General features: G+C 49.2%; 97 protein-coding genes, 1 tRNA gene, 1 other RNA gene and 10 pseudogenes (2 of these 109 only partly in view). 57 read left to right on the top strand and 52 right to left on the bottom strand.

Annotated features, from left to right (window positions below):
* The 9 genes in view from rplP to rpsJ are tightly spaced (at most 31 nt apart) and all read right to left on the bottom strand, a layout consistent with a single transcriptional unit that may run on beyond the window.
* Positions 1-180: the 5' end (the start) of a 50S ribosomal protein L16 gene (gene rplP / locus QUE23_RS04155; protein ID WP_053827986.1), read on the bottom strand. 246 nt of this gene lie to the left of the window's left edge; 180 of the gene's 426 nt are visible here — the first part of the coding sequence; it begins with the start codon at positions 178-180; its stop codon lies off the left edge, out of view.
* A gap of 2 nt (positions 181-182) precedes the next feature.
* Positions 183-887: a 30S ribosomal protein S3 gene (rpsC, locus tag QUE23_RS04150; protein ID WP_053830719.1), complete on the bottom strand. Its 705-nt coding sequence runs from the start codon at positions 885-887 to the stop codon at positions 183-185.
* Positions 888-1,214, bottom strand: a complete 327-nt coding sequence (gene rplV / locus QUE23_RS04145) for a 50S ribosomal protein L22 (RefSeq protein ID WP_053830718.1) — start codon at positions 1,212-1,214, stop codon at positions 888-890.
* A 30-nt stretch (positions 1,215-1,244) separates the two neighbouring features.
* A complete protein-coding gene (rpsS, locus tag QUE23_RS04140) occupies positions 1,245-1,526 on the bottom strand; it encodes a 30S ribosomal protein S19 (RefSeq protein WP_053827988.1) in 282 nt (93 codons plus the stop codon).
* Positions 1,526-2,356, bottom strand: a complete 831-nt coding sequence (gene rplB / locus QUE23_RS04135) for a 50S ribosomal protein L2 (RefSeq protein ID WP_286349329.1) — start codon at positions 2,354-2,356, stop codon at positions 1,526-1,528. The genes rpsS and rplB overlap by 1 nt, the downstream gene beginning before the upstream one ends.
* A gap of 9 nt (positions 2,357-2,365) precedes the next feature.
* Positions 2,366-2,647, bottom strand: coding sequence for a 50S ribosomal protein L23 (locus QUE23_RS04130; protein ID WP_053829164.1), 282 nt, complete (start codon positions 2,645-2,647; stop codon positions 2,366-2,368).
* A 2-nt stretch (positions 2,648-2,649) separates the two neighbouring features.
* Complete coding sequence (rplD, locus tag QUE23_RS04125) at positions 2,650-3,270, bottom strand: 50S ribosomal protein L4 (RefSeq protein ID WP_104690928.1); 621 nt, start codon at positions 3,268-3,270, stop codon at positions 2,650-2,652.
* Positions 3,270-3,854: a 50S ribosomal protein L3 gene (rplC, locus tag QUE23_RS04120; protein WP_286349328.1), complete on the bottom strand. Its 585-nt coding sequence runs from the start codon at positions 3,852-3,854 to the stop codon at positions 3,270-3,272. The genes rplD and rplC overlap by 1 nt, the downstream gene beginning before the upstream one ends.
* 31 nt (positions 3,855-3,885) lie before the next feature.
* Positions 3,886-4,200: a 30S ribosomal protein S10 gene (gene rpsJ, locus QUE23_RS04115; RefSeq protein WP_015106554.1), complete on the bottom strand. Its 315-nt coding sequence runs from the start codon at positions 4,198-4,200 to the stop codon at positions 3,886-3,888.
* 137 nt (positions 4,201-4,337) lie between these two features.
* Between rpsJ and QUE23_RS04110 the strand changes: the two genes are divergently transcribed.
* The 11 genes and pseudogenes from QUE23_RS04110 to QUE23_RS04060 all read left to right on the top strand — a co-directional run bounded on the left by QUE23_RS04110 (position 4,338) and on the right by QUE23_RS04060 (position 14,531).
* Entirely contained in the window at positions 4,338-4,628 is a 291-nt protein-coding gene (locus QUE23_RS04110) for a hypothetical protein (RefSeq protein WP_286349327.1), read from the top strand.
* A gap of 68 nt (positions 4,629-4,696) precedes the next feature.
* A complete protein-coding gene (locus QUE23_RS04105; RefSeq protein ID WP_286349326.1) occupies positions 4,697-5,392 on the top strand; it encodes an ATP-binding protein in 696 nt (231 codons plus the stop codon).
* Between the two features lie 51 nt (positions 5,393-5,443).
* The gene (gene ispG / locus QUE23_RS04100; protein WP_286349325.1) at positions 5,444-6,529 is read left to right on the top strand and encodes a flavodoxin-dependent (E)-4-hydroxy-3-methylbut-2-enyl-diphosphate synthase; all 1,086 of its coding nucleotides are present in this window, start codon (positions 5,444-5,446) and stop codon (positions 6,527-6,529) included.
* Positions 6,516-7,715, top strand: coding sequence for a 2,3,4,5-tetrahydropyridine-2,6-carboxylate N-succinyltransferase (locus QUE23_RS04095; protein ID WP_286349324.1), 1,200 nt, complete (start codon positions 6,516-6,518; stop codon positions 7,713-7,715). Before ispG ends, QUE23_RS04095 begins: the two co-directional genes overlap by 14 nt.
* A gap of 92 nt (positions 7,716-7,807) precedes the next feature.
* Positions 7,808-8,818, top strand: a pseudogene (locus QUE23_RS04090) (tetratricopeptide repeat protein).
* A 62-nt stretch (positions 8,819-8,880) separates the two neighbouring features.
* Positions 8,881-9,327: a 50S ribosomal protein L9 gene (rplI, locus tag QUE23_RS04085; RefSeq protein ID WP_286349323.1), complete on the top strand. Its 447-nt coding sequence runs from the start codon at positions 8,881-8,883 to the stop codon at positions 9,325-9,327.
* A gap of 8 nt (positions 9,328-9,335) precedes the next feature.
* On the top strand, positions 9,336-9,878 hold the full coding sequence (gene hslV / locus QUE23_RS04080) for an ATP-dependent protease subunit HslV (RefSeq protein WP_053830582.1): 543 nt from the start codon (positions 9,336-9,338) through the stop codon (positions 9,876-9,878).
* Positions 9,878-11,212, top strand: coding sequence for an ATP-dependent protease ATPase subunit HslU (gene hslU / locus QUE23_RS04075; protein WP_286349322.1), 1,335 nt, complete (start codon positions 9,878-9,880; stop codon positions 11,210-11,212). Before hslV ends, hslU begins: the two co-directional genes overlap by 1 nt.
* Entirely contained in the window at positions 11,209-12,102 is an 894-nt protein-coding gene (era, locus tag QUE23_RS04070) for a GTPase Era (protein WP_286349321.1), read from the top strand. The genes hslU and era overlap by 4 nt, the downstream gene beginning before the upstream one ends.
* 38 nt (positions 12,103-12,140) lie before the next feature.
* Positions 12,141-13,145, top strand: coding sequence for a L,D-transpeptidase family protein (locus QUE23_RS04065; RefSeq protein WP_286349320.1), 1,005 nt, complete (start codon positions 12,141-12,143; stop codon positions 13,143-13,145).
* Positions 13,146-13,154: 9 nt separating this feature from the next.
* Positions 13,155-14,531: a 4Fe-4S binding protein gene (locus QUE23_RS04060; RefSeq protein ID WP_286349319.1), complete on the top strand. Its 1,377-nt coding sequence runs from the start codon at positions 13,155-13,157 to the stop codon at positions 14,529-14,531.
* Positions 14,532-14,891: 360 nt separating this feature from the next.
* On the opposite strand, the gene QUE23_RS04055 is transcribed toward QUE23_RS04060, so the two are convergent.
* Positions 14,892-15,599, bottom strand: coding sequence for a 5'-methylthioadenosine/adenosylhomocysteine nucleosidase (locus QUE23_RS04055; RefSeq protein ID WP_286349318.1), 708 nt, complete (start codon positions 15,597-15,599; stop codon positions 14,892-14,894).
* Between the two features lie 86 nt (positions 15,600-15,685).
* On the opposite strand from QUE23_RS04055, the gene QUE23_RS04050 reads away from it, so the two are divergent.
* A tRNA-Ser gene (locus QUE23_RS04050) sits at positions 15,686-15,776 on the top strand.
* A 96-nt stretch (positions 15,777-15,872) separates the two neighbouring features.
* Here the strand turns inward: QUE23_RS04050 and QUE23_RS04045 are convergent.
* The 9 genes and pseudogenes from QUE23_RS04045 to flhA all read right to left on the bottom strand — a co-directional run bounded on the left by QUE23_RS04045 (position 15,873) and on the right by flhA (position 26,303).
* On the bottom strand, positions 15,873-16,088 hold the full coding sequence (locus tag QUE23_RS04045) for a hypothetical protein (protein ID WP_286349317.1): 216 nt from the start codon (positions 16,086-16,088) through the stop codon (positions 15,873-15,875).
* Positions 16,088-16,912, bottom strand: a complete 825-nt coding sequence (locus QUE23_RS04040; protein ID WP_286349316.1) for a 4-hydroxy-3-methylbut-2-enyl diphosphate reductase — start codon at positions 16,910-16,912, stop codon at positions 16,088-16,090. Before QUE23_RS04040 ends, QUE23_RS04045 begins: the two co-directional genes overlap by 1 nt.
* Before the next feature lie 28 nt (positions 16,913-16,940).
* Entirely contained in the window at positions 16,941-17,618 is a 678-nt protein-coding gene (locus tag QUE23_RS04035; RefSeq protein ID WP_286349315.1) for a type 1 glutamine amidotransferase domain-containing protein, read from the bottom strand.
* An 84-nt stretch (positions 17,619-17,702) separates the two neighbouring features.
* A pseudogene (gene aroA, locus QUE23_RS04030) lies at positions 17,703-18,996 on the bottom strand (3-phosphoshikimate 1-carboxyvinyltransferase).
* Complete coding sequence (ytpR, locus tag QUE23_RS04025) at positions 18,993-21,284, bottom strand: YtpR family tRNA-binding protein (RefSeq protein ID WP_286349314.1); 2,292 nt, start codon at positions 21,282-21,284, stop codon at positions 18,993-18,995. Before ytpR ends, aroA begins: the two are co-directional and overlap by 4 nt.
* Positions 21,284-22,276 (bottom strand): phenylalanine--tRNA ligase subunit alpha, encoded by a 993-nt coding sequence (pheS, locus tag QUE23_RS04020; protein WP_286349313.1) that lies wholly within the window; start codon positions 22,274-22,276, stop codon positions 21,284-21,286. The genes ytpR and pheS overlap by 1 nt, the downstream gene beginning before the upstream one ends.
* Positions 22,277-22,286: 10 nt before the next feature.
* Positions 22,287-22,979: a hypothetical protein gene (locus tag QUE23_RS04015; protein WP_286349312.1), complete on the bottom strand. Its 693-nt coding sequence runs from the start codon at positions 22,977-22,979 to the stop codon at positions 22,287-22,289.
* A 32-nt stretch (positions 22,980-23,011) separates the two neighbouring features.
* Positions 23,012-24,096, bottom strand: a pseudogene (locus tag QUE23_RS04010) (DHH family phosphoesterase).
* A gap of 8 nt (positions 24,097-24,104) precedes the next feature.
* On the bottom strand, positions 24,105-26,303 hold the full coding sequence (gene flhA / locus QUE23_RS04005) for a flagellar biosynthesis protein FlhA (RefSeq protein WP_286349311.1): 2,199 nt from the start codon (positions 26,301-26,303) through the stop codon (positions 24,105-24,107).
* A 114-nt stretch (positions 26,304-26,417) separates the two neighbouring features.
* Here flhA and rpsO point away from each other — a divergent pair, with 114 nt between their 5' ends.
* Both rpsO and QUE23_RS03995 read left to right on the top strand, forming a co-directional pair.
* Entirely contained in the window at positions 26,418-26,690 is a 273-nt protein-coding gene (rpsO, locus tag QUE23_RS04000) for a 30S ribosomal protein S15 (RefSeq protein WP_053829830.1), read from the top strand.
* Positions 26,691-26,697: 7 nt separating this feature from the next.
* Positions 26,698-27,969, top strand: coding sequence for an O-antigen ligase family protein (locus QUE23_RS03995; RefSeq protein WP_286349310.1), 1,272 nt, complete (start codon positions 26,698-26,700; stop codon positions 27,967-27,969).
* A 5-nt stretch (positions 27,970-27,974) separates the two neighbouring features.
* Here QUE23_RS03995 and QUE23_RS03990 read toward each other — a convergent pair whose 3' ends face one another.
* From QUE23_RS03990 to QUE23_RS03980, 3 genes are read right to left on the bottom strand one after another with little or no spacing between them, the layout of a single operon-like run.
* Positions 27,975-28,703 carry a fumarate reductase iron-sulfur subunit gene (locus tag QUE23_RS03990; RefSeq protein WP_286349309.1) on the bottom strand — a complete coding sequence of 243 codons (729 nt, stop codon included), beginning with the start codon at positions 28,701-28,703 and terminating at the stop codon, positions 27,975-27,977.
* Positions 28,704-30,773 carry a fumarate reductase flavoprotein subunit gene (locus QUE23_RS03985; RefSeq protein ID WP_286349308.1) on the bottom strand — a complete coding sequence of 690 codons (2,070 nt, stop codon included), beginning with the start codon at positions 30,771-30,773 and terminating at the stop codon, positions 28,704-28,706.
* Between the two features lie 15 nt (positions 30,774-30,788).
* Positions 30,789-31,547 carry a fumarate reductase cytochrome b subunit gene (locus QUE23_RS03980; protein ID WP_286349307.1) on the bottom strand — a complete coding sequence of 253 codons (759 nt, stop codon included), beginning with the start codon at positions 31,545-31,547 and terminating at the stop codon, positions 30,789-30,791.
* A 105-nt stretch (positions 31,548-31,652) separates the two neighbouring features.
* Here QUE23_RS03980 and QUE23_RS03975 point away from each other — a divergent pair.
* From QUE23_RS03975 to QUE23_RS03960, 4 genes and pseudogenes are all read left to right on the top strand, one after another.
* Positions 31,653-32,368, top strand: a pseudogene (locus tag QUE23_RS03975) (triose-phosphate isomerase).
* Complete coding sequence (gene lpxD, locus QUE23_RS03970) at positions 32,365-33,381, top strand: UDP-3-O-(3-hydroxymyristoyl)glucosamine N-acyltransferase (RefSeq protein ID WP_286349306.1); 1,017 nt, start codon at positions 32,365-32,367, stop codon at positions 33,379-33,381. Before QUE23_RS03975 ends, lpxD begins: the two are co-directional and overlap by 4 nt.
* A complete protein-coding gene (locus QUE23_RS03965) occupies positions 33,381-34,628 on the top strand; it encodes an MFS transporter (RefSeq protein WP_286349305.1) in 1,248 nt (415 codons plus the stop codon). Before lpxD ends, QUE23_RS03965 begins: the two co-directional genes overlap by 1 nt.
* Positions 34,629-34,640: 12 nt before the next feature.
* Positions 34,641-36,200 carry a phospholipase D family protein gene (locus QUE23_RS03960; RefSeq protein ID WP_286349304.1) on the top strand — a complete coding sequence of 520 codons (1,560 nt, stop codon included), beginning with the start codon at positions 34,641-34,643 and terminating at the stop codon, positions 36,198-36,200.
* Between the two features lie 13 nt (positions 36,201-36,213).
* On the opposite strand, the gene QUE23_RS03955 is transcribed toward QUE23_RS03960, so the two are convergent.
* A complete protein-coding gene (locus QUE23_RS03955) occupies positions 36,214-37,203 on the bottom strand; it encodes a zinc-dependent alcohol dehydrogenase family protein (RefSeq protein WP_286349303.1) in 990 nt (329 codons plus the stop codon).
* A gap of 120 nt (positions 37,204-37,323) precedes the next feature.
* Between QUE23_RS03955 and QUE23_RS03950 the strand changes: the two genes are divergently transcribed.
* The 4 genes from QUE23_RS03950 (at position 37,324) to QUE23_RS03935 (ending at position 39,236) form a co-directional block, all read left to right on the top strand.
* Complete coding sequence (locus tag QUE23_RS03950) at positions 37,324-37,671, top strand: winged helix-turn-helix transcriptional regulator (protein WP_286349302.1); 348 nt, start codon at positions 37,324-37,326, stop codon at positions 37,669-37,671.
* A gap of 65 nt (positions 37,672-37,736) precedes the next feature.
* An RNA gene (rnpB, locus tag QUE23_RS03945) (RNase P RNA component class A) lies at positions 37,737-38,056 on the top strand.
* Between the two features lie 6 nt (positions 38,057-38,062).
* A complete protein-coding gene (gene rsmH, locus QUE23_RS03940; RefSeq protein WP_286349301.1) occupies positions 38,063-38,914 on the top strand; it encodes a 16S rRNA (cytosine(1402)-N(4))-methyltransferase RsmH in 852 nt (283 codons plus the stop codon).
* A 10-nt stretch (positions 38,915-38,924) separates the two neighbouring features.
* Positions 38,925-39,236 carry a hypothetical protein gene (locus QUE23_RS03935; RefSeq protein WP_286349300.1) on the top strand — a complete coding sequence of 104 codons (312 nt, stop codon included), beginning with the start codon at positions 38,925-38,927 and terminating at the stop codon, positions 39,234-39,236.
* 323 nt (positions 39,237-39,559) lie between these two features.
* On the opposite strand, the gene QUE23_RS03930 is transcribed toward QUE23_RS03935, so the two are convergent.
* The 5 genes and pseudogenes from QUE23_RS03930 to sppA form a co-directional block, all read right to left on the bottom strand.
* Positions 39,560-41,434 carry a motility associated factor glycosyltransferase family protein gene (locus QUE23_RS03930; RefSeq protein ID WP_286349299.1) on the bottom strand — a complete coding sequence of 625 codons (1,875 nt, stop codon included), beginning with the start codon at positions 41,432-41,434 and terminating at the stop codon, positions 39,560-39,562.
* Positions 41,435-41,439: 5 nt separating this feature from the next.
* The gene (locus tag QUE23_RS03925) at positions 41,440-42,867 is read right to left on the bottom strand and encodes a Do family serine endopeptidase (protein WP_434802005.1); all 1,428 of its coding nucleotides are present in this window, start codon (positions 42,865-42,867) and stop codon (positions 41,440-41,442) included.
* A gap of 54 nt (positions 42,868-42,921) precedes the next feature.
* Positions 42,922-44,283, bottom strand: a complete 1,362-nt coding sequence (locus tag QUE23_RS03920) for an amino acid permease (protein ID WP_286349410.1) — start codon at positions 44,281-44,283, stop codon at positions 42,922-42,924.
* Positions 44,284-44,451: 168 nt separating this feature from the next.
* Positions 44,452-44,888: pseudogene (locus QUE23_RS03915) on the bottom strand (copper resistance protein CopD).
* Positions 44,889-44,936: 48 nt separating this feature from the next.
* Positions 44,937-45,797, bottom strand: a complete 861-nt coding sequence (sppA, locus tag QUE23_RS03910) for a signal peptide peptidase SppA (RefSeq protein WP_286349409.1) — start codon at positions 45,795-45,797, stop codon at positions 44,937-44,939.
* An 81-nt stretch (positions 45,798-45,878) separates the two neighbouring features.
* Here sppA and QUE23_RS03905 point away from each other — a divergent pair, with 81 nt between their 5' ends.
* The 3 genes from QUE23_RS03905 (at position 45,879) to QUE23_RS03895 (ending at position 48,952) form a co-directional block, all read left to right on the top strand.
* On the top strand, positions 45,879-46,109 hold the full coding sequence (locus tag QUE23_RS03905; protein ID WP_286349298.1) for a hypothetical protein: 231 nt from the start codon (positions 45,879-45,881) through the stop codon (positions 46,107-46,109).
* Positions 46,110-46,113: 4 nt separating this feature from the next.
* Complete coding sequence (locus tag QUE23_RS03900; protein WP_286349297.1) at positions 46,114-47,475, top strand: MFS transporter; 1,362 nt, start codon at positions 46,114-46,116, stop codon at positions 47,473-47,475.
* 79 nt (positions 47,476-47,554) lie between these two features.
* A complete protein-coding gene (locus QUE23_RS03895) occupies positions 47,555-48,952 on the top strand; it encodes a COG3014 family protein (protein ID WP_286349296.1) in 1,398 nt (465 codons plus the stop codon).
* Between the two features lie 162 nt (positions 48,953-49,114).
* Here QUE23_RS03895 and QUE23_RS03890 read toward each other — a convergent pair whose 3' ends face one another.
* The 7 genes from QUE23_RS03890 to QUE23_RS03860 form a co-directional block, all read right to left on the bottom strand.
* A complete protein-coding gene (locus QUE23_RS03890) occupies positions 49,115-49,789 on the bottom strand; it encodes a 16S rRNA (uracil(1498)-N(3))-methyltransferase (protein ID WP_286349295.1) in 675 nt (224 codons plus the stop codon).
* Complete coding sequence (locus QUE23_RS03885; RefSeq protein ID WP_286349294.1) at positions 49,789-50,181, bottom strand: hypothetical protein; 393 nt, start codon at positions 50,179-50,181, stop codon at positions 49,789-49,791. Before QUE23_RS03885 ends, QUE23_RS03890 begins: the two co-directional genes overlap by 1 nt.
* Positions 50,181-51,137: a catalase family peroxidase gene (locus QUE23_RS03880; protein WP_434802004.1), complete on the bottom strand. Its 957-nt coding sequence runs from the start codon at positions 51,135-51,137 to the stop codon at positions 50,181-50,183. Before QUE23_RS03880 ends, QUE23_RS03885 begins: the two co-directional genes overlap by 1 nt.
* Before the next feature lie 8 nt (positions 51,138-51,145).
* Positions 51,146-51,397 (bottom strand): outer membrane beta-barrel protein, encoded by a 252-nt coding sequence (locus QUE23_RS03875; RefSeq protein ID WP_286349293.1) that lies wholly within the window; start codon positions 51,395-51,397, stop codon positions 51,146-51,148.
* Positions 51,394-51,744: an outer membrane beta-barrel protein gene (locus QUE23_RS03870; protein ID WP_286349292.1), complete on the bottom strand. Its 351-nt coding sequence runs from the start codon at positions 51,742-51,744 to the stop codon at positions 51,394-51,396. The genes QUE23_RS03875 and QUE23_RS03870 overlap by 4 nt, the downstream gene beginning before the upstream one ends.
* A gap of 241 nt (positions 51,745-51,985) precedes the next feature.
* A complete protein-coding gene (locus QUE23_RS03865; RefSeq protein WP_286349291.1) occupies positions 51,986-53,158 on the bottom strand; it encodes a TerC/Alx family metal homeostasis membrane protein in 1,173 nt (390 codons plus the stop codon).
* Complete coding sequence (locus tag QUE23_RS03860; RefSeq protein ID WP_286349290.1) at positions 53,159-53,926, bottom strand: PP-loop family protein; 768 nt, start codon at positions 53,924-53,926, stop codon at positions 53,159-53,161. It abuts the gene before it with no gap.
* Between the two features lie 173 nt (positions 53,927-54,099).
* Between QUE23_RS03860 and QUE23_RS03855 the strand changes: the two genes are divergently transcribed.
* The 24 genes and pseudogenes from QUE23_RS03855 to QUE23_RS03740 all read left to right on the top strand — a co-directional run bounded on the left by QUE23_RS03855 (position 54,100) and on the right by QUE23_RS03740 (position 77,691).
* The gene (locus QUE23_RS03855; protein WP_286349289.1) at positions 54,100-54,492 is read left to right on the top strand and encodes an NAD(P)H-quinone oxidoreductase subunit 3; all 393 of its coding nucleotides are present in this window, start codon (positions 54,100-54,102) and stop codon (positions 54,490-54,492) included.
* The gene (locus QUE23_RS03850; protein WP_053940615.1) at positions 54,474-54,983 is read left to right on the top strand and encodes a NuoB/complex I 20 kDa subunit family protein; all 510 of its coding nucleotides are present in this window, start codon (positions 54,474-54,476) and stop codon (positions 54,981-54,983) included. Before QUE23_RS03855 ends, QUE23_RS03850 begins: the two co-directional genes overlap by 19 nt.
* Positions 54,984-54,994: 11 nt before the next feature.
* On the top strand, positions 54,995-55,798 hold the full coding sequence (locus QUE23_RS03845; protein ID WP_286349288.1) for an NADH-quinone oxidoreductase subunit C: 804 nt from the start codon (positions 54,995-54,997) through the stop codon (positions 55,796-55,798).
* Positions 55,798-57,027 carry an NADH dehydrogenase (quinone) subunit D gene (gene nuoD, locus QUE23_RS03840; RefSeq protein ID WP_286349287.1) on the top strand — a complete coding sequence of 410 codons (1,230 nt, stop codon included), beginning with the start codon at positions 55,798-55,800 and terminating at the stop codon, positions 57,025-57,027. The genes QUE23_RS03845 and nuoD overlap by 1 nt, the downstream gene beginning before the upstream one ends.
* Entirely contained in the window at positions 57,024-57,272 is a 249-nt protein-coding gene (locus tag QUE23_RS03835; RefSeq protein WP_286349286.1) for an NADH-ubiquinone oxidoreductase subunit E family protein, read from the top strand. The genes nuoD and QUE23_RS03835 overlap by 4 nt, the downstream gene beginning before the upstream one ends.
* On the top strand, positions 57,260-59,653 hold the full coding sequence (locus QUE23_RS03830; RefSeq protein ID WP_286349285.1) for an NADH-quinone oxidoreductase subunit G: 2,394 nt from the start codon (positions 57,260-57,262) through the stop codon (positions 59,651-59,653). Before QUE23_RS03835 ends, QUE23_RS03830 begins: the two co-directional genes overlap by 13 nt.
* Positions 59,650-60,639, top strand: a complete 990-nt coding sequence (nuoH, locus tag QUE23_RS03825) for an NADH-quinone oxidoreductase subunit NuoH (RefSeq protein ID WP_286349284.1) — start codon at positions 59,650-59,652, stop codon at positions 60,637-60,639. The genes QUE23_RS03830 and nuoH overlap by 4 nt, the downstream gene beginning before the upstream one ends.
* A 9-nt stretch (positions 60,640-60,648) precedes the next feature.
* The gene (nuoI, locus tag QUE23_RS03820; RefSeq protein ID WP_286349283.1) at positions 60,649-61,377 is read left to right on the top strand and encodes an NADH-quinone oxidoreductase subunit NuoI; all 729 of its coding nucleotides are present in this window, start codon (positions 60,649-60,651) and stop codon (positions 61,375-61,377) included.
* Entirely contained in the window at positions 61,370-61,894 is a 525-nt protein-coding gene (locus QUE23_RS03815; RefSeq protein ID WP_286349282.1) for an NADH-quinone oxidoreductase subunit J, read from the top strand. Before nuoI ends, QUE23_RS03815 begins: the two co-directional genes overlap by 8 nt.
* Positions 61,894-62,196, top strand: a complete 303-nt coding sequence (gene nuoK, locus QUE23_RS03810) for an NADH-quinone oxidoreductase subunit NuoK (RefSeq protein WP_104691110.1) — start codon at positions 61,894-61,896, stop codon at positions 62,194-62,196. Before QUE23_RS03815 ends, nuoK begins: the two co-directional genes overlap by 1 nt.
* Positions 62,197-62,209: 13 nt before the next feature.
* Positions 62,210-64,054 (top strand): NADH-quinone oxidoreductase subunit L, encoded by a 1,845-nt coding sequence (nuoL, locus tag QUE23_RS03805; protein ID WP_286349407.1) that lies wholly within the window; start codon positions 62,210-62,212, stop codon positions 64,052-64,054.
* A 1-nt stretch (position 64,055) separates the two neighbouring features.
* Positions 64,056-65,558: a complex I subunit 4 family protein gene (locus QUE23_RS03800; protein ID WP_286349281.1), complete on the top strand. Its 1,503-nt coding sequence runs from the start codon at positions 64,056-64,058 to the stop codon at positions 65,556-65,558.
* Between the two features lie 9 nt (positions 65,559-65,567).
* Positions 65,568-67,017, top strand: a pseudogene (locus QUE23_RS03795) (NADH-quinone oxidoreductase subunit N).
* A complete protein-coding gene (locus tag QUE23_RS03790; protein ID WP_286349280.1) occupies positions 66,963-69,365 on the top strand; it encodes a tetratricopeptide repeat protein in 2,403 nt (800 codons plus the stop codon). Before QUE23_RS03795 ends, QUE23_RS03790 begins: the two are co-directional and overlap by 55 nt.
* A 139-nt stretch (positions 69,366-69,504) precedes the next feature.
* Entirely contained in the window at positions 69,505-71,067 is a 1,563-nt protein-coding gene (dnaB, locus tag QUE23_RS03785; protein ID WP_286349279.1) for a replicative DNA helicase, read from the top strand.
* Complete coding sequence (locus QUE23_RS03780; protein ID WP_286349278.1) at positions 71,048-72,307, top strand: ComEC/Rec2 family competence protein; 1,260 nt, start codon at positions 71,048-71,050, stop codon at positions 72,305-72,307. Before dnaB ends, QUE23_RS03780 begins: the two co-directional genes overlap by 20 nt.
* A gap of 37 nt (positions 72,308-72,344) precedes the next feature.
* Positions 72,345-73,217 carry a menaquinone biosynthesis prenyltransferase MqnP gene (mqnP, locus tag QUE23_RS03775; protein WP_286349277.1) on the top strand — a complete coding sequence of 291 codons (873 nt, stop codon included), beginning with the start codon at positions 72,345-72,347 and terminating at the stop codon, positions 73,215-73,217.
* Positions 73,208-73,387 carry a hypothetical protein gene (locus tag QUE23_RS03770; protein WP_286349276.1) on the top strand — a complete coding sequence of 60 codons (180 nt, stop codon included), beginning with the start codon at positions 73,208-73,210 and terminating at the stop codon, positions 73,385-73,387. The genes mqnP and QUE23_RS03770 overlap by 10 nt, the downstream gene beginning before the upstream one ends.
* 109 nt (positions 73,388-73,496) lie before the next feature.
* On the top strand, positions 73,497-73,754 hold the full coding sequence (locus QUE23_RS03765; protein WP_286349275.1) for a hypothetical protein: 258 nt from the start codon (positions 73,497-73,499) through the stop codon (positions 73,752-73,754).
* The gene (locus QUE23_RS03760) at positions 73,738-74,259 is read left to right on the top strand and encodes a helix-turn-helix domain-containing protein (RefSeq protein ID WP_015106822.1); all 522 of its coding nucleotides are present in this window, start codon (positions 73,738-73,740) and stop codon (positions 74,257-74,259) included. The genes QUE23_RS03765 and QUE23_RS03760 overlap by 17 nt, the downstream gene beginning before the upstream one ends.
* Positions 74,256-75,055, top strand: a pseudogene (locus QUE23_RS03755) (phosphatidylserine decarboxylase). The gene QUE23_RS03760 and the pseudogene QUE23_RS03755 overlap by 4 nt, the downstream one beginning before the upstream one ends.
* Positions 75,048-76,031: a quinolinate synthase NadA gene (gene nadA, locus QUE23_RS03750; protein ID WP_286349274.1), complete on the top strand. Its 984-nt coding sequence runs from the start codon at positions 75,048-75,050 to the stop codon at positions 76,029-76,031. The pseudogene QUE23_RS03755 and the gene nadA overlap by 8 nt, the downstream one beginning before the upstream one ends.
* 5 nt (positions 76,032-76,036) lie before the next feature.
* Positions 76,037-76,852: a carboxylating nicotinate-nucleotide diphosphorylase gene (gene nadC / locus QUE23_RS03745; protein WP_286349406.1), complete on the top strand. Its 816-nt coding sequence runs from the start codon at positions 76,037-76,039 to the stop codon at positions 76,850-76,852.
* Entirely contained in the window at positions 76,852-77,691 is an 840-nt protein-coding gene (locus QUE23_RS03740) for a thiamine-phosphate kinase (RefSeq protein WP_286349273.1), read from the top strand. Before nadC ends, QUE23_RS03740 begins: the two co-directional genes overlap by 1 nt.
* Here the strand turns inward: QUE23_RS03740 and QUE23_RS03735 are convergent.
* The 5 genes and pseudogenes from QUE23_RS03735 to QUE23_RS03715 all read right to left on the bottom strand — a co-directional run bounded on the left by QUE23_RS03735 (position 77,672) and on the right by QUE23_RS03715 (position 80,765).
* A complete protein-coding gene (locus tag QUE23_RS03735) occupies positions 77,672-78,058 on the bottom strand; it encodes a hypothetical protein (RefSeq protein WP_286349272.1) in 387 nt (128 codons plus the stop codon). The two genes, QUE23_RS03740 and QUE23_RS03735, sit on opposite strands and share 20 nt — an antisense overlap.
* The gene (locus QUE23_RS03730) at positions 78,058-78,327 is read right to left on the bottom strand and encodes an AtpZ/AtpI family protein (protein WP_286349271.1); all 270 of its coding nucleotides are present in this window, start codon (positions 78,325-78,327) and stop codon (positions 78,058-78,060) included. The genes QUE23_RS03735 and QUE23_RS03730 overlap by 1 nt, the downstream gene beginning before the upstream one ends.
* A pseudogene (gene hemL, locus QUE23_RS03725) lies at positions 78,305-79,617 on the bottom strand (glutamate-1-semialdehyde 2,1-aminomutase). The gene QUE23_RS03730 and the pseudogene hemL overlap by 23 nt, the downstream one beginning before the upstream one ends.
* A gap of 6 nt (positions 79,618-79,623) precedes the next feature.
* Complete coding sequence (locus tag QUE23_RS03720) at positions 79,624-80,178, bottom strand: YceI family protein (protein WP_015106831.1); 555 nt, start codon at positions 80,176-80,178, stop codon at positions 79,624-79,626.
* 218 nt (positions 80,179-80,396) lie between these two features.
* Positions 80,397-80,765 (bottom strand): hypothetical protein, encoded by a 369-nt coding sequence (locus QUE23_RS03715; RefSeq protein ID WP_015106833.1) that lies wholly within the window; start codon positions 80,763-80,765, stop codon positions 80,397-80,399.
* Positions 80,766-81,020: 255 nt separating this feature from the next.
* Here QUE23_RS03715 and QUE23_RS03710 point away from each other — a divergent pair, with 255 nt between their 5' ends.
* The gene (locus QUE23_RS03710) at positions 81,021-81,443 is read left to right on the top strand and encodes a hypothetical protein (protein ID WP_286349270.1); all 423 of its coding nucleotides are present in this window, start codon (positions 81,021-81,023) and stop codon (positions 81,441-81,443) included.
* Positions 81,444-81,474: 31 nt separating this feature from the next.
* On the opposite strand, the gene QUE23_RS03705 is transcribed toward QUE23_RS03710, so the two are convergent.
* Positions 81,475-82,527 carry an NAD(P)-dependent alcohol dehydrogenase gene (locus QUE23_RS03705; protein ID WP_286349269.1) on the bottom strand — a complete coding sequence of 351 codons (1,053 nt, stop codon included), beginning with the start codon at positions 82,525-82,527 and terminating at the stop codon, positions 81,475-81,477.
* 133 nt (positions 82,528-82,660) lie between these two features.
* Between QUE23_RS03705 and rpsP the strand changes: the two genes are divergently transcribed.
* From rpsP to rplS, 5 genes are all read left to right on the top strand, one after another.
* Positions 82,661-82,894 carry a 30S ribosomal protein S16 gene (gene rpsP, locus QUE23_RS03700; RefSeq protein ID WP_286349268.1) on the top strand — a complete coding sequence of 78 codons (234 nt, stop codon included), beginning with the start codon at positions 82,661-82,663 and terminating at the stop codon, positions 82,892-82,894.
* A 147-nt stretch (positions 82,895-83,041) separates the two neighbouring features.
* The gene (locus tag QUE23_RS03695; RefSeq protein ID WP_286349405.1) at positions 83,042-83,320 is read left to right on the top strand and encodes a KH domain-containing protein; all 279 of its coding nucleotides are present in this window, start codon (positions 83,042-83,044) and stop codon (positions 83,318-83,320) included.
* Positions 83,321-83,351: 31 nt separating this feature from the next.
* A complete protein-coding gene (rimM, locus tag QUE23_RS03690; RefSeq protein WP_286349267.1) occupies positions 83,352-83,828 on the top strand; it encodes a ribosome maturation factor RimM in 477 nt (158 codons plus the stop codon).
* Positions 83,828-84,562, top strand: a complete 735-nt coding sequence (gene trmD / locus QUE23_RS03685) for a tRNA (guanosine(37)-N1)-methyltransferase TrmD (RefSeq protein ID WP_286349266.1) — start codon at positions 83,828-83,830, stop codon at positions 84,560-84,562. The genes rimM and trmD overlap by 1 nt, the downstream gene beginning before the upstream one ends.
* Positions 84,559-84,933 carry a 50S ribosomal protein L19 gene (gene rplS, locus QUE23_RS03680; protein ID WP_286349265.1) on the top strand — a complete coding sequence of 125 codons (375 nt, stop codon included), beginning with the start codon at positions 84,559-84,561 and terminating at the stop codon, positions 84,931-84,933. The genes trmD and rplS overlap by 4 nt, the downstream gene beginning before the upstream one ends.
* Before the next feature lie 699 nt (positions 84,934-85,632).
* Here rplS and QUE23_RS03675 read toward each other — a convergent pair.
* The 7 genes and pseudogenes from QUE23_RS03675 to QUE23_RS03650 all read right to left on the bottom strand — a co-directional run bounded on the left by QUE23_RS03675 (position 85,633) and on the right by QUE23_RS03650 (position 96,208).
* Positions 85,633-86,249 (bottom strand): annotated as a pseudogene (locus QUE23_RS03675) (outer membrane beta-barrel protein).
* Between the two features lie 385 nt (positions 86,250-86,634).
* On the bottom strand, positions 86,635-86,955 hold the full coding sequence (locus QUE23_RS10160) for a zinc ribbon domain-containing protein (RefSeq protein ID WP_434802003.1): 321 nt from the start codon (positions 86,953-86,955) through the stop codon (positions 86,635-86,637).
* A 14-nt stretch (positions 86,956-86,969) separates the two neighbouring features.
* The gene (locus QUE23_RS10155) at positions 86,970-87,167 is read right to left on the bottom strand and encodes a transposase (protein ID WP_286349220.1); all 198 of its coding nucleotides are present in this window, start codon (positions 87,165-87,167) and stop codon (positions 86,970-86,972) included.
* Positions 87,168-87,587: 420 nt separating this feature from the next.
* Positions 87,588-88,080: pseudogene (gene tnpA, locus QUE23_RS03665) on the bottom strand (IS200/IS605 family transposase).
* An 86-nt stretch (positions 88,081-88,166) separates the two neighbouring features.
* The gene (locus QUE23_RS03660) at positions 88,167-95,843 is read right to left on the bottom strand and encodes an outer membrane protein (protein ID WP_286349264.1); all 7,677 of its coding nucleotides are present in this window, start codon (positions 95,841-95,843) and stop codon (positions 88,167-88,169) included.
* Between the two features lie 24 nt (positions 95,844-95,867).
* Positions 95,868-96,029, bottom strand: coding sequence for a hypothetical protein (locus QUE23_RS03655; RefSeq protein WP_156241317.1), 162 nt, complete (start codon positions 96,027-96,029; stop codon positions 95,868-95,870).
* Between the two features lie 2 nt (positions 96,030-96,031).
* Positions 96,032-96,208: a hypothetical protein gene (locus QUE23_RS03650; protein WP_286349263.1), complete on the bottom strand. Its 177-nt coding sequence runs from the start codon at positions 96,206-96,208 to the stop codon at positions 96,032-96,034.
* Between the two features lie 1,864 nt (positions 96,209-98,072).
* Between QUE23_RS03650 and QUE23_RS03645 the strand changes: the two genes are divergently transcribed.
* Positions 98,073-101,270 carry a beta strand repeat-containing protein gene (locus QUE23_RS03645; RefSeq protein ID WP_286349262.1) on the top strand — a complete coding sequence of 1,066 codons (3,198 nt, stop codon included), beginning with the start codon at positions 98,073-98,075 and terminating at the stop codon, positions 101,268-101,270.
* Positions 101,267-104,545 (top strand): outer membrane protein, encoded by a 3,279-nt coding sequence (locus QUE23_RS03640; protein ID WP_286349261.1) that lies wholly within the window; start codon positions 101,267-101,269, stop codon positions 104,543-104,545. Before QUE23_RS03645 ends, QUE23_RS03640 begins: the two co-directional genes overlap by 4 nt.
* Positions 104,546-105,328: 783 nt before the next feature.
* Here QUE23_RS03640 and QUE23_RS03635 read toward each other — a convergent pair.
* The 4 genes from QUE23_RS03635 to rplA form a co-directional block, all read right to left on the bottom strand.
* Positions 105,329-114,013: a DNA-directed RNA polymerase subunit beta/beta' gene (locus QUE23_RS03635; RefSeq protein WP_434802002.1), complete on the bottom strand. Its 8,685-nt coding sequence runs from the start codon at positions 114,011-114,013 to the stop codon at positions 105,329-105,331.
* Between the two features lie 135 nt (positions 114,014-114,148).
* A complete protein-coding gene (rplL, locus tag QUE23_RS03630) occupies positions 114,149-114,523 on the bottom strand; it encodes a 50S ribosomal protein L7/L12 (protein ID WP_286349260.1) in 375 nt (124 codons plus the stop codon).
* 9 nt (positions 114,524-114,532) lie between these two features.
* Entirely contained in the window at positions 114,533-115,015 is a 483-nt protein-coding gene (gene rplJ, locus QUE23_RS03625) for a 50S ribosomal protein L10 (RefSeq protein WP_286349259.1), read from the bottom strand.
* An 82-nt stretch (positions 115,016-115,097) separates the two neighbouring features.
* Positions 115,098-115,343, bottom strand: the end of a protein-coding gene (rplA, locus tag QUE23_RS03620) for a 50S ribosomal protein L1 (protein WP_286349258.1). Its footprint extends 456 nt past the window's final position; the window shows 246 of its 702 coding nt (coding positions 457-702); the start codon falls outside the window, past its right edge; it ends in the stop codon at positions 115,098-115,100.

Raw genomic sequence — 115,343 nt, 5'->3', positions numbered from 1 at the left:
TCTTTTGGTGTGGCGGGTCATCGCCACCCTAGCGGCTTCAATTTGGCGTGAGTCGATCCGTCCATGCTCAATGGCTTTAATGCCGATGTCGCCAAAGGCAAGGCTCGCACCGCGGTAAGACTTGCCCCGGTTGCGCCCTTTCATTTGTTTGCGGTATTTGGTCTTTTTAGGCATCAACATGGCTATTCTCTCCCTCTTCTAGTGCGCGCTCTAGGGGCGCGTTCTTCATTTTCTTCGCGTTTTTCGGCTTGGATGCCCTTGTGTAAAACTTCGCCTTTAAAGATCCACACTTTCACGCCTATATTGCCATACACGGTGAAGGCTTCGGCAAAGCCGTAGTCAATTTTAGCCCTTAGAGTGTGTAGGGGAACGCGTCCCTCCATATACCACTCGGTGCGCGCGATCTCTGCCCCAGCTAAACGCCCAGACACCCGCACTTTAATCCCCCGTGCTCCAGATTTCATGGCGGTTTGCATGACTTTTTTCATGGCGCGTCTAAAGGCGACCCGTTTTTCTAATTGTGTCGCCACATTCTCGGCACAAAGCTGTGCATCCGCTTGAGGGCGTTTAACTTCTTTGATATTGACTGCAATTTCTTTCTTAATCAAATTTTTCAAAGAAGTTTTGATTTTCTCAATGTCCACGCCCTTTTTGCCAATGATGAGCCCCGGGCGCGCCGCCACCACGGTGATGCGTAATTTTTTCGCTGCCCTTTCGATCAAAATCTCACTCACGCCAGCATAGTAAAGCTCTTTTTTAAGGAATTTGCGGATGCGGTAGTCTTCTTCAATGTTTGCCACCGCCACATTGCTGCTGGGAAACCAGCGAGAAGTCCAGTTGCGGTTAATGCCTAATCTTAAACCAATAGGATTGACCTTTTGTCCCATTTAGTTTTGCCCTCCCTTGCCCACTTCAACTAAAATGTGTGCGGTGGGCTTTCTAATGGAAGTGGCACGCCCTCTAGCTCTTGGCATGTGTCTTCTTAACACGGGACCTGCATCCACACGGCAGCTTAAAACTTCCACTTCTTTGGAGTCATGCCCGCCATTATAAACCGCTGCGCTGATCACCCTTGAGAGCATGCGGGCGGCTTTGTTGGGGGTGAATTCTAAACGGGCGATCGCCACTTCGGCGTTCATGCCTTGCACTTGTCTAGCGAGCAGCCTTGCCTTGGTGGGGGATAGTCGGGTGTATCTAAGGGTTGCCCTACTCATTTGCTTTCCTTTGTGTGTTGTTGTGCCATGTTATTTACCTATCTTTTTTTGCACGGTGCCCTTATGTCCTTTAAAGGTCCTTGTAGGCGCAAACTCGCCTAGTTTATAACCCACATGGTTTTCGGTGATGTAAACGGGGATAAAAATACGCCCATTATGCACATTGTAGGTGAGCCCAATCATGTCGGGGAGAATGGTGCTTCTTCTTGACCATGTTTTAATGGGGCGATTGTCTTTTTTGGCTTTGTGTTTGAGCGTCTTGTCCATCAGGTGCTTATCAACAAAAGGACCTTTTTTAATTGACCTTCCCATTATTTGCCTTTCTTGCGTGAAATGATCAAGCGATCGCTTGCTTTTTTGCGTCTGGTTTTATAGCCTTTAGCTGGCGTGCCCCAAGGGGATACAGGGTGTCCGCTGGAGCCGGTTTTACCCTCACCACCGCCGTGTGGGTGATCCACGGGGTTCATGGCACTACCGCGTGTCTGCGGTCTAATGCCTCTATGGCGGTTGCGCCCCGCCTTACCAATGCTGGTGTTGATGAAGTCTTCATTGCCCACCACGCCGATGCTTGCCATGCACTCGCTTAAGATATAGCGCATTTCGCCACTGGGCATGCGCAAAATGGTGTATTTGTCCTCCCGCCCCATGATTTGCGCGCTCATGCCCGCACTTCTGGCGAGTTGTCCGCCAGCCCCGGGGTGCATTTCAATGTTATGCACGATGGTACCAATGGGGATACTTCTAAGTTTCATGGCAAAGCCGGGTTTGATGTCTAGCCCGCCCTCAGCCGCGATCACGATGTCGCCCACTTTCAAGCCACTGGGCTGTAAAATGTAGCGTTTGTCACCATCGGGATACACAATGAGCGCAATCCTTGAGTTGCGGTAAGGGTCGTATTCAACCGCTGCCACTTTGCCCTCAACGCCGAATTTATTGCGTTTGAAGTCAATGATTCGATAAAGCTTTTTCGCCCCCGCCTCTTTGTGGCGGCTGGTGATGCGTCCTTGGTTGTTGCGTCCGGCATGCACGGGGAGTTTCACCAAAAGTTTTTTGACGCTCGCTTTTGCAGTGATGTCGCTCGAGCTTAAGCCGCTCATAAAACGGCGGCTGGGGGTGTAGGGTTTGTAGGTTTTAATCGCCATATTCTGTCCTTATGCGCTCAAAGCGGTGATGTTTGCGTCTTTGGGGACTTTGACATAGAACTTTTTATAGCCAGTGCGTTGCCCCATTCTGCCCTTAAAGCGTTTCACCTTGCCCTCTTGCCTGAGTGAATTGATTTTTAAAGGCACGAAACCAAAGTAATCTTTAAAGATCGCCTTGAGCTGGTTTTTGCTGACACCCATTGTGGTTTGCACCACAATCACCCCATTTTCTTGCATGGATAGGGATTTTTCGGTGTAAAGAATGGATTTGATGTCTGTGATGTCTGCCATTCTCATTCTCCTTCATGTGCTTTGATGAGCGCCTCAAAGGCGGCTTTTTCCACCACCACTGCCCCAAAGGCGGCGATCCAATAGGCATTGACTTCGCTCGTTTCCAGCAAGTAGCAATTTTTTAAATTCCTAAAGGCGAGGTAATTGCCCTCATCTAACGCCCTTGTGATGAGAAGGACATCTCTAAAGCCTAGATTTTTCACAAAGGCTGATGCGTCCTTGGTTTTCTTGCTAGGGATGTCGATTTGATCCACCACCACTAAGTGATTGTTTAAAGCTTTTTGGGCTAGGGCGTATTCTAAAGCGAGCCTTTTTTGCTTTTTGTTGATTTTAAGATCGTAGTTGCGGTTATTGGTCGCCCCGTGGCTCACACCCCCGCCCACAAATACGGGAGAAGTGATGCTCCCCGCTCTAGCGCGCCCACCGCCCTTTTGACTCCAAGGCTTGCGCCCGCCCCCGCTCACTTCACCACGATTTTTGCTCTTGGCGGTGTTCGCTCTAGCTAGGGCGCGGTAGTGCTTGATGTATAAATAAAGATTGTGTTCTTTAATGTCCTTGAAGTGGGCGGGTAAATCTAACTGCCCGACTTCTTGACACTGCTGGTCTAAGACTCTTGCTTTCATTACTTCCCTTTCTGGATGCTGATCCTGCCATAAGCCCCGCTGTAGCCGGCCACAGAACCTTTCAGCACCAAAATTTTGCTCTCTTTGTCGAAAGACAGGACTTCATTGTGGCATGTTACCTTTTCATTGCCATAATGCCCTGCCATTTTCTTGCCTTTTTGCACCCGTCCGGGCCACTCTCTGTTGCCGATCGAGCCCAAACGGCGGTGGAAGCGGCTGCCATGTGCGGCCGGTCCGCCCTGGAAGTTCCATCGTTTCATTGCCCCACTAAAGCCCCGCCCTTTGGTGTAAAAGGTGGCTTTAATGCAAGCGGCGTTTTCTAAAGGCTCTAAGCTCAAATCGCCCAACTCTTGCGCCTGCCCTTGTAAAGTCGCAAAGTGGTTGAACTCTGCGCTCAAGTGATACTTTTTTTGTTGCCCGGCAATGGCTTTGTTGTGGGTTTTATGCAAGGGGTAGGCAACTAAGAGTTGTCCGCCCTCTTTGACCTCGCACACCTTGCTTTCTAAGATTTTTAGCAAGGTTACGGGCGTGCTGTTTGCACCCACAACACGGCTCATTCCAATTTTCTGCACTAGGTATTCCATTTACTCTCCAATAAAAATTGCGTTTGAAGCGTTACTTCGCCTCCATTGAAGTCACTTCTACATCCACTTCAGGGGCTAAATCTAACTTCATCAAGCTATCCACGGTTTCCGGGGTGGCTGCCATGATGTCGATCAAACGGCTATGTACCCGTATTTCAAATTGCTCCCTGGAGTCTTTGTTGATGTGGGGGGAGCGTAGCACCGTGTAACGCCTATTTCTTGTGGGTAGGGGGATGGGTCCCCTGATCTCTGAGCCAGAGCGTTTGACCGCTTCCACAATCGCCACCACCGAACGATCCAACACACGGTGATCGTAGGCTTTGAGCTTGAGTCGTATCTTTTCCATTAAAATCCTTAGCAAATTTAAAAACCTAAATTATAGGCTAAAAAAGCACACAAGTCAAGGCAAAAGCCCCCATTTAGCGTAACTTGCACTTTTAATTTTATCCTTCTTATAAGGATAAATACACTAGAATTTCAAGCATGCTCTATCCCATGTTAGACAGCATTTTAGAAAACCCCCTACAAGCCAAAAACCTCAAACCTAGAGAAGTCCCCATTCAACCCAACTCGTTGGTCTATGGTGGGGCAAAAGCGGGCAAAAGCTCTTTAGCCTTGTTGCACGCCACCGCTTACAAACGCCCCGTGTTTGTGGATTGCACCGATGAGCGCTTAAACCTAGCCGAACTCTTTAAAGCCCTGCCGGCATTTTGCCAAGATAAGGGCGTGGATTTACTCATCATCAAACATCCGCCCCTAGCCCTGCCCCCTTAAGTGTCCCCACAATCCTTACCCAAAGCACGCCCACCAACGCCCCCAAAGGTTTTAAGACTGAGGCCATTTTGCCCTTAAACTTTGCCGAGTTTGTGGCTTTACACAAAAAAGAGCCCAGCACGCTCTTAGCGCGTTTTTTAAAAGAGGGTAATTTGCCCGAACTGCTCTTTTGTCCCGCTAGCGAAATCGCTCTAAAAAAACAAGCCCTTTACGCCCTCGCCTTTAAAGACAAAGCCCCCCTATTTAAAGCCCTGCTGCCCTACCAAGCTAGAAGTCTTAGCACCCACCACCTTTATACCCAGCTTAAAAAAACCCTAAAAATCTCCAAAGACAGCCTTTACGCTTTCATCGCCTTTTTACAAGAGAGCCAAACCCTTTTAAGCCTAGCTAGCCTAAAGGCAACACGGCCTAAACTCTATTTTTACGACTTCTCTTTGCCCTACGCCTTTAGCTACACCCACCCCCTGCCCCCCGTGTTTGAAAACATGCTCGCTTTAGAATTAATCCGCCACTTTGGGGTGTCTAAAATTGCTTGCCATTTTAACGCCTTTTTAGCCGCTAATCGGCATTTATGTATCCCCAGCCCCTTTCCCACCTTAGAGCAATTAGAGCACGCCCTACCCTTGCTGTTAAAGGGCATGCCCGGTCCGCTTGATGTGTGGATTGTTACAATCAACACCGCCTTAAAGGGGACTTGTGGCAAGCACGCTTGGCAAGCTTGTGGCTTTGGCGACTTTTGCTTACAAGTCTTGCCCGCCCTTTAGCTCTATCTCATGCATTTTAGGTTAAACTCGGCCTTTATGCAAAGGACTTAAATGCGCCCACGCTTTGCGACAAAGCAAATTTTCATCGGCTCTACTCCCATAGGGGGCAATGCGCCCATCAGCACACAAAGCATGACTTGCAGTCAAACCTGCGACATTCAAGCCACAAAGGCGCAAATCGATCGCTTGAAGCTCGCTGGAGCGGATTTTGTACGCGTGGCGGTGCGCCATAAAAAAGACGCAAACGCCCTAAAAGAGCTCAAAAAGGTCGCCAGCCTGCCCTTAATCGCCGACATCCATTTCCACCACCATTTAGCTTTAATCGCCGCGGAGAGTGTGGATGCGATCCGCATCAATCCGGGCAATATCGGCTCGATTGAGAACATTAGAGCTGTCGCTAAGGCGTGCAATGCGCGCAATTTGTCGATTCGAATCGGGGTCAATGGGGGGAGTTTAGAAAAGCCCTTTGAGCTCAAATACGGCGCAACGCCAGAGGGGATGGTGCAATCTGCCCTTTATAACATTAAACTTTTAGAGGATGTGGGCTTTAGCAATATCAAAATCTCTTTGAAAGCCAGCGATGTGGAGCGCACCATACAAGCCTACGAGCAATTACGCCCTTTAACGCCCTACCCCTTCCACTTAGGCGTTACAGAAGCCGGGAGTTTGTTCCACTCCAGCATTAAAAGTGCCATGGCTTTAGGGCATTTATTGCGAGAGGGGATCGGAGATACCATGCGCGTGTCGATCACAGGCGAGCTTGAAGAAGAAATTAAAGTCGCTAAGGCGATTTTACGCTACAGCGGACGGCAAAAAGAAGGCATCACTTTTATCTCATGCCCGACTTGTGGGCGCATTGAGTCGAATTTAGTCGCTTTAATGGCACAAGTGGAGCAAAAGCTCGCCCACATTAAAATCCCCCTAGATGTGAGCGTGATGGGCTGTGTCGTGAATGCTTTAGGCGAAGCCAAGCACGCCGACATTGCGATCGCCTTTGGCAAAAAAAGCGGACTCATCATCAAAAAAGGGCAAGTGATCCACAAACTCCCCGAAGACCAGCTCTTAGAAACCTTTGTGAAAGAAGTGCAAGAATTAGCCACACAACACCAAAACGAGGACAACCATGCAAAACTTTAAACGCTTTGTCGATGACTTCCAAAATTCCCCCGACTACAAAAAGCCCTTAGCCTTTGGGATCGCCAAAATCCAGCACGGGCAACACACGGGCAAGCCCTTGAGCGCGGCTTATCCCGTACTCAACTGGGGCGAGGCACTCGGGGCTTATGCGGTTTTCAAGCACGCGTTAAAGCACGCCACACCTTTAAGCTCCAGTGCCAGCGAGGCGGTCTATGGGGTGGATGCTGGCTTTATCCAACACGCCTTAGAGCTGTTTAAGCCCTTTTTAGCCGAGAGTTTGGGTGCACACAAGCACCCCAATGTCCAAGTGCTCTTAGAATTGCAACGCGCCCCCTTATACAGCCAAAGCCCCAAACAAGAACAGCTTTACAACTACCATTTTGTAGTGCTTTATGAAGATAAGCCCTGCCAAAGCCTAGAGAGTGCCTATATGAAACTTTTAGCCCTATCTCTAGGCAAAGCCCCCTTAAGAAGCCTGAATTTGGAGGGCATTTTTGGGTTATTGCCTAATGTGGCGTGGAGTGGCAACATGGCTTACGAGCTAGAGTATTTACGCTCCCAAGAAATCGCCTTAAAGGTGCATGGGACTTACCCTTGCATTGACTTTATAGACAAATTCCCCCGCTATCTCATGCAAGTTTTGCCTGCGGTGGATAATATCCGCCTACTAGACACGGCAAAAGCCCGCTTTGGGGCGTATCTGGGCAAGGGCGGCTACACCCAAATGCCCGGGGCCAGTTACATTAACTTTAATGCGGGCGTACAGGGGGCTTGTATGAATGAGGGGCGGATCAGCTCTTCTGTGGTGGTGGGCGAGGGCACGGACATAGGCGGAGGGGCGAGCGTTTTAGGTGTGCTTAGTGGGGGCAATAGCCAGCCCATCAGCATCGGCAAAAACTGCCTGCTTGGGGCGAACTCAGTTTTAGGCATTAGTCTTGGCGATGGGTGTATTTTAGATGCGGGCATTGGGGTTTTAGCCGGGACAATCTTTGAAATCGCCCCCAAAGACCTAGAGAAATTGCAAGAGTTAAACCCCAATTTTAAAGCCAAAGAGAGCGGGCTTTATAAAGGAGTCGAGCTGTCCGGGCTAAATGGCTTGCACTTTAGGCAAAATAGCCAAAATGGCAAGATGTGTGCGCTGGCAAGCAAGCGGCACATTCCACTGAATACAAATTTACACCATTAGGGGGTTTTATGCGCTTTGGATTGTTTTTTGTGCTTTTTCTCATGGGATTTTTAGGGGCGGCCCCAAATCCAAACACCCCCCAAAACCAAAACATGCCTTCCCAACAAGGGGCGAAAGGTGCCCCCTTGCAAAACACCCCTTCAGCCCAAACACAACCCGCTCAGCCGCCCACTCGTTTTGCCCCCACAACTCCAGCCATACCACGCCAGCAACCGCCCATGGGCGACCGCCTAACGCCCCCCACTCTCGCCCAAGACGCCCTGAGTGCAGGCATAGCGGCGATCAAGGCGGCGGATTATAAAAGTGCCTTTAGGCTCTTTGTCAGATCCTGCGATCAGGGCAATCCCGCCGGCTGCTTTGCAGTCGGCACGATGTATGCCAATGGCGTGGGGATACAGACAGACCCAGAGAAAGCGACTCGCTACTATGAGCTAGGTTGCTCTGGGGGCGATGCGAGCGCGTGCGCGGACTTAGCCCAAACTTACGACTACAAACAAAACCCCACTCCCGACGACAAAGAAAAAGCCGCCCAGCTCTACGCCGTGGGCTGCTCGGGGGGCAGTGTCTTGGCGTGCAACAATTTGGCGTGGATGTATGCCAATGGTGTGGGCGTGCCTAAGAATTATTACAAAGCCCTAGATTATTACAAATACGCTTGCGAAAATGGGAGCGATTTGGGCTGTTACAACTTAGGGCTAATGAGTAATGTCAAAAATATCTATGGCATTGATAAAGCGAAGTTAAACGATGCCGACTTGAATTATTTGGCTTGTAATGCGGGGGATATTCAAGGCTGTGCGAATTTAGGCTGGATTTACAACAAGGGCGGGGGGTGTGCCTAAGAATAATTTTTACGCGGCTAAATACTTCCAAAAGGCTTGTGAGGGGGCAATCTCTCCAGCTGTAATAATCTAGGCGTGCTCTACCAAAAAGGCTTAGGTGTGCCCCAAAACGACCAGAGGGCTTTAGATTTATTCTCATATGTGTGTAGCTATGGTTTGCAGTCCGGGTGCGACAACTACGGGATTTTTAAAGAAAAGCTCTTGCAGACAAACCCCAACTACGGGCGTTTGTTCTTGCCCTTAGACCCTAGCTTGCGTTAAAGGCATTTTAAACCTAGTGGCTCTATAATGGGGGCTTTTTAAACCAAACTCAAAGGATTTTCATGCAAGTTTTGTTGTTGAAAGATGTGAAAAATTTAGGCAAAGCCGGGGAAGTTGTGAGCGTGAAAGATGGCTATGGCAATAACTTTTTGCTTGCCAAGGGCTTAGCCAAACTTGCCACCACCGATGTGATCCGCCAATTCAAAGCCCACGCCCACAAACGCGCTGAGCAAGAAGCGAAAGATTTAGCCGACAAACAAGAGTTAGCTCAAAAATTAGAAGCCATCACACTTAAGATCACTAAAAAAGTTGGGGCCAATGGCGCGCTCTTTGGCTCGATCACCAAAGAAGAAGTCATTGAGGCCCTGCACGCCAGCCACCCCATTGAGTTAGACAAAAAGACCCTAGAGCTCAAAACCCCCATTAAAAGCACGGGGCTTTATGAAATTGAGGTGAAATTAGGACACGGCGTGCATGGCGTGCTGAAAGTCGATGTGGTGGCTGAGTAGGCGCATAGATGTTCCACGCCACCACGATTTTAGGCTACAAAACGCATTTTGAAGGCAAGGACTACGCCATCATCGGCGGAGACGGGCAGGTGAGCTTTAATAATTGCGTCTTAAAGGGCAATGCCACGAAGATTCGCACCTTGCACCACGGGCAAATTTTAAGCGGATTTGCCGGCAGCACCGCCGATGCCTTTAGCTTGTTTGACATGTTTGAGCGCATTTTGGAGGGCAAAAAGGGGGACTTGTTTAAAAGTGTCGTGGATTTTAGCAAAGAGTGGCGCAAGGACAAGTTTTTGCGCCGGCTAGAGGCGATGATGATTGTGCTCAACAAGCAATCCATTTTTATTTTAAGCGGGACGGGCGATGTGGTGGAGCCTGAAGATGGCAAGATTGCCGCTATTGGGAGCGGGGGCAATTACGCCTTAAGCGCGGCTAGGGCCTTGGATCAATTCGCCACAATGCCGCCTAAAACTTTGGTCGAAGAATCGCTAAAGATTGCGGGCAATCTTTGCATTTACACAAACCAAAACATTAAAATCTTGGAGCTTTGATGTCAAAGAAGTTGGACCTAACCCCACAAGAAATTGTGGATTATTTGGACGGGTATATCATCGAGCAACAAGATGCAAAAAAGATGATCGCCATCGCTTTGCGTAACCGCTGGCGGCGTTTGCAACTGCCTAAAGAGTTGCAAGAAGAGGTTACGCCTAAAAATATTTTAATGATCGGCTCTACGGGCGTGGGTAAAACCGAGATCGCGCGGCGTATGGCTAAGATGATGGGACTACCCTTTGTCAAAGTGGAGGCGAGCAAATACACCGAAGTGGGTTTTGTGGGGCGGGATGTGGAGTCGATGGTGCGCGATTTGGTTGCCGCGAGCGTACATTTGATCGAAACTGAGGAGAAACAGAAAAACCAAAGCAAGATCGAGGATTTGGTGATCGAGCGGATCGCTAAAAAACTCTTGCCCCCCTTGCCTAGCAGCGTGAGCGACACCAAGAAAGAAGAGTACGCCCTAAACTTTGAAAAAACCAAAGAAAAGATTCGTGGCGATGCCCTAGACAACCAAAAGATCGAAATCGAGCTAGACAAGCGTACTTTAGAGGGGGATTTTAATGTCCCCCCAGAGATCATTAAAGTCCAAGAGAGTTTGACCAAGATTTTAAGCAAGGGCACGGAGAAAGTTACTAAAGAGATGACGATCAAAGAGGCCAAAGAAGCCTTACGCCACGATGTGTCCCAAGCCATTTTAGACATGGAGAAAGTGCAAAGAGAGGGGCTAGAGCGCGCGCGCCAATGTGGGGTGATTTTCATCGATGAGATCGATAAAATCGCCGTGAGCACCAAAGAAGGCTCAAGACAGGACCCAAGCAAAGAGGGCGTGCAAAGGGATTTACTCCCCATTGTGGAGGGCAGCACCATACAGACGAAATACGGGGCGATTAGCACAGACCATATTTTATTTATCGCTGCAGGGGCGTTTCACTTGAGTAAGCCCAGCGACTTGATCCCCGAGTTGCAAGGGCGCTTCCCCTTAAGGGTGGAGCTTGAGAGTTTGAGCGAAGAGATCATGCATGAGATTTTAACCCGCACCAAAAGCTCGATCATTAAGCAATACCAAGCCTTGTTGCAAGTGGAGGGTGTGGATTTGGTCTTTGAGCCTGAGGCTTTAAGGGAGTTAGCCCGCCTTTCGTATTTGGCGAATCAAAAGACAGAGGACATCGGGGCACGCCGGCTACACACCACGCTGGAAAAGGTCCTAGAGGACATTAGTTTCAACGCCACAAGCTACAGCGGGCAACAGGTCGTGGTGTCTAAAGAACAAGTGAGCGAAAAGCTCAAAGACCTTGTGGAGGATGTGGATTTAGCCCGCTTTATCCTATGACTAAAGCCGGGTTTATCGCGCTCATTGGTCGGCCTAATGCGGGCAAGAGCACTTTAATCAACGCCCTGTTAGGGGCGCATTTAGCCCTGACTTCGCACAAAGCCAACGCCACGCGTAAAATCTTAAAGGCCATCATTCCTTATGCAGACAAAGAAAGTACAGAGTGCCAAATGGTGTTTTTAGACACCCCGGGGCTGTGCGGGCAAGAGAAACTTTTAAATAAAATGATGGTGGCGCAAAGCCACCACGCCTTTGAAAGTTGCGATTTGACGGTGTTTGTCGCCAGCGTGCAAGATAGCCTTAAACCCTATGAAGAATTTTTAAAGTGGAGCGGGCACAAGCCGCATTTATTGGCGTTGAATAAAACCGACACCGCCACAAACGCCCAAGTTTTAGCCAAGCTCAAAGACTACACGCCTTACAGCCAGCACTTTAAGGCGTTGATCCCCATCAGCGCACAAAAGGGGCGCAATTTAAACGCCTTGCTTGATGAAGTGGCGAAACTTCTGCCAAATGCGCCCTTTTACTACGACCCGGAGATGCTGGGCGACATCCAAATGCGTGAGATTTACGCCGAGATCATCAGGGAGCAAATTTTTCAATTCTTAAGCGATGAAATCCCCTACGAGAGTGCTGTTTTAGTGCAAACCGTGCAAGAGCAAGAGCACCTAGAGAGAATTCAAGCGCAGATCATCGTGGCGAAAGAGAGTCAGCAAAAAATGGTGATCGGCAAGGGCGGGGCGGTGGTGAAAAAAATCGGGCAAGAGGCACGCCGTAAAATGGAGGGCTTGATCCAAAAAAAGGTCTTTTTGCGCTTGGAGGTCGTGGTGCAGAAAAATTGGACTTCTACCCAAAATCAGCTTAAAAAAATGGGCTATGTGGTAAAATAATCCATTCTTATTTGTCATTTTCTTATTTAGGGGTTTGTATGTTTAAACAAAAAGCGTTTTTGCGCTCTGTTTTTTTAGCAATGGCGTTGGCAGTGGGGGCACAGGCGGACACTTTAATGGGCTTTGTCAAGGCCTACCACGAAAAGGGCATCGAGTCCATTGAAAAGCTTTTGCAATCCTATTTGAGTCAAAGGGCGTTTTGGGAAGATTTGCTAGAGACCAAGGACACGACCTATGGCTACTACGAGGATTTAAATTATTTGTTTCTCATCAATAAAGCCAATCCCAAACTAGAGCTCTACCAAATGGGCGGGGAGAAAATCACCAAGATAGATGCCGCAAAAGCCCTTGTGGGCTCTAAAATCGGGGTGAAGGTGAGCGAGGGAGACAAAGCCACGCCCATAGGCGTGTACCAAATCGTGAAGAAAATCGCCCCCCCAGCACCTACTACGTACCCCTTAGCCCTTGTTACTAATTACCCCAACCCCCTGGATGTGGTCTTAAAACGCACGGGACATGGGATTTGGATTCATGGCATGCCCCTAGATGGCAAGAGGGGCAACAACACCAAGGGCTGCATTGCCATTGACAACGCCGCTTTAAAAAATTACGACAAAATCGTGCAGGGCAAAAAGTCCATTTTGATCGTCTATGAAAACAACCTGCCCCAAGCAAGCAAGGCAGAACTAGCCACACTTTTAAGCAGTCTTTACGCATGGCGGGCGGCGTGGGCTAGAAATAATCTAGTGTCCTATTTGGAGTTTTACGCCCCCGACTTCAAACATGTGAGCGGCATGGACATTAAAAAGTTTGAGAAATTTAAGACCAAAATCTTCGCCAAAAACGAAGATAAAATCATCCGCTTTTCGGGTGTGAACATCACCCCCTATCCCACCAACAGCGGGGATAGACTTTTCCGCATTGCCTTTAACCAAGACTACGAAGCTTACAAACACAAAAAGTCCACTTACAGCTCACACGGACTAAAAGAGCTCTATGTGCGCTTGAAAGGGCAAAAAATGCAAATCGTGGTGGAAAAATAGCCCTAGCGCATGCTTGAGTTTGTCTATGTCAAAGACCCCAAGCACCCTTTAGTCGCTCCCCACGAGCACATCGTGGTGCAAGACACCCCCACGCCCGTAGATTGTGTGGTGAGTAATGTGCCCTTGAAGGGGGCTAAGAGGGTCGCGCTGGAAATTAACTTTCTCATTGCAAACAGCACCCAAAGCCCCCTAGAGTTAGCCAGCAGCCTATCTCTACTCTACGAGGTACATGGCTTGCAATTTGACTTCGCCCCCACCACGACAGAAATTTTTAACTACAACTCCCAAATTTGTCAGTACCACCAACGGCGCGTGGAGTGTTGCGGCAAATGCAGCGAGGTGTGCCCCACGCTGGCCATCACTAAACTAGACCCCGAAATTGCTAAATCTAAGGGGTTGGAGTGCCTAGACAACCGCCATTTAGAGATCAAGCAACAAGATTGCATCGATTGTGGCAAGTGCATTGCCGTGTGCCCGAGTGGGAGCTTGCATTACAACGCTTTGAGCCTAGAGTGCATGCAAGCCATTGCTAAACTTTACAAGGGTTATATCCCTTTAGTGCTAGACAAAAACATAGACCTGCCCACCACCCCGCTTAAAAAAGAGGTGTTGCCCTTAAGCCTCAATGCCAATATCTTAGAGCAAACCTATTTACTCACCCTCTTGCAAGAGAGTGGGGCGCAGGTGGTGTTGTATGCTAAAGAGCTGGGTGTCGGCACGCTAGAGAGCATTACCCTACTCAATGGCATTTATGAAAAGATTTACAGCCAACCAGCGATCTTGTGCGCCTTTGATTTAGACGAGCTCAAAACCTGCCTAGAGCAAGCGCAAGTTTTAGAGCACACCCAATTTAGCCCCCCCACCACGCCCACACACACCAAGCGCGATCTCTTTGCCAAACGGCTGACACATATTGTCGGAGAGGGCGACTTCGGGCAAGTGGCTTGTGGGGCGTTTATCCGCTACGGGCATATTAAGATTTTTGAGAGTTGCACCCTGTGTTTGGCGTGTGTGGGGGCGTGCAACACCAACGCTCTAAGTATTGATGGCAACAATTACCGCCTGCTCTTTAACCCGTCTTTATGCACCACTTGTGGCTACTGTGTACCCACATGCCCTGAGAAGTGCCTAGAGTTAGAAAGAGACGGGATCGCCCTAAATCCTAGCTACTTTACCCCCCAGCTCATGGCTGAGGACACTTTATTTTCCTGTCGTATGTGTGGCAAGGCGATGGGGACGAGCAAAAGTGTGTTAAAAATCGCCAAATTCATGGAGCCGCGTTTTCAAGGCGACAAACGCCGGATCGCGAGCTTGTATGTGTGTGCCGATTGCAAGGTGAAGGTCATGCTTGAGGACATTATAGATATATCCGCCATTTTGCGCTAGAGGATTTGTATGTTTGCCCCGCTTTTAGATGCCTTCATTGAGTCTAGCCACTTTTAACACCACGCTTACCCACTAAACTCTCTTGAGGGCAAGCCTAGATTTTATCAAGATTTGAGCTTTTCTAAAAAGATTTGGGCTTTTCTAAAATCTTAAACTTTTTGCAAACGCCATAGAGCGCCCCATATTTATCCCGAACACCAACTTAGCAAGCCCCATTACAACCTACAAAGGACTTGTTAGACACCTACTCGGAGCACCCACACTTTGCAATGGTGTTCAAAAAGATCAAAGTGAAGGGGGCTTTTATCTCCCATAGATGAGTTCTTGAGCTCCGCCCAACCATATAACAAAAATAAACTTTTATTTTTTGGCTAATTCTTTAAGCATGGCGTAGACAAAGTCTGCACTGATCTGCGCGCTTTGGTGCAAGAACGCGTCAAAATCCGCAGGTGCTGCGCCATCTGCCGTGTCGCTCACACTCCTTAACACGCAAAAAGGGACATTAAAATCTCTGCACACAAAGCCCAAACTCGCCCCCTCCATTTCTACGACACTTGCCCCGAAATGCCGCACGAAGGATTGTTTACGTACAGGGTCGCTCACAAATTGGTCGCAAGTGGCGATGATGCCCTCTTTTAAGGGGATATTTAAATTTTGCGCCACGCTTTTGGCTAGGGCATTTAATTGGGAGTCGCTTTCCACAAACACACTGCTTTCAGGGATGAAGCCTAAAGGGTGGTTAAAGGGGGTTAAGTCAATGTCGGCTTGGCAAAGCTTCGTGGCTAAGAGCAGGTCATTAATGGCTAAGTTTGGAGCTAATCCGCCAGCAACACCGCTAAATATGAGAGCTTGCACGCAGTGGTGCAAAATTAAAGTGCTGGCAGTGGTGGCAGCGTGCACCTTGCCTATTTTGCTGTAAGCCAAAACAATGTTTAGACCTTCTAGCTGTAGGTGGTAGTAGGTGTTGTTGCCGATGTTTTCGCTTGTGTGTTTGGGGAATTTTGCTAAAAGTGGGGCGATTTCTTCAGCCATCGCACCCATCACCCCGATTGTTTGAAAAGTGAGCATGTGGATCCTTTGTTTAAAGTTTGTTTATTTTAACACATTAAGCTATATCTTAGTTGTTTTTGATTAAGATTAACCTTTGTGCTTGTGGACAGGTGGGTGAGTTGGCTGAAACCACATCCCTGCTAAGGATGCGTAGCCGCAAGGTTACCGAGGGTTCGAATCCCTCCCTGTCCGCCACTTTTAGATTTTTCCTCCTTTTTTGTTTTTGTGGCTGTTTTTGTGGTCTTTTATAGTGTATGGGGCGTCATCCGTGTTTTTGCAGCGTTAAGGGCCTTAACCCCCAATGCTTTTAACGGCATGGCATATTGAAGCCAAAGGCCATAAAAATTTCCTCTTACACCCCCTGTTTTGGACTTCATTTTGTAAATTGAGCAACAAGGTTTTTAGGCAATGCAGCGTGCCTGCCTCGTATTGCTCCTCAAACGCGGCGTTAGAAAAATAAAACGAATTTCTTTGGATCACGATTTGGCTTTTATCCACGCCTCCCACTAAAATCCTAAAATTTTTTCTCTGACCCCCTTGATGATCCACCCGGGAGTAGAGGCACCTGCGCTGATGCCACAGAGGGTTTTACCGCTAAACCACGACTCTTCAAGGTCGTTAAGGTCCTCCACTAAATAGCTGTCTTTGCAAAACTCTTTAGCGATGTTAAAAAGCTGTTTGGTGTTGGAGGAGGTCTTGCCCCCCACAATCACCATAATATCCACTTCTTGGCTTAGCTCCCTCACCGCCTCTTGGTTGTCAAAGGTGGCGTTGCAAATGGTGTTGAAAATCCGCACCTCAGCACAACGGGTGATGAGAAAACTTGCGATCTCTAAGAGTTTGGGGGTTTGTTTGGTGGTCTGCGACACTAGAGCCACCCTTTTAGATAGGTTTTGATCCTGCAATTCCTCTAAGGAATTGACAATCAAAGGGGGGGTGCTGGAGTAGCTGATGACCCCCTTGACCTCGGGGTGATTCGCATCCCCAAAGATCACAATTTGATACCCTTTAGCACTCATTTTCTCCACGATCTGCTGGGGCTTGATGACATAGGGGCAGGTCGCGTCAATGATGTGCGCTCCCTTGTTCTTAAGTAAGGCTAGGTCATTTTTGGGGATGCCATGCGTGCGGATGATGACGCTCTTATCTGCCTGCACGCTCTGTACCTCCTCTTGCACCCGCACATTGTAGTCTTGCTCCAGGCGCTTGATCTCTTTAGGGTTGTGGATGAGCGAGCCTAGCGTGAGGCTGTTTTTATTTTTTTGGGCGATCTCAATCGCCCTTTTCACGCCAAAGCAAAAGCCGTAATTCTTTGCCATTTTCACTTGCATGGGCATTCCTCCATGATAACCCTAAAGTTTAGAGCAACTCCAAAACTTGTTGAGCCACTAAAGCTCCTGAGGCGGGGTTTTGCCCCGTAACGATGCGCCGGTCCGTGAGGGCAAAGGGGGCCCAATCCGCCGCTTTTTCATATTTAGCCCCCCTTGCGATGAGCGCATCTTCGGTCAAATAGGGGACAAGCTTGTCTAATTGCACCGCCTGCTCCTCCGTGTTAGAAAACCCGGTCACCCTTTTGCCTGCGATCAAGTAACTCCCATCTTTGTTTTGGATGTTCAACAGCCCTGCCGCGCCGTGGCAAACAGAGGACACCACACCCCCATTGTTGTAAATGTCTAGGGCGACTTGGGCCAATGCCACATTGTCTGGAAAGTCCCAAACCACGCCATGCCCTCCGGTGTAGTAAATGGCAACATAATCCTTAGGATCGAGTGCAGACACGGGGAGTGTATGCCCCAACAAATCCATAAAGGCTTGATTAGTGTAGTACTGCCAATCCACAGAACTCATGGCATCCCTTTCTAGGCTATGTGGATCAATGGGTGTATAACCGCCTTTGGGGCTAGCGTAGTCGATAGAATAGCCAGCCTTTTCAATCTCATGGACAAAGTGCACAGCTTCACTGAACCACAAACCTGTGGGCCTTTCATCGTTAGGATACTTGGAAACATTGGTTACAATCACCAACACTTTTTTCATCTTTTTTCCTTTTCTTATTGTGCGCAACACGCCTTGATGAACCCCTCTTAAACATCTTAGCACACTCTAGCAGATTGTCAAGCCCTAAGCAACGATGCGTTTCAATAGGTCTAAAAAATGAGGAAACGAAACTGCCACGCACTCTACCCCCTCTAAAGCTCCCCCGCAGGCCAAGAGTGCCATAGCAAAACTAAGCGCAATGCGGTGGTCTTTAAAGCTCTCTAAAGGCTCTTTGGGGCGTTTGAAAGCACCCCCTTTGATTTGAAAGCCGTCCTCTAGGGCGTGGCACTCAATCCCTAATTTTTCCAGGTTGGCTAGGGTCGTGGCGATGCGATCGCTCTCTTTAAAGCGTAACTCTTTCGCATTATGCACCACGCTCACTCCGCTTGCTACCGCCATAGCCACCGCCAAAGCGGGCAGTTCGTCAATCAAGCTGGCGATGTTCTTGCTAATCGTAACCGCCTTTAGGGGGCTATGCTGGATATAAATGTCGCCCACAGGCTCTGCCCCCATTTGCCCTTTTAACTCATAATGCACCTTTGCGCCCATTTGCTCCAAAACTTTAAAGGCTTCTATGCGGCTAGGGTTTAAGAGCACCCCCTTTAAGAGCACTGAGCTTTTTGGCACTAACACAACCGCTAGGGCGAAGTAAAAGGCACTAGAGGGATCGGTGGGGATGTGCCATGAAAAGGACTCCAGGGGTTTTTGTAAAGGCTCTAGGATGAGTTTAGGAGGTGATTTTGATGGGCGCGCCTAGAGCGAGCAGAGCCCTTTCGCTGTGATCTCTGCTTAAATGCGGCTCGCTGAAGTTTAGAGGGTCTTTGGCTTGCAGGGCAGCTAAGAGCAGGGCACTTTTGACTTGAGCGGAGGCAATGGGGCTGGCATAATCTAAGCCCTTTAAAGGGCTATTTAGCACACTTAAGGGGGCGAAGTTTTGTGCCCTTGCGTGGATTTTTGCCCCCATTTGCTCTAGGGGTTTTATCACTCTACCCATCGGCCGTTGGCTTAAAGACTTGTCCCCCACGAGGATATAGTGGTTTTGCAGATGTTGGCTGCTGCTAAGTAACCCACTAAATAGACGCATGCTCGTGCCCGAGTTGTTGCAATTTAGGGGTTTGGTGGGCTCATTGAAGTGTAAAAACTTCTTGGGGGGGGTGAGTTTAAGGCGGTTTGCGCCCTGTTTTTGCACTTTGAGCCCGAGCGTTTTAACGATATTTAGTGTACTCAAGCAATCTGCCCCTTGCAAGAAGTTTTCGACAAAACAAGGTTTCTCACCAAGAAGGGCAAAAATCAACGCCCGATGGCTCAAAGATTTATCCGCAGGCAAGCCCTCCAATTCTAAACTAAAAGGCTTGGCGGGTTTGATTTCTAGCTTCATTTGAGTTTAGCCCCTAAGCGTGTTTCAAGCACGCTCAACGCCTCTTGCACCACTTCTTGCAACTCATGGTCGGTTAGGGCGGTGTTAGACTGGATTTTTAGGCGCACACTAAGAGCGATTTGGTTTGCATTTTCAGGGTAAAGGTCAAGGGCGATGACCTCTTGTAAATGGGGGATGTTCGCCTCAAAGAGTGCCTCTTGCAGGGCATTAAAAGGGCAATCTTTGTCTAAAATCAAGGTCAAATCCCTAAAGCTGGTGGGGAGTTTAAAAAACTCTTTGGCCTTGTAGGGCTTGGGGCTTAAGGCGTTGCCCTGAACTTCTGCCATAAAGCCCGCTAGCAAATCCCCCTCTTGCACCAAAATAGGATTAATGGCTCCGATGACCCCCACTTTCTGTCCTCCCACAACAATCCATGCGCTCGCATGTGGGTGGTAGGCGGTGCTTAAATAGGGCTGGGCTTCTTGCTCTGTGGGGCTTATGGATTGCAGGCAAAAGCTACCTAGAATTTGGCTAAGATTGGTAGCAAAGTTGTAGAAATCCCACTGAGTGCCCTTTGGGTGGGGGTAGTGGGGCAGGTCTTTAAGCCCACTGGCAATAAAAGCCAAACTTTGCGCCTCTTCTCTGTTGGCACTATAAACACTGCCTAGCTCAAACAACGCCACACCCCTAAAGCCTAAGTTTTTATTGTGCGCCACCGCTTGCAAAAGCCCGGGGATTAAGGAAGTGCGTAGGGTGTTAAAGTCGCTGTTGATCGGATTTTGCAAGTCCAAGGAGTCTTTTAGGGTGGGGTAGCCGAGCTTTTCTAGGGTTTCTTTTTTGGCAAAGAGATAATGCACGACTTCTTTAAAACCTAAGCTTAGGGCTTTGGTGGCGAGTGTGCGCTCAAAGCAGTGGCGGGTGTAGTGGGGGTTGTGGCTGGTTTGTTCGTTTAGATCAAGCAGAGCAGAGGGGATGTTTTCAATCCCCACAAAGCGCAAGACCTCTTCGGCGATGTCGGCGATGTCGGCGATGTCGTGCCGAAATAGGGGCACTTGCACGCTAAAATGCCCATCTGTAACTTGCACCCCAAAGCCTAGCCCCTCTAAGATGCCGTGAACTTTAGCACTAGAAATTTCAAGCCCCAATAAGCGCACGATGTCGGTTAAACCAAACTCTATGCGCTTTGCCTCAAGTCCGCTGTAAAAACTCTCCCACTCCAAAGCGGGGGCGTTTAAGGTTGTTAGTGCCTCTTGCAAGAGGGCAAGGCCTAGCAGGACCTGTGGCTCGCTCCCCCTTGTGGTGCGCTGGGTCAAACTGGGGGCGTGTTTGGGGGCGTGGGTGCTTAAGCGGGTGGCCACATAGTTGGGGTCTAAAAAGCTTGCCTCAATCAAGGCATTTAACCCCATATTTTTGGGGGGGTTAAAGGCGATGTTGCTAAGTTCTGTGTCTTGAGAGTAGGCTTTGACAAAGCCTAGTTTGTCCTCCTTGATTTCTAACTCAGTCGTTGGGTAGGCGTGCAAGATAACCCCACTAAGATGAGTTACATAGGCCAAGAGATTGTCTAGAGGGTCTTTACCTAAAGAGTTTTGCAACGCCAAAGTAAGGCGCATTTCTAGAGACAGGTTTAGGCTAGGGACGTTAAAGTGGGCGTAAGCTAGGGCTAAGTGCTTGGTGCTTTTCTCTAACTTTAAGGCGGGCTTATTTGTGGGGGCTTTTGTGCTTGGGGTGTTTGGCTTTAAACCATACAAGGCGGCAATTTCTCTAGCCACGCCCAAAACGCTGGCACAATCGCCCCGGTTGGGGGTTAAACCAATGTCTAAAAGCGTGCCTTGAAAAAAGGGCAACTCTTTTAAAGGTGTGCCAAGTTTTAAGGGTTTATCAGCGTTGATGCTACGATCTAGCACCAAAATCCCCTCTTCAAGTTTAGGCAACCCTAGCTCAAGTGCAGAGCAAAGCATGCCAAAACTTTCTACGCCCCTTAGCGTGCTGGGTTTGATGGCAAGATCACAAGCGGACAAATGCGCTCCCTCTAGGGCTAGAGCCACAAACTGCCCCGCCTCTACATTTTTCGCCCCACACACGATTTGTAAAACCCCATTGCCGCTATCCACTTGGCAAACGCTTAACTTTTCGGCGTTGGGGTGTTTGGCTTTAGAGAGCACTTTAGCCACCACGACCTTTTCAGACAAATCAAAGGGGTGCGCTCCTTCCACTTCTAAACCGATGCGGCTTAAGTCCGTGCATAGGGTAGGGATAGATACATGAGAGATGTCTAAAAAATGCGCCAAATGAGCGGTGTGTAGCAGCATTAAAACGCCTCCAACATGCGTAAATCGGTTTCAAAGAAACTGCGTAGGTCGTTAATCTCACAAGAGAGCATGGCAAGCCTCTCAATGCCTAGCCCAAAGGCGTAGCCTTGCATGCCTTCTAAACCGACATTTTTAAAGACTTGCGGGTGTACCAGCCCTGCACCTAGCACCTCTAGCCACCCCGTGTTTTTACACACCTTGCACCCTTTTTGATTACAGAAAACACAGCTAATATCCACTTCTGCGCTAGGTTCTGTAAAAGGGAAAAAGCTTGCACGCCAGCGTACCTTAATTGCGCCAAAAAAGGCGTGTAAAAACTCTTCTAAGACTTGCTTTAAATGCCCAAAATGCACGCCTTGATCCACGACCAAACCTTCCACCTGCGAGAACATGGGGGTGTGTGTGGTGTCGTAATCGCGTCTAAAAGTGTGGCCTACGGCGATCATTTTGATGGGCAAGCTTTGCTCTTGCATGGCGTGGATTTGGGTGGGGGAGGTGTGGGTGCGTAGCAATTTGTGGTCTTTAAAGTAGAAGGTATCTTGCATGGCTCTTGCGGGGTGATGCGCGGGGATATTGAGCGCGCTGAAGTTATGAAAATCGTCCTCCACAAGCGTGCCTAAGTGCAATTTAAACCCCCTTTGGGTGAAGTGGGCAATGATGCGATCTTTGGTATAGTTTAGCGGGTGGCCCAAACTCGCGCTAAAACGGGTGTTGGCTAGAGTGGGGTCCAGCTTTTCAGCCTGCAGGCGTTCTTGCAATTTTAGGGCTTGCAGGGCTTGCTTTTTTTGGGCGTGTAAGGCACTAAAGCTTTCTTTGAAGCGGTTGAGTTCTTGGGCGTACTTGGCTCTTTGCTCTTGCTCTAGGCTTTTTAACTCTGTGAAGGCGTGGGCGAGCAAGCCCTTTTTGCCTAGCACAAGTAGGCGCACTTCTTCAAGCGCGTGTAAATCCCTGGCTCCCTCTAGTTTTTCTAAAGCCGCTTGTAATGCCTGCATGCCTGCCTTTCTATGGTTGTTGGTTTTGGATGTCTATTTTAAAGGTGTGGGTTTCATTGTGTAGGGTTACTTTCACCACAAGAGTGCCCGGCTTAATGGGTTTGGGGTCGATCACCACAAAGCCCCCTTTGGCCTTGCCATCGGGCTTTAAAGTGGAGCGTTTGAGGTAGTTGATCGCCATGATCTTAAACGCCTGTCTCTCCTCTTGCATGATCTCTTGAGTCTGCACATCGTCCATCATCATGAAAGGCATGCCAAACATCATGTCGTAAGCCAAGAAACTGCCCTGTCCATAGTAGAACATCGAGGGCCCGATGCCATCTTCTACAATGTTGCTGTTGGGGGTGGCGATGTTGAATTTCTGCAACACGGGTTCAAAATCGTAGCTGGATTTCATCATTGCTTGAAAGCCCAGCACGGGCAAAGGACTGCCTTTTTCGCTCACGGAGATGTTAGAGGTGTCGAAGTTTACAGGGGCACCGCTTAAAATCTGCGCCCCCACATAGATCACAAGGGGCGGATTGTCTAGACCTTTTAGTTTCTTTTGGGCGACCTCAACTTGGACTTTAGAGTCGGGTTTAGCAGAGGTCAAAACTTGGATGCCATTGTTGTAGCTGGTGATTTTTTCAGGTTTGATTTGGTAGCTCACACAACCTGTCAATAAACTTAGAGCAAGAAAATACGATGCAGATTGGGTTTTCATGGACTCTCCTTTCAATTTTCTTTGGGCTTAGCTTAAAACTCGAAGCGGTTCCCAAAAAAGCTGTAATCAGCCCCCTTTTCCTTGTGAAACACCTTTTCTAACTGCTCCTTAATGTCATAGTAGCTAAAACTTTCTTTAAAGCCTTCTATTTTCCCCCCGCTGGCGTTTTTATGCCCGCCCCCATTGAAATATTGTTTACTTAAGTTACTCACATCGCACTTCCCATTGGAGCGCAAGCTCACCGACCCTTTAGGGCTCACATCGATATAAAAGTCAAATTCAGGGTTTTGCTCCAAAAAGAGATTAGCCAACACGCTAATGCCCCCCATGCTATAACTCAAAAACCCCTTTTTGCCCTCACACTCTAGGGCGCACTCCTCTTTTTTTTGTGAAAGTAGGGCAACTTGGGCGTTGGAGGCGATGTTGTCCATTGTTTCTAAATCCGGGTTACCCCCCAAAGCGATTTTTTAAGCCTGAATAAATCGTTGTCAAAGGCAACCTCTCCCCTTTCTTGGTGCAGATAGTCGGGCACTTTCTTTAAAAGGGCGAATTTATAGGCGCGGTGCTCTTCATCAAACATGAAGCGGTTGAGCTCGTGGGTGCTTGAGATCATGCGCATGCACACCTTGCCAAACTCAAAACCAAAGCCCCCCTCTTGCCAAATGTCAATGGAGTTGATCATCTCCACCATCGGGGCTAGGTTTTCAATGTTTTCCAAAGGGGAGTAGAGCTTTTGCAAAGTTTCAAAGGTGATTTTAGATGCGCTGCGCTCGGTGTCTAGGTGGTACCAGTGGTAGATTTTAGCCGCATCTTGGCCGGTGGCGTGGTGATCTAGCAGCAACACCTGCACCTCAAGCCCCTGCAAACGTAGGGCATCGCTTTGTTCTTGCAAAAACTGCGCCTCATTTAGAGTTAAATTCAAGTCTGTAACAAGAATCAAGATTTTGCGCTTGGGTTCTAGTGCCCGGCTGATGTCGTCTAAAATTTCGTGTAGCCTCGCGCTCACCTCCCGCCCGTAGTTGGCGTTGTAAAATTTAATGTCTTTAAAAAAATGGTAGCTGATGAATTGGCATCCATAGCCGTCTAAGTCGATGTGGGATAAGTGGAAAACTTGCATGTTGGTCCTTAAAAATTAATGTTGATGGTGCCTAGCACCTCATATTTGGCGTTGGTGTCTAGCTCGGCGTGGCTGAGCACCACAATGTCGATTTTAAACTGCTCCATTTTCGTGGAGAGCGGACGGCGCAACTCGGGATCGACGATGAGAATCACGGGCGCGATCCCCCGCTGTAAGATTTTCATAGACTCGGCAGACACATGTTCGATGAGCTGTTGCATTTCAGTGGCGTTTAACAATAAGAATTTACCCGAAGCTTGATCCTTGAGTTTGTTTAATAAAAACTGCTCGGTGGCAGTGCCTAGAGTGAGGAGCTTTAAAGTCCCGTCCTCGGATTTAAAAATATTGGTGATGACCCGTGAAAGCCTTGCGCGCACCTGCTCGGTTAAAATGGTGATGTCGTTTTGCACGCTGGGGGCGATGTCGGTGATGGTCTCTAGAATGGTGAGCATGTCTTTAATGGGGATTTTCTCGTGCAAGAGTTCTTGCAACACAGAGCGAATCACCCCGGTGGGGATTTTCTTTGCCTCCTCGACAATGGCGGGGTAATCATTAGCTAGCCGTTCTAAAAGCGATTTCACCTCGTCTTTGGTGATGAACTCTTCGGCGTAGTTTTTGACCAATTCGCTGGTGTGTGTGGCGATCACGGTGGAGGGGTCGATGATCGTATAACCCTGGATGATCGCTTCCTCTTTGTCTTTAGGTTCGATCCATAAAGCGTCCATGCCAAAGGCGGGCTCTTTAGTGGGAATCCCCTCGATTTCTTTGCCCGCAAAACCCGTGTTCATCGCCAAAAAGCGATCGGGCATCACGCTCCCATCGCCAATGGTGATCCCCTTGAGCTTGATTTCATAATGCGTGGGAGGGAGCTGGAGATTGTCTCTAATGCGGATTTGGGGCATTAAAAAGCCGTAATCACTCGCAATCTTTTTGCGGATACCTCTAATACGCTCTAACAAATCCCCCCCCTGTTTAATGTCGGCTAGAGAAATGAGCTGGTAGCCCAAAGCAAGCTCTAAAAACTCAATTTTAAGCACCTCATTGATGGCTTGCTCTTCCTCTTTTTTGATCTCCTCTGCGCTCTTTTGGGGGCGAGTGGTGGGGACTTGATCGGAGGTGGTGGCGGACTTGTGGCTCAAATCAACGCCTGTTTTTTTACTCAGCCACGCTTCAAATTTAGAAAATAAATTGTCCTTGCCCTCCCTGGAGATGAGCCATGCGATGAATAAAAACAAACTGCCCACAAAGAACAGCGAAAAGGTGGGTAGGCCCGGCACGCTGGCAAAAAGCAAGAGAATAAAGCCCACAATGACCAAGGTTTTGCTCTTGTCTGTAAGCTGGGTGATGAGCTTACTGGCGAAGTTTTCCTCCTCGTGCTGGGTGGTGCGCGTGGCAACAATGCCCGTGGCGGTGGCAATGATTAAGGCGGGAATTTGGCTCACCAACCCATCGCCGATCGTTAAAATCGTGAAAGTCGAGGCGCTGTAAGCCATGGTCATGTCCCTTTGGAACACCCCCACTAAAAAGCCCCCAATGATGTTGATTAACGTGATGATGATAGAGGCGATGGCATCGCCCTTGACGAACTTACTCGCCCCATCCATCGCGCCGTAAAAGTCGGCTTCTTGGCTCAAAGCAGCGCGCCTTTTTTTGGCTTCTTCATTGTCAATGAGCCCTGAGTTCAAATCCGCATCGATCGCCATCTGCTTGCCCGGCATCGCGTCTAAGGCAAAGCGCGCGCGCACCTCTGTAACGCGCGTTGAACCATTGGTAACCACTAATAAATTCACCAAAACTAGAATACTAAAAATGATCGTCCCGATCACATAGTTCCCGCTCACGGTAAATTCTCCGAAAGCACTGATGATGTCGCTCACCGCGCTAGGTCCCTTGTAGCCCTGCGTTAAGATCATGCGCGTGGTGGCGACATTGAGCGCGAGGCGGTAAAGCGTTACAATCAAGAGCAAAGTCGGAAAAGCACTAAAATCCGTGGGCTTGGTGATGTAAAGCCCGATCAAGATGATGAGTACCGATAGAGCAATGGAGATTGTCAGCAAAAAATCGAGTAAAAAAGGAGGCAGAGGCACGATGATGATCGCCAAAATGGCGATCACAAACGCCACAACGGTCAAGTCCTTAGACTGAGTCAGTTGCCTTAAAAAAGGGAATGTCCGCTTTAAAATGCTCTTTTGCTTGTTGCGCGCCACTAACTGCCTTGAATTAAATTGCGTCAAAACCCCTTCATTCTACAATTTTTCATGTAAAATTTGACTTTTTAGGTTATAATGCGGGCTTATGTAAATTTCCTATAGGAGGTCTTCATGGCTTTAAGTACGGAGAAGAAGCAAGAGATCATTAAACGCTTCGCCCGACAAGACAACGACACAGGTTCTAGCGAGGTGCAAATCGCGCTTTTGAGCCAAAGGATTGCGGACTTGACCGCCCATTTAAAAAACAACCCCAAGGACCACTCCAGCCGTCTAGGGCTTTTAAAACTCGTGGGGCATCGCAAAAACCTACTCAAATACCTCAAAGACACACAGCACGAGCGCTATGTAACGCTCATTGAAGCATTAGGCATCAAGAATCGCTAGGCTCCCAATGTGGCTCTCTTGGGATCGCCACAAACTGGCGACTCTCTTTTTCGCCCTCTTTTTTATTTTTTCATTTAAAAAGCCCGTCCCCCAAATTTTAGTGGTGGTGCTGGCTGTGGGAGCCATGCTCTACTACAAAGCCTCCAAACCCCCGCTGCAGCTAAGGCCTTTTAGATGGCTCATTGCTTCTATGTTTACCATGTTTTTAGTGGTGTTGCCGAACTTATTTGTGGGCGGGGACTTAGAAGCTTGGCATTACAATTTGCGCTCTTTAAACATGCCCCTAGTCTATGTGCTGGGTGTCATTGCGCTCATTTGCCTAAGCGGCACGCAGGTGCGCCTCAACACCAAAATCTTGTTTTACAGCATGGCTTTTACTTGTTTTTTTAATGGGGGACTGGCTTTCGTGCAAAAGGTCTTTTTGGGTATGGGGCGGGTGGCGGGTTTGAGCACTATTGTAGGCTTTGTCACGCTCACTGCTATGGCAATTTTTGGCTGTTTTATCTATGCCCTAACTACAGACAAACGTCAAGAAAAATGGCTTTTTAGTGGGGCGATGCTGGCGGGGTTTTTGGTGGTGCTCTTTAGCGCCACTAGAAGTGCATCCATCGCCTTTGCCATCACCTTTTTAGCCCTCTGTGTGTTTTTAAGGCACACAAAAGAATGGAGCTACATGGGGCTTATGGCGCTGTGCTTTGGCGGGCTGTTCTTATTAAACCAAACCCTAGAGCAACACGCCCTCTTGCAGGCGGCAAGGACTAAAGAAGAAAGTTTTAGGCAAGACCTGCAACTTTTTGCCCAAAAAAACCCCAATTCAAGCATCGGTTTGCGCCTTGCCCGCTGGCAAGAAGCCCTAGCCATCGCTAAGCTTTCACCCCTCATTGGCATGAGCCTTAGCACGAAGTGCCGCCGGATCGATGAGATTTTAGCTCTAGCACACTCTTACCGTAAGGCCGATCAAATCGATTGTGCTGAAAAATACGACAATGAGTTTTTCAACACCCTAGCACATAGAGGGGTCTTGGGGCTGGTGGCGTTGGCATGGTTTTTATGCGTGCTTTGGTGCTTTTTTGCCAAACGAAAAGACACCATTGGGGTGTTTATGCTCTCTATGCTGATCTTTTATATAAGCCTGGGGATTGGCTTCGATCCCTTTGATTTTTTCATTGAAGGCAGTTTTTTTGTGGGGATGGTGGTCATGGCAGCAATCTCCAAGCGACTACACGCTAAGCCGCTAAAGAGCAACTTAGGTAGCGACTCACAAATAGGAGCTAGCTAAAGCACTTAGCGGGCTTTGCCGACTTTCACCATTTTATTGCGCAAGTCGGCTAAAGTGCCTTGTAAGGGGATTTGTTTAGGGCAGGTGTCGTGGCAGCCAATCAGGCTCATGCACCCAAAGACCCCATCGTCATCGCCCACCAACTCGTAGAAGTCATCATCGGTGCGCTCATCGTGCGAGTCGATCAAAAAGCGCATGGCGCGATTCATCCCCGCTGCGCCGATGAAGTTTTCGCGCATGAGCTTTGTCCCACAAGCAGCGATGCAACACCCGCACTCAATACAACGATCGAGCTCAAAAACATTTTGCGCCTCATCCGGGTCGATGCGCTCTTCAGGGCGCGTGATGTCCACTTCTTTTTTATGGTGCGCCCAGCTTTCCACCCGCGCGTTCATGCCGGCAAACCACTCGCCTGTATTCACGCTTAAATCCTTGATTAAGGGGAAAGAGGGCATGGGCATGAGCGTGATCACACTCTCACTAAAACCAGAAGTGAGCGTTTTACAGGCTAGACGCGGGCGGCCATTGACCATCATGGCACAGCTGCCACAAATGCCCGCCCGACACACAAAGTCAAAGCTCAAGTCAGGGTCCATTTTCTCGCGGATCATCCCTAACGCAATAAATAAGGTCATCGATGGGATTTCCTCTAGCTGGTACTCTTTAAAGTGGGGTTTAGACACTGCACTTTGAGGGTCAAATTTTAAGGCGCGGATGGTGATTTGCCGTCCCATTTATTCTCCTTGATGTGTTTCTAAATCGCTTAGGCGGACATTGCGCGCCTTGTATTTGGGCTGTAAATCAAAGGGCATCAACGCCTCCTGCAGGGCGTAGCGATCCCCGCCTTGGGCTTGTATGCGCTCTGTGATCTCTTTAATTTGGGCATCCCTTTGTTCTTTGAGTGGGTGTGGGATAAAGTTACCCTTTGCACCATAACCCCTAAAGTCTGGGCTAAGTTCCATAGACATGATGTCTAAAGGCTCGTACTCTAAGGTGGGTAGAGTTTGGTTGGGATCTGGCCATGACGCAAGGGTGCGGTTTAACCAGTTGGCATCGTCGCGCTTAGGGTGGTCGGTGCGCATGTGTGCGCCGCGGCTTTCGGTGCGATCGAGCGCACCTTTGGTCACACATAGGGCAATTTTAAGCATCCTTTGGGTGCGGTAGGCATCCTCCAACTCGGGGTTGTTGTGGGTCTTTTTGTTTTTCACATGGATATTTTTAGAGCGTTTGTAAAGCTCTTCGAGCTCATTTAAAGCCTCCTCTAGGGTTTTGCCATCTCTAAACACGCCCACTTTCTCGTCCATGATCTCGCGCATGCGCTCGCGGATTTCATAGACATTTTCCTTTCCATCGTTGTGTAACAACTCTTGGATGTGCTCGTGGCTCTTTTGGATAAACTGCTCCACAATGTGGGTGCTGATGTCTAACTCTGCCTTTTGGCAATACTGGGCGAAGTAATCGCCAATGATCATGCCCGCCACCACTGCCTCGCTCACAGAGTTGCCCCCCAAGCGGTTAAAGCCGTGCAAATCCCAACACGCCGCCTCACCTGCACAAAAGAGCCCTTTTAGGTGGCTATGCCCCTTGTAGTCGGTGCGCAGACCCCCCATCGAGTAGTGCTGCATGGGCTTGATGGGCACCCAGCCTTTTTGTTTGGGCGTTCCGGGGCCAAAATCGGGCTCGTCTGTGGGCATGCCTTTTAGGTTTTCTTCCGTTTCTAGGCTGTCATCGGCCGCATCAATGCCCGCAAAAGTCTTGGCAATGTCGTGGACATCGCGTAGGTTTTTCTCCACATGCGCGCGCCCTAAAATGGCGATGTCTAGCCACACATGGTCGCCATAGGGGGAGTTTGCCCCATAGCCTTTTTTGATATGGCTCAAAATATGGCGACTCACTACATCACGGCTAGCCAATTCTTTTTTCTCAGGCTCATAAGCGGGCATGAATCTGCGCCCAAATTTATCGCGCAAAATCCCTCCATCGCCTCGACAGCCTTCTGTCATCAAAATCCCACTAGGCACTAAGGCAGTGGGGTGAAATTGCACGGCTTCCATGTTGCCTAGTTTGGCAACTCCCGTTTCTAGGGCGGTGGCAATGCCTACACCATCGCAGATCACGGCGTTGGTGGTGTGCTTATACACCCGCCCATAACCGCCCGTGGCTAGAAGTGTGCCCTTAGCCACATAGCCGGCAATCTCGCCTGTGATTAAATCCCGCACCACCGCGCCGTAACATTTACCGCCATGGTGGATCAAAGCAATCACCTCTTTGCGATCTTCGATCTTAACTTTGTGGTGCAAGGCTTCGTTAGCTACCGCGTAGAGCATGGTGTGCCCGGTCGCATCAGCGGTAAAACAAGTGCGCCATTTTTTAGTCCCCCCAAAGTCGCGGCTCAAAATATAGCCATGCCGATCCTCTCTCTCGGTGATCGTCACATGCTCGCCATTGATCACCGCAGGGCGATCGCCCTTTTTAATGCGAGTCCATGGCACGCCCCAGCTGGCAAGCTCACGGATTGCTTTAGGGGCAGTGGTGACAAACATGCGCGCCACTTGTTGGTCGCAACCCCAGTCGCTCCCTTTGACTGTGTCTAAAAAGTGCAGATCCTCATTGTCTCCCTCGCTCATTTTGGCATTGCCAAGGCTGGCTTGCATCCCGCCTTGTGCGGCGGCAGAGTGGCTGCGCCTGACGGGCACTAAAGAAAGCACAATCACATCTAAACCCACTTGGCGGCAGGCGATGCTAGCTCTTAAGCCGGCTAACCCCCCGCCCACCACCAATGCATCGCAATAAACTATCTTCATGATGAATCCTTCTTGTTAGTGGAGTTGTTCGTCCGCTTGCACGGCTTGTTGCATGCTAGAAATTTCTGCTTTTTGCATGATCCCGTGTTTGACATAAGAGCCATAGGTGAGTAGCCCCAACACAATAAAAAACACGCTCATGCCCCATTTGATCTTGCGTAATTGATCGATGCCCATGTCCTTAAACCAACCCCATTTAATGGCTAGGCGGTAAAGCCCGATCGAGCCGTGCAACTCGACAGAAATGAGTAAGAATATGTAGAGTAACCAAAAGTGCTGGGTAACAAAGCGGTAAGAAGAAGCGTGCGGCCCTATGCTGTGCGGGGCGGTGAGCATCACAAACAAGTGGATGCTGGCCAAAAAGAACATCGCAAAACCTGTACCCACTTGCACCATCCATAGGCTGGTGTCGCCGTGCTTCATGAGGTATTTATGGGTTTGGAAGATTTTATATTGCCTGTAGTTGATGGGGAATTTACGCAGCGCTAAAAAAGCGTGAGCAACCAAGATGACGATGACGGCTGCTGCCACCGCACTCACAATCGCAGGCTCGCCTGCCTTGATAAACAAACTGCCCTCAAAGAATTTTGTAACCGCATACATCGCCTTATCACTGATTAAAATGCTGCTGACAAAGAACATGTGCGCGATCATAAACAAAGCTAAAACAAGCCCCGTTGCGCTCTGTAAAAAGTCGAGTTTAGCATAAATCCCACTTTTTTTACGCTCCGCCCCCACGCCATAATAGCCCTCAATGATTTCCTCTTGTTGCATGCAACACTCCTAAGATGATTACGATTGAAAAATGATAGCAAAATTATGGTAACTTTTTAGCGATTTTTGCCATGTTTTGCTAAGATATGGCAAATTTGGGAGCACATCGTGAAATTCGTCTTGGCTAATTTTAAATCCTATGCGCTTGATTTATTGCCCTATTTAAAGCATTTGCAAAAAAATCTACCCCAAGAATTAGCCCCCTTCCTCACGCTTTTCCCCCCTTTAAGTGCCCTTGGGGTGTGTCAGTCTACTGGCATCCAACTGGGGGCACAAAATGCCTACCCTGCGCTTGAGGGGGCTTTCACGGGTGAAATCACCCTGCACGCCCTGCAAGAGCTAGGCATTAGCTCTATTCTCATCGGGCATAGCGAAAGGCGTTTGTTGCTAGGCGAAACACCTAGCTTTTGCCTTGAGAAGTTTGCTTTCTTTAAGAAACAGGGTTTTCAAATCGTCTTTTGCATCGGCGAATCGCTGGATACAAGAAATTTAGGACAAAAGGCGACTTTGGATTACCTTTTAACACAACTTGAGGGGATCGACTTGGAGTATCCTAAGCTCATTGTTGCCTATGAACCGATTTGGGCGATTGGCACGGGGGTGAGCGCGCAAGCGGGCGACATTGCCAACACCATCGGGGGGCTTAAAGCTTGCCTTAAACCCCGTGTGAAGATCGTTTATGGGGGAGCGTGCAAGTGGGCAATGCCGAGGCCATTTTAAGCCTACAAGAAGTCGATGGCGTGCTGATCGGCAAAGCGTGCCTAGACCCACAAGCCTTATTAGACATCATTAAAATCAGCAGTACAAAGGAATTTGCATGACTTTCAACACTTTAAAAGAAACCTACTCCATCGAAGCCACCCTGCCCCCAAATTTTAAGGATTTTGAGATTGTCGGGGTTGCCCCTCTAGAGCTAGCCACTCCCAATCACTTAAGCTATGTGGATCAAAAATCCTATGTCAAAAAACTCAAAGACACCAAGGCTGGGGGGGTGTTTATCCGTGCCGAATATGCGAGCAAAGTCCCCGCTAATAGCCAAGCCATCATCACACCAAACCCCCATTTAGCCTTTGCTAAAATCTCACACGCCTTTAAAATTGACATGTTTAAAACCCCCAGCACCAAGACCCCCCCCAAATTAGGCGCAAATGTAACTTTAATGCCCCATGTCGTGGTGGGCGAGGGTGTGGAGATTGGGGACAACAGCATTATCATGGCCAATGTGGTGCTGGGCGATGGGGTGAAAATTGGCAAGAATTGCAAGATTTACCCCAATGTTACCATTTACCAAAACACCATCATCGGCAATGAAGTCATCATCCACGCCAACAGCGTGATCGGCAGCGATGGCTTTGGCTACGCGCATACCGAGCTAGGCGCACACATCAAAATTGAGCACACGGGCATCGTGCAAATCGACGACTTTGTGGAAATTGGGGCAAACACCACAATCGACCGCGCTGTGTTTGGCACAACCCATATTAAGCAAGGCGTGAAAATCGATAATTTGGTGCAAGTGGGGCATAACTGCGTGCTGGGCGAGCATTCGATCATCGTGTCGCAAGTGGGGCTTTCAGGTTCGACCACTATGGGGCGTAATGTGGTTTTGGGCGGACAGGTGGGCACAGGGGGGCATATGCACATCGGGGAATTTACCCAAATTGGGGGCAAGGGGGCGGTGGGTAAGGACTTGCCCCCACACACCAACTACGCCGGCGCGATTCCAGCGATGGAAATCCACGAGTGGCACCACTTCTTAGCCACGCTTAGGCGCTTTGCCAAAAAGCAAAAGCCGAGTTTGATCGACAAAGCGAAAGGTTTGTGGAAACGCTAATGACACAGAGTAAAAAAATCCGCTCAGTTGTTGCGGCGGCAAGCGGCAATCTGGTGGAATGGTTTGATTTTTATATCTACGCCTTTAGCGCAACCTACTTCGCCCACTCCTTTAGCGAATCGAGCAACTCCATCATCCAGCAGATTCAGGTTTTTGGGGTTTTTGCGGTGGGCTTTTTCATGCGCCCCTTGGGCTCGTGGATTTTTGGCTCTTTGGCCGACAAAATCGGGCGCAAAAAGTCCATGATCATGTCTGTGGTCTTGATGGCTGTGGGCTCTTTTATGATCGCCGCCCTGCCGACTAAAGAGAGCGTGGGGGATTTGGCGATCTTATTTTTACTGCTTGCGCGCATGGTGCAGGGGCTTAGTGTGGGCGGGGAATATGGCATTGTGGCGACTTATTTGTCTGAGCTCAGTTCTAAGGGCAATCGGGGATTTTACAGCTCTTTTCAATACAGCACCTTAATCGGGGGGCAGTTCTTGGCGGTGGCAAGTATTAGCGTCTTGATGATGTTCTTTAGCCTAGCACAGGTGAGTGCCTTTGCGTGGCGGATTTTATTTGTGCTGGGCGGGGTTTTAGCTCTCGGGTCTTTGCTGGCACGGCGTTTAATGGATGAAAGCTCTAGCGAATTGGAAGAGCATCAAGATCGGGGGACTTTGAAAGCACTCTTGCCCCACTTTAAGACTTGTTTCATCGTATTTGTCATCAGTGCGGGTGGGTCGCTCGCCTTTTACACCATCACCACTTACGCCAAAACCTACCTAGAAAACGCCGGCATGGCTAAACCTGTGGTGAATGATATTTTTGTCTTTGCGCTCTTAATCCTCATGCTTATCCAACCGCTCTTTGGCTACATAGGCGATAAAATCAGCCACAGACGGGCGGTCATCACTTTCACAATCTTAGCCTTTTTTGGCATTGCCCCGCTCTTTAGGGTCATGTCCGTGCATGCCCACAACACCACCATTGCCTTTTTGGCGGTGCTTGCCCTCTTTTTAATCCTTAGTTTTTACACTTCAGTGTCGGGGATTTTTAAAGCTTCGCTCTTCCCCGAACATGTGCGTGCCCTAGGCACGGGCTTTAGTTTCGCTCTAGGTAATGCCATTTTTGGGGGCTCGACCCCCTATGTGGCGTTGCAATTCAAAGCCGCCCACATAGAAAACGGCTTCTTTGTCTATGTCGCCATAATGATGGCGTGCATGTTTGCTGCTGCCATGTGTTTGCCTAAAAAGCCCATTTTGGACTGATTAAGGGCTTTGTTGCAACGCTTTTTTTGCATTTGTTTGCTTTTATGTCCTCTGTTTTTTGGCGGTTGTCTTGCCACCATCGCTAAAAAACGTCCCGACCACATCTATCTTTTAGAGAGCTACCAACCCTTACAAACCCCCCTAGGGCAGGTATACAGCAAGACTTTAAGCCAAAACCCTAAACAGAGTTTGGGCTTCATTTTGCAAGATGGGGATAAGGCTTTGTTGCAACGTATCGCCCTCATCCGCCTAGCCACACACAATATAGACATCCAAACCTATCTCTACAAAAACGACATCTCTTCGCGAGTGATGATGTCCGAGCTTTACAAAGCGGCCAATCGGGGGGTGAAGGTGCGCCTTTTGATCGACGACAATGGGCTAGACTCGGACATGTCCGACATCATCATGCTCAACACCCACCCTAATATTGATGTCAAAATTTTTAACCCTTACCGAATTCGTAACAAGGGCTTACGCTATTTAGAGATGATGGCGAGTTATGACCGCATTAAAAAGCGCATGCACAATAAGCTCTTCATTGTGGATAATGTGGCGCTTGTCATTGGGGGGCGCAACATCGCCGATGTTTATTTTGATAACGATTTAGAAGAGAACTTTTTAGATACCGATGCACTCTTTTTGGGGGCGGTGAGCTTAGAAGCTAAAAGGAGTTTTTTACAATACTGGAATTTTAAAAGTGCTATCCCGGCTAATTTACTTCCAAGCCATAGAAAATTAAAGAGATACGCCAAAACCTATGAAAAAAGCTTGTCTAAACTCCTATTAAGCGATCAAAGTGCCTACGATAAAGAAGTGCAGGCTTTCATCCAAAAGTTTTTAAACAAAGAGAACAAGGCTTACTTGGGGCGGGCTTACTTCATCGCCGATCGCCCTGAAAAAATCTACGCCACAAACCCTAAATCCCCCATTAACCACGCCCTGCAAGATATTTTAAGGCAAACCACAAATTCACTCTACATCGCCTCGTCCTATTTAATCCCCGGCCCCGCTCTGCTTAAAATCTTCACTAAAAAGCTTAGCGAAGGGCTAGAACTAAGCATTTTGACCAATTCGCTCGCCTCTACCGATGCCATTGTGGTGTATGGCGCGTGGGAGCGCTACGCTAAAAAATTAGTCAAGGCGGGAGCTAATGTCTATGAAACCAAAAGTGATTTGTCCCGCTACATCAAATACACCCGCAAGGGGGGGGTGCGCTTTAAAATCAAGGGGCGGCTTAAAAACTCTTTGCATAGCAAGATTTTGATTTTTGATGGCCAATTGACCTGGATTGGCAGTTTCAACCTAGACGCACGATCAGCGCAAATCAACACCGAATCGGTGGTGGTGTTTGACAACGCGGCTTTTGCGCTCTACTTACAACATCGCATGCAAGAGCAAATGCGCGATAGTTGGCATTTAATCTTAGAAAAACACACCCTCCACTCTAAGTTAATTTGGGAGGGCGTGGAGGACGGACAGGTGGTGCGCCACAGCAAACCCCCCGACACCTCCCCCTTTTTACGTTTCATTAAGAACTGGTCTAAGATTCTGCCCGAAGATGAGTTATAGAGCGCAAAAACCCTTAAATCCTCACCAAAACCTTACCAATTTGTGTGCCCTTCTCCATGTAGTCGTGGGCTTTGGCGATGTCTTTAAAATCAAAAATACGATCGATCTCAGGGCGCAACTTATGGCTGGCTAGGGCTTCATAGACATAAGCTTTTGCCTTCTCCAATCTTTTTGGATTTGTTGTGAGCTCAAACAACTGATAGCCACGCAAAGTGAGTCTTTTAAAGAGCATATCGCCCACAGGCACAGCCATATCCTCGTGGTTGAGTGCGCCATAAAGATTGTAATAGGCATCATCAGCCATCGCTTTCACAAGAGTGTTTGCCACCGGACCACCCACAGGATCAAACACGAGATTGACACCCCGTCCGTTTGTGATCTCCTTTAAACGGGTGCTTAGATCGTCTTCTTGGGTGGCGAGCACAAAATCCGCGCCTTTCTCCACTAAAATATCCCCTTTGGCATGTGCGTGTGTGAGCGCGATGGTTCTTGCCCCGAGCATTTTAGCAAACTGGATCGCCGCCAGGCCTACACTGCTCGTGGCGGCTCCTAAGACCACGAAATCCCCCGACTTGACTTGGTACAACTCCACAAATGCGCCATAGACTGTAACAAATGCCATCCAACTTGCCGCCGCCTCTTCAAAAGAAAGATTTTTGGGGTGTTTGACAACGGCGTGGGTGGGCAAATTTGCCACCTCAGCGTAAGTGCCATACTGGGTGAGTAAAAAGCTGGGGATCACGCTCACGGCATCGCCCACATGAATGCCTTGAACACTTGCGCCCACAGCACGCACCACGCCCGCCCCTTCATAACCCAATTTAGACGGGAATTGTGGCGCGTAGATATAACGCCCACGGCGGTACATGATTTCAGCGCGGTTTAAACCCAACACTTGAAAAGCAATTTGCACCTCGTTTGCGCTGGGTGCGGGTACATCTACATCAACGATTTCCAACACATCTAAATCGCCCACGCGGTTAATTTGGACTTGCTTACTCATTTGAAACTCCTAAAATTTTGATAGGCTGCGGATTATAGCCCAATCGCAATATTTTTACAAGTATGAAGTTTTTTCTTAGTTAGTATATTTTTGCTATAATTACGCTATTTAGGAGTGTCTATGCAAGATTTAAATTTACCCAAAGACCAAAACATCTACGAAACTGAGTGTCCCATTTTGCGCGCCATGCAAATTCTAGGGCAAAAGTGGAAGTTGCCTATTTTATGGTACATCGCCGATGCCCCCATGCAAACCATCCGTTACAACGAATTGCAACGAAAGGTGATAGGCATCACCGCCACTATGCTGACAAAGTGTCTGCGTGAGCTAGAAGCCGACAAGATCATCGTTAGAAAACACACCCCCACAATCCCCCCAACGGTGGAGTACTCGTTGCATGAAAATGGCAGAACCTTGCTCCCTGCGCTCAATGCACTTTACCAGTGGGCGACAACGCTTGAGCCTTAAAATTGACTTTGTGTAGTGCGCTTAGGGTTTCTGTAAATTAAGCTAATTTTAGCTATAATCCCGGCTTGCATGGGCGGTGGTTGCTTTGGGTCAAACCAAAGAGGAAAGTCCGAGCTACGAAAGACAGGATTCCATTTAACGGATGGCTAGCGCAAGCTAAGGGAAAGTGCCACAGAAAATAACCGCTCTTTTAGAGTAAGGGTGAAAAGGTGGGGTAAGAGCCCACCGCATCCCAAGCAATTGGGGTTGGCTAGGTAAACCCAATCTGTAGCAAGAAGTGTATGGTAAAGTCTTTGATGAGGCACTTCGCAAGAGGTGGGTTGTAAAACCCATCCAAGATAAATAACCACCCTCGACAGAACTCGGCTTATGCCCATGCTTAAAGGATGACATGCACCAAAGCGTTTTATTAGAAGAGGTTGTCGCTCTTTTTGAGCCTCTATCCCAAAAGCCCCAACCTGTTTTAATTGACTGCACTTTGGGCCTAGGCGGACACAGCCTAGCCCTGCTGCAAGCCTACCCCAATTTACACATTGTCGGCATTGATAAGGACAAAGAGGCACAAACTCTAGCCCTTGACAAACTCGCCCCTTATGCTGAGCGTTTCACCCACAAGCAGGGCAACTTCGCTGAGGTTTTGCCCACCTTGCCCCCCCCACAGGGCATTTTGGCCGATTTGGGGGTGAGCTCTTTACAGCTTGATAACCCTCATCGGGGCTTTGGGTTTCACTCTTTGAATCTAGACATGCGTATGGATATGGAGCAATCTTTGGATGCTTTTAAAATAGTGAATCATTACAGTCTTTATGAATTGGAGCGGGTGTTGCAGATGGGTGAAGTGCACGGACACAAAAAGATCGCTTCTTTAATCGTCCAACACCGGCACAAACAGCCCTTTAACACGGCGCAAGATTTGGCCAGCTTTTTGGCCAAGCACACCCATAGGGGCAAGCTGCACCCCGCGACTTTAGTCTTTCAAGCGATTCGCATGGAGGTGAATGCTGAAATGCAAAATCTACAAGCTTTGTTAGAGTATTCTAAAACCTTGCAAGACACACTTTTATGTGTCATTGCCTTCCACTCTTTAGAAGACAGACAGGTTAAGCATGCCTTTAGAGAGTACGCCAAAGTCTATGGCGAATCCCTCACCAAAAAGCCTCTAATCCCAAGCCAACAGGAAGTGCGTTTAAACCCGCGTGCGCGTAGCGCTAAGATGCGGGCCTTTTATTTTAAGGCTCTTTAGTGGTTTTCCCATGCCTTTAGAAACTGAAGTTGAAGAACGCCGGCTACGCACTACGGACAAAGAGAGAGAAGCCCTCTTTACTGAAAACACACAGGAGCAACGAGGCCTATCTCCCCTAAATTTGGGGGCGGTTTTCATCGTGTTTTTCATCGTCTTGTTTCTCTTTGCGCCTAAAATTTATCTTAGCAACAACATTTACTACATGAGTCGCTCGATCCAAAAACTCCAAAGCCAAGAAGAAATTTTGCAGGAAGAGAAATACCGCCTACAACTTGAGTTAGAAAAACAACGCTACAAATACAGCATTGAGAATATGCCATAAACTACCAAGTGATGTCCAAAAGATCTAGGCATATTTTGCTTCTATACTGGTGTCTACCCAAACCCATGATTTTTTGTTTGGGGCGTACACAAGAGCGTTCTTTTGATCTTTGGGGGGCTTTTTCTAAGGGCAAAGTTTTATAGTTTTTTGGCAAAATATAAGTTGCTTGTTGTTTTGGGCTTTGCTTGGAAGATTCTGGTTCAAGCACGACTCGCACACTTTGGTGCGTACAGCACGCTAAAAACAAAGCCAACAAACTTAAAAATGCAGGCATTTTCTCTCGCTCCAGCATGACCGACCTTAGTACAGAAGGACAAACAATTTTAAACAAATGTGCTCTTTGCGTTGTAAATGTCTAGCATTTGATCTATCGTGTTTAAGATAATATCTTTAGCTTTGGTGTAAAAGGCGGGCAAGTCGGCTTGCTTTAAAGGCAAACATGCCACGAGCAGGTGCAAACACAAATGGGCCAGCGAACCCTCAAACAAAATCCCTACAAAGGGGTTTTCCTGTGTGGTTGTTACACCCAAAGCGTTGATTTGATCCACTAAAGCGTAGAGCTCTTTTTTAGTGGCGATGGGCGTGTTTAAAAGCTCTGTTAAAGCCTTTTTAAAAGCGTTTAAACTTCCTTTTGGGGGGGTCAATTTTATGGGTTTAAAGGCACTCTTTATGTGTCTAATGGCTCTATCCTTCTTGCCCCCCATAAGCTTTAAATCCTGAGCTCTTAGGGGGGTGGTGTGCTCTATAAATGCCCCACTAGAGAGATTGTAGACTTGGTTTTGTTGGTGTTTAAATAATTGCCCCATTTGTTTGGCCGAGAGCAAAAACAAGCCATCGCTAAAGACCTTGCCATCGCCAAAATTGGCCTGCACTTCTAGGCTGTCTGTGGGGATTGTAGGGCTCTCATCGCCATAGTATGAGCCCTTGGCGTGCTTGCTTTGTCCCTCAATGTAGCCACAATCCAGCCCACATAAAATCAAAGTGTGGCTAAACAAGCTTGCCAAAGCAACCCCCGCATTGCCCACAAAGGGTGCGCTAAACTCCACACTCAAGGGGGGCGCAAGGTAGCCGCTGCAAGAGCCCCCCCGCATAAACACATACACCTCTTTGGCGCAAGTTAGGGCTTTTGGGTTAAGCATATTCCCGCAGATTAAAGGCGTGTCCTCTAACGGCGCGCTTTCTAAAACCTCTTTTAAGTAGTCAATGCGCTCAATTTCAATTTGAAAATCCACGGCCACCCCTGCCTTTTTTAGCACCTTTAAAGCTGTCCCGCAGCTAAAAACCACCATTTTAGGCGCGTTTTCTTTTAAAAAGGGCAAGAGAGCGTCTAAACTAGGGCCATTGCCCACCACGCAAATGGGTAAGTCTATGGGTTTTAGGCGTTTTGGCTGCAAAATGGGGGGGTTGTTTTTAAGATTTTCTAGGGTGTTTGTAAGTCCTAGCATTTCATCCTCAAAGCTGCCCCACCCCCTAAGCGCACTCTTTTTTGCCGCATTAAAACTTTGGGCTTGCTGCTTTGTGTTGTCGTTTTTGTAGGGATCAAATTCTAGGTGTAAAAAACTATGGGTGATTTTTTTAGTTAAAAAGACATGCTGCCATAGGGTGGGGGGCATTTGCCCTAGGCTTAACACGCAGGCATTAGGCGGGGTCGCCTCGAACAAGCGGGCGTAATCGACAAAGTAGCAGCTGATACGCCACAAATCGGGGTGTTCCTCGCATAGATACAGAGCGTGGAAAAACGCTCCTTGTTCTAAAAGCAGCGCCAAGCACAGCCCTCCTGCCAAGCCGTAAAAAATCGTGGGGGGGTAGAAGTTTGCCCCCAAGCGGCATATAGTGCCGCTTTCAGTGGGGCTTAAATTTAACAGGGCTTGGCAGCCTTCGTTGGTTAAGGGCAAAGATTCAAGGGGACTTAAGGGGGTGATGGAATTGTTATCCAGCCGCCATTTGGGGTTGTTTAGCGGACTTTTCGCCCACTCTTGGGCGATGTTTAGCATTTGGTGTCGCCCGTGCGTGGTGGGAAAGAGCAAAGAGCCATCGCTTAAGTTAATGACATTGACCCCACTCGTGTCGCTAAGCAGGTTATAAAGCGTGGGGGGATTAAGAAGTGTGGCGTGTAGCTTAGGCAGTCTAGCTTTAAAAAACTCTAAGTTTTTGCGAAAGCACGCCCCCATCCTCTCTTCTGTGATTAACCCCTCCATTGGGGCTATTTCGCCACGATTTGCTTATAACCCCTTTGTATATCAAAGACCAAAAAGCGTTTGGGGACATTGCGGTAACGGCTCAAAGCATGGTTAAAGTCCTCAATGTTTTTAATGCTGACATTTTCAATCTGCATGATCACATCGCCCTGTCTAAAGCCCAAATCCTGCGCTTTGGAGTTCTCTTTCACCTCTTGCACCAACACACCGTGGATTTCCTCGGGGATACGGGCTTGTTTGCGTAATCTGGGCGTTAGGGTTTCTACTTTAAGTCCACTGAGTTGTCCGTGTGCGCCCTCGTGTGCCGTGCTGGTTTCTTTTTTGTTGGGGTTTTTGCGCTCGGTCAACACTAGGCTCGTGGTGTATTCTTTTTTGTTGCGCATATACTTGATGGTAACGCGTTGGTTGGGTGTCATAGAGCCGATCAAGTTACGCAACTCGGCAGAGTTTTTCACCTTTTTGCCATTGACTTGCATGATTAAGTCCCAAATCATCAAGCCCGCTTTTTTGGCTGGCGAGTCTTTTTCAATGCTGATGACCACCGCCCCCTCTTGCCCGTTGTAGCTGCTTTGCAACTCACTGCTGACATCTTGAATCCCCACACCCAAATAACCCCTGTGGATCGTGCCCGTTTTGATGAGCTGGACCGCGATGTGTTGCACGGTGTTTGAAGGGATCGCAAAGCCCACGCCGTGGTTGCCCCCTGTGCGCGATAAAATCGCCGTGTTGATCCCCACAAGTCCGCCTCGGCTGTCGATCAAGGCTCCCCCTGAGTTGCCTGGGTTGATCGCTGCGTCTGTTTGGATGAAGTTTTCGTAGTTGTTGATCCCGATGCTCGTTTTATTGAGCGCGGAGACGATGCCTTGGGTTACAGTTTCGCCCACACCAAAGGGGTTGCCGATCGCAAAGACCAAATCTCCGACCATGAGATCCCCACTGTCGGCAAATTGGATGGTGGGCAGATTGTCCTTATTGATTTTAATCACCGCTAAATCGCTGTCCGCATCCTTGCCCACTAAAGTCGCCACAAATTCTTTATTGTTCCCGGGGATCGTGACAGAGATTTTATCCGCCCCGTCAATGACATGGTTATTGGTAACGATGTAGCCGTCTTTAGAGATGATCACTCCACTGCCTAAAGCCCTCTCAACCCGATCTTTAGGCACTGAGTTATATAAGTCGCCAAAGAATTGTTGGAAAAAGGGGTCATTAAACAGCCCCCCGCCCATAAAATTGCTTTTGATTTTCTTTTGGGTAGAGATATTCACCACCGCCTTGGTCGCCTCTTTCACAGAGTTGTGGAAAGAGTAGATCGTGCTGCTCCCATTGTGATCCGCTCCCACGCGGTTTTTCACCTCGGGCATGGTCTGTATGTTAATCGTCCCAGCCCCTAGCCCCACGGCCAAAGCCACGCTTAACGCTATAAACCTCATTGTTATCCTTTAAAATAAGTATTTCTGTTTAGTATAGCCAAACTTTGTTTAAGCCTATCCCCATCTGCCCTTAGTGAGGTAGTAGCCCAAATAGCATAAAAGGGTGTAGCCAATGGTTAAATACGCCCCGATGCGTTGATCTGGGTCCATATACGCCCCCACCACCCCCACAAGCGACCCACTAATGCCAATAAACTGGATCAAGGGCAAAAAGGGCGCGCGGTAGGGTAAGTCGTTCAAGGATTTGCCCGAGGTCACAAACTGCTTTCTAAAATTATACTGCGCCACACTCACACTGATCCACACAATGATTACGCTAAAACTGATGATGTTGATTAAAGATTCAATGATCTTTTCAGGGGCGTAGGCTTGGGTTAGCATGCCTAAAAGTGAGAAACCCATAGACAAATACATGGCGTAAACGGGTGTGCCTTGCTTATTGAGTTTGGCAAAAATGGGGGGGAACATCTTTTTTTGCGCCAAGCCATAGACCATACGGCTAGAGGCATAAACCCCTGAGTTGGCGGTGGATAAAATCGCGGTGATGATGACAAAGTTCATCACATCGGCGGCGTAAGGGATACCCGTGCCCATAAGGGGCAAAGAGATGCGCTCTAAAGTCGCCACAAAGGGGCTTTTAGCGATGCTCGAATCCGTCATGGGTAAGAACACAGAGATCACGATCACCGAGCCTAGAAAGAAAAACACAATGCGCCACAAAGTCGCTTTAATGGCTCTTGGCATCGCCACGCTCGGATTCTTTGCCTCCCCTGCTGCCACGCCCACGATCTCCGTGCCCGTGTAGGCAAAGATCACGGCCAAAATCACCCCAAAGGCCCCAGCAAGCCCCTTAGGGAACAACCCTGCCTCCAGCCCTAGACTCGGGTTGGCCTGCGCCATATAAAAATTTGCCCACACCGAGTTAAAGCCGTGTAAGTAGATTTGGTAAACAATCCCCACCACCCCCAAAACGATGAAGATAAACACAGCAAATACTTTAATGGAGGCGAGGAAAAACTCCCCCTCAGCAAAGATTTTCACCGAAAAGGCGTTGAGTAAAAAAATCAACACAATACAGCCCATGACAAAATAATACACGGGCACATGGGGAAACCAGCGCTGCATTAAAAGCCCCACCGCGATGTACTCCACCGCCACGGTGATGACCCAGCCCACCCAATACATCCAAAAAACCATATACCCCGTAGCGGGCCCAATAAATTGGCTTGCGTAGTCGCCAAAGCTACCCGTAGTGGGGTAGACGCTCGCTAGCTCACCCAAGGACAAAATAATAGAGTAGACAATCACCCCGCCCACTATGTAGGCGATCAATGTCCCTAAAGGCCCGGCATTGGCGATGTTGCCCCCCGTGCCCACAAACAACCCCGTACCGATCGTCCCACCTAGGGCGATCATCAACAACTGGCGTACCTTAATGCCCCGTTCTAAATGCTCGTTTTCCACAAACTTCCTTTCAGCTCCCCTCTTCAAACGCCGCCCACGCCGTTTAAAACTGCCTCAAGAAAGAATGCCACACGCTCAAATTTAAATAATGGGGGGGTAGAGCCGTGTAAAGAGGGCACATCAGACATACCACATGAGTTTAGCGCACACAATGATGAGAGCGCCTAGAATCAACGCAGTGGGGTGGATGATGCTTCCAATAGGGTTTTTTCTGTTTAAAAATTTACAAGTGAGCGCAATTGCCACCATCACAAAAATCCCCCCAGCAAAAAGAAGTTTCAACATAAGCACCTTTTGAAAAGGCGTTTGCAAATACCCCTTATCCCCCCAATGTACTGGCTCACCATCATCCCCCCCGTAATCAAGAGCAACAACACGCAAATGGGCATGATTTTCACTGCCCGCTGGCCGATCCCCTGCTCTGCCTTGTTGGCAATCTCATCACCATAAAGCTTTTTGACATTGGGCAAAATCACCACATCAAAGAACAAGTAGCCCAGGAAGATCACGGCACTAAAGAGGTGGATGATGAGAACATAGGGGTAAATTGCAGCCATAGCCATCCTTTTGTGTGGATAAAACCCCAGATTATAACTTAAGTTTGGCTAACGAAGCCCCACTCCCAAATACCGCCCCACAATTTGGGCACTGGATTGCAAGAGTTTATCCATCAATCGATCGAGGCGGTCTCTTTGCAGCCACAGGGGATTTTTGACATGCGCCATTGTCTGCAAGGCTTTAATGGCTTGGTTGTAAGTGCCTATGTGGTCTATGAGGTGCAAATCTAGGGCTTCTTTAGCGTTAAAGATTTTGCCCTCAGCAAAATCGGGGGCGTGGGTGGGGTCTAACTTGCGTGCCTTAGCCACATCGCCCACGAACATTTGATATTCTTGATCCAATAAACGCTCTAGGTATTGCTTTTCTTTGTCCGTCCACGCCCTTGTAAAAGTCCCCACCTCTTTATACGCCCCCTTAGCCAGCCCCTGCGCTTTGATCCCCAGTTTATCCATGAGGGCTTGGATATTCACACTGCTAAAGATCACCCCAATAGAGCCGATGAGCGCACCCCGATTGGCATAAATCGCATTGGCTGCCATCCCTGCGTAATAGCTCCCGCTTGCCATCACCCCCTGCACGTAAGCCACCACAGGCAGTTTTTGCCGAAGCTCGGCGATCATGTCGTTGAGTTCTACGCTTGCGCTAATGCTCCCCCCGGGCGAGTCGATGAGTAACAACACGCCCTTGACGCTTGGATTTGCCAACACTTGTTTGACTTGTGCCCTTAAGGTTTCGCTCTCAAAAATAGGCCCATAGAGATAAATTTTGGCTAGATTAGGCGGGGGGGTCTGTGTGCTCTCTTTACTCATAAACACAAACAGCACAATCAAGATCAAGACAACCGCCTTGAAATAGCGGGTGATGAAGTCTAGGGGGGTGGTGATCAACTTTGCCAACTTGGCGAGCATGACAAACTCCAAAAAGGGGATAAATCCTTATTATACTACCTTAAATGAAAGTGTGTTATAAGCCTAGCAAAAAGAAAAGCGATGGCGTGCAAGTTCTGCCCCAAAGTGAAACGGGGTGATTTGTTGTTTATTGTCGTGTCGGGGTTGGCCTTTTATGGGGTTTACACCTACCAAATGCACCAGGTCCAACAGGCGCAAGAAGAAAAACGCGCCCAAGACTTGAGGAAATTGCAAGAGTCTTGCGTGTTGCACCACGACAAACAGGCGTGCCACGAAGTTTTTAAGCGGGGCTCTAAAGAGCCACAAAGGTAGCCCAATGTTGCAAAAGATTCTCCCCCTCGTGTTTGTGTCCTCCCTGCGTTTTTTAGGGCTGTTTATTGTTTTGCCCGTGATCTCTTTATACGCCGTGAGCTTCAAGGCTTCAGCGGCGATGATGGGCCTAGCGGTGGGGGGGGCGTATCTCACCCAAATTTTATGCCAAACTCCGATCGGGATTTTAAGCGACAAGTATAGCCGTAAAAAGGTCGTGCTGTGGTGTCTGGGGGTCTTTGTGGTGGGCTCTTTTCTGTGCTTTATCGCGCACAATATCCAAACCCTTGTCATCGGGCGTTTGATTCAGGGCATGGGGGCGATGGGAGGGGTGCTTAGCGCCATGATCGCCGACCTTGTGGAAGAAGAAAAGCGCACCCACGCGATGGCGATGATGGGGGCGGGGATTTTTTTTAGCTTCACAGCGGCGATGGTGATAGGCCCTAGCATTGGCATGCGCTTTGGGGTGCAGTGGCTCTTTATGTTAACCACTCTTTTGACTCTAGCCTCCATGCTCTTAATGGCATTTAAAGTCCCCGAACCGCCTAAAATCATCTACACGCTCAAAGAAAAGCCCCGCTTGCTAGACGCTTTAAAAAACAAGGATATTTTTATCATCAATAGTTGCTCTTTCTTTGAAAAGTGCTTGATGACCTTGATTTTTGTCTTGATCCCCCTAGCCTTGGTGCATGAGTTTAAAATGGATAAGGGAGTGCTTTGGAAAATCTACACCGCGGGTGCAGCCCTTGGCATGGTGAGCATGGCCCCTGCGGCGATCATCGCTGAAAAGTTCCACAAAGCTAAGGGCGTGCTTTTAAGCGGGGTGTTCTTGTTCTTGCTCGCCTATGCGTGCTTGGCTTATGCCGACAGACATGCAAACTCGCCCACAACTTGGCTCTTTCTTGCAGGGATCATGTGCTTTTTTGCCGGCTTTGGCACGCTTGAGCCGATCATGCAATCTTTGGCGAGCAAATTTGCTAAGGCACACCAAAGAGGGCTAGTGCTTGGCATGTTTGTTTCGTATGGCTATGTAGGGTCGTTTGTGGGGGGAATGTTGGGTGGGATGGGTTACACTTATTTAGGCGTGGAGAAGGTGGCGATCCTTGTGGTCGTGGTGTGTGTGCTGTGGTTGGGGCTTGTAAGCCTGCTAAGTAATCCTAGCCGCCAAAAAAATGTCTACTTCCCTTTGGATGCTTTCGACCGGGAGAAATTTAAAACTATTGAAACACAAGTGGGGATCATTGAGTGGTATATTAATGAGAGCCAAAACACGATCATCGTCAAATACGATGCCCTGCAAACCAGCGAAGAGCAAATCATAGAGCTGTCCGTGGGCTTTAGAAAGGGCGCGCAGAGCGGCATTTATTGACTGGGGGGGGGGAATATTTTAAGTTTTCCCCAGTTTTTCTCAAGTAAAATTGGTATTTATTTTTGAGAAAAGGGAATGTATGTTTAGATTGTTGAGTTATGGCAGTGTGGCTGTGGCGGGTTTGATCTTAGTGGGGTGTGCGCACACGGCGAGCCGTGGGGAGTTAAGCCAGTTCCAACAAGCCTATTACGCCAAAAACCACCAACGAGCCGACCAAGTGTCTAAAAGTGCTTTGGCCGAAGACAAGAAACAAAAAGACGCGCCCTTGTGGAATTTAGAAAGTGGGGTGAACGCTTTCATGATGGCTCAGTATCGAGTGTCTCTAGACACCCTAGACAAGGCGAACAAGACCTTTGATACGAACTTTAAAGCTATGGAAAAGGGCATTGATAAAGTCGGGGCGGCCACTTATGGTTCAGCGATGAATGTCCCCTATGAAGGACATATGTATGAGTGGGTTCTCACCAACTACTACATGGCCCTAGATTATGCATTCTTAGGCAGTAAACAAGACGCAAGGGTGGAGTTTAACCGCACCATCGACAGAGAGCGCCGCATTAAAGATGCCTACAATAAAGAGTTGGCGAAAGCTGAGGCTGAGTTTCAAAAAGCCAGACAAAAAAACGCCTCCATGGCAGACAAAATGGTGGCTGGAACATCGAGTCTAGACAGCGAGCTTAAAAGCCGTTTTTCGAATTTAGAGCGCTTTAGTGCTTATAATGGTTTTGTCAATCCCCTTGTCAATTATGTGGGTGGTCTGTTCTTTGCCAACAATGGGGACGATAGCAAGGCTATTGACGAATTAAAAGAGGTCTATGGGGTGAGCCGTAACAAAATCGTGGGCGAGGATTTGAAAAACCTCATACACCACAGCCGTGAAAAATACACATGGGTGATTGTGGAAGATGGCATGCAACCCACTTTACAAGAATATAAAATCCCCTCACTCAACTTTGCCCTCCCCACCCTCCAAGATGGGCAAGATTTCCACAACAGCTTTAAAATCGTAGAAAATGGCAAGAGTGAAAACATGGGCGTGTTGTCTAACTTTGCCATCATCTTCCAAAAAGAATACCAAGCCACCCTCCCTGCGATCAAACACAGAGCCATCGCTTCGGCCATTTTAAAAACCGGTACAGAAGAGGCTCTTAAAACAGCTGGAAATCTTGCACCCGGATACGGGGGGTTGGCTGCCAGCCTAGGGGGCTCTATTTTGCATGCAACCAACAAAGCCAGCACTGCCGCCGACACGAGAAGTTCTAATGTGTTCCCTAACATCGTGTATTTGGGGCGCGTGGACAACAAAAGCCATCAATTCAGCATCCAAATTGACAACTTGCATAGAGAGTTTAAGATCGCCCCCTGCCATGGCAAAGCCGCCGCACCCGGGCAAGTTTGCAGCGACACCAACAACATTATCTTTGTCCGCACTTTCCCCAGCCCCAAAGAGTTGAATGTAAGGGCACTTTCTCTCTAGGCCTTAAAGCTGTGGCTCTTTGGGCCACGCCTTAACCTTGCAGAATCCACAAGCCCCGCCTAAAGGCGCACTCCCCCTAAATCCCACTCTCAAGCAATGCTTAAGTCCGCACTAAATACCCCATAAGCCACACCAAACAGCCCACAAAGCACTAAATTGAGCCTACGGCTTAAGGCTTAAGGCAGCACCAAAGAGCGCTGCGCCCTCACTTGTCAGCACTAAGTTAGAGGGGCTAAAGATCGCCCGCTCTTTAAATAGCTCTCTTTCTTGGGCACTAAACCCCCCTTCAGGGCCGATGATGATCCCTTGTTGCGCGTTTAAACCTCCAGCCTTTCCGCCTAAGTCTAAAACCCCCGCTTGTGGGTAAAGCTCTAGCGCACTTTTTAAGTTTTGAAGCACCTCTAAGGGCATCAAATCGCTGCGTCCGCATTGTTCACAAGAAGAAATCAAAATCCGCCCAAATCTTTCTAATTTGTTTTTATCCAGCCGTTCACTTCTTTGGCTAAATTCACCCATAAAAAAGCTGATTTTAGCCACCCCCATTTGGTTTAAATAGGGCAGGACCTTTTCTATGTTTTTCGTGTTGATGAGCGCCCAAATTAAATGCGCGCCCTGTGTGGGACGCTTAGGCTGGGTTTGTGTGCTGACGAGTTCTAAAATTGCCTTGCGCTTTTGCACGCTTAGAGGTTTGTAAAGATAGACATTGTCGTCTTGTAAATTACGTAAAATGAGCTCTTGTGTGCCCAAAGTACGGCGGCTGAGATAAATATGCGTGTAGGCCTGATCTTCTAGGCATAAAGTGGGCGTGCCCGCTTGTGGGTGGTAAACAAAGCGCATTAGAAAAACAAGGCAAGGCACAAGAGCAAGTTTAGCCCATACAGACCCTTGCACCATTGGATGTAAGCAAGCATCAACGGCTCTTTGGTGCGCGCGATTTTGAGCTTACGCACCCGCCATATTTCGCCCCCACACACCACCGTCAACACAAGCCCCATGAGCCCCACCTTCCACGAAAAGTGAAAGCGTTGCATCGCCCACAAAAACACCCCGCTAAAAAACGCCATTGCCACCCACATGAAGACCATGGGCATGGTGAAGTAGAGTTTTTTGTTTAAAGAAGCGTAGTTTTTGGCGAGCCACAAAAAGGCCAGGTTTAAGAGAAACAGCACGGGACCTAGCGCCATTAAAAAGACATGGAAGCTAAGCGCATTTTGCCACGCCAATCCCATCATTGCCGCTTAGAAAAGGTGATCGAATACACTTCGTTGCGTAGGTTAAAGAGCGGGTCTTTGGGCGGTTCTACTCCACTAGGCAACATACCCGGCATAAACACTTCGCCATTGCACCCATGCCCCTTGTAGGTTTGCACTTTAAGTTGCCCGATGGTGATTTCCTCGTGCTTGCCATGCCATAACTTGGTCGTGTCGTTTGTGGGGTCGTTTTTATTGGCGAGCTCTAAAACCATGTTGTAGACAATGGGAGCTTGGGCGACTTTTTCTTTAAAATCCTTTTCTAAAAAGTCATTACCCACACGCTTGAGTTCAGCGTGGGTTAGATTATGCACCCCTGCCACAGGCACAAAGCTAAAGCGGGCAGGCAAGAAACGCTGCGTGTTCTTGTCCTTGAAGTAAAAAGTGTGCGTGGAGTAGTAGCGGGTGTTGGCGACACTCTTGCTCACCCCCATGCTTGCCATATAGTGGGCGAAGTTTCTAAAGCTTTCCACTTCCTCAGTAACTTTTTTAATTTTGGCTTGATCGACATGCCCATTTTTGGGGATTTGCATTTCCAAGAATTTGCCAAACTCTTCGGGGTTTTTAGCAAAATTGATAGGCGCATTTGTCATCACGATCACCCAATCGCTGTCTTTACCAATCCTAAGTGCCATGCCCCGCGATTTAGATTTATCGCTGGCGTGTGGGTTGCCCCCGCCAAGGGAGTAGCGCACTTCTGTGGGGATGCTTTTTTGTTCTAAAAGGGGGATGTCTAGCCTAGAGTCCTCATTAGGCACAAAGACTCCGCTTGCGCAAAAGCCCTTGGTGTGGTTGATTTTCTTATGCGGGTTTTTAGCATCGCCATTGAGTTGGTAAAACAAGGCAGCGATTTTTTGCGCATCGTAGACTTCCTTAGCGTGGGTGAAAGAGAACAAGATTAAGGGCAAGAACAGCGAGGGAACAAGTTTCAACACCACTCCCCTTAAAAGTTGTAAACATAGTTGGCGTACAAGTCAATCACCCGTCTAAAGGAATAGGTTTGATTGTAGCCCCTGAAAGCCTCTGTGTAGTAGGGATCGTTGATGGTAGGGACTCTAAAGCCCACTTCCATGCCATTGTGCGCCCCGAAGTTCGCCCGTATCCCAAAGTTAAACATCCATTGCACAAAAGTGGGGGAGTAAGTCGCATTGGGGTTGCCGATGGATTGTTTAAGATAGTAATTGTTTGTGCTCACACAAGTGCCCCCCGCTTGCACTTGCGTAAGGCACACATCATTTGCCTTGCCTGCTCCCAAAGTCCAGCTGTCCCCCCCACAGCCATGCTCCACAAAGTACCGATCTCCGTGCCCCTGTTGTGGAAGAAGGTCCAAAGCGCATCGATGCCCACGCCATAAAAGAAATTGCCCACGGGCCCCTGTATGGGGTATCTATACCCCGCTTTTTGCGAAAAGCCCCCTCCTTGTAGGCTGATGAGTCCATAGTAGCGCACGCCCCAGTGTCTTTTTTTGCCAAAGAATTGTTTATAGCCCCCACAAAATCCACCCCGCCCATGTTGGCAGAAAAGGGGCTTGTCGAAGTCCAATTAGGGGTGCGTTGCGCCCAAGACCCCGCTGCGTGGGCATAATCCACCCCCGCTTGCACGTACCAGCCATCCTTGGCTGCCTCTAAGGGCAAGCAACTAAAAAGAGCCCCCAAACCCAGCATCTGATAAACTATTCTTTTAAACAAGCAAACCCCTTATTGTATGAAATAAAATATATTTTAGCAAAATTTAGCCCCATCGACTCCACTTTTAGACCCTTAAGCCCATTTTAAGACTCCATTTAAGGCTTATTTTGCCCCCCCTCAAGTTTGCTGACCCGATCCTCTAACTCTTGCAGTTTATGCTCGCAGTTTTCTAACCGGGCACTTGTCAAGCCCGCCATCCCTTGTTTGGGTGCTTCTGCGCTTGGTGCTTGAAACTTTTCTAGGGGGCTAGGCGTGCTTTCTTCCTTGCCCTTAAGTAAGCTAAGCCCCACGCCCCCACCCAGCACGCCCAGCACAATGTAAAGGCTCATGGTGGGGCTGATGTCCACGCCCACACCAAAGAGATGTTTAGTGGCGACCAAAATGAGCTTTAAGCTAATGAACGCCAACACCACAATCACACTTTTTTCTAAATAGATCAAATGCTCCTTTAACACCTCAAGCACAAAATACAGACTTCTAAGCCCTAAAATGGCAAACATCATCGCGCTGTAGATGATTAAGGGCTCTTTACTCACGGCAATCACGGCCGGCACGCTGTCAAAGGCAAACATGACATCGCTCAGCTCAATCACCGCTAGGCATAAAAATAAGGGCGTGGCGATGATTTTGGCCTTAGCAAAGGCGCTTTGGTGGTGTAGCGCGCTTGCCTCTTGCCCCTCTAAGTTGCGCTCTAGGGTGCTTAATTGCTCTTTTTTGATGAAAAAATCATGCCCAACTAATTTAGGGTAGACGGGGAAAAATTTATACACCAAGCGGTAGGCTAAATGTTTGGAGTAGTCCTCCTCGCCCGTATCCTCTTCTTTCTCTTGGTTTTTCACCATCACCACACAGCTATAGCCCACCAGCAAGCCAAAGACAATTTCCACATAGGCGGATAAATGCATAAGGCCGCTGCCCACCAGCACAAAGATGAGCCTAAAGACAATTGCCCCGATGATGCCATAGTACAGCACGCGGTGGCGGTAAATCTCGGGCACTTTAAACCACGCAAAAATCGCCATCATGACAAAGAGATTATCTACGGACAGGGCTTTTTCTAACACATACCCCGTTAAAAAGAGCGACACGCTCACCGCACCGTCATGCCAGTATAAATAGAGGGCAAAGAGCAGGGCCGTGCCCACCCAAAAAAGCGACCAACCTATGGCACTTTTAAGCCCCATCACCTGATCGTGGCTGTGCGCTTTAAAGTCGATGAAAAGGGCTAGAGCCATAAAAAGCAAGAAAACGATTAAATCAAGTCCCATTCATGCTCCCTGTGCGTCTAAAAAGGCGTGGTCGCTAAAGCTGTTGGCATGCAGGTTGCAAAAGGCGTTTTTAAGCGAAGTGAAAAGCGTGGGGTTAGTGCGCTCCATCTCTCTTAAAAAGTTCTTAGTTGCGAGCCTGGCGATGGGGGGTTTGTCCGAGTCGGGTTGTTTGGTAGGGCAGTTGCAATCGGGGGCGGTGGGGATGTTTTGGGATTTCACAAAGTCGATGCTTTGGCGCTCTCTGATGTGGATGAGCGGACGGATCACAAATAACCCATTTTCTGCCTTGTAAATGGGGGGCATGCTGCGTAAGCTCCCATTGTAAGTAAAGTTCATAAAAAAGCTTTCTACGGCATCGTCTAGGTGGTGGGCGATGGCGAGTTTATTAAAGCCATTTTCTAAAGCATAGTTGTAAAGCACGCCGCGGCGCATGCGCGAGCAGAAACTGCAATAGGAGCTTTGCTCCCGGCGCTTTTCTCTAATGGTTTTAGCGATGTTGGTGTGTAAAATCTCATGGGGGATATTTTGCTCTTGGCACAGCTTGGTGAGCCACGCCAAATCTTCATTGAGCCCATAGTGCACGGTGGCGGCCTTAAAGCTGAAACTAAAGGGAGCGTGTGCTTGCATGCGCGCCAAAATGCACGAGAGCAGGATCGAATCCTTGCCCCCACTTAAGCCCACTAAAACCTTATCACCCTCACCGATGAGATGGTAAGCGGCGTTTGTGCGCCCCACGATATTTAAGATTTTTTTACTGATTTCATACATGTCTGTCCCTAGCAATGGTTTGCACCGCAAAATATGGGGCAAGAAAGGGGCATTATAGCACAAAACGACACACTTACCCCCATTTGTGGCCTTGCCAAAAGTTCTAATTAATGAAATTATGCTTTAATAGTTGGGTTTAATGCTTAGTTTATCTTGGTTAATGGGAGTTACCGGTGGGCGTAGAAGATGTCGCCGAGCATCCTTACTTCGGGGTGTTTGTCTTATTGGTCTTTAGTTTTTTTGTCTTTAATTGGACCTTGCGGATACAGCGATTCATTAGCCGCAAGTTGGCGCGCAAGCAAAACGAGAAGTTGAAACTCGCCGCCTACGAGTGCGGCCCGTTGAGCCTCAAGCAGCAAAACCGCTTGAGCCACCAGTTTTATGCGATGGCGGTCTTGTTTATTCTCTTCGATGTGGAGATCGTCTTTATGTTCCCTTGGGCGTTGGACTTTAAAGAGTTGGGCCTTTGGGGCTTTTTTGAAATGCTAAGTTTTATCGGCTTGTTGGTTGTGGGCTTTGTTTATGCCCTAAAGAAAGGAGCGTTAGAATGGCACAGCATGCAGTGAGTTATCTAAAAAATGGGGGGCTACCCATCGCCCTAACAACTCTAGATCGCCTTTTAAACTGGGGGCGCAGCAACTCGCTTTGGCCCCTCACCTACGGGCTGGCGTGCTGTGCGATTGAGATGATGGCGACCGGGGGCTCGCGCTTTGACTTCGATCGCTTTGGCACGATCTTTAGGGCTTCGCCTAGACAATCCGATGTGATGATCATCGCGGGCACCCTCACCAAAAAGCACGCCGAATTTACAAGAAGGCTTTACGATCAAATGCCCGAACCTAAATGGGTGATCTCGATGGGATCGTGCGCAAACACAGGCGGGATGTTTAACACTTACGCCACGGTGCAAGGGGTGGATCGGGTGATCCCTGTGGATATTTACCTGCCCGGGTGCGCGCCCCGCCCTGAAACCTTGCAATACGCCTTAATGGTCTTACAAGATAAAATCCGCCGCCAAAAAGCCCTGCCCGAAAACAACCAAAAACGCTTGATCTAAAGGCTTAACTCATGGTTAGAAAGCAACGCCCTAATGCCAATGTCCAAAAGCAAGTCCATTACTCCGATCGCTTTTATGTCGTGCCCGCCACGCCCAAAACACCCATCATCGGCTCGCCCTATGAGGTGATTTACAACCATTTAAGCTATTACCACAAGGTGCTCGATTGCTTTATAGAGATAGACACGGCGGTGTTTGTCATAGAAGTGCAAGAAGTGGCACAGGTCGCTGAAAGGTTAAAAAATTTGGGCTATGAAACTTTAAGCGAAATGAGCGCGATCGACTTTTTGGAAAAGCGCAAAGAGTTTGAGCTGTTCTACCAATTCTTATCCTACCTGCCCGGGTATGCCAACAAGCGCCGGGTGCGCCTAAAAGCCACACTCAAACAAGAGGAGCGCGCGCCCACACTGAGCCATCTTTTTAGATCCGCCCTGTGGAGCGAGAGAGAAGCTTACGACATGTTTGGGATTGTCTTTGAAAACCACCCACACTTAAAGCGCATTTTAATGCCCGATGATTGGGTGGGTTACCCGCTCTTAAAATCCTACCCACTTAAAGGCGATGAACACGCCGCGTGGTATGAAGTGGATAAGATTTTTGGCAAAGAGTATCGAGAAATCATAGGTCCCGAGCAAAGGGACAGCGCCAGAGTCGACGACAAAGACACCTTTAACTTCTCCAAAGTTGGGCATGAGCAAGATAAGGATAAGGGTCTGCCCGCCACCGACAACCCACAAAAATACACTTTCCAAAAGTCCCTTTTTGTCAAAGATTTACACGACAAAGACCCTACAGAACTCAAAGAGCGACCCTAATGGCACAGATTTTTACCAAACTCAAACCGCAATTTGAAAATGTCCTTTTTGAAAGGGACGATCACAAAATGGTGATCAACTTTGGTCCCCAACACCCTTCTTCACACGGGCAGTTGCGCCTAATTTTAGAGCTCGATGGAGAGAAGATCACCAAAGCCACGCCTGAGATCGGCTATTTGCACCGCGGCTGTGAAAAGCTGGGCGAGAACATGACCTATAACGAATACATGCCCACCACAGATCGCCTTGACTACACTTCTTCTACGAGCAACAACTACGCCTTCGCCCACGCGGTGGAGACCTTGCTAGGTGTACCAATCCCTAGACGCGCGCAGGTGATCCGCACGCTTTTGTTGGAATTAAACCGTGTGATCTCCCATGTCTTTTTCTTGAGCGTGCATGCGCTGGATGTGGGCGCGATGTCGGTGTTTTTATACTGCTTTAAAACCCGTGAATACGGGCTAGATTTGATGGAGGATTATTGCGGCGCAAGGCTCACCCACAACGCGATTCGAATCGGCGGCGTGCCGTTAGATTTACCGCCCAACTGGCTAGAGGGCTTAAAAGCGTTCATGAAAGAGGTGCGCGAGATGCATAAGCTCGTTAGTGGGCTGCTAGATAGCAACCGCATTTGGAAAGCCCGCCTAGAAAATGTCGGCACGATCAGCCAAGAGCAAGCCAAATCGTGGGGAGCTAGTGGGATCATGTTAAGAGGCACGGGCATCGCCTATGATGTCCGCAAGGAAGAGCCTTATGAGCTTTATCCTGAGTTAGATTTTGACATTCCCGTAGGCAATTATGGAGACAGCTACGATCGCTACCAGCTTTACATGCTAGAAATTCTAGAGTCTTTACGCATTTTAGAGCAGCTCATCCCCATGTACGCCCCCACAGAGCCGCAAATCATGGCACATGCCCCGCAGTATTTTAGCGCGCCTAAAGAGGACATCATGACCCAAAATTACGCTTTGATGCAACATTTCGTGTTGGTAACTCAGGGCATGCGCCCACCTAGAGGCGAGGTGTACGCGCCCACAGAGTCGCCTAAAGGGGAGCTTGGCTTTTTCATCCACTCAGAGGGCGAGCCCTACCCTTACCGCTTAAAAATCCGTGCGCCCAGCTTTTTCCATATAGGCTCGATGCAAGATATTTTAGTGGGGCAGTATTTAGCGGACGCGGTTACCGTCATTGGCTCAAGCAATGCGGTTTTTGGAGAGGTGGATCGATGAGGCGCTTTGATCTACGCCCTTTAAAAGAAAACGAGGCGGTGCTCAAACGCATGGGCGAGATCTTAGATCGCAGTGTGAGCGCGGGAGAGGTGGTGATTTTTATGTTTGAGGTGGTGGATTTTGACATTGTGGAGCAGAGCGCAGAGGCGATCAAAGAGAGGGGAGATATTTTGATGAACTCTTTGCGTTTTAATCGGGTGGATTGGACTTTAGTGGTGAAAAAGGCAAGCGCATGCCAAGCATAGAAATAGACGGGCAAAAGGTCGAGTTTAGCGAAGGGCAGACCATTTTAGAAGCGGCACGCAGTGCGGGCGTGTATATCCCGGCTATCTGTTATCTAAGCGGGTGTGCGCCCACGGTGGCGTGCAAAATGTGTATGGTCGAGGTGGAGGGCAAGAGGGTGTATGCGTGCAACACCAAGCCCAAAGCCAACACCAAAGTCGCCACAATGACTCCCGCTTTAGTGGCTGAACGCCAAATGATCATGCAAACCTACGATGTCAATCACCCCCTAGAGTGTGGCGTGTGCGATAAAAGCGGCGAGTGCGAGTTGCAAGACATGACGCATAGGACCTTAGTCGATCGCCAGCCCTTTAGTGTGCGCGACAATCTCAAGCCCTTTGCCTTTTGGGCACAAGCCTCCTACGACCCGAATTTATGCATCATGTGCGAGCGCTGTGTGACCACCTGCAGCGACAACATTGGCGATAGCAATTTAAAGGCAAGCAAGGCGGCTTTACACGCCCCGGACAAATTCAAAGAGAGCATGCCCAAAGACCCTTTTAGCGTGTGGAGTCGCAAACAAAAGGGCATGATCGCCTTTGTGGGCGCAACGCCTTGTTTTGATTGTGGAGAGTGCATCGCCGTTTGCCCGGTGGGGGCGATTGTCTATAAAGATTTTAGCTATAAAGCCAATGCGTGGGAGCTAAAACACATCGATTCGACTTGCATGCACTGCGCGGCCGGGTGCTTGATCGACTATGAAGTGCGCCATTTTGACACTTTGGGCGAAGAGCAGCGCATTTTTAGAGTCGGCAACGACTTTTACCACAACCCCATCTGCGGGGCGGGGCGCTTTGCCTTTGATTTAAAAGCATCTAAAAAGGGCAGCAGCAACATCGAGCAAGCCGTGCAAAAGCTCAAAGAGGCAAAGGCGGTGTATGTCGGGGGGGATATGACCAATGAAGAGGCTTATTTGCTCGAGCAAATGCGTCGCATTTGTGGCTTTAGTCTACACAATGATAAACTTTACGCCTACCAAGAGTTTTTAAAGACTTTTAGCCCCACGCCCCACGACTTAAAAGATTTAAAAAGCTCTAGCTGTGTGCTCTCTTTAGGCTCTAGACTAAAAAATGAAAACCCCCTACTTAAATACGCCCTAGCCAATGCTTTAAAGGTGAATAAGGGCACAAGTTTGATCTACGCCCACCCCCTAGAAGACATGGCAATAGAGAAAATGAGCCGTAGCGTGGTGCCCGTGTACCACGCTGTGGGGGCGGAAGAGATCCTTTTAGGGGCGTTTCTCATGGCTTTGGGCGTGAATAGCCCCAGTTTAGAGAGTTTAAAAGCGAGTGCCCTTATTGAGCCTAAGCCCGAGCCTACAGAGCCCACAGAAAACGCTGAGAACACAGAGGGCGAGGCTAAAGCAGAGGCACAAAAAGCCGAGCAAAAGCCCCCTGTCTATGCCATGCTTGAAAACGCTAAGTTAGACAGCCCCACCTTTGAGAAAATCAAGGCCTTGCTAGAGAAAGCCCCAAGTGTGGCTCTTTTGATCGGGCCTGAAATTTACACCCACCCCAAAGCGCGCAACATCGCCTTAATGTTGCAAGAGGCAAGCCAGTTAGAGAAACTCAAAATCTTTTTAATCCCCCCCACAAGCAACGCGCTGGGTATTGTGTCGCTTTGCACCTTAGAAAAAGACAGCCACGCTGGCCCTAGTGTGGGGGTGCGTGCCAAAGGGGATTTTGTGCTTGATAGCGATTGTGTGGATATAAACGGAGTGGCGCAAAATGCGGTGGATTTTATTTTACCCAGTTTTAGCCAAATGGAGGCGACCATGACCAATTTAGAGGGACGGGTGTTGCCCCTACGCCCGGCTTTGTCTTATGAGGGGCTAGATTTTGCCGACATCGCGCAGCACTTTGGCTTTTATGGCGAAACTTTAGCCGAATACACCCACGAATTGCCCCAAGAAAAGGGCTTTTTAGGCGTAGCCTATGACGATTTGACAAATTTTTACGCCAATGACAAGAGCAACCACAGGGGCTACAAACTTAAAAGCACGCCTAGCACGCCACAAGAGGCAAGCCAACCTATTAGCCCCCTAGAGAATGTCAGCGGATTCAACGCCTATTTGCAATTTGCTGAGACGCAGTTCAACACCCACACCCTAAAGAGCCAAAACCTACAACTCAAAGAGGGCATTTACACTTCTAAGGCACATTTAGAGAGTTTGGGGCTAGAAGAGGGCACACTCATTAGCCTAAGAAGAGAGGGGCACACACTCACGGGCAAAATTTACATCGATCACAGCCTAAAAAGCAGCGTGTTTATGGTGAGCCCTAGCCTAGATACTAGCGGGGTGTTTAGCGCTCCCTTTGAAACCTTAGAATGGGAGCGTGCATGAGTGCCGAGATTGTAGAAACTCTCATTAAAATCCTTGTAGTGATCTTAGTCTTTTCTGGGCTAGGGGCGTTTGGGACTTATTTGGAACGCAAAGTCTTAGCCTATTTTCAAAGGCGTTTAGGCCCCACTTATGTCGGCCCCTTTGGCTTGTTGCAAGTGATCGCCGATGCGATCAAGCTTTTCACTAAAGAAGACATCATCCCACAGCACGCCAACCGCTTGATTTTCTCTATCGCTCCTGTCATCGCGATGGTGAGTGCGTTTGTGAGCATGGCACCTATCCCTTTCTTTGGCGATTTTCAAATCTTCGGGCACACAATCAAGCCCATCATCTCGGACATCAATGTTGGGTTATTGTTCTTTTTGGCGGTGGGCTCGGCGAGCATTTACGCCCCCCTTTTAGCCGGGCTCGCCTCTAATAGCAAGTATTCTTTAATCGGGGCGGCAAGAGCGACCATTCAGCTCTTAAGCTTTGAGGTGGTGAGCACCTTAACGATTTTAGCCCCCATTATGGTGGTGGGCTCTTTGTCTTTGGTAGAAATCAACCACTACCAAGAGGGCGGGATGTTGCACTGGCTTGTCTTCAAGCAGCCCTTAGCGTTCTTTTTGTTCTTGATCTCTAGCTACGCAGAGTTGAACCGCACGCCCTTTGACTTGCTCGAGCACGAAGCCGAGATTGTGGCCGGCTTTTGCACGGAGTATAGCGGTTTGCGTTGGGGCATGTTTTTCTTAGCCGAATACGCCCACTTGTTCGCCTTTTGTTTTGTCATCTCCTTAATTTTCTTTGGAGGCTACAACGCATGGGGCTTTATCCCGGGCGGCATTGCGATTTTAATTAAAGTGTGTTTCTTTGTGTTCTTGTCCATGTGGGCGCGCGCGACCTTTCCCCATGTCCGCCCCGATCAACTCATGCGCATGTGCTGGAAAATCATGCTCCCTTTAGCCCTAGTCAATATCCTAGCCACCGGGCTTATCATCTTAATTTAGGAGGAGTGCATGGGCAAACAAACCTATAAATGGCTAGACCCTAAAAAGCCAAGCCCCAAACTTTTAGACACGCTCAAAACGAGCTTTGGGCTAGAGCTGTTTAAAGGCTTGGGGCTGACCATTAAAGAGTTTTTTAGTAAAGAGGTTACGATGCATTATCCTATGGAGGTGTTGCCCTTAAGCCCTAGATATAGAGCCGTGCACCACTTGCAAAGGCTTTTGGAGTCGGGCAATGAGCGCTGTATCGGGTGTGGGCTGTGTGAAAAGATTTGCACGAGTAATTGTATCCGTATCATCACGCACAAAGCAGAGGACGAGCGCAAATACATCGACAGCTACACCATTAACTTAGGGCGGTGCATTTATTGCGGGCTGTGTGCCGAGGTGTGCCCCGAGCTTGCCATTGTGATGGGACAGCGCTTTGAAAACAGCAGCGTGCAGCGCTCCCAATTTGGCGGCAAGGCGGAGTTTTTAACAGATGTGCAGAGTGCTAAAGATCACACCCACAAAGAGTTTGCCGGCTTTGGCGCGCCCAGCGACAACGCCAGCGATCGCCTGCAACAAACCCCCCTAGATTACGCCCTAAAAGACGAGAAAGAAGAAGGGAAAGAAGAGGGCAAAACAGAGGGGGCTAAAGAAACAAAAGAAGCCAAAGAGACAAAAGAGGTGAAGGAGGGGGCTAAAGGGGAGACTAAAGAAGCGCAAGAGAAACAAGAGAAGGAGGGCAGCCATGCTTGAAACCATCGCCTTTTATGTCTTTGCTGCCCTAACTTTAGGCATGGCGTTTGTGGTTGTCACCACCACGAACATTTTATATGCCATGACTTCCCTAGCCGCGGCGATGGTTTTTGTGTCTGCCTTTTTCTTTCTCTTAGATGCCGAGTTTTTGGGCGTGGTGCAAGTTTTGGTCTATGTGGGCGCAGTGGTGGTCATGTATGCCTTTGGCATGCTCTTTTTAAATGCGTCTGAAGAGGTGCAAGAGCGCAAACACGCCCCCAAAATCCCCGCCCTCCTAGCCATTGCCTTAGCCGTGGTGTTGGTGGCTCTCTTAGGCGCACCCTTTATCGCCCATTACGCCCACAATTTGCAAGAGAGTTTAGATCCCGATTTAGACACTTCCAACACGAGGCTCATAGGCTTTGTACTCTTTACAAAATACCTGGTCGCCTTTGAAGTGGGGGCGTTCATGCTCTTGGTCGCCCTGGTCGGGGCAATGGCAAGTGCCCTTAAAAAAAGCCCTACAAAGGAAAATTGATGGTTACCCTAGCACATTATCTGGTCTTTGCAGCTCTGCTCTTTAGCGTGGGGCTCTTTGGCATTTTGCGGCGCAAGAACATTTTAATGCTCTTTTTCTCCACAGAAATCATGCTCAATGCCATCAATGTCGCCTTTGTGGCGATCGCCCACTCTTTAAAAAACATTGACGGGCAGGTGTTCGCCTTGTTTATGATCGCCGTGGCGGCAGCTGAAGTGGCGGTGGGGCTAGGGCTTGTGATTTTGTGGCATAGAAAACACAAAAGCCTAGACATCGACACCCTAGCACACATGAGGGGCTAGTATGCAAGCTGGCATGTGTGCGTCTGTGGTGTTGGAGGCGGTGTTGTTGTTGCCCTTGCTAGGAGCTCTTTATGCGGGCTGTTTTGGCACTTGCCCGAAGAGCTTGCAAGTGGGGGTAGTCAATTCTAGCCTACTTGGCTTATCTTTTTTGGGGGCGTTGTATTTATTGAATTTGAGCCTACACGGCCAAAGTGTGCAGGCGGTGCTCTTTGATTGGATGGCACTTGGGGGCTTTAGTGTCAAGTTTTCTTTTGGACTGGACTCCATCAGTGCCGTTATGATTGTGGTCGTTACGCTCGTGTCTTTTTTGGTGCATGTGTACTCTATCGGGTATATGCACCACGACAAAGGCTATAACCGCTACTTTAGCTATCTGTCCGGCTTTGTCTTTTCCATGCTCGTGTTGGTGCTTAGCGATAATTTCTTAGGGCTGTTTGTGGGCTGGGAGGGCGTGGGGCTTTGCTCTTACTTACTCATTGGTTTTTGGTATCAAAAGACAAGTGCCAACAACGCCTCCATTGAGGCCTTTGTGATGAATCGCATCGCGGATTTAGGCATGCTCATGGGGATTTTGCTGGTGCAATGGACCTTTGGCTCGGTGCAATACTCCGTGATTTTTGCCAACATTGCCAACGCTGACCCCCACATTCTCTTTTATATCGGGCTCTTGCTCTTTGTGGGGGCGGTGGGTAAGAGCGCACAATTCCCCTTACACACTTGGCTGGCAAATGCCATGGAAGGGCCCACGCCCGTGTCTGCTTTAATCCACGCCGCCACTATGGTTACCGCCGGGGTGTATTTGGTGATTAGAGCGCACCCTTTGTATAGCGCACTGCCTGAGTTGGGTTACGCCGTTGCGTGCCTCGGAGCATTTGTGGCGTTGTTTGGCGCAAGCATGGCATTGGTGAATAAAGATTTAAAGCGGGTGGTGGCGTATTCTACCCTCTCACAGCTGGGCTACATGTTCGTGGGCGCAGGGCTTGGGGCGTATTGGATCGCGCTGTTTCACCTTTTCACCCACGCCTTTTTTAAAGCCCTGTTGTTCTTGGGGGCAGGTAATGTCATGCACGCCATGCACGATGGGCTAGACATTAGCAAAATGGGCGGGTTGTATAAGCCCATGAAAACCACGGCGATTTTAATGGGACTCGCATCCTTAGCCCTTTGTGGGCTCTACCCTTTTGCCGGCTTTTTCTCTAAGGATAAAATCCTAGAAGTTGCCTTTGCCACAGGCCACCATGGGCTCTTCTTGGCTCTACTCATTGGGGCGCTTTTTACGGCATTTTACAGCTTTCGGCTCTTAATGCTCGTGTTCTTTGCTCCCAAAGTGCATGCGATCGAGCACCCCCACGAAGCCCCTAGCTTTATGCTTGTAGCGATGCTGCCCTTAGCCATTTTAGCCGTAGTGGCAGGCTTTTTTGAGCATGGGTTTTTTGCCTTCGTGTCTCAGGCGATTAGCGTGCCCTCTTTTGCCGATTACCCCGTGCCTAAATTGCTTTTATTGGCCCTCACGACTATCGGAGTCTTGCTCTCCATTGCCTACGCTGTGTTCAAATACAAAAAGGGCTTTGCCAACAAAGAGGGTGGGTTTTTCTACCGCTTGCTCTTAAACCAATACTATATCCCCGCTCTATACAGCAGCATTTCTCGGGCGTTTTTGAACCTTGCCTTTTGGATATGGCGTAAAATTGAGGTGCGCACACTCGATGTCTTTGTAGATACCATCGCTAAAATCCCCACGCTCATTGGGCAAATGCTAAGCCCCTTACAAAGCGGGAATTTGAGCAGCGCATTGAGATTGATGGCTTTTGGGGTGGTGGCGATCATCCTTGTAGCAATGTTAAGTTTTTGGAGTTAATATGGACGCACTGTTGCCCCACCACTTTTTGAGCGTGCTGATCTTTTTCCCGCTTGTGGCGTGTTTGCCCCTCTTTGGCTTAAGTGAAAAGCACGCAAAACCCTATGGGGTTTTTGTAACCGCCCTTGAGCTTGCCCTTGTCGTGGGGCTGTGGGTGCTGTTTGACAAGGACACGGGGGTGATGCAATTTGAAGAGTTTGTCGACCTTGTCAAACAAGTGGGCATTAACTACCATGTGGGCGTGGATGGGATTTCTTTAACTCTACTCATTTTAACCGCTTTCATTTTATTCCTGCTCGCCATTTATGTCAGTAAGCACATTAAAGACATGCTCATTTGTATCTTGCTCTTAGAGGGGATTTTAATGGGGGTTTTTGTCTCCCTTAACCTCATTTTCTTTTATGTCTTTTGGGAGGTGTCGCTCTTGCCCGTGCTCTACATGATCGGGCGTTATGGCGTGGGGCCCAAAGTCTACTCAGGGCTTAAATTTTTCCTTTACACCTTTTTAGCCTCGCTTTTCATGCTCTTAGCTATTTTATACTATGCCCATGCGTGCAGCCTTGCCCTAGACACCCCCTTTAATTTTGACCTAGAAACCTTCAACAATGTGGTCTTACCTGCCCAAACCCGCCTGTGGGTTTTCATCGCCTTTTTTGTCGGCATTGCGGTGAAAATCCCCATTTTCCCCTTCCACAATTGGCTACCCCATGCCTATGGCAACGCCCCCGTGGTCGGTTCAGCGGTGCTCTCTGCCCTGCTTTTAAAAATGGGGACTTATGGCATGGTGCGCTTTTTGCTGCCTTTGTTCCCTAATGTGGTGCTGCACTACTTTTTGCCCTTAAGCGTGTTGGCCCTTTTAATGGTAGTCTATGGTGGTCTATTGGCAAGCGCACAAAAAGAGATGAAAAGATTGATCGCTTATAGCTCCATGTCGCATATGGGCGTGGCGGTGTTGGGGCTGTATGCGCTCAATGTGGAGGGCGTGGGCGGCGCGGTCTTTACGATGTTCTCGCATGGCCTAGTCAGTGCTGGACTGTTTATTTTGGTGGGGATTTTATTTGATCGATACAACTCTAGTAAAATAGTCGCCTTTAGGGGTGTGGCGCATTTGATGCCAAGCTATGCGGCGTTTTTTATGGTGCTCTTGTTGGCTAATGTCGGCATGCCTCTTACAAGTGGCTTTGTGGGCGAGTTTTTAAGCCTGCTGGGCTTTTTTAAAGCCTCTCCCATCATGGCGTTTTTGGCCGGAACTACGATCATCCTCTCTGCCATTTATATGTTAGTGCTGTATAAAAAGGTGTTCTATGGCACAGAGCCTTCAGGCCACTATGCGCTCAAAAAAGCTAAAGCCCTAAGCCCCTTAACTTGCAGTGAAAAAAGTGTCTTAGCTCTACTTGTGGCAGCGATTCTATTTTTAGGGATTTACCCCAAACCCCTTTTATCACCTATTGAACAAAGCGTGCAAGTGCTCTTAGAAAGCCTACAAGGGCGCATCAATGCCTAAGGAAGAACAATGAATCCCTTGATCTCATCTCTCATGCCCGAGTTGGACTTGCAAGTGTTAATGCCCCTATTTATGTGTGTGGGGGGCGGGATTTTCTTACTGCTCTTGGATTTGAAGGGCTTTTATAAACCTTTGAGCGTGGCACTTGCCGGGCTGGTCTTGGCCTTTAATGTGCTGTGGATTGCCTTTTACAACCCCCCCACCGATGGCGTAGGCGATTTTTTGACCGATGGCGCGTCTTTGAGCGGACAGCTTTTCATCGCTTTTGCAAGCCTGCTTTTGCTGCTCTTGGCTTTAAGTAAAGAGAAATTTAGCGAGTTTGAAACCCCTGAGTTTTACCCCCTATATCTCTTCATGGTCGGAGGGTTCATCCTCATGGTGTCTACCGACCATTTATTATTGATCTTGCTCGGCTTAGAGAGCGCATCTTTAGCCATGTGTGTGCTGATGGCGCTGAGTTACAAAAGCACCGGCATAGAGGCGGCGATCAAATACTTTGCCATGAGTGTGTTGGCCGGGGTATTTTTTGTGCTTGGTGTAGCGATTTTATATCTACTTACGGGGCATTTGGATTTAAGCAGCGTGGGCGATGGACTAAGGAGCGCATCTTTCCACCACGAGCCCAAAGCTCTGCCCTTGTTCTTTGTCGCTTTGGCGTGTATGCTGGGCGCGATCGGCTTTAAGGTGTCCTTAGTGCCCTTCCACACTTGGATGCCCGACATTTACGAGGGCAACAACCCCGTTTTTGCCGGCTTCATCTCCATTGTACCCAAAATGGCGGGGCTGGTGGTGCTCTTGCGCGTGCTTTACGCCTTCTTAAACACCGAGTCCTTTGTCATTGAAAACCTTTACACCGTCTTGATTGCAATCACAATCACGATCCCCAATGCCATGGCGCTCTTGCAAAAAGATGTCAAGCGTATGATGGCTTACAGCTCGATCTCGCATACGGGTTTTGCCTTAGCGTGTGTGCTTAATGGGGCGGGGGCGTTGTTTGGCTACTGGCTCTTGTTTTTAATCACCAACATTGGGGCGTTTGCGATCTTGTGGATGGTAACCAACCAACAAGATGCCCAACAAAACAACTACACCTACCCCTATGAGCGTTTTAATGGATTGATCCAAACCAAGCCCCTTTTAGCGATTTTAAGCGCGATTTTCCTATGCTCTTTAGCAGGTATCCCGCCTTTTTCTATGTTTTGGGGCAAGCTCATGGTGTTGGAGCAGGTGATTAGTCAACACCAAGTGTTCTTGCCCATTGTGATGGTCGTTAATAGTGCGGTGAGCGCGGTGTATTATCTGCGCTTGCTTGTGGCGATGTTCTTTAAAACCCCCACCGCCACCCCCAAGTGCCACAAACGCCACCCCTACCCTGTATAGCGTCAGCACCGCGATGGCGTTTTTATGCGTGTTCTCCGTCTTTGTGTTGCGCTTTTATTTAAACTCCAGTCAAGCTTGATGTTACGCCTATTTGCCCTGTTTTGTGCCTTTTTGCCCTTTTTACACGCCCTAAATTTGAGCGTTACCAAGGGGCGGGAGAGGGATGCCAACTTTGCCACTCTAACGCTCACCCACGAAAAACCCTTTGCATGTGTTTACGAAACCTACCCCGCTCAAGAGGTTATTTGCACGATCAACTCCACCCCAAAAATAGGTTTTATGCCCTTTGACACGGAGTTTTTCGAGGTGTCCTACACCATGCAAAATTTTATTTTCCATTTACACATCAAGCCCAAATTCCAAGAGGCTCTGTTTGCCATCCCCTACGACTACAAGCAGCACATCCCCATCCAAAAACTCAAGCTCAGCACCTCTAAGGTGTGGCAGATTGTGGGCTTTCATAAAAAAATCCCCTTTCTAACCCCCAAAGACCCTAACGCGCCCAGCAATGTGGGGCTGAACTTCCCCATCCTCATAGAGGGGGCACAAACGCCCCTCATCCAAGAGCTCGATGCGGACAACAAACCCCTAACCTACACCAAGGGGCAGGATCTAGAAGAGTATTTGGCCTTAAAGGAGCTCATTAAAAATGGCTACTACTTAGAGGCGTTAGAGGCCGTTGCGCGCATTCTTAGGCTCTATCCTACGACCATTTTTAAAAAAGACTTGTATTTTTACGAGATTGTCGCCCTAAGCAAGCTCAAAAAAAGACAAGAACTCACGATCCAAGTCGCTTCGCAGTGGCTTAAACTCTACCCCTCAGACCCCCAGGTCCCCTATGTGCTGTATATGTTGGGCAACACCTACAGCCAAATCAACTACACCGTCCAAGCCGCAGAGCACTATAACCGCATTGTGGATGAATACCCCAACAACCGCTACGCCGCACTTGCCCAAATGCATTTAGCCGAGCAAGCAGCCAATGGAGGGGATCGCTCCAGTGCACTCACGCTGTTTCAAAAAGCCTACAGCGCGGCTAAGGACATAGACAGCGCGAGCCAAATCGCCTTCAACTGGGGGCTGTTTGACCTCAACAATGGGGGTAAGAACGCCACCTTGATTTTAAATAAGATCATCTATGGCAATCCCGAGTACTTCATGCGACATCCTGTCAAATCCTACGATTTGCTCATTGCCCTAAAAACCCATGCCTTCTTTGAACCGGCGATCAAGATCGCGACCTTGCTCTCCCACCAAGACAACGACAAAAATATCCAAGAAAAAGCCGCCTTTGAGCTAGGCTTTCTCTATGCCAAGAACAACCAACCCAACGAAGCCCACTTTGCCAATTTAGAGTATTTAGACAATTACACCAATGTGATCCACATCACTTTAGTGAAATCTAGAGACGAGCAGGTTCTCTTTGCCATGCACGGCGATTACACCGAAAAACTCAACCGCTACAACCGAGTGTTGAAAGACTACCCCAAGACCTCCAAAGAGTACCAAAAAGCCCTTGAGTATAAAGCCGAGTTGCTGCTCAGTCGCCGCTACTACTCCCAAGTTTTAAAGCTCAACCTGCCGCACAACTCTCCTGCCATGCAAGAAGCCTTATTGCAACAAGGGCACTTAGCGCTCAAAGAAGCCGATTGCAAGAGTTTTAACACCTACTTAGTGCGTATGGAAAAGATCGACCCCCACTCCTTTGACGATGAAGAACAGGTAGAGGCCTTCGACTGTCTATATGAAAACGCCCTTTATGACAAGGCAGGCATTTTCTCCACTGCAGCCCTCAAAGACAAGCCCGTCAATAAACTCCCCTGGCTCTACCGACAAGGACGTAATCTTTACGCCTTAAACGACTTTGCCAACTCACTGCTTGCAGCTAAGGACGCGTTGAAGTTAGCCAATCTTAAAAAACAGCCCAAGTACTACGACATCGCCTTCACCGTATTTTTAGATTATATGAAAACCAACAACCCACAAGAGGCCTTCAACGTCTATAACCGACTCCAAAAAGACTTTAAAGACGATGAGCGCATGATCGAGGTGTACGCCCTGCTTTTAGAGAGCGAGCAAAAGGGCAAGAACAACCCCACCACCCTAGAGCTCTACGCTAGGAATTTGATCGCCTTACAACAACACTATGAGAACAACAGCTACACCCCATACGCTGAGAATCAGCTCATCAGCGCTCTAAGCCGTGAGGGCAAAGTTGAAGAGGCGTTGAAACAAAGCGATGCCCTCCTGACCCTAAAGCTTGAGCCTAAAGAGCGCCAACGTGCCCTCTACAACAAGGCAACCTTACAGCGCCAACAGAACGACAAAGAGGGGGCTAAAAAGACTTTCCAAACTTGCGTGGCTATTAAAGAGTCTTCCGCGTGGAAAGATTTATGCCAACAAGCCCTAGATTTGTTTAAACCTTAGGACACTCCAATAGGCCACACCAAAACGCCCTGGGGCAGAAACCAGAGAAGTGCTCACAAAAAACCTAAAAACGATCTTCAAACGGGACAAACCTACCCCCTAACCCAAGCTTTTAAAGTGTAAGGCAAGCCATGCTAAAATGGCACTCTTTACATTTTTAAACCCATTTTTTCTTTGGAGCGTGTTTGTGGATTTGGTGGCAAGCGTAGATGATGACTTAGTTTTTATGGAGAGAGTGGTACTCTCAGCACTTTTAGGCAGCCAACAATTTGAGGACTTCGCCGCCCAGCTTAAGAGCAGCGATTTTTTTATCCCCGCCCATGGCACACTCTTTGAGTTTTGTAACCAGCTACACGCCGAGCAAAAGCCCATCGATGAGACTTTCTTAGCCAAAAAGGCACGAAACGACAAACAGGCTAGAGAGGCCTTAGCCTTAGTGATGGAAACCAGCCCCCTAGCCAATTTAGAAGCCTACATCCGTGCTATTAAAGAGGCTTCCATCAAGCGGCATTTAATGCGCCTGGCTTTGCAAATCCGTGAGCTGTGCCAACAAGACCGCCCCACCGCTGACATCCTAGATAACATCGAGCGCAACGTCTATCAAATCTCTTTAGACAATACACAGACGGGCTTTAAGGACATGCGTCGGGTGCTCACAGACACCCTAAAAGCCATCCAAGAGGCGAAGGCACGGGGCAATGAAAAGCTCATTGGGCTAGACACGGGGTTTTTAAAGTTAAATGAGCTTACAGGGGGGTTTTCTCCCGGTGATTTGATCATCATTGGGGCACGCCCAAGCATGGGCAAGACAAGTTTGGTGTTGAACTTTGCCAAAACCGCTTTAAACCACGAGCAGGGCGTGGCGATCTTTAGCATGGAAATGGGGGCGGAGCAACTCATGATGCGCATGCTCTCTTGTTACACAGAGTTGCACCTACACAACATCAAAATGGGCCATTTAGACGACAACCAATGGGAGGAATTGACCAAGCACGCCCAACAAATCTACGACAAACCCCTTTACATAGACGATGCAGGGCTTCTTAATATCCGCCAAGCCCGCTCCAAATTGCGTAAGCTCAAGCACGAACACCCCGAAATCGCCCTAGCCATCATCGACTATTTGCAGCTCATGGAGGGCGAGGGAGAGAATAGCCGCTACGAGCAAATCACTAAAATCAGCCGGGGGTTAAAGACTTTGGCTAGGGAGTTAAACATCCCTATCATCGCCCTATCTCAGCTCAGCCGCTTGCTAGAGAGTCGGGAGGACAAACGGCCGATTCTATCCGACCTGAAAGAGAGCGGCGCGATCGAGCAAGATGCCGACCAAGTGCTCTTTCTCTACCGCGATGCGGTGTATAAACACAGAGAACACAACGATCGCGTCGCGAAGTTGCGTAAAGAGGGTAAGGACGAGGAAGTCAAAAAGCTAGAGAAGCAATACAATGAGGCTCAGGAGGCACAGACAGACAAACGAGAGCAAGCCGAGATCATCTTAGCCAAAAACCGCAATGGGGGGATCGGCACTGTGAAGGTGCATTTTGACAAGATTTACACCCGCTTTAGCGACATCCCCAAAGAGGGCGAAGAGATACAAGGGGATCACACGCCCACCAACCTCAACATGGGGAGCGATATGCCAAGCAACCTTAGCATGCCAAACCCCCTTGGGGGCGACGACGATGAATATTACCCCTTCTGACCACTCCATCCCCTTGCTGCAAAGCCCCGCAGAAAAGGGGATTGCTCTAGCCTTTTTGTTCGCCTTGTGCGCCCTTTCTTTTTCCCTAAAGCACCACGAATACAAAGCCTTTTTAGGCAAAAAGCCCCTAGAGTTGCACGCTCAAGTGTTGTTGCAATATGCCAAAAACGGGCACTTCGTGTTGAAACTTAAAGACAGCCACAACAATAGCTTTTACACCACAAACAAAGAGAACATCAAGGACTTGACCCACCACTTTGTGCGCGCGTGGGGCAAAATGGGGCGGTGTTCTTTTTGGCAATTTTTAAGGGCGTGTTATTTTGCCACCTTTAAGCTCTCTTTAGAGAACAAGAGCGACCCCACCACCCCGTGGCGCAACTTCATCAACAAACAACACCAAAGCCCCCTTATGGCAAACTTCTACCGCACTTTATTTTTGGCCGACCCTTTGGATAAAAGTTTAAGGCAGCTGGTGGTGGGCTTTGGGGTGAGCCCTTTAATTGCCATCAGCGGGTTTCATTTGGGGATTTTAAGCGCGTTTTTCTTTTATCTTTTGAGTGTACCTTATCAATTCTTGCAACAACGCTATTTTCCTTATAGAAACCGCTATTTTGACTTAATGGCGGTGGTGCTAGGGCTTCTCTTTGGGTATTTGATTTTGCTGCATTTTCAGCCCGCTTTTTTACGAGCATATATCATGGCTCTTGTGGGCTTTGGCTTGGTCTATGGGGGGTTGGAGCTTGTGAGCTTTTGGATCTTGGGATTAAGCGCGCTCTTGTGCCTTGCCATGTTCCCTAATTTGGTGCGCTCAGCCGGGTTTTGGCTGTCTGTAAGTGGGGTGTTTTATATCTTTCTGTTCCTTAAGTACATGCCTAAAACGCCTGTGTGGCTCTACGCCCTGCTTTTTAATGCCAGCATTTTCACGTTAATGTTGCCCCTAGTGCATTTTTTCTTTACCCCCTTTGGGGCGACACAACTGATCGGCATTTTGCTCTCTTTTGTCTTTGTGGTGTTTTTCCCTTTAGTGTTAAGCCTACACGCCCTGCATTTAGGGGGACTATTAGACCCCTACTTGCTCCCCCTAGTGCATACACCCTTACATTTAAAAAGTTTTAGCACCCCCCCTTGGTTTTTATGCGTCTATGTGGGCTTGTCGCTTTTGGCCGTGCGCTTTCTTTGGGTATATGTCGCTTTAGGGGTGGCTAGTGGTGGGCTTTTGCTCTATCTGTTGATTTTGTAATTTTATGTTAGAATAGAGGCTTTTAAAGAGGTTTTTAATGTTAGAAAAGCTCAAGCTTTTAGGGTACTTGGTGGCGATCGAGCACACCATTTTTTCAGGCATGTTTATTTTAATCGCCCTTGTGGTGGCTTCTTTGCAAGCGCATTTAGGCCTTGTGGCGGGGCTACGAAACCTTTTGCTTTGCACCCTGGCCTTGCTCTTTGCCCGTAATTTTGCCATGGGCTTTAACCGCCTAGCCGATCGCAAATTCGACATTAAAAACGCCCGCACGCAAAACCGCCCCAGTGTGGACGGGCGTATCAGTGTGCCGACTATGCGGGCGTTTTGTGTGGCAAATGCCCTAGGCTTCGTGGGTGTGAGCTATCTTATCAACCCCCTAGCTTTTAAACTCTCTTGGCCCTTTTTGGCAATCTTGGCAGGTTACTCTTACATGAAACGCTTTAGCTATCTAGCCCACTTAGTTTTAGGCGTGTGCTTAGGGCTAGCCCCCATCGCGGGTGTGGTGGCAGTCCTTGGGGCGATTCCGCTTTGGAGTGTGTGGCTGGCTTTGGGGGTGGCGTTTTGGGTGGCGGGCTTTGACCTGCTTTATTCCTTGCAAGATATAGAGTTTGATCGCAAAGAGGGGCTTTACTCGGTGCCCGCCATCTTTGGCGCACAAGTTACACTGTGGGTGTCTAGAACATGCCACGCTTTAGCCGTGCTCTTTTGGGCTGGCTTTGTGGATAGCGCACAACTAGGGGGTGTGGCGTGGCTGGGCGTGGGGGTGTGTTTGGGGATTTTGATTTACGAACAATGGCTGGTGTTGAAGGATTTTAAAAATATCCCCAAAGCATTTTTTGTCACAAACGGGTATTTGGGGGTGGTGTTCTTGGGTTTTATCATCGTGGATAGAGGCTTGGCTTGGATTTAGAGGCATGCAAGCAAATTTGTGTGGCTAAAGGGTTTTTCACCCGGCTTGTGGCGGTGTCTTTGCCCCTAGAGTTTGCCCCCTTAAGCCCAGAGCACGAAAACGAGTATTTGCAACTAGGGCAGGGGGGGGGGGCTTTAGTGCCCCTGGGAAGTCTTTTATGGCAAAGATAGAGAGGACATCATTTTTAAAGCCCTAAGCGAGATTTACCAAAAACTAGAGCGCATTGAGCGGTATTTGCACGAGCAAGATAGGGTGTATGTAAACCTAGAGGGAGTGGGGATGATTGGCTTACTAGGGCATGGGATCTTGGGCGTGGCAGATGGGGGCTTTACTGAGGGCGGGCTGTATTACATGCGCACTAAATTGCCAAAAATTCCCTATAAAAGACTAGGCTTTGTGGCGAGAGCCTTTGCGCCTACACTGCTTAGTGTGGAGCGCATGCACGCAAGCGATATTAAAGATTGGGACAGCCACATCGCCCAAAGCGAATTGGAAAGTTTAAATGAAAGAAAGGCCGCGCATGGAATTGAGCTTTAACGAACTAATGTGGATTGTGGGGGGAGGGGTGGTTTTGGTGTTTATATGCCTAGTCGCTTACAGCCATTTAAAGGACAAAGAGTTTGCGAGCAAAACCAAGCAACTAGAAAAAGCCCTAGACACCATCAACCAAGAGATTTATAAAATCCGCAAGTGGATCCAAGAAAACGAAATACAAGCCGAGTTCAACGCATCCAACATCAGTGCCAATGTCAAAAACGAGGTTAATAACAACCTAAACACGAATTTAACCAATCTTTACACCCACCTACAAGAAATCCAAGACACCATGCACAAGGACAGGGACTATTTGGAGGAAAAGATCATCGTCTTAGAGAATAAATTTAAAGAGCTGGGGCATTTTACCCCGGGCAGCGATGACATTGACGAAAAACGGGTGATACAACTCTTTCAAGAGGGGCACAGCATCGACTCCATTGCGAAAGAACTCAGGATCAGCAAGGGGCAGATTGAATTTGTCTTAAAATTGGCGGATTTGCAATAGTGGCCCAGAGCAACACTCTATCCAAACTCTTTGGCAAGTTTGCAAGGTGCGCCTTCATCCCCCCCGTGCAAAGGTTGATCAACTCTGTCTATGTGCGCCTTTTTAAGATCGATTTAAGCGGCTTTGCCCCCCTTAAGACTTATCCCACGCTCAACGCCCTTTTTACAAGGGCCTTAGCCACCCCCCGCCCTATTGAGCCTAACCCTAGCACGCTCATCGCCCCTTGTGACAGCGTCATCACGGCGTGCGGAGCGGTGCAAGACAATTTAGCTTTGCAAATCAAGGGCATGAGTTATCGGGTCAATGAGTTGCTAGGCAAGGGCGAGGTGCTCGAAAATTACAGCTATGTCAATTTTTATTTATCGCCCAAGGATTACCATAGATTTCACGCCCCTTGTGATTTGCAGGTTACAGAGGTACGCCACTTTTGTGGGGAGCTCTTGCCCGTCAATACCCCTGCCTTAAAAAAACACCAAAAACTCTTTATCCGCAATGAACGGGTGGTGGTGGTGGCACAAGATCACCGGGGGAGATTTTATACTTTGTGGCGGTGGGGGCTTTGAATGTGGGGCAGATTGTGCTAAATTTTGACCCCTTAATACGCACCAATGCCAAAATCACACCAAAGCCGACCATTTACACCTACACCCCCCCCATCACGCTTAAAAAAGGGGAGGAATTAGGGCGGTTTGAAATGGGCTCTACCATTGTGCTCCTTGTGCCAAATGTGGTGTTAAACACCGCCATAGGGCAGAAGGTTTTATTCTCTACCCCCATAGGGCTTTTTAATGCCTAGCGTTAAAATCAAACAACTTTTAAAGGACTTAGACGCTCTCTTGGTGGCGCATTTTTACCAAAAAGACAGCATCGTAGAGCTTGCCGACATCACGGGCGATAGCTTAGAGCTGGCTAAAAGAGCAAGTGCGAGCCCTAAAAATTTAGTCGTCTTTTGTGGGGTGGGCTTCATGGGGGAGAGTTTAAAAATCCTAGCCCCCCAAAAGGAAGTCATCATGCCTAAACTGGCGTGTTGCTCTATGGCGCGCATGATCGAGGGGGCGGACTTTGACAAGAGCCTAGAAACCTTGCAAAGCTTGGGCATCAAAAAGGTGCTCCCCATCACCTACATTAATTCTAGTGCCCGCATTAAGGCAAAGGTGGGCAAGGCGGGGGGGGTTGTTTGCACGAGTGCCAACGCTTTTAAGATTTTTAAGCACGCTTTAGAGGCTAAACAAAAAATCTTTTTCTTGCCCGATCGCTGTTTGGGGCTGAATTTAGCCCGTATGCATGGGCTCAAAAGCGCGACTTTAGGCATGGATAGCCCAAGGGACATTAAAGAGGCTGAGGTCATTTGTTACAATGGTTTTTGTGCCGTGCATCAGCTTTTTAAGCCCAGCGACATCGCCTTTTTCCGCCAAAAATACCCCAACATTCTCATCGCCGTACACCCCGAATGCACCCCTGAAGTGGTCGCTTTAGCCGACTTTGTGGGCTCAACCAGCCAAATCATCAAGTTCGTGCAAGACTTGCCCCTAGAGCAAAAGGTCGCCGTGGGCACAGAAATCAACTTAGTCAAACGGCTACGCCCCCAAAACACCTTTGTGCTCTCTAGCAGTGTGCCCGAGTGCCCGAGCATGAACGAAACCACGCTAGAGGATTTGTTTAGCGTGTTGAAAGCCTATAAAAACCACAGCCCTTACAATAGGATTAGTGTAGAGCCTGAAGTGGCTAAGTGGGCGCAAATTGCCCTAGATAAAATGATGGAGTTGTCCTAATGGATTTGCAGATACGGGATTTTTTAAAGGATTGTTTGGCAGAGGATTTAGGCTCGGGGGATTTATTCGCCCGTTTGGTGGGGGCTAAAGAAGTGAAGGCTTGTGTGCTTTCCAAAGATAGCGGGGTGTTCTCCGGGCAACTTTACGCCACAGAGCTTTTAGAAATGCTGGGGCTTAAATATGCGTGGAAAATTGCGGACAAAGAGAGTTTTAGCCCTAAGCAGGTCTTGCTAGAGGTGTGGGGGGACTGGCGGCAACTCTTGCAAATAGAAAGGGTGCTCTTAAACATTTTGCAGCATAGCAGTGGGATCGCCACGAAAACCGCCCAATTTGTGCGTCTTCTCAAAGACCACCCCATTAGCTTGCTAGACACCAGAAAAACCCGCCCGCTTTTACGGGTGTTTGAAAAGTATTCGGTGCGCAATGGGGGGGCGAAAAACCACAGAATAGGGCTAGACGATGCCCTAATGGTGAAAGACACGCATTTAGCCCATATCGGGGACTTAAAAGCCTTTGTCGCCAAAGCCCGTCAAGAAATCCCATGGACGGCAAAAATTGAGATTGAGTGCAGCAGCGTAGAAATGGCTAAACAAGTCATGGAGGCGGGGGCGGACATTGTCATGTGCGACAACATGCAGGTGGAGAGCATTCAAGAAGTCGTGGCAGAACGCAACCAAAATCACCCCCTAGTGCTCTTAGAAGCCAGCGGGAACATCACAGAAACAAGCGTTGTTGCCTACGCCAAAAGTGGGGTGGATGCGATCAGCAGTGGGGCACTGATACACCAAGCGGTGTGGGTGGATTTTAGTTTTAAAATTTAGTGGATTTAGAGGCACATTTTTTAAACGCCCTCGCCCAAAGTGGGGTGGTGTGGGGTTTGGGCGATGACGGGGTGTTGCTAGACACTTCTCAAGCCCTTTACATGCTAGATCTGTTTAGCGAGGGGGTGCATTTTAAAAAAGGGTGGCTCAGTTACGCCCAAATCGGGTATAAAGCCATGTGCGTGAATGTCTCCGACTCTATTGCGATGGCAGCGTGCCCTAAATACGCCTTGTTGGGCGTGCAACTACCCAAGGGGTGCGCTTTAAGCGAAATGCGGCAATTAGTCGCAGGGATCGCTAAGGCATGCCAAGAATTTAAAATTAAAATTGTGGGGGGGGACACCACGCTAGGCAAGGACTTAAGTTTAAGTGTAACGCTCATTGCCAAAAGCTCTAAACCTTTGGAGCGCACCAAAATACGCCCCAAAGATTTATTAGTGCATACGGGCACACTCGGGCAAAGTTATAAAGACTTAAGTGCTTTGCTTAGGGGGGGCAAAGTGTCGCCTAAGTCTAAATTTATCCGCCCACAGCTTAAGAATTTGCTTGGCTTTATGTTAAGCGCACGCCCCTTTGTGCATGCAGGGCTAGACATTTCAGACGGGCTACTTGCGGAGTGCAACCGCTTATCCAAACTCAATAAATTAGCCTGCAAGCTAGACAAGCCCCACAACAAAGCCTATTTGAGTGGAGAAGAGTATGAATTGCTTTTAAGTATCCCCCCAAAGCACAAACTCGCCTTGCTTAGGCGTGCCAAGCAACACCGCATAAAATTAAACTTTGTGGGGGTGGCTAGGCGTGGGCTTTCACACTACCGCCCTAAGATTTGGCACGCTTAAGGGCTTGTAAGAGCAACACTCCCACCAAGCACGCCCCAAGCCCCACAAAGTAAGCCATAGGCACGAGTAGTTTAAGCTGCAATAAGCCAAACAGCCCCCCCAAAAACACGCCATAAGATAGGATTTTAAGCCACCCTAGCGAGATTTGCACCCCCAAACCGAAGGCAAAAAACTTAGAGGGCGTGGGTGCTTTGGCGGTTTGTAATTTGTGTTTAAGCTGTTTGTAGCCGGCAAGCAAAATCAATAAAAAGCTCAAAAACGCCACTTCAAAACTCAGCACCCCAAGCCCTTGAAAACGCCAAAACACTCCCAAAGCACACAGCACATTAAAGCCGAGCAAAAGCAAGGCACACAGATAAGAACACATTAGGGGAGTTTGTATTTGGGGTCGTTGGCTAAGTCGTCTAGCTCTTTTTTGGCTTGTTTGTAGGCCTTATAGACATTTAAAATCGCTGCCCCCACGCCCCAAACAACGCCTAGCCAAAAGAGCCACGCCAGTCCCGTTAATTTCAGCAAGCCATAGCCGATCCCCACGCCTAACAAGAGAGCCACGACTATGGAAATGCCAAGACTCAAGGCATTTGCCCCCTCAACCACGGGCTTGAATTTGGGTTTAGACTCCATGTTGGATTTCATAAAAGCTAGCTTGTGCCTTGCCTAAGCAGGCTTCAATGATAGAGGCGTCCATAGGGGAGCAGATAAAGCTTGTTTCAAAAGCGGAGGCGGGCAAATACACGCCTTTTTGCAACATTTTTTGGTGGAAAGTCGCATAAAGGGCGGTGTTAGACTGCCTCGCGTCTTCAAAGTTTAGCACTTCCTTGTCGGTGAAGAAAAAGCCAAACATGCTCCCCCTGACGCAAGTTTGCAGAGCAAAACCACAAGAGTGGGCGATTTCTTTAAGCCCATCGCAAAATTGCGTGGCTAGAGCTTCTAGGCGTTCATACAGCTTAGGCTGCCTCTTGATTTTCTCTAACGCCACAATGCCCGCCGTTACGGCTATGGGGTTGCCACTTAAGGTGCCGGCTTGATACACCCCGCCCACGGGGGCGATCAAGTCCATGATCTCTGCCCGTCCGCCAAAGCAGGCTAAGGGCAAGCCCCCCCCGATGACCTTGCCAAAGGTTGCCAAGTCGGGCACGAGGTGGTGCCAGCCTTGCGAACCGCTGGCACTTGCCCTAAACCCGCTCATCACTTCATCAAAGATCAACACCGCTCCATTTTGTTGGCATATCTCTTGCAAGCCTTGCAAAAACTCTAATTTGGCCGGGATGAGCCCCATATTGCCCGCAATCGGCTCAATAATGACACAGCCGACATTGCCCTTTTCAAAGCACGCCTTGACCGAGTCTAAATCGTTGTAGCGGGCAACCAGGGTATGTTTGCTAAAGTCGCTAGGCACGCCTAGAGAAGAGGGGTTGCCAAAGGTGGCGCACCCACTGCCGGCACTCACCAACAAGCTGTCGCTGTGCCCGTGGTAACAGCCTTCAAACTTTAAAATGTCGTCCTTGCCGCTAAACGCTCGTGCTAGGCGGATGGCACTCATGGTGGCTTCTGTGCCGCTGCTCACCAAACGCACCTTTTCCACGCCTTCATAGCCCGCCACGATCTTTTTGGCCAAAGTGGTTTCTAACTCTGTGGGCGCGCCAAAGCTTAGCCCCCTTTGTAAGGCGTTGATCACTTGCTCTTCAATCTCAGAATCGGCGTGTCCAAAGAGCAAGGGCCCCCAGCTTTGCACGAAATCCACATAGGTGTTGCCATCCACATCAAAGAGCGAGAACCCTCGCCCCTTAAAGATAAAGGGGGCACACCCCCGACACTCTGAAACGCCCGCACAGGGGAATTGACCCCGCCTACAATCACCTGTTTGGCTTCGTTAAAATCATTGATGCTGTGCAAGAGCGGATGCTCCAACTCTTTTTTCGTCATCGTTGCCTATTCTTTAACGGGGGCTTTAAAGCTGATTTCGACTTGCGACCAAGTGAGTTTTTCATGCTGTGCACTGCATTTTTCGGCAAGTTTGGCAAACTCTTTTTGCAAGCCAAATTCTAAAATATCGAGCACACCCGTAGCCACGAGCTCCTTGTTCTCAATTTTATAGCTCATGGGCACTTTCACACTTTTGCCATTCATGCGCACACTGGCCAAAATCGTGCCCTGTTTGTCGCCCTCCACCACATTCCTAAAAATGACTTTCAGCGTTTTGTCTTTAAAAAGATCAAAAAACGCTTCTTTGACATTTTTAGTTTTGGTTGCATCGTGCAGATCCAACTGATCAGCATTGATGGTTGCGCTCGCCTTGTCTAAGGTTTTGGCAATGCTAGAGGTGTCCTTGCCAAAATGATACATCACATGGTTAAAGGTCCCTTTCACGCCCGCTTTATGCGCCGTTTTAAACGCCGTAAACTCCATGCTTGCCTTGCTCGTGTCTAAAGTGGCCGCGTGCATCAAACCATACGCCAAAAACATGCCTAATGCTAATTTTTTCATCGTCTCTCCTTCAAAATTTAGACCCGCCTATGATAACATGAAAACAAGATTTTTAAAGGGTTTTGGCCGTAGCTTGTGGTATGTGTGCCTTTAAAGTGGTGCAAAATACACAAAAACAAAAATCAACCCCAACCCCCTAAAAAGGGCGGGGCAACCCCCAGTGCTAGAGCGGCTAGGGGGCTTGTCCTTTTAGAGTCTCTCTTGGAGCACTCAACTGGCTAATCTGCTTTAGGGCGAGCAGAACCTTGAACCCTCACGCACTTCATCCCCAAAAGTCCATAGAACCAAGGCCAAATCTCTTTTTTAACCACCGTATTAACCAACTCCCACTCTTTTCTAGCGACTTTGACACGCCCCCTATACCCCTGAGCTGCTATGGCATCTGCGGTGGCTTCAGAGTGGGCGGCTTGTGCCCAATTATTCGCCTGACTTTGGGCTTGCTGCAAGGCTTGCTGTTTTAAATCATCCGCGGGACCATAAGGCCAAGTGAAGTAATCACAAGCATACCCGTAAACGGTGTGCATCTCTCCCGTTACGGGCTGGTTGGGTTTGATCTCTGCAATCTTAGTCGTACAACCTGCAAACAAGAGGGCGACTATCGCCCCCCCCCCCCCCATTTAACTAACAAAGAACAGCTACGCACAAAAAACTCCTTAAAATTAAAATAGAACCCTAGATCGACTAAAAATGATATTTTTAAAGTCCATTTTTTAACTTGCGGTGGAATCAAATAGATTTTTGTCAACACCCCCCACTCCAACCATTTACCGATCTTGCCGATTGTTGTTGGTTATATTTTGCTAGACTTTTAAAAACCATGCTTTAAAGAAAGAAGGAACATTATGCCAAGTGCAAGTCTTTATGTGAAAAACCGCATCCGAGGCAAGATTTCTTTGCACGAAAGGGGGCAGGGGCGTTGGCGCGTGCATTTTGAGGCCAAAGATATTGTGGTGCAAGCCAAATGCAGCCACCTGGAGGTGGAGAACTGCCAAATTGACGACGACATCACCATCATTTTAAAGGTGCTGGAGGTGTTGATCCCCAGCTTCACACAACGCATCACCCTAGACCCCATGGCATTCACGGGGCGGATTTTAACCATGAAACCCGACCCTAAAGAGGAACACATGGTGCGCGTGGAGGTGGCGGTGAGCGATTGTAGCGTGGATTTTATCTTGGATCAGGGGCACATTGAGCTATACCGCTTTAGCGATGGCAAAGAGCTCGTGCTCTTTTGCAAACCCGAGCATGTCACGATTTACTAGCTCCAAGCCCCCAAAGGGGCTTTAAGAAAGCCTAAAACGACCTCTTCATGTCAATGACATGGCGGAACTGGGCGTTAGAGTGGGTGAGGTCGTGATACACTCTGTCGATGTCCTGACCTGTCACCAGCTCAATTTCGGGGTAGATGTTGTGTAAGATGGAAAAATCTAGCATTTCTTGAGTTTCTTGAATCCCTCCGATTAAAGAGCCATAGACCTTTTTATTGGCGTGCCACACAAAGTTAGAAGCGCTGAGCGTGATTGGGTTGTCCCTTGGGGGTAGGCCTACAATGGCAAATTCCCCCCCATAGGCGAGCACATTTAAGTAGTCTGTCATGCTGTAGGGGGTGGGGATGGTGGAGATGATGAGATCTAAATTTGCCCCCTTTGCGTCTTTGACATCGCTGTAATAGTGCTTAGCACCCATTTTTAACGCCATTTCTCTTTTGGCGTTGCTGCGCCCGATCACACTCACTTCCGCCCCCATCGCTAAAGCGTATTTTAAACCCATATGTCCTAGTCCCCCAAAGCCCGCAATCCCCACTTTAGAGCCTTTTTTGACCTTAGAGAATTTTAAAGGCGAGTAAGTGGTGATGCCCGCACAAAGCAGGGGAGCGATTTTCTCTAAAGGGGCATCGTGGGGGACGCGGATCACATAGTCTTCATCCACGACAATGCAATTAGAATACCCCCCCATGTGAGGTTCATCGTTGTGGAAGTGGTCTTTACAATCGTAGGTGAACACCGCTTTGTGGCAAAATTGTTCGTGGTGGTCGTGGCAAGGGGTGCACTCTTTGCAAGAGTTGACAAAGCAACCCACGCCCACTTTATCGCCCACTTTAAATTTATGCACTTGTGCGCCCACTTCTTGAACGACCCCTGCGATTTCATGCCCGGGGATCATGGGGTAAATGCCATCATGCCACTCGCTGTAAGCAGAGTGGATGTCGCTATGGCAAATCCCACAATAGTGGATGTCGATCAAGACATCTTTTTCCCCCACAGCGTGGCGTGTGAAAGCGTGCTTGGCAAACTTGCCATCTTTGGAATGAATCGCAAAACCTTTGGCTTCGATGCGTGCAGACATAAAAATCCTTTGTGTTGGAATGAGTTCCTATTTTAGCACAAGAATGAGTCGATCAAGGCATTTGCTTAAACAAAGCTTACTTTTAGAAAAAAGCACTATAATAGAAAATTTGCAACAAATGAAAAGGAACGCCATGACAATCGTACGACTTACCCGCAGTGGGCGCAAGAAAAAGCCCTTTTACCGCATTGTGGTGACAGATTCACGCAAACGCCGCGATGGGGGTTGGATCGAATCCATTGGGTATTACAACCCTTTGACTAACCCTAAAGTGGTGCAGATCGACCATGAGAGGTTAGACTATTGGAAAAGCGTGGGGGCGAAAATGAGCGAGAGGGTGGAAAAACTCTCTAAACAACAAGCCTAAGCCTAAAGGGGAGGGGAGGTTAGCATGCAAGAGCCAGGCACACAAGATCAAGATCTAGAAAATCTTAGGGGGGAGAGCCACGCTAAAAGCCAAGCCCCCCAGCTAGACACCACTCAAAGCCCCACACAAGAAGCCCAAGAACCCCCCATACAAGAAAATCAGGGTTATCCGATTGAAATTTTTGTCGCTGAATATTGCAAAAAGATCGTGGCTTATCCACAGGTCTTGCAGGTGCAAGTGCGCCTATTAGAGCCTGGGGTCAAAGAGGTCTGTATCCACGCCAACCCATTAGACATGGGGCGAATCATCGGCAAAGATGGCAAGATGGTGAGTGCGCTTAAAGCTTTCATCTCAGGGGTCAAGGCCAAGGATGGCTTTAGCTATAAAATTGTGGTTGTGGCGGCTAAAAACCCCTATGTGCTCTAATCTCTTGATTGTAGGACGCTTGGGGAGAGCTGTGGGCTTGAAGGGTGGGCTAAAACTCAACCTGCAAAGCAATTGCTTAGAGTGTTTAACTTTAGGTGCAAGCGTGCAGGTTTCTAGCCCCCTAAAACCCGCCCAAACCTACACGATCCACGCCTACGAACATAAAACTTCCCTGCTTTTCTTAGAAGGGATCAGCACAAGAGAGCAAGCCCAAGGGCTAGTAGGCAGCACCTTAAAGATGAGCGCAGAGGAAACGCTAAGGCTTTGTAACCTACAAGAGGGGGAATTTTTGGCGTTTCAGTTAGTGGGGCTAGAGGTCATAGAGGAGGGCGAGGTGCTAGGGGTGGTGCTAGGGGTAGAAAGTTTAGCCGGGGTGGATTATTTGCAGGTGCAAGCCCGGGCTAAAAAATTTCTCATCCCCTACATCCCCCGCTACATTATCCGCACAGATTTAGAAAGCAAGCGCATTGACACTAGGGACGCTTTGGGGCTGTTGGAGGAGAGTTGATGCGCTTTAGCATCCTTAGTCTCTTTCCTAATTTATTGTCCTTTTATTTTGAGGACTCCATTTTAAAAAGAGCCTTAGCACAGGGCATTTTTAGCCTTGATTTGGTGGATATGCGCCCCTTTTCCCCCCATAAATTCAAACGGGCGGACTTCCCTTTAGTGGGCGGGGGTGCAGGGCAGATTTTAGACCCCTACATGGTGGAAAATGCCCTAGAGAGCCTAACAAGTGGGCATGTGCTTTTCTTAAGCCCTGTGGGTAAGCCCTACACCCAACAAGATGCTAAAAGATTATCCACTTACAAACACTTGATCCTCGTCTGCGGGCGCTACGATGGCTTTGATGAGCGCTTGATCGAAACGCATGCCGATGAAGTCTTTAGTGTGGGCGATTTTGTGCTCACCGGGGGGGAGTTGCCCGCTTTATGTGTGTGCGACAGCGTGGCGCGGCTTTTAAAGGGGACTTTAGGCAACGCCCATTCGCTAGACAATGAAAGTTTTAGCCAACATCTCTTGGAGGCTCCCAACTTTGCCAACACCTACAACCTAGACAAAAAGCCCAGTTGTACGCAAATACCGACTATTTCAGCGTATTCAAAGGGTAACCATGCTAGAATAGAGGGGATTATGCACGATTTATCTATCCAGAGGACTAAATATTTTCGTCCCCCCCTTTATCGCTTAGATAGGTCTTTGCAGAAGTTCTGCCAAAACAACAAGAAAGGTTCATCCAAATGAAAAACCGCTATTTGCAATCCTTTGAAGACGCTCAAATCAAGGCACAGCCCCCCCGTTTTAAAGCTGGCGACACTTTGCGCCTTGGCATCCGTATCCAAGAGGGCGACAAAATGCGTACCCAAAACTTTGAGGGCGTTTGCATCGCTTTAAGGGGCAGTGGGGTTGGCAAGACTTTTTGTGTCCGCAAAGTGGGTGCAAATGGCGTGGGTGTGGAGCGGATTTTTCCCCTTTATTCAGCAAGTTTAGCGAGCATCGAGGTTTTGAGGGTGGGGCGGGTGCGCCGGGCTAAACTCTACTACTTACGCCACAGAAAAGGCAAGGCTGCGCGCATTAAAGAAGTGCGTAAGGTTGAAAAGAACAAAGAGGCTTAAGAACTTTAGAGGTGCAACTTTAGCGCACGCCCTTTGCAACTTTATCTTATTCCATTTTTACACAGCTCTCTTTGACTGTGTGCGCCGTCCCTTTTGGGTTGTCCCTTTTAGGTATGACTTGGGGTCTGTCCCTTTGGCCCCTTTTTGAGGTGTCGTTCTTTTGCTCCAGCTCTTGTTGGGGTTAGCCCCCTTTGATCAGTGCCCCCTGATGTAAGGCCTTTTTTCTTTAATTAGTATCCCTTATGGGGGTCAGTCCCTTGAGAATTAAGGAGCAGAACACAAACTCCCCCATTGGTTTTTACGATCTCCTTTAAGATATAGCCCTTGCACCACAAAAAGCAAACTCCAAAAAAGCGCATTATCGGCATTCATATTCTGCATCAACTTGATGATTTTATCCAATGGGCTCTCGCCCTGCTCTAAAGATTCCATCCGTTGTTTAGAGGTATCTTAGAGGCTAGAAGTGTTTTAATCAAGAGCGTTGGTCTCTTAGTGCAGAGTGTGCTCAACATCTAGTGAATGCTGGAGCAAGTTTACGATGCTTGTTTACAAAGTGTTGATATTGGTTGATTGGCCGGCTGTAAAAACCCACTCTACAACCCGGAGGAGTCCGTGCGGGCTCCAAAGTCATTACGTAAACAGGCTTCGATGGCGTTAGAAACGCTCTGTAAAACTTGTTGTAAAGCAATTCGCCAAATCTTAGAAAGTGTAATCAAGGTTGACATACCAAACATAGCGTCTAATGTCCTTTATTTCTTTTGTGATCTTTTGGGGAATCATGGGAAACTTGATTCCTGCTTGGATAGCTACATGTTTATTGAGTCGGATACGGCTACCTGCATTAAAAAGAAACTGAAACCCGGTGTGAGAAAAGCTATTGTAACTCCAGGTGTTGCCTGCCAGTTGAATCCCTCCAACCAAACCAAAGGCAAATGGGTCGGTTGCAATGAGATTCACAATCGCATCAGCAGCTCCACCATAGCTGTAAACATCCCATTTGCCTCTCGTTGGTTTTCCAAACTTTTTCCAAAAGGGCCAATCATCAAAAAAACCACTGTTGTTCCAATCAAAGAAGCCATAAATCTGTCCGCCAAACATTTGTTAGCAAACCCCACACCTCCCACTTGCGCACTTAGACCATAGAGAGAGAATCCACTCGACAAGGCCCTCTTGTATTCTCCTCCCCCACCCTTACCTTGTTGATACCCAAGTCCCACAAAAAAGCCATGCCTCTCTCCTGCCTGCGTAACCTGAGCTGTGCCCATCACCATTAGTGCCAAAAGTGCTAAGTTCTTTGTCTTGATTCTAAAAATCATAAAAACCCCCGATTGGAAATTTAGAATTGAGTTTATAGTAGCATTTTTAGCCTTCCATGTAAAAATATCTTAAAATACGATCTTGATGAATAGCCTTGCACATATATTAACAATTAACTACCTGCATTAAAAGCCCTAACACTAAAAGAGTGGGTGCCTTGTTTAAACTCATTGACCCCAGCCCCCAAGACTTATAAAACGCCAAGCTTTACCAAGAAAAAATCTATATGGACTACTTTAAAAAATCCATACCAGAATATAATGCTCCTGATTGTTTTGTGTATGTGTTTGAGAAGCGGTAGAAATTACAAACGCACGCTAGGAAAAACAACACCCTATACTCAACAAAACTAAAAGAACATCAACTTAACATAAGTCTATTGTTCTATAACGAATGTTTTAAACCTCGATGGCTTTTAAGTGGCAAATTACTAAGCGAGCTTGCGAATGCCACTTTTAGGGGGTAAGGTTTGCCCACTAGGCATGTTTTACAGCCTTGACTCCAAGAGCAAGCCCGCTCTCTATGAACATCAATGCTTACATTGAAGTCTCTATCCAAAGAAAAGCCACAAGAGAGATAATTTTGGCAGGCATTATAGGCCCGCTCTCTATCTTTTAGGCTCAAATCCTCTTTAAGTGCTCCACAGCTAGAACAAGTTTTAGAGCTGGGAACAAAAGCAACGCTTTTGATGAGACCTATAACCACTTGGGTTTTTCTCTCTAGAGGATAGCCCTTGCATTATAACAGTCCTCGCAGTTTGGCATTAGACGCGCAACCCTTCGGCTTGCGCACCCCCAAAGTTTAACCATACCCTTCAAGTTCAAGTCTTCAATGAAAATAGTGGCGTATTGTCTGGCTAGACTATTGGCAAGCTTGTAGAAAAAGTCTGTTCTCAGGTTTTTGATTTTTCTGTGCAATCTAGCAAGCCTTCATCTAGCTTTCAAGCGGTGATTCGAGCCTCTTTTCTTTTTAGAGATTTAGAACAAGATTTCATCAAAGGCAAATATTTAGAGAAAAATAAAGGTAAGGGGATTTGTGCGCCATGAGAGCAGGTGAGAAATGTTTTTAACCCAGCAAGCCCCACGCTGTTAGTGCCTGCAGGTTTAGGGAAAACGCTTGGCGTTTTTCTCCACACACCAGGCACAAGTTAAATCTAGGAGGTCTGCCTTGTTTTTAAAAAAATCTTTGATAAGCCTTGTCTATCCTCTCTACTAACTCCTGCAAGGTTTGAGAACCCAAAGTTTTAAAAAAGCAAAGTGTGTTGTTTTCATTGAGTTTGGTGATGTGCTTTGCAGAGTGTAGAGATTTAAGTGTTTCTTGTAGAGCCTTCATATCTCTTATGCCAAGCCATACCATGGTTGTAGCAAATGCCATAAAAGCGTAGAAGCTTGCTGATGTGCTTGTGCTTGCTTGCATGGTAGAGTTTCTGCTTGTAGGCGATTAACATCGTCTTTCCACTTGTTTTCAAAGGCGCACCCCCCTATAGAAGAAATCAAACAAGAGTTTGTCCATGGTGTGGGTAGTCTTGTTCTCAAATGCACAAACTCTTGCCTTAAAAGCCGACTGCTTCTGCCTTTAGCTGTTCTAATAAACTTCATCACTCCAAAATGAGCGCAGCGGAGTTTCTATGCTCCTTTCTGTTTCCATTTCTAAAATCTCCACCTCTAATTCTTGTGCCACTTCTAAAACAATTTGTTTCAATCTTATCTCTACCTGATTTACAAGAACTTTTCTCTTGTATTTAGGACACCACACAGCATGGTATTTGCAAGTATAGACAAGATTGTTGTTGCTCTTGTATTTGATCGTGGCTTTCGTACAAAGTGCCATTTAAAGGGCAAAGGTAAAAAAGAAAGCAAGCCCCCTCAAAGGGGCACAGGGGCAAAGCCCCTAAAATCCTAACAACCTCTCAAAGATTAGAAGTTGTAAACATAGTTGAAGTAAACAGAAACATTGCGTTTGTACGCAATGTCTGTTTTCACGCCATCCAATTCTCCCTTGAAGTAGTAATTCACCGCAAGGGGGATTCTTAAACCGATTTCAAAGCCATTGTGTCTGTTGACATTCGTCCTAAAGCCCAAATTCAAGGGGATTTGGAAGTAGCTGGTGTTCATGACCGCATGGCCGCCGTGTGAATTGTCGTAATTCATCAAGTAGGTGTAGTAACTTTGCCCTTTGACCGCCCAGCTAGAGCCATCCAACATGAGCCCTGCAAACAGACCTGTGGTGTATTTGCCATCTTTGCTTTCGTAGAAGTTATACAGCGCATCCACCCCAGCCCCATAGACAAAGTTGTCAAGTTCAGCTGCATTGCTGTTCATGAATGTGCCGTGTTGGTAACTGAAGTTGGCGTAGTAGCGCACACCCCAGCGTTTCTTTTTGCCAAAGAATTGTTTATACCCAAACTGCACATCGATGCCATACATGTTGCCATTGGAGTTCATGGGCACCATGCGATGAGCGGAGCCGTAAGTGGCAGTGGCGGTCGCTGTTGCCATTTTACTAAGATCGCTGTTAAGCTTCATTAAGCTCGCCTTGGCGAAAGCAGAAGTTGTCTGTAAATTCTGCAACAAGGTCTTGAGGGCGTTGACTTGCTGTTGAGGATTGCCAGCGGGCATTTCAAGGAGCTGAGTCGCGCCCCCTTGTTTGTCAAGAGCCACCATGAGCACGCCGCCATGCGCCCCGTCGCCGTTTCTCACTTCAGCTGCCACCTGTGCGCCGCCCCCGCCTCCACGGCTTTGTTGCATCAAAGTACCCAAAGCACTCACCACTTGATCTTGCAAGGTGGCAACTTCGCTCACCAAGTTTGTGAGGGCCTGTTGAGCGGCCGAGGGGTTCAAGTTACCGGTTTGCATGATGGTTTGGTAAGCGGTGGTGATGGATTTTTGCACCGCTTGCCCGTTGGCACCGGTGTAGTTGGCTTCCTCAGCTTTTAATTGAGCCATCAAGGCGGGTAAGTTGTAGTTGGACGCCATGTATTCGGCTTGGGCGGTGGTGACCGTGCCAAGCTCTTGTAAATAGCTGCTCTCTGTGTTGGAGTTAAACTGTGTGTTGCCAAGCATGGTGAGTGCGTTTAAGTTGTTTTGCAAGGCGGCTTGGGCAGTGGCCGCAGCCTCGATTTGTTGCGCTTGTTTGGCCGCCGCAGAAGTGCCATTAATCGCATCTTGCGCCGCCGTGTAAGTAGCCCCACTGGTTTTCATGTTGCCTAAAACCGTCTCGATCTTTTGGATGGTAGAGGCATTTAAAAGCCCACTGCTAGAGGCGCTGCTAGCGTTGGTGCTAATCCAAGTTGCGCCAAGTTTGCTTAGTAAAGCCTGCAAGCTGGAGGCGTTGTTGAGCGCATCGTTTAAGACGCTTGCGGGGGTGGCTTTTGCGCTGTTGAGCAAAGGCGTGATGGCAGCTATTTCTTTGCTGTAAGAGCTCATGCCACTGTCGCCAAGGACTGTCGTGATGGCACTTTCTACCATATTCTGCATCATCGCAGGGGTGAGCGCAGAGCTAGACAAAGCCGCGCTAACGGCAGCCGCAAGTTGTGCGGAGGTGGCAGATTGTATAGTTGTGGCGTAGTTGGAGCTCCAAGAAACCCCCCCTTGGGTCAATTCATACACCACGAGCCCGGCAAAGTTAGTGGGCGCATTAGCCGTGCCTGGAGCCGTGGGCTGTGTGCTGTCGGCTCCAACACCAGAACTGCCGTTAAGCCCATTGAGGTAATTGGTCGCGGCTTGATCGGCGTTTAACACCCCACCCGTGCTGCCGGCATTAGAAGCAGACCCGGCACTAAAGATCGCATCGGCTTGTTGCACCACTTGGGCGATGGCTTGGTAAACCGCAGGGGTAAGACCAATGGCTTTTTTGTCAGAATTAGCCCAAAGAGTCTGACCGCCACTACCTAAACCAGGGGTGCTTGATATAGATGAGGCTGTAGAGGCTATTGTAGAACCTTGCACAGTGGTGTACAAAGAGTTTAGAGTCTGCGCCTCTTGAATGAGCTGGGGGATGGCATTGACCAAGTTTGCGCTGTTGGGGTTAATGTGGTTGGATAGACCGCTGTTTAAAATTTGCAATGCCCCATTTCCAGCACCGCCCTGAGCCCCGTTGGTTCCAATGAGGGTTTGTGCCGCGGTTAAAAAGTTCACTAAATCGCTCCCGTGACTTGTGGGATCGATGCCGGTGGCACTGACCCCGATGGCAGTGAGCGCGTTTTTGAGGGCTGTCCAATTGCCCGCATTGTCGCCAGTAAAATCACCAGTGGTGGGAGTGGTGGCAGTGTTGATTATGCTTGCCAAAGAGGAGTTGCTCTCTAAAGCTTGCAAAATTTGGGTTACTTTGCCAATTTGAGGGCTATTGATAGCTGTAATCCCACTTAGACTATCCCCGCCTGTAGTGCTTAAATTGGCTGTTAAAGCCGTGATATTTGTAGTGAGTGCACCAAGCCCCGTACTCCCCGTGCTGGTTTGGAAGTTTGTAAAACCTTGTGAAGCGGCGGTGCCCGCAGCGTCTGTTTGGATCGAGCCAAACATTTGGTTTAGCTGCACGATCGCTTGCATACCCGCAAAGACAGTAGATTTGTTGCTAGTGTTGTTCCCATCTTCAGTTGGGCTGCTTAAGTCACCAATGGTTATAGCCCCAGAACCCGCAGTTCCACTAGCCCCTGTGCTAAAGAGTTTTCCTAGAGAGGAGAGGGCAGAGGCACCTAAACCTGAAGAACCGCTAATAGTGTTATACGCTGTTTGGATGGTGTTGAAGCTAGAAGTGTTCGCATTCGTGCCTCCGGCAGCGCTGGGGGTGATGGGGGCGAGGTAAGAGGTGATACTATAGACATTCTGCGCGATTTTGTCTAAAGCATCTTGCGCGGCGGTTTGCGCTACGCCAGAAGTGGGGTTTAACAAAATGCTGTTGCTGGAGTTGTCTAAATTGGCAATCAAGCCGTTGTAAGTGCTCAAGTTCGTCATCTCATAACCCATAGCGGTGGTGAGGGCTTGGAAATTGCTGGTCATGTCTGCGGTGGGGTTATAACTGCCAGCACTGCCTGTAAAGAGTGTGCCGCTTGTGGTGGTGTTGAACAAGCCCATAATGCCAGTTGCGGCGTTTTGGAAAGTGGTGGAATTGACCGCTTGATCTTTACCCATCACCAATGCGTAGGGGTTGTTGTCGATAGCCTGTTGGACTTTAGCTTGTAAGCCCTGCAGATATTGCAAGCGATTAAGCAAGCCCTGCAAGTCTTGGACATTAGTAGAAAGGGTGCCGCTGCTTGTCATCAAGCCTTTTGTGCTGCTCTTTGCCTGCAAATAGTTTAAAATTTGCGAAGCCACGCTTGTCCCTGCCGTGCCCGTACCCGCAGAGGTAGCGGTGAGGCCGTTGAGCAGATTGATGTTGTGGTTGTAGGTGTTTAAATCTTGGATAAGTTTCACCACATTGCCGGCAATGTTGGCAGCAGTGTTGCTCGAACTCAATGTGGGGTCTTGCAAGGCGCTGATGAGTTGCCCTAGAGCCGTGGCGGCATTGGAGGCTTGGCTAAACGCCGCCGCGTTGGTGCTGGTGATGTTGAGCAGGCCGCTGTTGATTTGCGCCGCGGCTAGACCACTGCCAGCGGTGGTGAGGGCAGTGTTCGCACTGTTCAGATTGTTTGCGTCTGTGAGCAGTTGATTAACGCCGATTGCACTGCTAGCAGCATTGGTGTTGCCCACAAGGCTTGCCATTTGGCTAAGTAGGCTGGTTGCCCCGGCTGCGTCGCTTGTGGGGAAAGCAATGGCTTTCCACGCAACCAAGGCGTTGTAGAGAGCCCCGCTAGAGGTCCCATCGCCAGGAGTTGTGAAATAACCCTGGAGGGTGCTTATAGTTGAGGCAGAAATGCTAGAGGGGGCAGCATTGAGGGTGTCGCCTAAACTCATCAATTCTTGAATGAATTGTGTGGAGTTTATCCCATCTTTAAAAGTGCCTGATGAGGGTTCTAAGGCATTGTAATAGGCAGAAGAACTACCCAAAAGATTATTCACCACCCCACCATTGGTAGAAAATGCTTTGGTGTAATTCGTGCTCGCTGTGGGGGCGTTTGCTGTGCCGCCCACGACATTGCCTAGCAAGCTGGTGATGGTGTTTAAATTCACAAGGTTTGTGAAATATCCACTTGCGGAGGCGTTGGCTTTAAACCCGCCCCCTAAAGCGCCATCGCTGGCAGGACCCACACCCTCAGAGGGCTGGCCGATCACCTTGCCCGATTGTATAATGGTGTTGTCGTCAAAAATATTGCTGATGTTGCTTAGATTGCCCGGGCTTTTGCCAGTCTGGCTGTTTGCGCCAAAGAAAGAGGGATCTAAATCGTAGAGTTTGCCCACAGCGGTGTTGAGCGTGCCTAGAGTGGAGCTGCTGGCGCTGATAGAGCCTAGCGTGCCAAGCGTGCTTGAAGAAAAGTCAGAAGTGCTCACCAAGCCTTGGATGTTTGTTAGGGCAGTTTGGATGCTATTGGCCGCAGCGGTGGCAAAGCCTAGGTCGATGCTGGGTTTGGCCCCCGCATTGGTGAGTAGCGTAGAGAGGGTGTTTGAGGTAAGGCCTACCCCTTTAGAGGGTGTAGAGGTATCCCAACTGGCGTTGGTGCTGTTGCCAATGTTCGACCAAGTGTTGTAGGCACTAAGGTAGCTTTGCACTTGTTTTTCTAAAGCGGCGATGGTGGCACTGGGGTTAGTGGCCATCCCGCTCATAAAATCTTGTTGCTGGCTGGGCGTGAAAGCGATTTCCACTTGGTTATTGTAGTTTGTGATGGCTTTTTGCATCGCAGCGATTTGGTCGGCGATTGACCCCGTTACCCCAGTAAGCCCAGTTCCCAAGAAAGTGGTCCCCCAATTAGTAACTTGGTTGCCAGCTCCCATGATCGCATCGATGTTGGCGACATCAGTATTAACACTGCTTACAGCCGTTTGGAGTGCAGTAATGGTAGAGTAGGTGGTGGTGGCAGCGGAGAATTTGGTCAAGGGGTTAGTGGTGGCAGAGTTTGCGCTAGTCCACGCCCCAGTGCCCCCAAGGAGCGCAACGATAGCAGCCTCTGTAGCTGCTTGGCCGGCCCCCGCCGCAACTGTGATTGTGTCCTTGATTGGAGAGGCGCTACCAGACAAGGTGGTGAATGCCCCAGCCAAGGTCGTGGCTGTTGCGGTTGCTCCACTGACTTCGATGGCTCCCGCCTCCAAGGCTGCGACGACTGTCTGTAAATTGCTCTTAATGACAGCAGCCTGTGTGGCAGCAGCTACCATATTCGCTGCAGTGTTGCTTGCAGCCATGGTGTTTAGATCTGTCATGGAGTTAAGCGCCGTTTGCATTTGCGTAAGAGTCACGCTACTGGATGTAAAGGGAGAGGTGCCCGTGTTTCCAAGGTCAGTGTTGAAAGTGCTTAAAGTCGGTGCCGTGATGGTTTTGCCCCCCGTGGTGTTGCTGTTGAGCAACCGCTCAATGCTGTACACGGTTTGGGCGATGAGGCCTTGGTTTTTATCGCTGGCGGTTAAAGCCGCGTTTAAGCCCGTGAGGATCTGCGCTTGGGTGTCGGGCGTGATGTTGCTGTTAGGATCAAGGGCAGCTCCGATGTAGGCGTTTAGCAACTCTTGGGAGGTGTAGATCGCGCGGATTTGGTTGATCACTGTAGCCGCACCATTGGTGGTGTTGTTTTGGCCTTGCAACGCGTTGGCCGCAGCGTTTTGTAGCCCTGCGGTGAGGATTTGCGAAGCCACAGACCCCCCGCCTTTAAGCAAGCCCGCCAAAGTGCTTTGCCCATCGCTGTAAGTGATGGCACTACCTAACAATTTAGAGAGCGCGGTGTTGATGGTGTTGTTGTAGGCAACTTTGTTTGCCGCGCTCTGTGTGGTGTAAGAGGTGATGTTCTTGTCGGTAGAGGTGGGGGAGGCAACATTGATGGGGTAAGAGCTGCTTTGATTTTGCGTGGTCGCAGTGTCGTTAGTGGTGGTGGTGCTGCTTACATAAACGGTACTCGGACTTAGCACATTTCCAAGCGCGCTTAGGGCATTGGTTAGGGTCGTGTAAGCCGCAGAGCTGCCATTAAAGGTGTTGTAAAGCGCCTGCGCGATGGTGGAGGTGGTGGAGCTAGTCACTCCCCCGGTAAGGAAATTTGAAGTCAGCAAGCCATTACCCGAGGCTAGACCATCGCTCCCCTTAACATTGTTGTAAGCGTCTTCAAACGTGATCAAACTATTGATGATGTCGGCGTTGTTTGCCCCCTTGTTAAAAACCGTGCTGTAACTGATGGCTGTGCTCTGGCCACTTGGGGTGTAGCCAGTTTGGATCGCCTTAGCGATGTTGTCGTAAGCGTCATAGACCACTTTATACTGGCTGGGATTAACCAAGCCATTGAGGGCGGTTTGCAACTGGGCTTGTGTGGCGACCCCAAACTTCCCGTTTGTATTCAAGGCATTGATCGCCGCAGCCACTTGGCTGACACTCGCCCCGTTTAAGATGTTGTTGGTGATGTCGCTCAAGTAGCCCTTCGTTGTCACCGTGTCGTAGAGCTTGTAAGCGGCGATGTAGTTGGTGTTGGAGATGTAGCCATTGACCGCCCCCGTTGTTTTGTCCGTTGTGGTGCTGACAATCCCCCCATTGACAAGACCTTGCAAGGTGTCTAGGCTTTGCAAGGCTGCAAGGGCATTGTCTGCAACTGTGTAGGTGTTGGCTAGACCGCTTGTATCTGTAGCCGTGGCAAAGAGGGCTTTACCGCTTGCGGTGCCGGCGCTAGAGCCTAGAGCACTAATGCCCAGTGCGTTGGCGACAGTGTTGATGCTCGCAGCTAGACCAGTTAAAGAACTCGTGGTGTTGTCGGTGTTGGCGGTTTGGATGCTATTGAGCGCGTTTAAGAAATTCGCCCCCACAGAACCCACAGCTCCGCTAGAGCTGTAGTCGGCGACATAGTTGGCGACCCCTGTTGCGCCCGAGCCCGAAACACCGATGCTGCCATTGATGCTTTGGATGGTGTCGTAAATGTTTTGTAGGAGGGTATCAACACTGCTGACTTGTCCGGGGTTGTTGAGTAAGGAGCTTGCAAGATTGCCCTTAGCATCACTCATACTCCCCGTAGAGGTGGTCCAATAGGGGTTGCTCACACTCGCACTGGGGTTTAAAAGGTTATTGCTGGCAGTGGGCACGCCCGCAAAGGCAGAGCGGTAGCCGTAGTAGATGTTGGCGTTAGAAAACTGACTGCTCAAGCCCTCTAGGGGGTTGGTGTAGTTGGTGCCAAGATTAAAATCAGAGAGCAAGCCACTGGCACCATAGAGGTTGTAGTTGGAGATTTGGGGGTTGTTTGCAAGACCAGAGCCTCCACCAGATACACCTCTATAGACTTGCCCGGCACCAGTGCCAAATCGGGTGGCAGTCCCATCGTCATTAACCCAAATGCCCGTAGCGGGGTTGCTGCCAAAGGTGCTAGGGCTGCCGGCACTAGCTCCGGCTGAATAGTTGCCCCCCAAGAGCCCAGAGATGGAATCGACCAAGTTATCGACATTCATAGCATCAGCGTCCAAAGCGGGCACAAAGCCAAAACAGCTGGCTAGGGCGAGGCTGATGGTACGTTTATAAGATTTGCGTTTTGAGTTTCTTTTCATGTGTCGCGGTGTCCTTGAGTGGTGTTATTGAACTTGTTTATAAGTGGGCAAGCCATTGGGGTTGATTGAAGTGCTCCCACTGTAGTTGGTTACATTGTTAGGGCCGGTCCCGGTGAAACTGGGCGCTTGGGCTGCGGTCGTGGAGTTCGCGCCTAGGTAGGGGTTGCCATTGAGGGTTTGGGGCATCATCACCCCTCCCCCCCCCCATTTGTGGCTTCAGCACGGGTCATATTCGAATACTGAAACCCCACACTTCCATAGAAACCGGAGTTTTCAGCAGAAAGAGAAGAAGTCAAGGCTAAAAAGCCAATGCCTAGAGAAACAAAAGTGAGTTTTTTAAAACTTTGTTTGCATGCACTTGTCATGTCAGTCCTTTCACGAGATTTAAAGATGAAATACTCAAATAAAGAGTTCAGTATACTAAGACAAATGCACTTATTGTTTGCTTAATTTTACTTTTTGTAAACCTTAAATTGTTTGGTTTGAAAACTCCGGTTTCGTGTTTTGTATATGACCCGTGCTGAAGCCACAAATGGGGGGGAGGGGTATTTGCGCCCAACGGCATCAACCCCTTTAAAAACCAAAGCAACACCGTCAATAACCAGGTCGCCGTACCCGATGTTGTCAATAAGCTCACCCCCAACTCTGGCGCAACCATTTGTGTGCCCTCTGCCGGCAGTAGCTGTAATTAGTGAAACGAACTCAAGAACACCACAACAAAGGATTTCATTTGAAACGAAAATCTTCTAAGCGCTTGCGCAAAACTTCTTTTAGTTTGGCTTTGGTCTCTTGCCTCTCTCCCGGCTTGGATGCGGCAGACATCACGGTCGAAAATCTTGTCAACTCCGTCAGCGGTCTCTTGGGAGGCAATTACCAACTCAGCAGTGGTTCGTACGATGGACCTAGCGGTCTTCAATCTTGGAACACCAGTGGCAACCTTGCCCCCATTTACAACCCCACGGGGGCTAGTGGCAATACCGGCACTGCTCTCACCGGCAACGCCAGCAATGGCTTTGGCATCGGCAACACTACAGACTCCACCTCCACGCCCGTTTCTAACCCCTACCCTGCCAACTGGAACCTCTTTGGCAATGCCAACGGCCTCATCAGCACCATCCTAGGCTCTAGTGGCAATGGGCTTGACATCTACAGCTTTGGACCGGGTTCAAACACCAACAACGCCATTTTGGGCTTGATGAATCAATACACCAACGCCTACAACAACCGCATCAGCTTCAGTGGGGTGAGTGCCGCCAACAACTTACTAGGCAGTGGGGCGCAAACGGGCTACTACACCGCCACCCCCACCACCGGCACCAGCCCTGTTGCCTACAAAGTTACGGGGAATTTACAAGCCAGCCAGATCGCCAGTGGATCTAACCAAGGCACGGCTGATGGCTTGCTCGGCACCATTTACCAAAACATGAACGCCATCATCGACAACTCGAATTTATATGTCAATACGGGTGCTGGACTAAACACCGCTTACGACAGCGCATTTAGCACGCTCAACACCGCCGGTGATGGGATTCTTAGTGCCATCACCGCCCTCACAAGCACAGATGCCACCACCAAAGCCTCCAGCTTTTTAGACAGCTTAAACAATGTGCTTTACGCCTCTGCCAACACCACCACCAACTCCCTCATCAACTCCAGCACTTATGCCTTTAACGGGAGTGGGGATGGGCTCACGACTTTACAAGCCATCAACAACATCAGCGGCATGATCGACAATGGGCTTGTAACCGCCTCCACGAGTAGCGGCACCACAACCTATACACTCAACAGCAACTACACCAACGCTCTCACCGCCCTCTCTGCCATGAGCCCACAGCTCGATGTCATCGCCAACAACACCCTCAATTCCAATGCGGTGAGTGCGGTCTTTAGCGCCCTTCAAGGCTTGCCTGCTGTGGGGACAGCCACTTTAAGCGATGTCGCCACAGCGCTCAATGGCTTGGTCAATCCTAACGCTTACCAAGCGGTCTATCAAGCTTACGAACAAATCACAGGCAATGGCACCGTGGTCTTCAACCCTTCCAACGGCAGCTTTAGCACGACCACGGCAACCAGCACCGACAGCCTAGGCGATTTTAAAAATGCGCTCTCAAGCCAATACAATGGCTCTCTAGCCAGCGCTTTTCAAGCCGCTTTAACTTTAGAGCATGAACTCAAAAACGCCAATACAGGCTTAGGCAACAACAGCAATTTGCAAAACCTTTTCCCTGATTGGACCGTGGGGGCAAAAACTCCGTACCCAACACGACAGGGGGCAATGCTCCAACCAGCGCCAACCTCCAAGCCCTTTACAACGCCTTTGAAAGCAACACCTTTGGGGGTAGCGCTAAAACGAGCGCATGGGGTGCCCTAGATAGCCTCTTGCAACAAGTGAACCCCTATGTGAGCACAGCCAACATCAAGGTGGACAACACCCTCAAAGGGGGCACAGCCAACCCCACTACAATTTACCCCCTCAATGTCCAAAATGGCGGTGTGACCGACAAAAGCAGCACCAACACCTCTTGGACGAGCCAACAAGCCACCAACCAAGCCGCTTACAACAAGCAGTACATGGCAAATTTGTCAAATCTTTTGACAAATGTCTTGACTTACAGCAACAATGTCAACACCTTTAAGGGCATGCTCTCTAGCTCCGCTTCGCTCAATAACATCTTAAACGCGGGCATCAACAACGCCGCCGCCAACAAGACGTATAACAGCCAAGCCGCAGAAGCTGCGGGCAAAGCCGATGCCATCGATAACCAAGCCCAAGTCTTAAACAACATCAAGGCGTTGTTCCGCTCCGAAACTTTGCTGGGCGATTACATCAATGCCCTCACGAAAAACTGGAGCTCCACAAGCCAAGATGTGAACCAAGTGAATCAAGCCAATGGTTTGGCGTTCATGTACAACGCTTTGAGTGCCAGCCAAGCGCAAAATGGGCTCATCGCCCAAACTAAAGCCGCTATTGAGGGTCAATTGAACACCAACTTCGTCCTCAGCCCCACTTTGGCGTCTTCTTCCAATCTGCAAAACGACCTTTCGATCTTCTCTTCGGGGACTTTTTCGAGCACGGCGAGCACCTCACAAATCGCCCAAGGCTTAGGGGCTTTGGTGAATTTGCAAAATGCGTTCAACAATTCCTCTCCTAGCACCTCTGGCGCTTCGAGCAACTTTGTCAGCGATATCCAAGGTGTGCAAAGCTTTAACAACAACATGGGCACGCTCACCAATTCATCAAATGCAACGGCTTTAGGTAAATTGCAAATACAAAGCGGGCAAGCCGGCATGAAAGCCAACACGGCTCTTAGTGCTTCGAATTTAGATGCCGCTTTGGCTGCTTTGGTCGTCGCTGTTGATGGTGGTGCCGAAGTAAGCGATGCCCTAACCACTGTCTTTGGGGCTACTTACAGCACTTGGGCTACATCTAACTCCGCTCTGGCGAGCGCTTTCACTAGCTTGCTCAGTGGTTCTGGATCCTATGCAACCTTGCAAGCACTCCTTGCCAATGCCCCTACTGGTTCAGGACCTTCGAAAGTGGATGCCACTACTTTTGGCGCAGTGGTTACACAAATGAGCAATTTAGGCGGCTACATCAGTGCTGCCAACACCGCTTTAAGCTCTAGCGGGCAGTTGCCCACTGCCACTGCCGGGCTTGGTACCACCAACATCCTCACGACTCAGACCTTTGACAACATCTTCAACAACCTCCAAAATTTGAGTCAAAATTTGGGGGCGTTTGCGCCCAGCATTAAAGAGCAATTTGCCACGGGGAATTTATCTGCCAGCCAGTTGCTCGGCTATATCCAAAACGACATCAACAACATCAAAGCGTACGCCGGGTTAGACAGCAATGCGGGTCAAAGCACACAACAAGGCAGCGATGCCATGAGCGGCTCTGGCTTGCAAGGCATTTTAAAGGCTGCAGGCATCAGCAGTGCGCAAAGTCTAGGCTTTGCCAACGCCGCCATCAACACTTTGAGCAACACCTTGAACGGACTTTTGCCCTTGCTCAACACGCCTAGCAGCAACAATGGGGTATTCACCACCAGCGACTTTAGCAGTTACCAAACCCTAGTGAGCAACTTAAGCAGCGCTGTGCTTAAACTCTACCAAACCGACCCCAACTTTTTTGTCAATGCCACCACGGGGTCAACCGCCAACACCGGTAAGCCCTTGCAGTACAACCTAAACAATGTCAATGCCCTAGGCAACCAAGGCACGATCAATGGCGGCACCTTCAGTTCTGCCAACAACAGCAGCATCGGCTTCCCCCTCTCTTCAGGCAGCGGCGCACACTACTACGCCCAAATGGGGATCAACGACCCCAACGCTGGTGCTTATATCGGCAACCTCCAAGCCCTAGCCACCATCAACAACCTCATTGGATCTATCGTGCAACAGACAAGCTCTAATGGCATTTACACCAACTCCACCCCCTACACCGCCCTTTTCACCAACCCTAGTGGGGCAGCCGATAGCGTGGTGAGCGTGATCAACACCAATGCGGCGACCTTGCAAAGCTATTTAGGCACCAATGTCAGCATGGAGGCGTTTGTGGGGGCTTTGATGACCATCAACACAGGCTCCGCCTCCAGCAATAACTACGCCGCCGTGATCCATGCGGTGCAAAATTTGACAAACCAGACCATAGATGCCTCAGACGCTCAAGCCATTTGGACGGCCTTTGACAACATCTATTACAAAACCGCCAATGGGGCAGCCAGCGGAACGACCTACATCGATGAGCTGGGCAGCAATTTGAGCAATAAATTGACCCCCAACACGGTCGCCAATGTCGCCCACATCATCACGGACGCCCAAAGCCTCTTTAAAGCCAACAAACTTTTGGCAGGGAACACTGATTCAAAAAATACTAGCAACAATGTCAATGGCACCATCACCAACAACGCGAGTGGGGTGTTGAAGGTAACCCAGGGCAACGCCCAACAATACCTCACTGCCCAAACCGCCGCCCAACAAGTGGGGGCGTTGATGCAAGCGCTCAAAGCCGGCGATGACGCCACGCCCAGCCAAGTGGTCCAATTCATCAAAGACATCGACAGCTACACCCACAATATCAATTTACTCAACAGCCTCACGACGGGTAACTCACAAGCCGCCCAAGGCAACACCCTAGCCAGCGATGTGCTCAACTATGTGCAAGGCAATGCGGTGGGCAACGCACAAAACCCCTCTTACAGCCAGCTCACCAACAACGCCGCCGCCAGTTACACGGGGTCAGGGGCAGCTGGGGCTCTTAGCAAGCTCTATGGGTTGGAAACCCTTGTGAATCGCTTGCAATATTTGGAGAACTTACAAGGGCAACTACAAACCGCTATCAACAACAACCCCTATGCGATGGTGATGCAAAAAATGATCTCATCCAAAGCAACCAATACCAAAGCATTGCTGAAAAGATCGTGACCGAAGGTAAAAACAATGGGCTCTTCAGTGCAGCCGCGTCTAAAGAGTTCTCCAGCATGAACGGCAGCAACATTGTCTTAAACCCCAACACGGGTTCAGCCACCTCCCCCACCCCAGATAGTTTCACCGCCTTTAGCAACACCGTTACTAGCAGTTTGCAAGGTGTGAGTGCGTGGAACTCTCTGGTTTCGGGCTTAAACAATGGCGACAGCAGTGTCCTCTTGCCCGGTATCCCCTTCAACACCAATGTGGTGAAAAGTCTAGGCAATGTCAACACCGCTGTAGGCAATTTAACCGGCTTCATCGTCCCCATCTCAGACACCAGCTCTAGCGCGGCTAGTTCTGTCGCCAGCGCCATCAACAGCATTTACAGCTCTTACGCTGGGGGCAGTGGCAACACCAATTCTGGGATCGGCACTCTGTTGAACGCCCAAATCAGCGCAACCGATGTATTCAGCCAAAGCCAATTCCAATTCGCTGCAAACAGCACGGGTGCTCTCGGCTTATCTGCTTTAACCCAACAAGTCGAAAGTACGGGCTACACTCCCCTAGAGGGCATGCAGGGCTTGAGTGGCATTAACACCATGCTCACAGATGGATTGTTACAAGCTAGTGGTGCCCTCAGTGCCAACGCCACCGCCGCTTTTGGAGCAAGCGATACAAAAGGTATCCAAGGCTTGGATAAGTCTTTGGCAAACATTGCAGGTTTATTTAGCGGCGCAGTAGGGGCTGGGAACACTGACTCTGCCTCTACCCTCACCGATGGCAAGGCGAGCAATTTAAGTGGCATTAATTTTGACAAACTCACCACTATGGGCAACTACGGCACCGACACCTTTATCCAAGGGCTTGTGGGGGCGATTGCCAGCGCTTCGGGCAATGTTACTGGTGCGAGCCACAATCTCCTTTACTATTTAGAAAACCCCACAGATGTGGTCACCACCACTCCCTCTGCAGATCAAGCATCGCAATCTATTGTCGCCACAGCGCTCCAAACTGCGCTCACTAATTTCTTAGGTAAAACGGCAGCGGACTCTATCAACACCACTCCTGCCAATGCCTCAACCCTTTTGACCAACTTGAACGCCATCCTTAGCAGTTCCGGTACTTTAGGTCAAATTGAGGCTGTTTTAAGTGGAGGGCAAGCAGCCCCCGGCGCAGGCAGTGTTTATACCGGCTCTACACTTGCCAATGCCCTCACCCAAGTGCAACAATTTGCCAAATACTACAACGCCGCCAATGGGGTGTTGGGTAACAGCTCTGGAGCCAAGGTTAAAACAGGGATTACTAATTGGGTTGATGGGGTCACTACAGCCAATACAGCGGCTTATCTCCAGGACTACACACAACTTGTCAATGATGTCAATGCCATCTTTGGTGTGAGCACGGGCCTTACGGGCAATCTCAGCATACAAGGCGTGGTCAATACCCAACAAGCCATGGCGCAATACATCACAGCCGTGCAAGCTGGCGATGTCGCTGGCACGACTGTAGGTAGCTTGACAAGCACCACTTTGGATGGCAGCATTGCCGGACTCATGGCAGCGGCGCTGCAAGCAGAAGGCGTGAGCGGAGCACAACCTAAAGGTGGTGGCGGTAACTCTACAGCAGATAGTATCGGTAACTACATCGCCAACGCCACTCCTGCGCAAATCCAAGCTGCCGCCCAAGCGGTAGTAGACAACACAGGTGGCAACTACAACGGCTTTGTGGATGGCGAAAATAGCCAAAGCATGCACCAAACCCTCAATAACTTTACTCTAGGCAAGGTGCTTGCAGCCGCTCAAAACTACAGCGATGCGATGGGCACCTTAACGCCTCTACTCAACCCTAGCAACCAAAACGCCTCTGTCCAAAAAATCTTAGACACTTCTATTGGCAATGTGACGAGTTTGGGGGCGTTGGCGCAGTTGCTAAACTCTAGTGCGAGCATTGATGTCAATGGCACTTCTGTCAGCGTTTCTAGTCTCCTTGGCAACCCCAGCACCTTAAGCCCTGCTGTGGTGGCGGCCATTAAACAGCTCCTTACAAAAATGGAGGGCGTACAAGGTCAAGTCAACACCTTCCAACAAAACATCGACAACAATGCGACCGCCTCCTTACTCAATGGTTTGCAAGGCACAAATGGCTACGCTGCGCAAGCACAAAATGCGCTCTCAAGCTTGGTGAGCCGTGTGGGTGTGACTAACCAAACCATCAACAACTACCTCACCAATGAGGATAAGGTGATCCAAGCGCGGGTGGATTTCTTGCTCAACAACCAAGCCAACACTTTGGGGGCGTTGTTGCTCTCCTTACAAAAGGTGTCTCAGCAAAGTTTCCAAGGCAACGCCGATGCTGCCATCAGCCAGCTCAACACAGACATCTCCAATGTCTTTAACCAAATCGTGCAAAGCGATCGGCTGAACCCCACACAAGCGGACGCTAACTTACAAAGCATCATCAACGCCCTCACCAATTTGCAATCAAGTTTGCTAGGGCAGTTGGCTGGCATGGCTGGGGTGAGCGGTGCAACCGGTGGGGGCGGTGCGGCTGTGGCAGCTGTAGAGGGCGTGCAAGCCGAACATGCTAAGGGCAGCATCACATTGCCTGTCGTAAATGCCGGCACCCCCTCTGCCATCACCACACAGCTCAATGCGGTCAACAACGCCCTTGTGCTCGCTAAAGCCAGCTTGAGCAAAATGCAAACAGAGCTTAAAGCCATGGGCTACAATGTGAGCAAAAACGGTGTGGTGGCGATGTCAAACGCCATGCAACCCATGAACTCCAATGGCAACATGTATGGCATCGATGTGCAGTTTGGGTATAAACAATTCTTTGGCAAAAAGAAACGTTGGGGTGTGCGCTACTACGCCAACTTCAGTTACCAACACGGCACGTTCATGAACAGCAATGCAGCTGAACTTGACAACTTTGTCTATGGGGCTGGGGTGGATGCGCTGTATAACTTCTACGAAAGCAAAGATGGCAAATACACCACGGGTCTGTTTGCAGGGCTCATGTTGGATGGCTCTAGCTGGGCGGTCAAAGGGCAAAGCTATTACGACAGTTTGGTGGCTCAAGGTTTGGGTAAAATGAACACCTCTTACTTCCAAATCCCCATCAACTTGGGCTTTAGGACCAATGTCAACAAGCACAATGGCTTTGAAATCGGTTTAAGAATCCCTCTTGCGACCAACTACTACTATAAGGGTCTGAACGAATTTGGCGATAAACTAGACATTGCGTACAAACGCAATGTGTCTGTTTACTTCAACTACGTTTACAACTTCTAAACTTTTGGAAGGTTGTTAGGATTTTAGGGGCTTTGCCCCTAGCCCTCTTAAAGGGGCTTGCTTCTTTTTTACCTTTGCCCTTTAAGTTGCCCTTTAAATTGTTAATTTTAAGGCTTTGTCTCACTTTTTAAGGGCTTGTTCCTTGTAGGGAGTCTGCCCTTGCCCCCTTAAACTCGTTAGAATTTCAATGGCTACCCCTTAAGGGGTTTTTCTCTTTTCCCCCCTTTCTCTTTCTTGTTTCTTTGGCTCTCTTAGGGGACAGTTTTGTTTGCTTGGGTTTTGTGTGCCTAGAAGGGTTCAACGCTTCTTGGGCGTTTGTGGGGGGTGGCATGGCTGCTGGTGTTTTAAAGCGCACCTTAAGGGGGCGCCTTAAGGGGGCGGCTGATGGGGGGGTTTATTTGCACCCCTCTTGCTTGCTTGGTGGGGTTAGGAATAGCAAGATAAAATCTATAAAATTCTATAAGTTTTTTATCGGTTTATTCTTGCCACAAAAGCCCGAAATTTTGCTAAAACAGACACCGCCTTTAGTAGGAACCAAATTAACGCTTGCTACCCCAAAGGGGACCCCATGCGAAAAGCCAAACACTCTTAAGACTGCGTTTTTGCGTGATGCTGGCTTGTTTCAAATATGGTTGTGGCCGCTTAAAGGGGCTGGTGGGAGTTTTATGCCTTGCTGTGAGTGCTATGGTTTGTAGGTGTTTTGCCCCGCTTGCAGCCCCTTGCTTTTTTAAGCAGGTTAGCTCTCAAGCTAGCAGCTTGCGTGGATGCACGGTGTTTTTAAGGTCAGTGTTTGTCCGTCTTCACCCCGACTTTTTTGTCTTTATACAGCCCGGTGCCCACAGGGATCATGCGCCCCAGCACCACATTTTCTTTTAAGTCTTCTAAGAAGTCCTTTTTCATCGCAATGCTGGCTTCTGTGAGCACTTTTGTGGTCTCTTGGAAGCTGGCGGCAGAGATGATGCTATCGCTGCCGATCGCCGCGCGGGTGATGCCTAAAAGCACAGGCTCGGCAATGGCCGGCTCGCCTTTAGATTGCAACACCCGCTGGTTTTCCTCTTTAAAGTGCTTTTTGCTCACCAAATCGCCCTCAATGAACTTGGTGTTCCCGCTGTCTAAAATCCGCACTTGGCGCAGCATTTGCGACACGATGATCTCGATGTGCTTGTCGGCGATGTTGACCCCCTGGCGGCGGTAAACTTGCTGCACTTCGCTCACGATGTACTTGTGTAATTCCTTTTCTCCGCTGATGCGTAAAATGTCGTGGCTGCTCACCGCGCCATCGGTGATCGCCTCGCCCGCGTGCACGAATTCATTAGGGTGCACCAAAATCTGTTTGCCCTTGTCGATGAAGTACTCCGCTTTGCGCCCATCGGCAGCCGTGATACACACGCGCTCTTTATTGCGCACGGGCTTTTCAAAGCTTACCTGCCCGTCAATTTCGCTTAAAATCGCTAAATCTTTAGGCTTGCTCTTGCGGGCTTCAAAGATGTCGGAGACGCGGGGCAAGCCGCCCGTGATGTCCTTAGATTTCGCGGTGGCTTTGGGGATTTTCGCCAGCACATCCGCGACCTCCACCTGCGCGCCCTCGGCAATGGCGATCGAGGTTTTGGGCTCTAGGGGGTAGTAAATGGGCTCTTGGCCCTGTGCTTCGATCATCAGGCTGGGTTTAAAGCCCGTGGGGATGTACTCGTTGACGACCAAGGAGCGCACGCCGGTGTTTTCATCTTCAGTTTCAGTCACGCTCACCCCCGCCACAATGTCTATAAAGCGCACCACGCCGCCCATGTCGGCGATGATGGGCGTGTTGTAGGGGTCCCAGCTGGCGATGGTGTTTTTCGCGTCATGGCTGGGCTTGACTAAAAGGGTGTTGGCTTCTGTGGGGCTGTTGTCGTCCACTTGCACCAAAGAGTTGCGGGCGATGTAGTGGCGGATGGCCTCTTGGTCGTTTTCATCAGCGACCACCGCAAATAGCCCCTTTTCCTCCACAATGTCGCCCGCTTTAACGCCCCTAGCACGCTCTAAGTGATCGCCCACAAGGTGGTAGAACTTCACCACGCCCTTTTCTTTAGCGGTGATCTCTTGGGTGATCGGGTCGTTGTCTTGCACGGCGATCTCAGAAGCGTAAGGGATGCGATTTGGCACATTCCAGCCGTCTTTGATGATGTCGGCGATGCTGCCCCCCTCGTGCACCACATGCCCACTGCCATAGGGCAGATAGATTTTGCCCTCGATCTTCCCGCTCACCCCGGCCAGCTCATTAGGTTTAGCCACATCGCTTTTACGCAAGACAAACTTTGCCTCTTGGGTTTCTCCCACCACGCTTAAAACCACCTCTTCATGGGCACTATCCACCTTCAGCACGCCATCAAAGGGGGCTTTGATTTTAGGCTCCACCACGAGAATCGCGGCGTTGCGGCGGTTGACGATGATGTTCTTGCCCTCTTTGTTTTGGTAGGTTTTGACATTGAAAAAGCGCACAAAGCCCTCATTGCTGGCGACAATCTCGCGCTCTTCTTGGCTTCGTGAGGCCGTGCCGCCCACGTGGAAGGTTCTTAGGGTTAATTGCGTGCCCGGCTCGCCGATGGACTGCGCCGCCACCACGCCCACCGCCTCGCCGGGTTTAACCATTTTGCCCTCGCCCAAATTCAAGCCGTAGCATTTAGCGCACACGCCTTTTTGGGCCTTACAAGTGACGGGGGTGCGAATCGTGACGGATTTAATGCCCGCCTCCACAATGCGCTTGGCCTTTTCTTCATCCACCATGGTGTCTGCGTTTAACAAGACTTCGTTGGTGAGCGGATCGATGATGTCCTCCACTAAAACCCGGCCAAAAATGCGCTCTTCTAAAGGTTCGATGAGCTCGCTGCCCACCGTGATGTCGGTGATCTCGATGCCTTCGTGCGTGCCGCAATCCTCTTGCACCACCTTGACATTTTGGGCGACATCGATGAGTTTGCGGGTGAGATAGCCGGCGGTGGCGGTTTTTAGCGCGGTGTCGGCTAACCCTTTGCGCGCCCCGTGCGTGGAGTTGAAGTACTCCAGCACATTCAAGCCCTCTTTAAAGTTAGAGATGATGGGCGTTTCAATGATGCTGCCATCAGGTTTGGTCATCAAGCCGCGCATCGCCGAGAGTTGGCGAATCTGGGCGGCTGAACCACGCGCGCCGCTATCGGCCATCATATAAATGGAGTTGAAGCCCTGCTTGTCGCTGGCAATGGCGGCCATCATCTCTTGACTCATCGCGTCATTGACCTCGGTCCAAATGTCGATGATTTTATTGTAGCGCTCTTGTTCGCTCAAGTGCCCGCCCTCAAACTGGGCTTGAATCGCCTTCACCCGCTCTTTGGCCGCCTCCACCATGCTGACTTTATTGGCCGGCGTGATGATGTCCTCCATAGAGATGGAGATGCCCGCTTTAGTGGCGTATCTAAAGCCTAGGTTTTTGAGATTGTCTAGGAATTTGGCCGTTTGGCCAATGCCGCTCTCTTTGTAGACATAATCCACCAACGCCCCGATGTCCTTTTTCTTCAACACTTTGTTCCACAAGTGGGCGGGCACAAAGTCGGGCAAAATGGATTTGATCACCAGCCGGCCGGCGGTGGTTTGCAGGATATGCCGTTCTTGCAAAACCCGCACTTTGGCGTGCACGTCTAATTCTTTGGCATCCACGGCCATCAAGACCTCCGCCACGCTAGAAAAGAGTTTATGCTCGCCCAGCACGCCGCTTTTTTCTAAGGACAGGTAGTAAAGCCCGAGCACCATGTCCTGGCTAGGCACGGCCACCGCCTTACCGCTGGCAGGCAACAAGATATTCATCGAGCTTAACATCAAGACCTTGCACTCCGTGATCGCCTCTTGGCTTAAAGGCACATGCACGGCCATTTGATCGCCGTCAAAGTCGGCGTTGAAGGCCGAGCACACCAGCGGGTGGAGTTGAATCGCCTTGCCATCGATGAGCTTGGGGTGGAAGGCTTGAATCGATTGTTTATGCAGCGTGGGGGCGCGGTTTAAGAGCACGGGATAGCCCTCCACGATTTCCTCCAAGCACTCCCAAACCTCGTTGGTTTTTTGCTCGATCATGCGCTTGGCTTGTTTGAGCGTGGTGGCAAAGCCCTTTTCTTCCAACTTAGAGAGCAAATGGGGTTTAAAGAGTTCGAGCGCCATGTTTTTAGGCAGCCCGCATTGGTCCATGTTAAGATTAGGCCCCACCACAATCACGCTGCGGCCTGAGAAGTCCACGCGTTTGCCTAGCAAGTTTTGTCTAAAGCGGCCTTGTTTGCCCTTGATGATTTCCGAGAGTGACTTTAAGGGGCGTTTGTTCGCGCCTTTGACGGCATTGGCGTTGCGCCCATTGTCAAACAGCGCATCCACCGCCTCTTGCAACATGCGCTTTTCATTGCGCACGATGATCTCAGGCGCGCCCAGCTCCATCAAGCGTTTTAAGCGTTGGTTGCGGTTGATCACCCGTCGATAAAGTTCATTGACATCGCTCACGGCAAACTTGCCGCCATCTAGAGCCACTAAAGGGCGTAAATCTGGGGGCAGGACGGGCAGGGCGGTGAGCATCATCCACTCGGGGCGGTTGCCCGAATTGATGAAACTTTCCACGACTTTGAGCCGTTTGACTAATTTCTTTTTCTTGGCATCCGAGTTGGTGTCTTTGACCTCTTCTTTCAGCGATTCGAGCAAGCCCACTAAATCTAACTCTTCTAAGAGCTCTTTAATCACCTCGCCTCCCATTTGGGCGTTAAAATCCTGATCGGAGTAGTGGCGTTGGATGCTCTGAAACTGCTCCTCGTTTAAGATGTCGTATTTGAGCACGGGTTTGCTGCCCTCTAAATCGTAGCACGCTTGCCCGGGGTCTTTGACGATGTAGGCTTCGTAGTAGAGCACGCGCTCTAAGTCTTTCATTTTGATGCCTAAAAGCGTGCCGATGCGGCTAGGCAGGGAATTGACATACCAAATGTGCGCCACGGGCGTGGCTAGCTCAATGTGCCCCATTCTAAAAGAGCGCACTTTAGAGCTGGTGATCGCCACGCCGCATTTTTCGCAAGTGCCGATCGTTTTGTAGCGCGGTTTTTTGTACTTGCCACACAGGCATTCGTAGTCTTTGGTCGGTCCAAAGATTTTCATACAAAAGAGCCCATCGCGCTCGGGTTTTAAGGTGCGGTAGTTGATGGTCTCGGGCTTTTTCACCTCCCCATAGCTCCACTCGCGGATTTTATCCGGGCTCGCAAGGGTGAGCTGGAAAGAGCTAAAGTCTTTGGGGCGATCGTCCTCCTTAATGACAATGGGTTTGGGCGCTCCATATTCATCCACTTCTTCATTAAAAATATTGACATCTAGAGCCAACGATTGCAATTCTTTAGTCAAAACATAAAAAGTTTCAGGGATTTCGCTCTCCCCCACATGCTCGCCTCTAGCGATGGCTCTATAGGCGTTCTCTCTGCCCTTAATGTCATCGGATTTCACGGTCAGCATTTCTTTAAGTGTGTGTGCCGCGCCGTAAGCCTCCAAAGCCCACACCTCCATTTCTCCAAAGCGTTGTCCGCCAAAGAGCGCCTTCCCGCCCACGGGTTGGTGGGTGACGAGAGAGTAAGGCCCCGTGCTTCTGGCGTGCACTTTTTCATCCACGAGGTGGTGGAGTTTGAGCATGTACATGTAGCCCACATTGACCCGCTCTTTCATCTTCTCGCCCGTGCGCCCGTCATAAAGCTCGGTTTTGCCATCGAGGTCGATTTGTGCCAGCTTAAAGAGCTCCATGAACTGCTCTTGACTGATGCCCTCAAAGACGGGGATCGCAAATTTCACGCCATGTTGCCAATCGCGGGCGTATTCTAAAAGCTGTTCATCGCTGCACTGCTCGAGCATGTGGGCTAGGTCGTGGTTATGGACATTGACCACATGGGCGATCTCTAGCATTTTAGCCCGCAGTTTTGCGAGCATGTCCGCCGTGTGCGTGGCAAGCAGGGCTTGGATTTGTTTGCCCAGCTGGACTCCCACTAAGCCTAAGTGCACTTCTAAAATCTGCCCGATGTTCATGCGGCTAGGCACGCCAAGGGGGTTTAGCACAATGTCGATGGGCTCGCCATCGGCGGTGTAGGGCATGTCGGCGATGGGCACGATGTTAGACACAATGCCCTTGTTGCCGTGCCGTCCGGCCATTTTATCCCCCACTTTGAGCTTGCGCTTGGTGGCGATGTAGATTTTCACCTGCTTGATGACTCCATTGGGCAAAATGTCGTCTTTTTCCAAAATGGAGAGTTTTTTCTCGTGGCTTTGGCCTAAAAGTTTCTTTTGTTCTAAAATGTTGTTTTTGATTTGCTCAAAGCGGTTTTGGACTTCTTTGCTGAATTTTTTAGACAAAGAAATGAGCCCAAAGCGGTTGGTGTTTTCCACGACCTCTCTAGGGATTTTTGCACCTTTGGGGTAGGTGACATCGTTTAAGATCACCTCTTCCTCTAAAGGCTCTTGGGAGAAGATCGCACTGATTTGTAGGGCTTCCTCTTTATCCAGCATTTTAAAATGCTTGTCGTGGCGATCGTCTAAGATCCATTTTTCTTCTTCATAGGCACTTGTGGCGCGCGCATCCCTTTCGCAGCCTTTTTTGGTGAAGATCTTCACCCCGATCACCACGCCCTCTAAAGAGGGGGGGCAATAGAGCGACTTGTTCACCACATGCCCGGCTTTGTCCCCAAAGATGGCGCGCAGCAAGCGCTCTTCAGGCGTGCTTTTCATTTCGCCCTTGGGTGAGACCTTGCCGACTAAAATCATCCCCGCGCTCACATAGGTCCCGATTTTGACAATCCCCCCATTATCTAGGTGGGCGATCTCTTCCTCTTTGACATCGGGGATGTCGGAGGTGAACTCTTCGCTCCCGTGCTTGAGCTCTCTAGCCTCGATCTCCTTTTCGTAAATGTGCACGGAAGTGAACACATCGTCTTTGGTGATCTTCTCACTCACCACAATCGCGTCTTCAAAGTTGTAGCCATTCCAGGGCATGAACGCCACACGGATGTTTTTACCTAGAGCCAATTCGCCTTGATCCATGCTAGGGCCATCAGCGATGATCTGCCCCTCTTCAATGACATCGCCCACTTTGACGATGGGCACTTGGTTAAAGCAGGTGTTTTGGTTGGTGCGTAAATTCTTTTGCAGCAAATAAGAAGTGATGTGGGGGCCCTTCTCAGGGTCTTTTTCCACGATGTAGATGTTCTCCGAATCCACTTCATCCACCACGCCCCTACGCTCCGCTTTCACGCTCCCCCACGAATCGCGCGCGATCACGCTTTCAATGCCCGTGCCCACAATGGGTGCTTCGGAGCGCAACAAGGGCACGGCCTGGCGTTGCATGTTTGTCCCCATCAAGGCGCGGTTGGCATCGTCATGCTCTAAGAAGGGGATCAAGGATGCCGCCACGCCCACTAAAATGCGCGAGCTCAAATCCATTAAAGTCACTTTGCTCTTTTCATTGAGCACAATTTCCCCGCCCACCCGCGTTTCCACAAGGTCCTCTTGGATGTAGCCTTGAGCGTCTAGCGCGGTGCTGGCGGGGGCAATGACATGGCCTTCTTCTTGAATGGCGGTGAGGTATTCCACTTGCTCGCCCACCTGCCCCTCAACCACCTTTTTATAAGGGGCTTCAATGAAGCCGAGTTCATTGACCCGCGTGAAGGTGGATAGAGTGTTGATGAGCCCAATGTTTTGCCCCTCTGGGGTTTCAATGGGGCAAATGCGCCCGTAGTGTGTGGGGTGCACATCCCGCGCTTCAAAACCCACGCGGTCCTTAACAAGTCCGCCCTCACCCAAAGCTGAAAGACGGCGTTTGTGCGTCACCTCGGATAAGGGGTTGGTTTGATCCATGAACTGGGAGAGTTGCCCGCTCATGAAAAACTCTAAAATGGTGCTGGTGATCATTTTAGAATTGACCAGGTCGTGGGGCATGAGCGCGTCCAAGTTGGTGTTCATGGTGGTGAGCTTGTCTTTGATGGTCTTTTGCATTTTCATCAGACCCTCGTGCAGTTCGTTTGCCAACAACTCGCCCACGGCACGGATGCGGCGGTTACCTAAGTGGTCGCGATCGTCGATGTGCCCCTGCCCGTTTTTGATCTTGATGAGGTAGCGTACGGTTTCAATGATGTCCTCGTGGGTGAGCACGGTAACATAGTTAGGCACTTTTAAATGCAGCTTGTGGTTCATCTTCATGCGCCCGACCATCGTTAAGTCGTAGCGCTCGGGGTCAAAAAAGAGTTGTTGGACGTAGCGCTGGGCGACTTCAGCCGTCACCGGATCGCCCGGGCGCATGACTTTATAAATGCGAATCGCCGCTAGGGCGTTTTCATCCTCCACCTTTTCGCTTTGTTTCAACAGCTTTTGCGATTCGCTTCTTAGCGACTCGGCATCGGAGGTGAAGGATTTGATGATCGAAGCGTCATGGCCTAGGGCTAGGTCGTTGGCGATGACAAATTCTTTGACGCCCGCTTCCTTGATCTTGTCGAGTTTGGGTTGTTCTAAGAGGGTTAAAGCGTCTAAAAGGGTTTCTTGATTTTTATCTAAAATCGGTTCGGCTAGGTAGCGGCTCAGCAAAATTTTCGTGGGGTACTCCACCCACTCTACCCCGCTCTCTTTAATTTCTTTGGCTTTTTTGGCAGTGAGTTTGCGGCTGGCGGCTAAGAGCAACCGCCCTTTTTCATCTTTCAGATCAAAATCTAAGCGGCTATCTGTGGCGATGCTCTCAAAGGGGATGAAGTAGTGCTCCCCTTGCTCATCGGGTTTGTAGCGCACTTTTAAAAGAGGATAGAAAATACGGATAATGTCTTGTTTGCTGTAACCTAGGGCTCTAAACAGGATTGTGGCGGACACTTTACGGCGTTTGTTGATGCGCACATGTAAAATGTCTTTCACATCGTATTCAAAGTACAGCCACGAGCCGCGATCGGGAATGATTTGGCCGGTGTAGATCAGTTTATTGGCGCTGGTGGTGGATTTTTCTTCTTTAAAGATCACCCCAGGGCTTCTGTGTAGCTGGTTAACCACCACACGCTCTACGCCATTGATGATAAAAGAGGTGCGATCGGTCATTAAAGGGATCTCACGGATAAAAATGCTTTGTTCTTTAATGTCTTTGGGGCCCAGTCTTTCGCCCGTTTTGGGGTCTTTCTCCCAAAGGATCAGGCGGATTTTGATTTTAAGATAGGCTGAATAAGTGATGCCCCGCTCCATCGCCTCGCGCACGGTGTATTTAGGCTCGCCGTATTCACAGCCCCCGTATTCTAAAGTGATGCGGTTTTGGCTGTCGTGGATGGGAAAGACCGATTTAAACACCCGCTCAATCCCGCTCTCTCTGCCCTCTTTGGCGTATAAAAACGCCTCATAGCTGTCTTTTTGCAAGAGCAAGAGATTGGGGACGGGTAAGTCTTGGGGCATTTTTGTAAAATCTGCACGCAACCGATTTCTTAAAGTTTTCATGTTAATAAACCTTTTTGATGGAGATTGGAGGCTGGAAACGACACACACATAAAAATAAGTTCAATTCAAATCCATTTTGGCGGTGTTCCCCTTGATACACGCGATGCCCCTCCTTGTCCCCTCCTTTAAAATTCTTTACTTGATTTCAGCCTTCGCCCCGACTTCTTCGAGTTTCTTTTTAATGGTTTCGGCTTCCTCTTTGTTCACGCCTTCTTTAAGCACGTGGGGGGTTTTCTCTGTGGCTTCTTTGGCTTCTTTAAGCCCTAGGCCGGTGATTTCACGCACCACTTTAATGACCTTAATTTTTTCTGCCCCGGTTTCAGCCAGCACCACGCTAAATTCAGTTTTTTCCTCAGCCGCTTCAGCAGGCGCGCCGGCCACAGCCCCGGCCACCACAGTGGGGGCCGCGCTCACACCAAATTTTTCTTCAAAGGCTTTCACGAGCTCGCTAAGTTCGAGCACGCTCAAAGACCCAATGTAGTCTAAAATCTCCTCTTTCGTCATTGCCATGTTGATCCTTTATGCTTCTTCTTTTGATTTTCGCAAATTGTCCAAGCCCGTCACAAAGTAGCGCGCAGGTGCGCTCCAAACAGAGAGCAACATTCCGATAAGCTCTTCGCGACTGGGTAGTTTTGACACCGCTTCAATGTGCTTGCTGTCTACGGCTTGCTTTTCATAAAGCCCCATTTTCACAACAAAATGGTCTTTATGTTCCTTCGCAAAGCCCATGACCAACTTAGACAGCGCAATTTGATCCGCGCCCCAAATAAAGACATTGGTCTCTTTGAGCTCTAGGGCTTGCAAATTTGCCTCTTTTAAAGCCAAAGACGCGAGGGTGTTTTTGATCACCTGCACGCTAACGCCCTGCACTCTAGCGGCGTTACGCAATTTCTCTAAATGCTGCACCTGTAAGCCCTTGTAGTCGCACACCACAAGCGCATCCATTTGGCTAAACGCCTCTTTCAAGCGCGCCACAAGTTCTTGCTTTTGCTCTTTATGCATGTTTCCTCCTTTCCAACTAACTTCCACAAGGCGCACAGCGCAATTAAGCCAAAAAGCCCTTGTTTCTTCAGTTAAAGATGAATTACTTAACGTCCATCAACTCTTGGGCGTTTAAGCGCACCCCCGGCGACATTGTCAAGGACACCACGCTGTTGCGGATGTATTTGCCCTTAGAAGTGCTGGGTTTGAGCTTATTGATCGCGCGCACCAACTCGAGCATGTTTTCTTTAATTTGCGCCGCGCCAAAACTGGCTTTACCTACGGGGGCGTGCAAATTGCCCTTTTTATCCACGCGGAAATTGACCTGCCCGCTTTTAGCGTTGCTCAC

Origin of the sequence: Helicobacter felistomachi (assembly GCF_030296895.1) — a bacterium.
GTDB classification, from domain to species: Bacteria; Campylobacterota; Campylobacteria; order Campylobacterales; family Helicobacteraceae; genus Helicobacter; species Helicobacter felistomachi.
This window is presented reverse-complemented; position numbering and strand designations above follow the sequence as displayed.

Excerpts from the sequence above, each read along its gene's own strand:
- rpsC (WP_053830719.1), bottom strand. The coding sequence starts at position 887 with ATGGGACAAAAGGTCAATCCTATTGGTTTAAGATTAGGCATTAACCGC.
- rplV (WP_053830718.1), bottom strand. The coding sequence starts at position 1,214 with ATGAGTAGGGCAACCCTTAGATACACCCGACTATCCCCCACCAAGGCA.
- rpsS (WP_053827988.1), bottom strand. The coding sequence starts at position 1,526 with ATGGGAAGGTCAATTAAAAAAGGTCCTTTTGTTGATAAGCACCTGATG.
- rplB (WP_286349329.1), bottom strand. The coding sequence starts at position 2,356 with ATGGCGATTAAAACCTACAAACCCTACACCCCCAGCCGCCGTTTTATG.
- QUE23_RS04130 (WP_053829164.1), bottom strand. The coding sequence starts at position 2,647 with ATGGCAGACATCACAGACATCAAATCCATTCTTTACACCGAAAAATCC.
- rplD (WP_104690928.1), bottom strand. The coding sequence starts at position 3,270 with ATGAAAGCAAGAGTCTTAGACCAGCAGTGTCAAGAAGTCGGGCAGTTA.
- rplC (WP_286349328.1), bottom strand. The coding sequence starts at position 3,854 with ATGGAATACCTAGTGCAGAAAATTGGAATGAGCCGTGTTGTGGGTGCA.
- rpsJ (WP_015106554.1), bottom strand. The coding sequence starts at position 4,200 with ATGGAAAAGATACGACTCAAGCTCAAAGCCTACGATCACCGTGTGTTG.
- QUE23_RS04110 (WP_286349327.1), top strand. The coding sequence starts at position 4,338 with ATGCTCTATCCCATGTTAGACAGCATTTTAGAAAACCCCCTACAAGCC.
- ispG (WP_286349325.1), top strand. The coding sequence starts at position 5,444 with ATGCGCCCACGCTTTGCGACAAAGCAAATTTTCATCGGCTCTACTCCC.
- QUE23_RS04095 (WP_286349324.1), top strand. The coding sequence starts at position 6,516 with ATGCAAAACTTTAAACGCTTTGTCGATGACTTCCAAAATTCCCCCGAC.
- rplI (WP_286349323.1), top strand. The coding sequence starts at position 8,881 with ATGCAAGTTTTGTTGTTGAAAGATGTGAAAAATTTAGGCAAAGCCGGG.
- hslV (WP_053830582.1), top strand. The coding sequence starts at position 9,336 with ATGTTCCACGCCACCACGATTTTAGGCTACAAAACGCATTTTGAAGGC.
- hslU (WP_286349322.1), top strand. The coding sequence starts at position 9,878 with ATGTCAAAGAAGTTGGACCTAACCCCACAAGAAATTGTGGATTATTTG.
- era (WP_286349321.1), top strand. The coding sequence starts at position 11,209 with ATGACTAAAGCCGGGTTTATCGCGCTCATTGGTCGGCCTAATGCGGGC.
- QUE23_RS04065 (WP_286349320.1), top strand. The coding sequence starts at position 12,141 with ATGTTTAAACAAAAAGCGTTTTTGCGCTCTGTTTTTTTAGCAATGGCG.
- QUE23_RS04060 (WP_286349319.1), top strand. The coding sequence starts at position 13,155 with ATGCTTGAGTTTGTCTATGTCAAAGACCCCAAGCACCCTTTAGTCGCT.
- QUE23_RS04055 (WP_286349318.1), bottom strand. The coding sequence starts at position 15,599 with ATGCTCACTTTTCAAACAATCGGGGTGATGGGTGCGATGGCTGAAGAA.
- QUE23_RS04040 (WP_286349316.1), bottom strand. The coding sequence starts at position 16,912 with ATGCAAGTGAAAATGGCAAAGAATTACGGCTTTTGCTTTGGCGTGAAA.
- QUE23_RS04035 (WP_286349315.1), bottom strand. The coding sequence starts at position 17,618 with ATGAAAAAAGTGTTGGTGATTGTAACCAATGTTTCCAAGTATCCTAAC.
- ytpR (WP_286349314.1), bottom strand. The coding sequence starts at position 21,284 with ATGCTGCTACACACCGCTCATTTGGCGCATTTTTTAGACATCTCTCAT.
- pheS (WP_286349313.1), bottom strand. The coding sequence starts at position 22,276 with ATGCAGGCATTACAAGCGGCTTTAGAAAAACTAGAGGGAGCCAGGGAT.
- QUE23_RS04015 (WP_286349312.1), bottom strand. The coding sequence starts at position 22,979 with ATGAAAACCCAATCTGCATCGTATTTTCTTGCTCTAAGTTTATTGACA.
- rpsO (WP_053829830.1), top strand. The coding sequence starts at position 26,418 with ATGGCTTTAAGTACGGAGAAGAAGCAAGAGATCATTAAACGCTTCGCC.
- QUE23_RS03995 (WP_286349310.1), top strand. The coding sequence starts at position 26,698 with ATGTGGCTCTCTTGGGATCGCCACAAACTGGCGACTCTCTTTTTCGCC.
- QUE23_RS03990 (WP_286349309.1), bottom strand. The coding sequence starts at position 28,703 with ATGGGACGGCAAATCACCATCCGCGCCTTAAAATTTGACCCTCAAAGT.
- QUE23_RS03985 (WP_286349308.1), bottom strand. The coding sequence starts at position 30,773 with ATGAAGATAGTTTATTGCGATGCATTGGTGGTGGGCGGGGGGTTAGCC.
- QUE23_RS03980 (WP_286349307.1), bottom strand. The coding sequence starts at position 31,547 with ATGCAACAAGAGGAAATCATTGAGGGCTATTATGGCGTGGGGGCGGAG.
- lpxD (WP_286349306.1), top strand. The coding sequence starts at position 32,365 with ATGACTTTCAACACTTTAAAAGAAACCTACTCCATCGAAGCCACCCTG.
- QUE23_RS03965 (WP_286349305.1), top strand. The coding sequence starts at position 33,381 with ATGACACAGAGTAAAAAAATCCGCTCAGTTGTTGCGGCGGCAAGCGGC.
- QUE23_RS03955 (WP_286349303.1), bottom strand. The coding sequence starts at position 37,203 with ATGAGTAAGCAAGTCCAAATTAACCGCGTGGGCGATTTAGATGTGTTG.
- QUE23_RS03950 (WP_286349302.1), top strand. The coding sequence starts at position 37,324 with ATGCAAGATTTAAATTTACCCAAAGACCAAAACATCTACGAAACTGAG.
- rsmH (WP_286349301.1), top strand. The coding sequence starts at position 38,063 with ATGCACCAAAGCGTTTTATTAGAAGAGGTTGTCGCTCTTTTTGAGCCT.
- QUE23_RS03935 (WP_286349300.1), top strand. The coding sequence starts at position 38,925 with ATGCCTTTAGAAACTGAAGTTGAAGAACGCCGGCTACGCACTACGGAC.
- QUE23_RS03930 (WP_286349299.1), bottom strand. The coding sequence starts at position 41,434 with ATGGAGGGGTTAATCACAGAAGAGAGGATGGGGGCGTGCTTTCGCAAA.
- QUE23_RS03925 (WP_434802005.1), bottom strand. The coding sequence starts at position 42,867 with ATGAGGTTTATAGCGTTAAGCGTGGCTTTGGCCGTGGGGCTAGGGGCT.
- QUE23_RS03920 (WP_286349410.1), bottom strand. The coding sequence starts at position 44,283 with ATGATCGCCCTAGGTGGGACGATCGGTACGGGGTTGTTTGTGGGCACG.
- sppA (WP_286349409.1), bottom strand. The coding sequence starts at position 45,797 with ATGCTCGCCAAGTTGGCAAAGTTGATCACCACCCCCCTAGACTTCATC.
- QUE23_RS03905 (WP_286349298.1), top strand. The coding sequence starts at position 45,879 with ATGGCGTGCAAGTTCTGCCCCAAAGTGAAACGGGGTGATTTGTTGTTT.
- QUE23_RS03900 (WP_286349297.1), top strand. The coding sequence starts at position 46,114 with ATGTTGCAAAAGATTCTCCCCCTCGTGTTTGTGTCCTCCCTGCGTTTT.
- QUE23_RS03895 (WP_286349296.1), top strand. The coding sequence starts at position 47,555 with ATGTTTAGATTGTTGAGTTATGGCAGTGTGGCTGTGGCGGGTTTGATC.
- QUE23_RS03890 (WP_286349295.1), bottom strand. The coding sequence starts at position 49,789 with ATGCGCTTTGTTTACCACCCACAAGCGGGCACGCCCACTTTATGCCTA.
- QUE23_RS03885 (WP_286349294.1), bottom strand. The coding sequence starts at position 50,181 with ATGGGATTGGCGTGGCAAAATGCGCTTAGCTTCCATGTCTTTTTAATG.
- QUE23_RS03865 (WP_286349291.1), bottom strand. The coding sequence starts at position 53,158 with ATGGGACTTGATTTAATCGTTTTCTTGCTTTTTATGGCTCTAGCCCTT.
- QUE23_RS03860 (WP_286349290.1), bottom strand. The coding sequence starts at position 53,926 with ATGTATGAAATCAGTAAAAAAATCTTAAATATCGTGGGGCGCACAAAC.
- QUE23_RS03850 (WP_053940615.1), top strand. The coding sequence starts at position 54,474 with ATGGCACAGCATGCAGTGAGTTATCTAAAAAATGGGGGGCTACCCATC.
- QUE23_RS03845 (WP_286349288.1), top strand. The coding sequence starts at position 54,995 with ATGGTTAGAAAGCAACGCCCTAATGCCAATGTCCAAAAGCAAGTCCAT.
- nuoD (WP_286349287.1), top strand. The coding sequence starts at position 55,798 with ATGGCACAGATTTTTACCAAACTCAAACCGCAATTTGAAAATGTCCTT.
- QUE23_RS03835 (WP_286349286.1), top strand. The coding sequence starts at position 57,024 with ATGAGGCGCTTTGATCTACGCCCTTTAAAAGAAAACGAGGCGGTGCTC.
- QUE23_RS03830 (WP_286349285.1), top strand. The coding sequence starts at position 57,260 with ATGCCAAGCATAGAAATAGACGGGCAAAAGGTCGAGTTTAGCGAAGGG.
- nuoH (WP_286349284.1), top strand. The coding sequence starts at position 59,650 with ATGAGTGCCGAGATTGTAGAAACTCTCATTAAAATCCTTGTAGTGATC.
- nuoI (WP_286349283.1), top strand. The coding sequence starts at position 60,649 with ATGGGCAAACAAACCTATAAATGGCTAGACCCTAAAAAGCCAAGCCCC.
- QUE23_RS03815 (WP_286349282.1), top strand. The coding sequence starts at position 61,370 with ATGCTTGAAACCATCGCCTTTTATGTCTTTGCTGCCCTAACTTTAGGC.
- nuoK (WP_104691110.1), top strand. The coding sequence starts at position 61,894 with ATGGTTACCCTAGCACATTATCTGGTCTTTGCAGCTCTGCTCTTTAGC.
- nuoL (WP_286349407.1), top strand. The coding sequence starts at position 62,210 with ATGTGTGCGTCTGTGGTGTTGGAGGCGGTGTTGTTGTTGCCCTTGCTA.
- QUE23_RS03800 (WP_286349281.1), top strand. The coding sequence starts at position 64,056 with ATGGACGCACTGTTGCCCCACCACTTTTTGAGCGTGCTGATCTTTTTC.
- QUE23_RS03790 (WP_286349280.1), top strand. The coding sequence starts at position 66,963 with ATGCGTGTTCTCCGTCTTTGTGTTGCGCTTTTATTTAAACTCCAGTCA.
- dnaB (WP_286349279.1), top strand. The coding sequence starts at position 69,505 with ATGGCACTCTTTACATTTTTAAACCCATTTTTTCTTTGGAGCGTGTTT.
- QUE23_RS03780 (WP_286349278.1), top strand. The coding sequence starts at position 71,048 with ATGAATATTACCCCTTCTGACCACTCCATCCCCTTGCTGCAAAGCCCC.
- mqnP (WP_286349277.1), top strand. The coding sequence starts at position 72,345 with ATGTTAGAAAAGCTCAAGCTTTTAGGGTACTTGGTGGCGATCGAGCAC.
- QUE23_RS03765 (WP_286349275.1), top strand. The coding sequence starts at position 73,497 with ATGATTGGCTTACTAGGGCATGGGATCTTGGGCGTGGCAGATGGGGGC.
- QUE23_RS03760 (WP_015106822.1), top strand. The coding sequence starts at position 73,738 with ATGGAATTGAGCTTTAACGAACTAATGTGGATTGTGGGGGGAGGGGTG.
- nadA (WP_286349274.1), top strand. The coding sequence starts at position 75,048 with ATGCCTAGCGTTAAAATCAAACAACTTTTAAAGGACTTAGACGCTCTC.
- QUE23_RS03735 (WP_286349272.1), bottom strand. The coding sequence starts at position 78,058 with ATGTGTTCTTATCTGTGTGCCTTGCTTTTGCTCGGCTTTAATGTGCTG.
- QUE23_RS03730 (WP_286349271.1), bottom strand. The coding sequence starts at position 78,327 with ATGAAATCCAACATGGAGTCTAAACCCAAATTCAAGCCCGTGGTTGAG.
- QUE23_RS03720 (WP_015106831.1), bottom strand. The coding sequence starts at position 80,178 with ATGAAAAAATTAGCATTAGGCATGTTTTTGGCGTATGGTTTGATGCAC.
- QUE23_RS03710 (WP_286349270.1), top strand. The coding sequence starts at position 81,021 with ATGCCAAGTGCAAGTCTTTATGTGAAAAACCGCATCCGAGGCAAGATT.
- QUE23_RS03705 (WP_286349269.1), bottom strand. The coding sequence starts at position 82,527 with ATGTCTGCACGCATCGAAGCCAAAGGTTTTGCGATTCATTCCAAAGAT.
- rpsP (WP_286349268.1), top strand. The coding sequence starts at position 82,661 with ATGACAATCGTACGACTTACCCGCAGTGGGCGCAAGAAAAAGCCCTTT.
- trmD (WP_286349266.1), top strand. The coding sequence starts at position 83,828 with ATGCGCTTTAGCATCCTTAGTCTCTTTCCTAATTTATTGTCCTTTTAT.
- rplS (WP_286349265.1), top strand. The coding sequence starts at position 84,559 with ATGAAAAACCGCTATTTGCAATCCTTTGAAGACGCTCAAATCAAGGCA.
- QUE23_RS03660 (WP_286349264.1), bottom strand. The coding sequence starts at position 95,843 with ATGAAAAGAAACTCAAAACGCAAATCTTATAAACGTACCATCAGCCTC.
- QUE23_RS03655 (WP_156241317.1), bottom strand. The coding sequence starts at position 96,029 with ATGCCCCAAACCCTCAATGGCAACCCCTACCTAGGCGCGAACTCCACG.
- QUE23_RS03650 (WP_286349263.1), bottom strand. The coding sequence starts at position 96,208 with ATGACAAGTGCATGCAAACAAAGTTTTAAAAAACTCACTTTTGTTTCT.
- QUE23_RS03635 (WP_434802002.1), bottom strand. The coding sequence starts at position 114,013 with ATGAAAACTTTAAGAAATCGGTTGCGTGCAGATTTTACAAAAATGCCC.
- rplL (WP_286349260.1), bottom strand. The coding sequence starts at position 114,523 with ATGGCAATGACGAAAGAGGAGATTTTAGACTACATTGGGTCTTTGAGC.
- rplJ (WP_286349259.1), bottom strand. The coding sequence starts at position 115,015 with ATGCATAAAGAGCAAAAGCAAGAACTTGTGGCGCGCTTGAAAGAGGCG.